We start from the raw sequence: 112,695 nt of genomic DNA on the forward strand, positions 1-112,695 counted from the left end.
TCCCCAATCCGATCAATCCGCCACGCGGCTGCCATTTCAATCCGCGCTGCCCGCATGTGATGCCGCATTGCAAGACCATCGTGCCGCCGCTCTACCAAGTCGGCCGCGCCAAGGTGCTCTGTCACCTCTATGCTGAGGACGGCGTCAACACTGCCCAGCCGCCGTTACCGGCGCACTGATCCTGCTCAGCGGGCCGGTAGGGCCGTCTCCACCAGCTTGGCCCAGTAGGACGCGCCGATCGGGATGATGTCGTCGTTGAAGTCATATTCCGGGTGGTGCAGGTACTGGGTGTCGCCCTGCCCGAGATAGATGAACGCGCCCGGTCTGGCATCGAGCATGAAGGAGAAGTCCTCTCCGCCCATGACCTGCGGCGTGTTCATGTCGACCTTGTCGGAGACGAGCCGGGCCACGGAGCCGGCGAACTCGGCTTTCTCGGCATTGTTCGACAGGACCGGATAGTGACGCTGGTAGTCGAGCGTGGCCTTTGCGCCGAAGGCCGCCGCCGTGTGCTCGACCACCTCCCTCATGCGGATTTCCAGGAGGTCGCGCACTTCGGACGACAAGGTGCGAGCCGTGCCGGTCAGCCGCGCCGTCTGCGGGATGACGTTGAATGCGTCTCCGGCCTTGAAGGTGGTGACCGAGACCACTGCGGCCTCGATCGGATCGACATTGCGCGCCACCACCGACTGCAACGCTGTCATGATATGCGCGCCGACCAGCGTCGTGTCGATGACGCGCTGCGGGCGCGCGGCGTGACCGCCCTTGCCCTCTATGTCGATTATGAACATGTCGGCGGCCGCCATCATCGGCCCCGAACGGATCGAAAACTGGCCAAAGGGAATGCCCGGCGCGTTGTGCATGCCGTAGACCTCGTCGATCGCGAACCGGTCCATCATGCCCTCATCGACCATTTCGCGGCCGCCGCCACCGCCCTCCTCCGCCGGCTGGAAGATGACCACCGCGGTACCGTCGAAATTGCGTGTCTCGGCAAGATAGCGCGCAGCCCCGAGGAGCATTGCAGTGTGCCCGTCATGGCCGCAGGCGTGCATCACGCCGGGCGTCTTCGACATATAGGGCCGCTCGATGATCTCCTGGATCGGCAGCGCATCCATGTCTGCGCGCAGGCCGATCGTCTTGCCGCTTGCCGACTGGCGGCCCTTGATGACCCCGACCACGCCCGTGCGCCCGATGCCGGTGGCAATCTCGTCGACGCCGAACTCCTTCAGCTTCTCGGCCACCAGAGCCGCCGTCCGGTGAACCTCGAACTGCAGTTCGGGGTGCGCATGAATGTCGCGCCGCCATTTCGTGATGTCGTCGTGAAATCCCGAAATCCGGTTGATGATGGGCATCCGTTTCTCCTGGCTGGTAAATCCGCGGCGGGAAGCCGCGACAATGAAGGCCTGCCGGTACCGAGGCAAGTCAATTGCGATTTCGCGGAGCGTATCCGCTTGCCTATGAGGGCAGTCGTGCCACGCGATTGTCCGCGTCCGCAGTCGATATTCGAACTTCGAAAACGCCTGAAACGAACCGTGATCTCGTTCCTATTGCAGTGCAGCATAGCCGCAATTAAGTTCGCGGCGGCTTCGGTCAGCGGCATGGTCGGCAAGCACCATCAGCCGAGTACAGGAATTCAGGCGTGCGCTTTGCCGCCGCATCAGTTCCGATTGGAGTACGGTTTGGCGCCGGCAGACATCCCTCTCATGAATGTCAATTTGAGGACGAACACCGTTCTTCTCTCGGTGGTCCGCGCTGCTGTCAGTGCGATCGGCAACCAGGCTATCGCCGTCGCATGACCAGCATCAGCGGCCGGCTAATCAAGGGAAGCATGTGGCTGAGCCTGTCCCGGGCGATTGTGAACGGGCTGGCGACGCTGAGCACCATCGTGCTGGCATGGTACCTTGCGCCCGCCGATTTCGGCGTCGTCGCGCTGGGCACGACCATGCTGTTGATCGTCAGCACCGTCACCGAACTCTCGCTTACCCAGGCGCTCATACGTCACGAGGCGCCCAAGGAATCGCATTTCAGCGCCGCCTGGACCCTCAACGCCACACGCGGCCTGCTCCTTTGCCTTCTCTTTGCGGCCTTCGCCTACCCGGCGTCCAGGCTGTTCGAGGAGCCCAGGCTCGCCGGCGTCATGGTTGCCCTGGGCTTCAGCATGCTGCTGAGCGGCCTGACCAACCCGCGCCTGATCATGCTTCAGCGCGAGTTGATCTTCTGGCAGGAATTCGTGCTCAGCGTCTCGCAGAAACTGGCCGGCTTCGTCGCCGCGGTTGCGATCGCTGTGATCTATCAAAGCTATTGGGCGCTGGTGGTCGGGACGCTGGTGACCCAGGCAACGAACGTCATCATCTCCTACATCGTGCTGCCGTTCCGGCCCAGGATCACTTTCCAGCACATACGAGAATTCTTTTCCTTCTCCGCGTGGCTCGCGGCCGGCCAGATCGTCAATACGCTCAACTGGCGTTTCGACTATCTGCTGGTCGGTAAGATGCTCGGCGGCACGGCGCTCGGCTATTATTCGGTCGGCTCCAATCTCGCCATGATGCCGACGCGCGAAGCGACCGCGCCGCTTGTCCAGACGATCTATCCCGGCTTCTCCAGCATTCGCGACGATCCGGCGAGACTTGCCGCCGCCTATCAGCGCGTGCAGGCGCTGGTCGCCGCGATCGCCCTTCCCGCCGGCATCGGGGTCGCGGTGGTGGCAGACCCGCTGGTCAGGCTGGCGCTCGGGGAAAAATGGGCGCCGATCATCTTCATCATACAGTCGCTCGCCTCGGTCTTCGCGCTGCAGACGCTGGGCTCGCTGGTGCAGCCGCTCGGCATGGCGAAAGGCGAGACGCGGCTTTTGTTCATCCGCGATGCGCAGATGCTGTGCGTCCGCGTTCCCATCATGATCGCCGGGCTGATGCTCGCCGGGCTTCCAGGGGTCATTATCGGCCGCGTGTTCACCGGCCTGTTTAGCGCCTTCGTCAACATGATCCTGGTGCGGCGTCTCATCGGCGTCACGGTATTGAAGCAACTCTCGGCCAACATGCGTGCGCTGACGAGCATCGCGGTGATGGCGGCGGGCGTGACGCTCGCGTCCGGCTATCTGCCCTACACGACCGACAAGATCATGCTGGCGGAGCAATTGGCGATCCTGGTTGCACTGGGCGCCATCCTCTATTGCGGGTCGACTTTGCTGCTCTGGATATTGATGAAGCGGCCGGTCGGGCCCGAGACGGAAATCCAGAAGATACTGGGCAAAGTCCTGTCCAAAGTTCGCCCAGCTTGATGATTACAGGGCAATTCCTGCCGCCGCGGACCCGCGCCACCAGCCAGATGGAGATAAGAAAATGCCTGCAGAATCAAATCTGGACGTGATCGCCAGGCTACAGGGCGCCATACATGACTGCCTGAAGGACTATGTCTCCGATGGTGAGCCGCTGGCTATCCTGGACTTCCCGGACATCCGCAATTGCGGCGATTCGGCCATCTGGCTGGGGGAAATGGCTTACCTACGGGATCGGTACGGCAAGCGCCCCGCCTACGTTTCGCGAATGGACGATTTCTCGCCCGAGGACCTTGAACGCGTTATGCCGACAGGCCCGATCTTCATCCATGGCGGCGGCAATTTCGGCGACATCTGGGGCGCGCATCAGGATTTCCGCGAGCGCGTGCTCGAGCGGTTCCCGGAGCGTCAGGTCATCCAGTTCCCCCAGTCGATCCATTACAAGTCGAAGGAGCGCGTGGAACAAAGCGCGCGAGCCATCGGACGCCACAAGAATTTCGTGCTGCTGGTCCGCGATGAGGAATCGAAAGAGTTCGCTCAGAAGCACTTCGACTGTCAGGTGCGCCTCTGCCCGGATATGGCCTTCTGCATCGGCGCGCTCCCGCCTGCCGCCTCCGAGTTCCCTGTGCTTGCGATGCTGCGAGCGGACCTTGAAAAGGCGGGCGATGCCGATCTCTCGGCCTATCCGGACATTCCGATGGAAGACTGGACGACCGAATCTGCCAGGCGCGTGCGGGTCTCCAAGGCGTTCGGCGCGGCATCGGCGCTTGTGGCGCTGAAACCGGCTGAGATGCGGCTGCGCAAGCTCGACGCGGCAGCGCACAACCGCTTCCGGCGCGGCATCCGACAGATCGCGCGCGGGCGCGCTATCGTCACCGATCGCCTGCATGTCCATATCTGCTCACTGCTGCTCGGGCGGCCGCATGCCGTGCTCGACAACAGCTACGGCAAGGTGCGGCGATTCATGGCCGCGTTTTCCGGCGGAACCGACCTGTCCTACAAGGCGGCGTCGCTCGACGACGGGATTGCTTGGGCGCGCAGCCAAGCCATCCTTGGAGCCGCCTCATGAGGCTGCTTGCGGAAACGGGCAGTCGCGGAGGTGGAATTCGATGACCCTCGTCACCTTCATCATTCCCGTCCGCCACCAGGACAATGCCCGCGACTGGAGTCTTCTCAAGGCGAATCTGGCTCAAACAATCGCGTCAATCTCGAACCAGACCAACGACGATTGGCGAGGCATCATTGTGGCAAACGAGGGCGCCGACCTGCCCGGCCTGCCGGAGCGCTTCAGCGTCGAGCGCGTCACATTTCCTCCAAATGATATGCACGAGCTCGGGAAGGCAGGCAGCATCGAGGACGTCTACGACGCCTTCCGGGCCGACAAGGGACGCCGGGTGCTGAAAGGGATGCTAAGCGCCCGCGACAGCCGCTTCTTCATGATCGTCGACGACGACGATTTCGTCAGCGCCCGGATCGTCCAATACGTATCGGAAAATCCCTATGCGAACGGATGGATGATCAACCGCGGCTATATATGGGACGACGGCGGCAAGCTCTTGTTGGGGTATGACGATTTCGACCATCTCTGCGGGACGTCGTTGATCATCCGGTCGGATCTCTATGGGCTGCCGGAACGCTTCGAGAATGCCTCGCTGGATTGGATCAAGTCGATGCTGGGCAGTCATGTCCGCATCGCCGATATTCTCGCCGGGCGGGGCAAGCCGCTGACCCCCCTGCCATTCCGCGGCGCCGTCTACCGCGTCGCCCACAGAGGGTCGCACAGCAAGGCGCCCAGCTTCCTGGTCACGTATTTTCTGAGCTGGCAGGCGCTCAAGCGGCCGAGACGCCTGCTTCGCAGTCTGGGTAAGCTCCGGCTGGTCGGCGAGACTGCAAAAAACGAGTTTTTTGGCAGGCCCGTCCCACGTAACGCCTGACCCTGCGGCAATAGCTTCATTTCTGGCAGAATACGTCCGACGCGGCCAAGCTGGGGAGCGGGCGCCGGCGCGCGTTTCAACAGCCCTGCAGACCCCGCCTGTCCAATCCGGACCGTGATCCCTCAGGCTCCTCTGCCTTCGCTTTTGCTGAAATCCGCCAATGATCCAAAGCGGCTCGTTGTCCATGTCCGGCTCATCAGCCTGTGCGCAGATAATTCTGCCCTGCCCTTTCTTGGCCGGAAATCGTCGGTATGTGACGGTTCCGTGACAGGTTTGTGTAAGGAGCGCGCATGGCGTCCGTCGTCCGTGAGGAAAGCAGTGCCGAGATCGGGACCGGCGCTACGGCATTTGCTCCGCTCTTGCTACGGCCGAGAGATCAGTCCCAGTGGCTGATTTATGCACTGATCGTCATCGCAATCTGCACGCTTGCCGCAGCCCTGATTGCGATCATGGCGCCGAGTGCACGGCCGCTGCTCCTGCAGGAAGACGGCATCATCGAAATGGCCTCTGTCGCTTGCCTGGCGGCGGTCGTGCTTGGATCTGCTGCGGCGTCCGTCAAATGGGGCCTGCACGCGCCGCTCCTGATAGCAGGACTGATCGGATTCGCCGAGTTGATGGATGAAACCAGTTTTGGTGCGCGCCTTTTCGGATTCCAGCCCCCTGCCCTTCATGGAGGCGGCGAACTGGACGGCTTTCACGACCTGCTGATTCTGGCTTATCGGCTGCTGAGCGAAGTCGATAGGAGCCTGGCCTGGGTGTGGGTGGGACTGTTGCTTGCCGCGTCCCTCGGCGTCATGATGTTTGCCCTAATCCAGTTGGGGAACGCGATAAGGAACAGGCGCTCGGGACTCGCGGATCACGTCCTGCTCTTCCTGCACATCGGATTCATCGGTCTTGCGCAAGTTATCGATATTGCCACGGCATCCAATGCGCTCGCGGCAGTGGAAGAGATGTTCGAGTTCAACGCCAGCCTTGCGCTGGTATTTTACGTTGCCCAGCAGGCCCATCGGTCGTGGGCCAAAAGCACCGCGCGATCGTCAGTTTGACCCTGGATCGAAACCTTGAGCAGATACCTCCCAGTGGTTGGTCAGGGCTATAGCCCCGGCCCGATTCAGTGAGAATCTTTCGGCACGGCATTGCCGCGCACCCCCTTGAGGAAGTCGAAATCGGCGCCGGTGTCTGCCCCCGTCACGTGGTCATGGTAGAGCATGGCATATCCGCTCCCGGGCCGCTTGACCGGGCTTTGCCAATCCCTTAGCCGCCGCTCGATCTCGTCTTGCGGCACGTCGAGATGCAGCCGCCGCTTCGGCACATCGACTTCGATGACGTCACCGTTGCGAACGATGGCCAGCGGCCCGCCGGCCGCAGCCTCCGGGCTGGTATGCAGGATCACCGTGCCATAAGCGGTTCCGGACATGCGAGCATCGGAAATGCGGATCATGTCCGTTATTCCCTTCTTCAGCACTTTTGGCGGCAGGCCCATATTGCCGACCTCGGCCATGCCGGGATAGCCGCGCGGCCCGCAGTTCTTCAGCACCATCACGCAGGTCTCGTCTATGTCGAGATCGGGGTCGTTGATCTTCTTCTTGTAGTCGTCGATGTCCTCGAAGACGACCGCGCGGCCGCGATGGACCATCAGCGCAGGCGTCGCGGCGGAAGGCTTCAAGACAGCGCCCTTCGGCGCAAGGTTTCCGCGCAGCACTGCAATGCCGCCCTGCGGCGTCAACGCCTTGTCGACCGGCAATATGACGTCCTCGTTCCAGTTCGTGACGTCCTTGACCTCCTCCCACTGCGTCTGGCCGGAAACCGTCAGCGCATCCTTGTGCAGCAATCCGGATTCGCCGAGCCGCTTCAGCACGACGGGAAGCCCGCCGGCATAGAAGAACTCCTCCATCAGATACTTCCCGGACGGCATCAGATTGACGATGGTCGGTACGTCGCGGCCAAGCCGATCCCAGTCGTCGAGCGTCAGATCCACGCCGACGCGGCCGGCAATCGCCAGCAGATGCACCACGGCGTTGGTCGAGCCGCCGATGGCGCCGTTTGCGCGGATCGCGTTCTCAAATGCCTCACGCGTCAGAATGTTCGAGGGCTTCAGATCGTCCTTGACCATCTGCACGATACGCCGGCCGGTGAGTTGAGCCATGACCCGCCTGCGGCTGTCGACCGCGGGGATAGCGGCGTTGCCCGAAAGCGCCATGCCGAGGGCCTCGGCCATGGAGGCCATTGTGGAGGCCGTGCCCATCGTGTTGCAGGAACCGGGCGAGCGGCTCATCGCCTGCTCGGCGTCGAGGAAGTCTTGCTGGCTCATCGCGCCAGCCTTGATCGCCTCCGACATCTGCCAAAGCGCAGTACCGGATCCGACGCGCTCGTTACGGAACCACCCGTTGAGCATCGGCCCGCCGGTGACGGCGATAGCCGGAATATCGACGGAAGCCGCGCCCATCAGGAGGGCCGGCGTGGTCTTGTCGCAGCCGACCATCAGCACCACGCCGTCGAGCGGGTTGGCGCGCAGGGCCTCCTCGACGTCCATCGAGGCAAGGTTGCGGTACATCATGGCCGTCGGACGCAGAGCGCTCTCGCCGGCGGAGAATACCGGGAATTCGAGCGGCAGCCCGCCAGCCTCGTAGATGCCGTGCTTCACGCGTTGCGCGAGATCACGCAGATGCGCGTTGCAGGGCGTCAGTTCCGACCAGGTGTTGCATATTCCGATTACCGGACGGCCGTCGAACAGGTCGGCCGGCAGTCCCTGGTTCTTCATCCAGGAGCGGTGATAGATATGGTCGCGCGACGTGCCGCCGAACCATTCGTGGGAACGCAGCTTTCGCGGCCATATCGCAGGCGTGAATCTGCCTTGGTTGGGCTTGCTTTGGATCGTCATGAAAATTGCCCTTCCGGCGGCAGATTGCCAGTAACGTCGGCGACACGGTCGATGCCTTCCTGGATGACCTGTCGCATGGCGGCGCGCGCCGCTGCCTGATCGCGGCCTTCGATGGCGCTGACTATTGCGCGGTGGCGTTCGACGGTAAGCTTGTGTCGCTCCGTATTGGGTATCGGCGAACTGACGGCGAAAGTAGTGGCGAGCGCCACCTCGATCAGCCCGCTGATTGCCCGCATAAACGGATTTTGCGAAGCCTCGGCGATCGCGATGTGCAGACGCAGATCGTATTCGACGAAATCGTCACCTGTCACGGCCGGGTCGCCCATGCGGTCGACACATCGATATAATTCCGTGACCTGCTCGTCAGTCCGGCGCATCGCCGCCAGGGCCGCAGCCTCCGGCTCCAGTGCCAGTCGCATCTCCTGCAGGCTGAACAGGAACTTGGCGTCCACCGCGCCTGTATCCGCATGCCACTGGAGAATGTCGGGATCGAAAAGGTTCCAGTTGTCGCGCGGCATCACGCGCGTGCCGATCTTGGCCTTGGGCATGATCAGACCCTTGGCGGCCAGCGTCTTCAAAGCCTCGCGCAGCACCGTGCGTGAGACGCCGTAGCGATGCTGAAGCTCGGCGTCGCGGGGAAGAATAGAGCTTTCGGGGAACGCGCCGGAAACGATGCCACGCCCGAGATCCGCCATGACATGGCCGTGAAATCCTTTCGGCGGCAGCGTGCGGCTGATTCCTGGCTGGATGGTGATCATGGTGTTGTGACCCGCAACGACCCTTTGCGGGCCGAAAGGACCACCAATAGCCGTTGCAGGGCGATGAAGGCAAAGAGCAAAAGGCCGACGACGATCTTTGTCCACCAGCTCGACAGCGTGCCGTCGAAGACGATGTAGGTCTGGATCAGGCCCTGGATGATGACGCCCACGAAGGTGCCGGCCACCAGTCCGACGCCGCCTGTCAGCAGGGTGCCTCCGATGACAACCGCCGCGATCGTGTCCAGTTCGACGCCTACAGCCGAGAGCGAATAGCCGGCCGAGGTGTAGAGCGAGAAGACGACGCCCGCGAGTCCGGACAGGAAGCCCGACAGTGCATAGATGCCGATCGTCGTGCGAGCGACGGGCACGCCCATCAGTTCGGCTGAGGCCTTGTTGCCACCGATCGCATAGACGTAAGAGCCGAACCGGGTGTAATGCGCGACCGCGATCCCGGCCACGAAGACGAGCACCATTAACCCGCCGATGAGCGTCAGCCTGCCGCCGCCCGGCATGCGAAAGTACAGCCCTTGGAGCGTGGTGTAGAACTCGTGCGCGATCGGAATGGAATCGGTGGTGATGACGAAGGCCATGCCGCGCGCCAGGAACATGCCCGCTAGCGTCACGATGAACGCCGGCACATCGAGATAGTGGATGACCGCGCCCATGGCGGCGCCGAACGCGGTCGAGACGGCGAGTGCGATGAAGAAGGCCGCGAGTGGGTGTATGTCGTACCAGGTCACAAGCACGGCGATCAGAACGCTGGTAAAGCCGATGACCGAGCCGACCGACAGGTCGATGCCGCCGGAGAGAATCACGAAGGTCATGCCGACCGCCGCTATGCCGAGGAACGCATTGTCGGTGAGCAGATTGCCCAGGACGCGCGTGGAAAGCATGTTCGGGAACTGGATGATGCACACCGCGTATGCGAGCAGGAAGATCACCAGCGTGGCGTAGAAAGGGAGGAGGCGCGAGGAGGTCATCAGGCTTCGGCCTTCCTTGCAGTTGCGGCGGCGCCGCGAGGCCGCAGCAGCAATTTGAAGCCGCTCAGCGAGGCCGCCTGGGCGAGCAGGATCAGTATGATGACGGCCGCCTTGACGATCAGATTGTATTCCGGCGGGAAGCCGGAGATCAGGATGCCGGTGTTCATCGACTGGATGATGATCGCGCCCAGGACCGACATCAGGATCGAGAAGCGGCCGCCGAGCAGCGAAGTGCCCCCGATCACGACTGCAAGGATTGCGTCGAGTTCGAGCCACAGGCCCGAATTGTTGGCGTCGGCCCCGCGGATGTCGGCAGCGGCGATGATGCCGGCCAAAGCGGCGCAGAACCCACAGAACGTATAGATCATAACGATCAGCAGGCGGCTGTTGATGCCTGCATATGTGGAGGCCGAGCGGTTTACTCCGATCGACTCGATCAACAGGCCGAGCGCGGTGCGCCGCACGACGAGCACCGTAAGCAGCGCGAGCGCCGCCGCGATGATGACCGGCATCGGCAGGCCGAGGAAGGAGCCGGTGCCGAAGAAGATCAGGCCCGGCTCCACGAAGGTGACGATGACGCCCTCGGTGATGAGCTGCGCAATGCCGCGGCCCGCGACCATGAGGATCAGGGTCGCCACGATAGGCTGGAGTTCGAGGACGGCGACGAGCAGGCCATTGAGCAGGCCGCAGGCGATACCGACTGCTAGCGACGACAACAACACTATAGGCAGCGAATAGCCCTCGACAGTCATCGTCGCCGCCACCGCGCCGGCCATCGCCATCACCGCGCCGACGGACAGGTCGACCCCCTTGGAAGCGATGACTGCCGTCATGCCGATGGCAAGGATCGCTACCGGCGCGCCGCGGTTGAGCACGTCCACCAGGCTGCCGAACAGGCGTCCGTCCTGCAGGCGCAAGTCGAAGAAGCCAGGAAAAGCCAACCAATTGAAGAACAGGATGACGGCAAGACAGGCGAGCTGCGGGGCAGCCTTGCGCAATCCGGAGCCAAGGCTGCTCATCGTGCTGCTCCGTGTTCAGCGGCGATGGCCCTCATAATGTTATCGGCGGAGATCTCGGCACCGGCCAATTCACCGGCATGAACACGGTCGCGCAGCACGCGCACGCGCGTCGAATAGGCGACGATCTCCTCGATCTCGGAAGAAATCACCAGCAGACCCAAGCCTTCATCGCAGAGCTTGTTTATGAGTTCGATGATCTCCGCATGCGCGCCGACATCGATGCCGCGCGTCGGCTCGTCGAGGATCAGAAAGCGCGGCTGCGTGGCCAGCCAGCGGGCAAGGATTACCTTCTGCTGATTGCCGCCGGAGAGCAGCTTGACGGGCTTTTCGATGTCGGTGGTGCGAATGTCGAGCGCTTTGACGAAACGGTCGGCCAGCTCCGTCTGCTCGCGCGTCGACATGCGGCGGAACCAGCCGCGCCGCGCCTGAAGGGCGAGAGCGATGTTCTCACGCACCGACAGGTCGCCGATGATGCCGTCCGCCTTGCGGTCCTCGGGGCAAAGCCCGAAGCCAAGCCGGATGGCATCGCGCGGTGACGCGATCCTGACCGGCTTGCCGTCCACGGTGATTGTGCCGCGGTCCGGCAGATCGATGCCGAACAGGAGGCGCGCCGTCTCGGTGCGGCCGGAGCCGAGCAGCCCGGCGACGCCGACGACCTCGCCCGCGGAGATTGTCAGGTCGAAAGGCGCGACCGAGCGCGCGCGGCCGAAATCCGAGAATACGATCTTGCGTTCCGACGGAGGCGGCGCTGCGCGACGGCCGTGCTCGGTCGCGGCGGCCAGCGTGCGGCCCAGCATCATCGAGACGAGGTCGACTTTCGTCAAATCATTGGTCTGCCTCGTCCCCACGAGCTTGCCGTTGCGCAGCACCGTGATGCGGTCACTGACGGCGTAGACCTGGTCGAGGAAATGCGTGATGAAAACGATGCCGAGGCCGCGGTCCCGCAATTTGCGCATGACGCCAAAGAGAAGGTCGACTTCGTGACTGTCGAGGCTCGCCGTCGGCTCGTCGAGGATGAGCACTGAACCGGACATGTCGACGGCGCGGGCAATGGCGACGAGCTGTTGTACGGCGATGGAAAAGCTGGAGAGCTGTGCGCCGACATCGATATCGATATCGTACTGAGCGAGCAGCGCCCTGGCCTGCTTCTGCATCGTGCGGGTGTCGACAAGGCCGAACCTCTTCGGCTGGCGGCCGATATAGAGATTCTCGGCCACCGTTAGATTCGGCAGGAGATTCACCTCCTGGTAGACCGTGCCGATGCCGAGTTGCTGGGCATGCATGGGATCGCGCACGGCCACAAGTTCGCCGTTAAGTTCGATGGCGCCGCTGTCGGGCTTATGGACGCCGGTCAGCACCTTGATCAGCGTCGACTTGCCGGCGCCGTTCTCGCCGAGCAGGGCATGGATTTCGCCCTTGCGCACCGAGAAGTCGACACCGTCAAGGGCTTTCAAGCCGAGAAAGGTCTTGCGGATGTCGGTTGCGCTGAGCAGCAGGTCAGGCTCGCTCACGGCGGTCCTCCCGAGATGGTGCGGCGGATATCGCCACGGTTCGTCAGGACGGTCGGGCCGGCCTCCAAGAGTCCGGCCCGCTCGTGAGGGAGATCAGTAGCCGAGGCCCTTCTTTTCCTCATAGACCTTCATCGGATCGTCGGCAGGGGTATAAAGCTTCGATTCCGTGATGATCTGCTTGGGCGGCAAGGTACCGTCAGCCTTGAACTTCTCCAGGACGTCGAAGGCCGGCCCGGCCATGTTCGGGGTTAGCTCGACGGTGGCATTTGCCTCGCCGTCGGCCATTGCCTTGAAAATGTCCGGCACCGCGTCGATCGAAACGACCTTGATGTCGGTGCCGGGCTTCAAGCCGGCTTCCTTGATCGCCTGGATCGCGCCGACCGCCATGTCGTCATTGTGGGCATAGAGCGCGCAGATGTTCTTGCCGCCGCCCTCGGCCTTGAGGAAGCCTTCCATCACTTCCTTGCCCTTCGCGCGGGTGAAGTCGCCGGTCTGGCTCCGGATGATCTTGATGGTCGGCGTACTGGCGATCGCTTCCTCGAAGCCCTTCTTGCGATTGATGGCGGGCGAAGAACCCGTCGTGCCCTGCAGTTCGACCACGTTGCACTCTTTGCCCGCGGCGTCCTTCACCAGCCACTCGCCCGCAACCTTGCCTTCGAGCACCTGGTCGGAGGCGACCATGGTCATGTAGAGATCCGGCGAGCCGTCGATGCCACGATCGAGCAGAATGACCGGGATTTCGGCGTCCTTGGCTTCCTCAAGCACTGATTCCCAGCCCGTTGCGACGACCGGCGCCACGAGGATCGCGTCAACGCCCTGGGCGATGAAGCCGCGGATCGCCTTGATCTGATTTTCCTGCTTTTGCTGCGCGTCGGCAAATTTCAGGTCGATCCCGCGTTTTTCAGCCTCGAGCTTGGTGACGCTGGTTTCGGCCGCGCGCCAGCCGGACTCCGATCCGATCTGCGAAAAGCCGACCGTCAAATCCGCGGCCGACGCAGATCCGCCGAGCGCAAGGGCGATCGCCGATCCGAGCAGCATGGTCTTCAAAATTCTGGTCATTCCAAACCTCCCAAAAAGTCGATCGCGGCTCCTCCCCGATCGCCAGAACCGTATAGTCATATAGTATGACTATTTGCAAGGCGGATTCTGAACCAACGCCACACTATGGTCCCGGCGATAACTTGCGCCTTTGCAGCTACCGCTAATCAGTTGCAGGCATAACCCGGACGCGGAACATTTCGAGCCGTCACCGGTTCGAAGACCATGCTTTACGGTATGGGGCCGCTCTCGCAGCAGATGGCGATTCACATTTTGCTTATGAACGCCGTGGCGCCACTTCTGGCGCTGGCGGTCAACCGGCGTTTTGGGGACCGTTTGCCATTGCCCAAACTGTACCCTGCGGTGATTGCGCAACTGTTGGTTCTGTGGACATGGCACGCGCCACCGGCGCTTTACGTGGGAATGCAGTCGCACGTGCTCCACATGATCATGCTCGCGTCTTTCCTGACGTGCGCGCTGTGGTTTTGGCTAGCCGTTCTTTCCATAAAGGCCGATCATCGCTGGCGCGCCATTCTGGCGCTGCTCATCACCAGCAAATTGTTTTGCCTTCTTGGTGTTCTCCTGGTTTTCGCGCCGAGGGTGCTTTATCCGGATCTCCTGATTGCGCACACGCAAGAGGCGATGCATCAGGTCGAGGCAACGCTTGCCGACCAGCAACTTGCAGGCCTGTTCATGCTTGTAGCCTGTCCGGCCACTTACGTCCTGGCCGGCATCGCCATCGCCGCACGATGGTTCTTCGACCTCGACGCCGAAGAGATTTCTGATCGCCACGTGCTTCTGCTTGCCGTGCGAGAGGCGCGGAATGTGGGCTAACTTCGTATCGAAGCAGCTGATCGTTTCCCTAGGCATCACTCTAGTTCTTTTAGCCGCCGCCGGGGCCGCGTTCATATGGTCCGGCCTGTACAATGTAGCCGCATCACGCGATCATTTTTGGGTGACGACGTGGATTCTGGAAATGGTCCGTGAACGGTCGATCGCGACGCGAAGCGCATTCATCGAAACTCCCCCGCTCGACGATCCGGACCTGGTCCGTCTGGGCGCCGCTCATTATGAGGGAGGATGCGTTCCCTGCCACAGCAGGCCAGGAGAACCCATTAACGTGATCGTCAGCCAAATGCTGCCGTCGCCTCCGCACCTGACCGATGCCGCTGCCAAGCGCCCCCCTGAAGAACTCTACTGGATCGTCAAGCACGGCCTGAAATATACCGGAATGCCAGCGTGGCCCGCCCCTATTCGCGACGATGAGGTCTGGGCGCTCACAGCTTTTTTGAGTGAGTTGGGCGACGGCGAGATGAACAACTACCGTCAATTGGCAGGACTCGACCGCGTGCCCTCTGGAGCACCTGCAGCGAAAGATCTGACCCATCAAGCGGAAGCGGTCGCCCTGACCCAATGCATACGCTGCCACGACGATGCCGCCGCGTCTACGATCAGCAGCCTGATTCCCAAACTCGGCGGGCAGTCGATCGGATATCTTGAGCGGGCTTTAGAAGAGTACGCCGCCCGTACCCGACCGAGCGGGATCATGCAGCCCGTCGCGGCTCTCCTCGGTGATGACCAAATAGGCGCCATCGCCAGCTATTATGCAAATCTGGATGCCCGGCCGGGACAGCGAGCCGTCGATTCAGCGCGGATAGCGCATGGGCGGGCGCTGGCTACCGAAGGCGATCCAAAAAAAGCGATTCCTCGCTGTCTTGCATGTCATTCACGTTCTCGTGCTGCGGAATTCCCCGCGCTTGCCGGTCAGCACGCCGACTATTTGGCCGGACAGTTGCGTGTCTGGCGAAGCGGCGGCCGCGACCGCACCGCATACGGCCAGATCATGGCTTCGATCGCCCGCCGACTGACCGAAGAGCAGATACTCGATGTGGCGGCCTACTTTGCATCGCTGCCGCCTGAAGCCTATCAAAATGGCGCGGCCTCGGCACTATCAGGTTCAAAGTGATGTGGAACCGATCTCTCCAGGCTTTCGCGGTGCTCCCAATTCTGTTGATCGCCGCCGGCTGCGTGGACGTGCAGTCGGCTCTGAATCCCGCCGGGGGAGAGGCCGAGCGCATCCACACGCTCTCCTGGATTCTGATCATCTTCTGTTCGGTTGTTTTTCTCGGTGTCGCCATAGCCACCATAATCGCTCTGTTCGGAACTCATCGATGGCGACAGCGACTGGCTGGAGAGCGACTTGTCATCGGCGCAGGTCTTGTCTTTCCCGCGGCAGCGCTTTCCGCTTTGCTTGGCTACAGCATCGCGGTCATGGGCATGACAGGGTCAGCGGAGGGGCAGGCAAGCCTTCGCATATCGGTCGTCGGCGAACGCTGGTGGTGGCGCGTAATCTATACCACTCAAGACGGCAGCCACGTCGAGAGCGCCAACGAGTTGCGCCTGCCCACCGACCAGCCCGTTCATGTCGAACTGACTTCGGCGGATGTGATCCACAGCTTCTGGGTGCCGAAGCTGGCAGGCAAGCTCGACATGATACCAGGCCGCACGAATACATTGACGCTCAACGTCCACGAGCCGGGCATCAGCCGAGGACAGTGCGCCGAATATTGCGGCGGCGCCCACGCCCTAATGTCATTCTTCGTGATCGCCATGGCACCCGCCGATTTCGAGGCGTGGCTGGCGCGCGAAAGCGCACCGGCTGCGGTTCCCGTCGAGGAAGAAGAAATTCAAGGCCACGCGCTGTTTGTGCAAAGCGGCTGCGGCGCGTGTCATACCGTGCGCGGCACCGACGCCAGCGGCACGATCGCACCCGACCTGACCCATGTCGGGAACCGGCATTCCCTGGCTGCGGCGACACTCCCCAACAACGCCGACGCCTTTGCCCGCTGGATAAGCGACAGTCAGCACATCAAGCCTGAGAATCTGATGCCGCCCTATGCGATCTACACCGAGCAGGAACTTGGTCACCTGGCCACCTATCTCGAAAGCCTGAGATGACCGTCATGTTCGATTTCGCCGCCATGGGTCTTTCGATCAATCTCACGCTCTTCGCCGCGGCGGCACTCGCTGTATGGTTCGCCGGCGTGCGGATCACCCGCTACGCCAACGTCATCAGCGACAAAACCGGCATGGGGCAGGCGCTGATCGGGCTCCTGCTGCTGGGCGGTGTTACCTCGTTGCCCGAACTGGCGGTGGCGGTCACCTCCTCTCTCAGCGGCGACGCCAGCCTCGCGGTCAACAGCATCCTGGGCGGCATCGCGATGCAGGTCGCCATTCTTGCCGTCGCCGACGCGCTTATCGGCAGACGCGCGCTGACTTCCATAATTCCGGACTCTGTCGTCATCCTGCAGGGCGGACTGAAGATCCTGCTGCTCTCGATCGTCGCCGCAGCCATCATGGTCGGGGACGTGCCCATCTTTTTTGCCGGGTTGTGGATGTGGCTGCTGGCCATCGTCACGGGCATCAGCATGTGGGTGCTGTCGCGCGTGCAAGGCGACAAGCCGTGGGTTCCGAACGACGACGAGATTAGCAAGGAGAAGGAGAAGGAGCACGCGAAGAAGAAAGCTGAGAAGGATAAGGACAAGACGCTTAACTGGGCGATGACGCGGGCCGCGATCGCCGGCGTTGTCATCGTCGTCGCCGGCTATATCCTGTCGCGCAGCGGCGACGCCATCGCGGAGGCGACGGGACTCGGGCAGAGCTTCGTCGGAGTCGTATTCGTAGCTATCGCGACCTCGCTGCCGGAAGTGAGCACGGTGTTCAGCGCCATGCGCGCGGGACTCTATACGATGGCGATGTCCGACATCTTCGGCACCAACCTTTTCGATGTCTCATTCCTGTTCATAGTCGACATCACCGGTGGCGGCGACGCCGTGATCAACAGCTCCGGCAGGTTCGAAGGCTTTGCGGCGCTGATCTCAATCACGGTGACCGCCATCTTCCTTGTCGGCCTTGCGGAGCGGCGCGACCGCACCATCCTCAGGATGGGCTACGACTCGCTCGCCGTCATGGGAACTTACCTTGCCGGACTGGTCGTACTCTACTTCCTGCGCAGCACTGGCGGCGGCTGATGGATCATACGTCGCGTCCGATCAATCCAACGCCGCGTCCGCCGGGCGAACTGGAGGAACTGGAGCGCGTCTGGGCGACGCCCAAGGGCTGGCGGATCGTTACCGCCGTCAACAACACGGTTATCGGGCTGCTCTATATCGGCGTGGCCTTCCTGTTCTTCCTTTTGGCCGGCGCCCTGGCGCTGCTGATGCGGACGCAACTAGCCGTCGGCGACAACAACTTCATCGGCCAGGAACTCTACAACCAGATGTTCACCGTCCATGGAACGACGATGATGTTCCTCTTCGCCGTGCCGGCGGTCGAGGCACTTGGCGTGATGCTGCTGCCGCAGATGCTGGCCGCGCGCGACCTTCCTTTCCCGCGCCTCAGCGCCTTCGCCATTTGGGCCTATGTGGTTGGCGGGCTCGTCTTCTTCTCGACGATCTTTTACGACCTCGCCCCCGCAGGCGGCTGGTTCATGTATCCGCCGCTCACGCTCAAGGAATACTCTCCGGGCGACAACGCCGATTTCTGGCTGCTGGGCATCGGCTTCATCGAAATTTCGGCAATTGCCGGCGCCATCGAGATCGTCGTCGGGACGTTGCGCACACGTCCGCCCGGCATGTCGCTTGCCAAGATGCCGATTTTCGCCTGGTCGATGCTGATCTTCGCTTCGATGATCATGTTCGCCTTTCCGGCCGTGATACTGGCGACCATGATGCTGGAGATCGAACGGTCCTTCGGATGGCCGTTCTTTACGGCCGAACTCGGTGGCGATGCGCTTCTTTGGCAACACCTCTTCTGGTTCTTCGGCCATCCTGAGGTCTACATCATATTCCTTCCCGCCGCTGGGCTGGTTTCGATGATGGTGCCGACAATGGCGCAGACGCCGTTGATCGGGTACCGCCTCATTGTCGTGGCCCTCATCGCAACCGGCTTCTTCAGCTTCGGCCTGTGGGTCCATCATATGTTCACCACAGGCATTCCCGCGCTGAGCCTCGCCTTCTTTTCGGCAGCAAGCATGGCGGTGACCCTTCCCTCCGGCATTCAGGTTTTCTCCTGGATCGCCACTATCGCCGCCGGACGCGAGCGATTCCGCATCACCACACCGTCGCTGTTCATTCTGGGATTTTTGTTCATCTTTACGATAGGCGGTCTGACCGGTGTCATGGTCGCCATGGTGCCGTTCGACTTCCAGGTGCACGACACCTATTTCGTGGTGGCCCATTTTCATTATGTGCTCGTGGGCGGCATGGTCTTTCCGCTGTTCGCCACTTTCTACTATTGGGCGCCGATGGTGAGCAGAAACATGCTGTCTGAACGCCTCGGTCGCTGGGTGTTCTGGCTGATGTTCCTCGGCTTCAACATAACTTTCTTTCCGATGCATCTCACAGGTCTGCTCGGCATGCCTCGGCGGGTCTGGACGTATCCATCGGAACTCGGTTGGGACAACCTGAACATGATCTCGACCGTCGGCGCCTACATGCTGGGAGCCGGTGTGCTCCTTTTCGTCATCGATCTTGTCGTGCGCTTCCGCCCCGGTGGAGGCGGCCCTGAGAACCCGTGGCAGGCTGGAACGCTGGAGTGGCTGCCGAACGACGTCTATTCGACACGCAGCATCCCGCTTGTCACCAGCCGCGAACCGATTTGGGATCAGCCGAATCTTGCCGAAGACGTCAGGGAAGGCCGTTATTTCCTGCCGAACGCCCCGACTGGCGGCCGCGAGACGATTGTGACGTCGCCCATCGACGCCCGTCCGCAATATGTAATCCAGATGCCTGGACCGGGATGGCCCCCGCTGTTGGCGGCGATCTTCACCGCTGCGTGCTTCCTGCTTCTGACGATCAAGCTGGTCATTGTCGCGGTGGTCTGCGGTGTCATTGCGGTTGCCTTCTGCCTCATCTGGACGTGGAGCCTCGATCCCGGCCCGGCGAAAGGTTCGATCGATATTGGTGGCGGCATAAGCCTGCCCACATATGTGACCGGACCGACGTCTCACTCCTGGTGGGCGATGGTTGTTCTCATGTTCGTAGCGGCCTCGCTCTATCTCGCTTACGTATTCTCCTACCTGTTTCTCTGGATTGTATCGCCTGAGGTATGGGCTCCGGCGGGCTCGCCCGCGCTTCCGGCAGTGGCTTGGCCCGCCGCGTCCACATTCCTTCTGCTCGCCGGCGCGGCGTTGGTCGTTGCCGCCGGGCGTCTGCTGCCGCCCGCAGGGAAATTCGGCGTAGCGGTTCCTCTAGCTATCTTTCTTGCCTTGGCATGCCTCGTGGGATCGCTTGCGATCGAGATCGCGGGACACTGGCGCACCGGATTATCGCCGTCGGCAAACGCATACGGTGCCATGGTCTATCTTGGCGTCGTACTGTTCGGCCAATTGACTTTCACGCTTGTCATCATGGGGTTCTTCACCATCGCGCGACATGCGGCAGGCAAGCTCGATCGCGAACGGCGCGTCACCTTCGACAATCTCGCGCTGCTCTATCATTACACCGTGGTGCAATCGCTGTTGGGGCTGGCGCTCATTCATGGCTTTCCGAGGCTTGTCGGCTGAACCCGAGGGAAGTGAGATGAAAGCAGGAAATGATTCAGGCCCTCTCGCTGGGGGAATTTTCTATGTGCTGGTCGGCCCAATCATCTGGGCCGCACATCTCCTGCTCATCTACGGCCCGCAGTCGGCACTCTGCGCTTTTCGTGCGGACGGTATGATCGCAGTCGCTCCGTTTGCAATAACGGCGCTGGTTGGCCTGTTGACAGTGGTCTCGATGGCGGCGCTGGCGCTGGTCCTGTGGCGGCCACGCCAGGTCGCGCGATTGCTCCGCTTCGAGGCGGCAGCAGAAACCGATCGGCGCTTCGTGATCTCGGTTACGCGCCTGTTGACTGCCCTATCATTCGCCGGCGTCACCTGGGCGGGCGCCGTGGCGCTGTTCGTCGATCCCTGCGCTCAACTTCGCTAGTCCAAGCCGCGCGAACAGCGCCGCGGAAAATGCCGGACGGGACGATTTGGACGCTCAAAGCTGCGCTCTGCGATACCAGACGGTCAGGCAATGCAGTTTGTCGATCCTAGATTGTCCAGGCATGTGCACGACGAACGACTCGCAACCAATCGCGTGCTGCTTTGACAGCCGTTCCCCGCCGCGCTTTGCCGAGGCGCTGGTCCAGAGCAGTGTTGAGGTGATGGAGCAGTGCGCCGGCCAGGGCATTTGAAGCCCCTGCGATCCAATACGCGGCCCGAATCTCGGAAGTCAGCTTCCGCTCCATGCCGAAAGCGGAGAGGTATTCCAAGAACAACGTGTCGTGGAGACGCTGCGCTTCGACTTCCCAGAAGCGGAGCGACTGGAGCCAGGAACTAACGTCTTCGAGAGGTGAACCAAGACGCGCTCGGCCCCAATCGAGGAATACGGGTTGGTGGCTTCCGGCACTCTGGCGCACCAGAACATTGCCCGGATGAAGATCGCCATGGATAGGTCTGCATCCGAACGGTGATTCCGCCAGGAGCTGGCGACGAAGTTCGGGCAGTGCTTCAATCACCCTCTCAAGTCCACGAATGTGCCTCGCCAGCATGCGGAGGTCCGGATCTCGGCGACATTGGTCAAGCATATCCCAAGTGGATTCGGCCAGTACCCCAACTTCGCCTTCATAATCCCATTAGGGCAGAAGGATGTCCCTGCCTTCAACGGCCGTGTGGAATCGGCCGATTCGAGACAGTACATCACCCGCCGCCGATGTATTCCGCCAAGGCCATGCATTGATCCTTCTAACAGCCTCCAGGAACAGGCACGCGGAGGAAGGCCCCAGACGCTGAACCGCAAGGAGTTCCGGGGCGATCTTCACTGGATGACCCGAGATGAGGCGCTCGTAAACGACAGCTTCCCGCGCCGGGCGACCATCCAGCCGTTTGACCACCACCCGCAGCATTTTTTGAGAACCCCACTGATCACGATAGCGAGCAGTGACCAAAGAGACATTGGTAGCTTCCGCTCCAGCACCAAAGCTCTTTACCTCAACCGTACACTTTCCTGTTTTTCCCGAGAGGCGGGTGATGATCTTTGTGACAGTCCGGTGGATTTCGTCTTCGTCCATGACGTAAGTCTGGAAATCATCCCGTACTCATTCAACCCTGCTCCTGAAAATTCCAGGGACCCACACGACGATCCGATCCGCGCGATCAGCGTCGAAAACAGCAAACGTCCCTTCAACTCCGACACGCAGACTGGAACGATTCTTGTCAGTTCGAGTTTGCCGTAAAGGAGCCGCTCGCATTCGCCGGTGAAACTAAAGGATGCTGAAATGCGAACGATCAGCGGGCTTTACGACACATATGATCAGGCACGCCTGGCCGTTGAGGAATTGGAAGATTCCGGAATTGCAAGCAGGGACATCAGCATCGTCGCCCCCAGCGGAAGCAGTGGCGTGGGCGGGACCGTTGCCGGCGCGAGTGTCGGCGCGGCAGTCGGCGGGGTTGGCGGTCTTCTGACGGGCCTCGGATCCTTTTCCATTCCCGGCATTGGCCCGGTAGTCGGCGCCGGTTGGTTGGCAACCACTTTGATAGGAGCAGCGACGGGAGGCGCCCTCGGCGGCCTTCTGGGGTCGTTGACGGATGCAGGCGTCGACGAACGGGAAGCGCATGTCTATGCGGAGGGCCTCAGACGGGGAGGCGCATTGGTGATTGCCCGCGTGGACGAGACACAGCTGGCTGCCGCACAGGCGATCTTGGGCCAGTCGTCCGATACTGCTGCCCTTAGACGCGAGTTTGAAGCTGATGGGTGGGCTGGTTTTGACGACTCAGCCGACCCATGGGATGAAGATGCGCGAGAAGAGTATCGCCGTCGCCAGGATGAGGATCCAATTATCACGCCATTGCCCTAGCGGGCGGCGGCGTTATGGCTTCGGCCCGACGTGTGGCTCGCGCCTGCGGCGGATTTCGGCCCGCTCCAGCATATACGCCTCGGCGGTGATCATGTGGTCGCGCATGATGGCGGAGGCGCGATCCGCATCGCCTGCTTTGATCGCCCTGAGCAGCGCCACCTGATAGTGCAGCCCGGTTTCCCGCAGCACCGGGTTGTGCTGCTGGTAGATCTCCCTGCAAACTGCCATGTCCCGCAACAAGCTGACCAGAAATCTGCAAAGAAAACCGAGCAGTTGGTTCTGACAGAGCCGCGCCAGTTCCTCATGGAAGTCGAGCTCGGCCATTCGCTGCCGGTACTCCTCCTCGGTAGTCGTGGGTTCGTCCTCGTACAGGCGGACCTTTGCCTGCAGCAGAGACAGTGCCGCCGGCGTCAGCTTTCCTGCCAAGCTGGCCGCCAGCAGCGGCTCCAATTCCTTGCGGATCGAGTAAATGTCAGCGATCGAAGGCTGGCTGTGAAGGAAGAGGTTGTCGAGAAGACGGATCGCGTGTTCTGCCTCGATCGAGGAGACGAATACACCGCCGCCCGGTCCAGTCTTGCTGAGCGTCAGTCCCTGCGATTCGAGAACTTTCAGGGCTTCGCGCAAAGTCCCGCGCGAAACGTGCCAGGTCTCCGGCTCGATCCATTCGTGCGGCAGCCGGTCGCCCGGAGCAAGGCCGTTTTCGACGATCCGTTCCCGGATCTGGTCCGCGACCGTATCCGGCCGCTTGCGGCGGCGGGCCACCGCAGGAGCCGTCGCGATGCTTCCGTCTTGCCCCGGCATTTCATGCGCCCCTTGTTGCGCCCAGAGCAGTTTCCAATCGCGGCGCGCTCGATATCAGCCTCTTTGTGTATTCGTGCCGGGGCGATCTGAAAAGCTGTTCGGCGGCCCCTGTCTCGACCACCTCACCGAAAAACATCACAGCAACCCTGTCGGAGATGCTCTCCACCACCGCCAGGTCGTGGCTGATGAACAGGTAGGAGAGATCGAATTCCCTGCGCAGATCCTCCAGCAGCAGCAGGACCTGCGCCTGCACCGAAACGTCGAGGGCGGAAACCGGTTCGTCGAGCACCATGATCCGCGGCTCTGCGGCCAGCGCCCTTGCAATTGCAATCCGCTGCGCCTGCCCACCCGAGAACTCGTGCGGATAGCGACCCAGCGAGTCCTCCGGCATCTGCACGGCCTCGATCAATTCTCTCATGCGCGCCCGGCGGCGGCTTTGATCGTATCCTTTTAGGAGTCGCAGCGGCGTGTCGAGGATCGCGCCTACGGTTTTGCGCGGGTTGAGCGACGCAACCGGATCCTGGAACACGTACTGAATCACGCGGCCGGGCACGCAGGCGATCAGCCTCTTCGTGTAGGGGTGTTGCGGATTGCCGAGGACAGCCGCCGTATCGCCCGCCTCCACGATCTCACCTCGCCGCATGACCGCCACGCGGTCGCAGATCTCAGCCACCACGCCGAAGTCGTGAGTGATGAACAAAAGCGCCAGGCCGCGCTCCTGGCGCAGCACCTGCAGTAGCCGCAGTATCTCCGCCTGCACCGTGACGTCGAGCGCGGTGGTGGGCTCGTCGGCGATGATGATGTCCGGCTCATTGGCGAGCGCCATCGCGATGCCCACGCGCTGGCGCTGCCCGCCCGAAAGCTCGTGCGGATAGGCGCTCGCGCGCTGCTCGGGATCGGGGATGCGTACGGTCCTCAACAGATCGACCGCCTTGGCATTGGCTTCCCCACGTCCGACCGGCTGGTGCGCCCGGATTGCCTCGGCCACCTGTTCACCGATCGTGAAAAGAGGATGCAGCGTCGTCAGCGGATCCTGGAAGATGTATGCCACCTTGCCGCCGCGCAGCGATCCAATCTCCGTTTCGCTGAGCGAGAGTACATCACGCCCTTCGATCGTCACGGCCCCGCCGGTGATGACCCCGGGCGGCGATGCAACGAGGCCAAGAACCGAGAGGGCGGTGACGCTCTTGCCGGATCCGCTCTCACCGACAAGTCCCAGGCATTCCCCCTTCCGCAGGCTGAAGCTGACTCCCTTCACCGCCGGCTGTTTCCCGCCGGCGGTTTCGAAGCTGGTTTCCAGTTCCGTCACAGCCAGCGCGGAGGCTATCGCCATTTCGTCTGGGATAGGCGCCTTTGCGCGGTCGATGCGGGTAACCGCCATGGGGCGAGTCAGTGCCCCTGCCCTCAAACGGGGATCGAGTGCATCACGCACCCCGTCGCCCAGCAGGTTGATGCTCATGACGATCAGGAACACCATGACGCCGGGAATCACCGAAATCATCGGCGCAGTGAAGAGGAGTGCGCGGCCTTGGCCGAGCATCGACCCGAGATCCGCCTGTGGCGGCTGCGCACCGAGACCGAGGAAGCTCAGGCCCGCTGTCTCCAGGATCATCCACCCGATCGTGGTCGACATGGTGATCACTATGATGGGCATGACGTTGGGCAGGATTTCAGTCGCCACGATTGCAGTGTGGCCCTTGCCGGACAGGCGTGCGGCGTCGACGAATTCGCGATGCGACAGGCCGAGCGCGATACCGCGGACGTTGCGGGCGAAGAACGGAATGTTCACCACGGCGATGGCGTAGAGCGCGTTGAGCAGGCCGGGCCCCAGTACAGCGACGATGGCGAGCGCCAGCAGAATGTAGGGAAACGCCATCAGCATATCGATGCCGCGCATGATGAAATTATCCGCCCGCCCGCCCGCATAGCCGGCCACGAGGCCGATCAGGGAACCGAAGAATGCCGCCATCAGGGCGGCAGAAATGCCGACTAAGAGTGAAACGCGCGTCCCCCAGACAAGCCGCGCCAGCACGTCTCGGCCTAGGTGGTCGGTGCCGAGGAGATGGTTTTCGGAGAACACCGGGAGCAGCCGGTCGGCAGGGTCCGTCACGTCGGGATCATGGAGCGGCAGGAGAGGCGCCAGGACCGCCATCAGAACGATGAACGCGATCACATAGAAGCCCGCGGCCGCCAGCCTGTTGTTCATAAGGAGGCGCCACGTGGTCTGGCGCGTTGTCCTCGGCTCGGGCGTTGGAGCCGCCTCCAGGATCGGAACACTCATGCCTCAAGCCTCGGATCCAACATCGCCTGGACAACATCGGCGATGAGGTTGACGAACACATAGGCGGCGGCGACGAAAAGCACTCCTCCCTGCACGAGTAGAATGTCCCGTGTGGAGATCGCCTTGACAAGCATTGCCCCTATGCCCGGCCACTGGAAAACAGTCTCGATATAGACGGCGCCGCCGAGCACGAAACCGGCTTGCAAGCCGACCACCGGAACGATGCTGACCATGGCTGCCTTGAGGGCGTGGCGATAGATCACCTTACGCTCGCTCAGTCCTTTCGCACGCGCCGTGCGGATGTAGTCCTGCCTCAGCACCTCCAGCATGGCCGTTCGCGTCAGCCGGGCGACCACCCCCGTCGCAACCACGGCAAGCGTGGCGGCAGGCAGGATAAGGTGGTGAAGCAGATCGGGGAGGTCTCCACCTCCATAGATCGCATACATGCCGGAAGCCGGCAGCACCCGCAGCCGTACTGCAAAAAACAGGATGAGCAGCAACGCGAGGAAGAACGACGGTATGGAGATGCCGATGAGCACGAATAGCGTTACGATGCGGTCAGCCCAGCCGAACTGGCGAACGGCCGAGACGATGCCCGCGAGCAATCCGAAGATCGTACACAACGCCAGCGCAGTGCCCGCGAGGATCAAGGTAGCGGAGAACCGCTCCAGCACCTCGTCCAGTACCGGACGGTTGAGCGCATAGGACCTTCCCAAATCCCCCTGAAGCAGGTTGCCGAGCCAGATGACGTACTGCTCAGGCAGAGACCTGTCGAGGCCAAGGCTGCGGTTGAGCCGCTCGACGTTTTCCGGCGTAGCGTAGGAACCGAGAATGGCGGTCGCCGGGTCGCCGGGAATCATCGCCATGATCAGGAAGACAATCAACGACAACCCGAGCAACACGGGAACGGCGGCGACCAGACGCTTGACGATGTAGGCTGCCACGGCACGATCCTTCGAGCGCGAAGAGCGGCCGCCGCGGCATCCGCCTGGCGGCCGCTCGCAACGCTACTGCTTGGAGACGTCCTGCAGCATCAGGAAGAAGGACGGCTGCAACTTGAAACCCGCGACGTTGGCGCGGGTGACCGCGTTCTGCTTCCAGTTCGCTACGAAAACCCAGGGTGCGTCGTCATGCACGATCTCCTGCATCTCCTTGTAGAGTTCAGCACGGCGTTCCTGGCTGGTGGCGCTCCTTGCTTCGTTCAGGATCTCGTCGACCCGCTCGTTGGAATAATACCCCGAGTTGAAGCCGCCATTCTCCGGCAGGGCTTCCGAACGGAGCGTAAGGAAAGGCAGCGTGTCGGGATCGTTCGTCATCCATGCCATTTCGGCCATGTTTGCCTTGCCCTCCAGACCGGGGTTCACCTTTCCGAGATAGGTGTTCCACTCATAGGTCTCGATCTTCGTCGGCATACCCACGGCTTCCAGGTCGGCCTGGATGGCTGTGCCCATGGCTACCGGATCGAGCATCCCGGAGCCGCCTTCGGCCACGTAGAAGGTAAGCTCCTCCCCGTCATAACCGGCTTCCTCGAGCAGCTTCCTGGCGCGCTCGGGGTCGTGTGAGTAGGGTTCGAGGTTCTGGTTGTACGCCCACGCAAATGCCGGTGGAGTAGGACCGGCCGCGACCTCCGCCGTGCCTTGAAGGATATTCTCCACCAGCGCCTGCTTGTTGATGGCGTAATTGGCCGCCTGGCGGACTTTTTTGTCAGTAAACGGTCCTTCCTTCATGTTCAGGATCAGGAACCAGAGATGCGGTCCGGCCTGTTCATGAACCTGGAAGTCGTCATTGCCCTGAAACTGCTGCACGCTGTCCGGAGGAACTTCCACCATCACATCTAGGCCGCCTGACAGCATTTCCGCTATTCGTGTATTGGCATCCGTGATCGGGCGGTAGATGACGGCCTCGAGCGGCGGCGCACCATCCCAGTATTCCTCGTTGCGGGTGACCACCACGCGTGAGTTGGCCTCCCACTGCTCAAACTTGAAGGCTCCGGTGCCGCTCGGATTGCGACCAAAATCTTTGCCATGTTCCTTCACCGCCGCAGGCGAGACAATGAGTCCGGTCGGATATGCCAGGTTGGACAGGAAGGGCGCGAATGACTCCGACAGCCGGAACCGGACCGTGAGATCGTCCACCACCTCGACCTCCTCGACGGTGGAGAAGAAGAAGGCAAGCGGGAAGGGCCCGGTGTCGTGGTAGGGATGCTCCTCGTCGAGCATCCGGTCGAAATTGAACTTCACCGCTTCAGCGTTGAAGGGCGACCCGTCATGGAAGGTGACGCCGGAGCGCAGCTTGAACGTGTAGGTCTTGCCGTCCTCGGACACCTCCCAGCTTTCGGCCAGGGACGGTTCCACTTCGAGCGTTCCGTCCTTGTAGCGCGTCAACCCGTCATAGACGTTCACCAGGATACGAAAATCGTTGACGGCCGTGACGGCATGCGGGTCGAGCGACTTCGGCTCGGCAATCTGGCCGACCACAAGTGCGTTGGGCGGCGTCTGCGCAGACGCCGCCTGCGTGAGGGCCAGCAGTGCCGCGACGAAGCCGGCGGCCAGGAGTTTTATCATGACGTGCTCCTTGTCCTTATGCTCGTGCAATTAATTCTGATAATTTGCACCGTTGCAACCATTTATCATAAAGAATTTTCCTACCGCGCCATGCTTACGCCGTTGGCGCCTGACCACAGGACGGTTCGAACAGTCATGCCTTCTCATCAACTCGCCATCGACACACACCGCCTGCGCCGGCTGCTGGACGGCATCAACGGCTTCGGCTTCAATCCAGATACGGGTGGACACAACCGGATCGGCTATTGCGAAGCCGACATGGCGGTGCGGGAATGGTTCCTGGCCCAGATGCGGTCAGCCGGGCTGGTCGCACGCCGCGACGGCGTGGCCAACCTGTTCGGCCGCTTCGGCCCTGTGGACGGACCCTGCATCATGGCTGGGTCGCATCTCGACACGGTGCCGGAAGGCGGCGCATTCGACGGGGCGCTGGGGGTCGCCGTCGCGCTGGAATGCGTTCTGGCGATGCGCGACGCCGGCCTTTCTCCAACGCTCGGAATAGAGGTTGTCGCTACCGCGGAGGAGGAAGGACGCTTCGGCGGCATGCTGGGCTCTCAGGCTATCAGCGGGGCAGTCAGCGCCGAATGGCTCTCGCAGGCCGCTGATGCGGACGGAGTCAGGCTCACCGATGCCATGGCGGCGCAGGGCCTCGACGCCATGGATGCTCTCCAAGCCGTGCGCACCGATATCAGCGCCTTTCTGGAACTCCATGTAGAGCAGGGCCCGGTTCTGGAGAGCCGCTCAGTTCCCATCGGCGTCGCGCATTCGGTTTCCGGCGTCTGCAACCTCCGCGTCCGTTTCGAAGGCGAAGCCAACCACTCGGGCACGACTCCGATGAATCTTCGCGCAGATGCCTTTGCCGGCCTGGCGAGGGTGGGTTCGGCCATACCGGACATCATAGCCGCTCGTGGAGGTGAGAACTCACGCATCACGATCGGCAAGGCGGACCTGCGGCCAAACTTCATCCATACTATTCCAGGCGAGGCCGAATTCGTCGTCAACATCCGGGATATTGACGACGCCGCCATCGATGCCCTCGTGATCGCCGTCAGGCACGAAGTCGAGGCAGCCGCCCGCGCAAATGGCCTGCAGGTCGAAATTCAGGAACAGAGCCGGATGGTGCCCGTCCAGCTGGACCTGGGGCTTGCCGCGATGCTGCATGAGGAGGCGCACAAGCTCGGCCTGGAGGCATTGGCGATGCCGTCGGGAGCCGGACATGACGCGCAGACGATGCAGGCCCTCTGCCCCTCGGCCCTGATTTTCGTCCCTAGCCGCGGCGGGATAAGTCATTCGCCGCGCGAATGGACGGATTGGAGCGATATCGAGAAGGGCGCGAACCTGATGCTGTCGGCGCTGGTCAAGCTAAGCGGCGCTGCCGGTTGAGCGCAGGCGCCGAAGTCGGTTCAGAAAGACGTGGGAGCCGAGTTCGGAGGCCCGTTCAGTCATTGCAGCTCATGAGTTGAGCCAGCTCGGCTATGCTCTCGACAAGCTCGAGCCGCCGTTTGGCGGGTAGACCGGCAAAACGGCGAGCGAAATCGTCGCCGAACACGCGCGGCGCGTGAGAGACAAGCGCCAGGCCTTTCGGTGTCAGCCGCGTATAAACGATCCGCCGGTCGGCTTCCGACCTGTAGCGTTCCACGATCTCCCGCTGCTCCAGATTTTCCAGCACCGTAACGACCGTTGCCGCGCTTAAATCGGCGTGTTCAGCCAAGGCCTTGGTCGTGACCTTGCCGAGTTCTGCGACCGCCATCAGGATCACCAATTGCGGCCCCGTCAGCCCGGTGGATTTCGCCAGCGCCCTCGACTGCAGATCGTTGGCACGCACGATGCGGCGGATCGATTTCAGGAGGGTGCGCGTTTCCTCGGGCGACATTGCCGTTGCCGGGTTGGGCGAAAGAATTTCAGGTTTCATCATAAGACAGGGGTTCAAACAATTCGAACTCTAACTATATGAGTATTCCAGCAGCGTTCAGCAATAGACAACGGAGAGTATGTATCCGCGATGTGCGGCATTTGTGGTGAAGTGAGATTTGACGGCGCTGCGCCGTCCGTTCCGGCAATCCTGAAGATGATGGAGTCGCTTGCGCCGAGAGGCCCGGACGGCTCCGGCATCGTCTCGCATGGCAATGCGGGATTCGGGCATCAGCGCCTGCGCATAATCGATCTGTCGGAAAAGGCGCAACAGCCCATGATCGACTCGGCGCTCGGCCTGACGATCGCCTTCAACGGCTGCATCTACAACTATCCGGAGTTGCGGCGCGAGCTGGAGGCGAAAGGCTACGACTTCTTCTCGCATGGCGATACCGAGGTCATCCTGAAAGCCTGGCACGCTTGGGGTGAGACGTGCATCGACCGCTTGCACGGTATGTTCGCCTTCGTCATCCAGGAGCGCGACAGCGGGCGGATCGTGATGGTGCGTGACCGCTTCGGCATCAAACCGCTCTACGTTGCGCAGTCAGGCAAGACGCTGCGTTTTGCCTCCACGCTTCCCGCATTGCTGAAGGCGGGCGGCATCGATACCTCGATCGACCGCGTGGCGCTCCACCACTACATGAGCTTTCACGCCGTGGTGCCGCCGCCGCGCACGATGATCAATGGTGTGCGCAAGCTGCCGCCGGCAACCATTCGCATCATCGAGAAGGACGGCCGCACCACTGATCGGCGCTATTGGGATCCGCCCTATACGCGCGATGCGGCAGACAGCCGCGCCTCCGCCGAAGAATGGCGCGACCGCGTGCTGCAGGCGCTGCGCCTTGCCGTCAAGCGGCGCATGGTGGCTGATGTTCCCGTTGGCGTTTTACTGTCGGGAGGGGTCGATTCCAGCCTCATCGTGGGTCTTCTTGCCGAGATGGGGCAGACCGGGCTGATGAGTTTTTCGGTCGGCTTCGAGGAGGCCTACGGCGAGAAAGGCGACGAATTCGTCTATTCCGACCTCATCGCTCGCGAGTTCGGCACCGATCACCACAAGATCTTCGTGCCTTCGGAGCGCCTGATGGATGCGCTTCCCGGAACGATCGCCGCAATGTCGGAGCCGATGGTCTCGTACGACAATGTCGGCTTCTACCTCCTTTCCCAAGAGGTCTCCAGGCATATCAAGGTTGTCCAGTCGGGACAGGGCGCCGACGAGGTGTTCGGCGGCTATCACTGGTATCCGCCGCTTGCCCATACCAACGACGTGGTCGACGACTACGCCAGGGTCTTCTTCGACCGTCCCCACGAAACCTTGAAGCGCCAGCTCGGGCCGGACTGGACCGACGGCGAGGATCATAGCCGCAAGCTTGTCGAAGAGGAGCTGATGCGTCCGGGCGCTGACACGCCGGTTGACCGTGCTCTTCGGCTCGATGCCAATGTCATGCTCGTCGACGATCCGGTGAAGCGGGTGGACAATATGACGATGGCCTGGGGACTGGAGGCGCGCGTGCCGTTTCTCGACCATGAACTGGTCGAGCTCGCAGCCCGGATTCCGTTCGAGGAAAAGCTCCGGGACAATGGCAAGGGTGTGCTCAAGGACGTTGCCCGGCAGGTCGTTCCGCATGAAGTTATCGACCGCAAGAAGGGGTATTTCCCGGTTCCCCAGCTCAAATATATCGACGGTCCGTATCTTGAGATGCTGCGCGACGCGATGGCATCAGACCGGGCGCGCGAACGCGGCCTGTTCCGCCAAGACTATCTCGAGCAGCTGTTTGCAGCACCGGCGGAGCACATCACCCCGCTTCGCGGATCAGAGCTTTGGCAGGCGGGACTGCTGGAGATGTGGCTTCAGACCAATCAGATCTGACGCAGCGACGGGGGTTTGCCATGGCTAAGAAAAACAGCGGCGCGCGAAGCGAAAAGGTTCTGGACCATCGCCTGAGAAGGCTGCGTGTGCATTCCATGAATGCGCCGATCGATGAGGGCCGCGACACTGGCAAGCCGCCGCGCAAGCAGGTCGTGCTGGATTGTGGATGGGGTAGCCTGATTTTTGCCCAGACGTTCAAGACGAACGAGGAGATCGTTGCGGCGCTGCGCCAGGAACGACCCGACAGACGCGACATCGCATTCTACGTACGCGACCCGCATGTGCTGCTGAGTCTTGCGCCGCAGGAGGCGTTCCTCGACCCCTCGCATACATACCGGCTCGACCTCTCGACCTACCGGGCGGGCCGTCGTTCGCCCAAGGGCTTCTTCATCCGGCGGCTTGCCTCGGAAGCGGACGCGAGAGCGGTAAACGCCATCTATGCATCTCGCGGGATGGTGACGGTGTCGCCGGACTTCTTCTGGGCGAACCGGGACAGTCGGTCGCTTGCCTATTTCGTCGCCGAGGAGGACGCCACGGGCGAAATCGTCGGCACCGTGACCGGCGTCGACCATCGCAGGCTGTTCAACGACCCGGAACAGGGCTCCTCGCTCTGGTGCCTCGCCGTCGATCCCCAGTCGCGTTATCCCGGCATCGGCGAGATGCTGGTGCGTCGCCTTGCGGAGTACATGCAGGCACGCGGCGCCGCCCATCTCGACCTTTCCGTACTGCACGACAACGAACAGGCGATAGGCCTTTACGAGAAGCTCGGTTTCCGGCGCATTCCGGTCTTCGCGGTGAAACGCAAGAATCCCATCAACGAAAAGCTGTTCGCGTCCCCGCTGGAGGAATACGATGCGCTGAACCCCTATGCGCGCATCATTGTCGACGAGGCGCGGCGGCGGGGTGTGCATGCACAGATCACTGATGCAGCCGGAGGGTTTTTCCGCCTGTCGTATGGTGGCCGCTCGATTCACTGCCGCGAGAGCCTCTCGGAACTGACCTCGGGCGTCGCTGTGTCGATCTGCGACGACAAGGCGGTAACCCGGCGCCTGGTTTCAGCCGCCGGCCTGAACGTACCCGAGCAGATCACGGCGGACGACGGCGAGGCCGTGGAGGGATTTCTTCAGAAGCACGGAAGCGTGGTCGTCAAGCCTGCGCGCGGCGAGCAAGGGCGCGGGGTCTCGGTCGGCCTGACCAACATGCCGGACGTGAGACGGGCCGTCGCCGAGGCTCGGGAAATAAGCAACCGTGTGCTGGTCGAGGCCTGTTTCGATGGTCAGGACCTGCGGCTGGTCGTCATCGATCATCAGGTCGTCGCCGCAGCGATACGACGGCCGCCTCGTGTGGTCGGGGACGGCCAGAAGGACCTGAGGGAACTCATCGAGCAGCAGTCTCGCCGGCGCGCCGCCGCGACCGGCGGCGAGAGCAACATCCCGATCGACGAGGAGGCGCTGCGCTGCCTCGCCAGCGCCGGCAAAACGCTCAAGACCGTGCCCGACGCCGGCGAAGAGGTACTGGTGCGCAAGACTGCGAACCTTCATACCGGCGGCTCGATCCACGACGTCACCGACGTCGTGCATCCGAAACTGGTTGAGGCGGCGTGCCTCGCCTCCCAAGCGATCGACATTCCGGTCACCGGCATCGATTTCATGGTCAGGTCGCCAGACGGGCCCGACTATGTCTTCATCGAGGCCAACGAGCGGCCGGGGCTCGCCAACCATGAACCTCAGCCGACGGCCGAACGCTTCATTGACCTGCTGTTCCCTCTGTCGCGTGCACGGCGTACACAGGACGCTTCCGCCAGGATGGAACCCGCATGAACCAACCGAGTATCGATGTCGATTATCTGGTCGCCCAACTAAAGGCGCTGCTGTCGATCGATAGCCCCACGGGTTATACCGACAACGCGGTTCGCTATTGCAGCCGCGAACTGGAGCGGCTGGGGCTGAAGCCGGAACTGACCCGCCGGGGGGCGATACGCGCCGTAAGCCAGGGCGGGAGAAGAGAAGGCGCCCGCGCAATCGTATCCCATATCGACACCTTGGGTGCGCAGGTGACTGCTATCAAGCCCAATGGCCGCCTTGCGCTTGCGCCCATCGGCCACTGGTCCGCCCGTTTCGCTGAAGGGGCGCGGGTCACCATTTACGGGTACGAGAATATCCTTCGCGGCACGATCCTGCCGCTCAAGGCGTCAGGCCACACCCACAACGAAGAAGTGGATACTCAGCCCACAGGATGGGATTTCGTCGAACTGCGGATCGACGCCCGCACGATGAGCGCTGAAGAGACAACGGCGCTCGGCATCGAGGTCGGCGATATCGTCGCGGTCGATCCGCAGCCCGAATTCCTCGACAGCGGCTTCATCAATTCCCGCCATCTCGACGACAAGGCGGGAGTGGCGATCATGCTCGCGGCCATAGAGGCGCTGGAGCGCTCCCATGCCGTCGCCCCAGTCGATGTCCACTGGCTCTTCACCATTGCCGAGGAGGTGGGCGTCGGCGCTTCCTCGGTCATCATGCCGGACATAGCTTCGCTCGTGGCGGTAGACAACGGCACCAGCGCGCCTGGCCAGAACTCCTCCGAGTTCGGAGTGACGATCTGCATGGCCGACCAGTCGGGTCCATTCGATTATCACCTGACGCGGAAATTGGTGGAACTCTGCCGGGATAACGGGATCGACTGCCGGAAGGACGTGTTTCGCCACTACCGCTCCGACTCGGCCTCCGCCCTGGAGGCGGGACACGACATCCGCACTGCCTTGGTCACCTTCGGCATCGACGCTTCGCATGGTTACGAGCGCATCCATCTCGACGCGCTCCGCTCCGTGAGCGAGTTGCTGACGCGGTATGTGACTAGCCGTGTCGAGATCGCCAGCGACGCCGAGGAATTTTCCGACGTTCGGTCTTTCACCCGGCAACCTGCGCCAAACACGCAACCCAAGCCGTAGCTCTGCGCAGATCGACTAGCATGGGACGATCAGACTGCGTCTAACGCAGCCACAGGCGTCTACTATTCCGCGGCTTCTTGCGTTGCCGCGGGGGCGATTCTTGCGGCGCAGTATTTGAATTCCGGGATTTTGCCGTAGGGATCGAGCATCGGGTTGGTGAGCTTGTTGGCCGGGCTTTCGTTGAAGCAGAACGGCATGAACACCATGCCGTCGGCGACTTCGCGGTCGGCGCGGAGGATGGCTTCGACCGTCCCGCGCCGCGTCTCCACCGCAATCATGTCGCCCTGGCGCAGGCCGCGCCGCCGGATCTCGTACGGGTTCATCGCTGCGATGCCGTGCGGCTCGATGGCGTCCAGCACGCCCGCCCGGCGGGTCATGGCGCCGGTGTGCCAATGCTCGAGCAGGCGGCCGGTGGTGAGCACCAGCGGGAACTCGTCATCGGGCACCTCGTCGGGCGGCAGCAGATCGGCCGGAACGATGCGGCCGCGGCCGTCCGCGGTCGGGAAGCCGGTCGTGAAGATGATCTCGTTGCCGGGCTTGTCGGGGCCGTCGGCCGGATAGATGACGGAGCCCTCGCGCTCGATGCGGTCCCAGGAGATGTGCCGGAGCGACGGCATGACCTTGGCCATTTCCGCATAGACCTCGGAGACTTGGCGATAATCCCAGTCGAGGCCGAGACGCCTGGCGAGTTCGACGATCAGTTCCCAGTCCTGGCGCGCCTCGCCCGGCATGTCGAGTGCCGGGCGGCCGATCTGCACCTGCCGGTTGGTGTTGGTGAAGGTGCCGAGCTTTTCGGCATGGGCCGACGCCGGCAGCACGACATCGGCATACCAGGCCGTCTCGGTCAGAAAAATGTCCTGCACGACCAGGTGGTCGAGCATCGCCAGCGCCTGCCGGGCGTGGGTCTGGTCGGGATCGGACATGGCCGGGTTCTCGCCCATGATGTACATGCCCTTGATCTCGCCATTGTGGATGGCGTCGATGATCTCGACGACGGTCAGGCCGCGCTTGGGATCGAGCGTCTGGCCCCAGAAGTTTTCGTACTGGCCGCGGATATCGATGTTCTCCACCGACTTGTAGTCGGGAAAATACATCGGGATGAGGCCGGCGTCGGACGCGCCCTGCACATTGTTCTGGCCGCGCAGCGGATGCAGGCCTGTGCCGGGCCGGCCGACATGGCCGGTGATCAGCGCCAGCGCGATCAGGCAGCGCGAATTGTCCGTGCCGTGGGTGTGCTGGGAAATGCCCATGCCCCAGAAGATGATCGAGCGCTCGGCCTTGGCGTAGGTGCGGGCGACATCGCGCAGCACCGAAGCCTCGATGCCGCAGATTTCGGCCATGGCTTCGGGCGAAAAGTCCTTCACCTTGGCCTTCAGCGCTTCGAAGCCGGAGACATTGGCCTGGATGTACTGCTCGTCGTAGAGCTTCTCCTCGATGATGACATGGATCAGCGCGTTCAGCAGGGCGACGTCGGTGCCCGGCTTGAAGCGCAGCGAATGCGAAGCGTGGCGCATCAGGTCCTGGCCGCGCGGGTCGATGATGATCAGCTTGGCGCCGCGCTTGGCGGCCTGCTTGAAATAGGTCGCCGCGACCGGATGATTGGTGGTCGGACGCGCGCCGATGACGATGATGCATTCGGCCTTCAGCGCATCGTTGAACGGCGCCGAGACCGCGCCCGAGCCGACGCCCTCCATCAGCGCAGCCACCGAGGAGGCGTGGCAGAGGCGCGTGCAATGGTCGACATTGTTGGTGCCAAAGCCCTGGCGCACCAGCTTCTGGAACAGATAGGCCTCTTCGTTGGAGCCCTTGGCCGAACCGAAGCCGGCCAGAGCCTGGCCGCCGCGCGTGTCGAGGATGCGCTTCAGCCCGCCGGCGGCGCGCTCCAGCGCCTCTTCCCAGGTCGCTTCGCGGAACACCGTCAGCGGATCGACGCCGCGCAGCTCCAGATCGCCCGCTTTCGGCGCGTCGTCGCGCCGGATCAGCGGCTTGGTCAGCCGCTCCGGCGACATGGCGTAGTCGAAGCCGAAACGGCCCTTGACGCACAGCCGGTTCTCGTTGGCATAGCCGTTGCGGCCGTCGACCTGGACGATTTTGTTGTCCTTGACGGCGACGCTGGTCTGGCAGCCGACGCCGCAGAACGGGCAGAGCGTGTCGACGACCTTGTCGAACTCCTGGATGACCCGGGTCTTGCCGGCCTTGTCCATCAGCGATTTTTCGTAGAGCGCGCCGGTCGGGCAGGCCTGCACGCACTCGCCGCAGGTCACGCAGGTCGACAGGCCCATCGGATCGTGCATGTCGAAGACCGGAACCGAGTGATTGCCGCGCTCGGCCATGCCGATCACGTCGTTGACCTGGACCTCGCGGCAGGCGCGCACACAGGCGCCGCAGGTGATGCAGGCATCGAGATTGACGGCGATGGCCGGGTTGGAGATGTCGAACTCCGGCGGCACGTCGTCCTCTGAAAATTTCGAACCATAACGGTCGCCGGAAATCCCCATCGAACCGGCCCACTGCCAGAACATCGACTGCTGGTCGGGACCGTCGGCGGCCGGCCGCATGTTGCTGGCGAGAAGCTCGAACACCATTTCGCGTGATTTTGCCGCCCGTTCGGTGTCGGTCTTGACCACCATGCCGGCGGACGGCTTGCGGATGCAGGAGGCGGCGAGCACGCGTTCGCCCTCGATGTCGACCATGCAGGCGCGGCAATTGCCGTCGGGCCGGTAGCCGGGCATGTCGACATGGCACAGATGCGGGATCCGGGTGCCTTCGCGCTTGGCAACGTCCCAGATGGTCTCGTCGTCGGCGGCTGTGACCGATTTACCGTCGAGGGTGAATACGATGCTGTTTGCCATTTCAAAGATCATCCCGGAAATGCGTCAAAAGGTGATTGACCGGATTGGGCGCCGCCTGGCCGAGACCGCAGATGGAGGAATCGCGCATCACCGTTTCAAGGTCGCGCATCGCGCTCTCGCCCGGCACGCCCTCTTCCTTCAAGAGCCTCACCATCTTTTCGGTTCCCTCGCGGCACGGCGTGCATTTTCCGCAACTCTCATGCTTGAAGAACTTCATCAGATTCAAGGTCACGTCCTTGATGTTGTCGGCCTGCGACAGCACGACCACCGCATGCGAGCCGACAAAGGCGCCCTGCTTGGCGAGTTCGCCGCCGAAATCGAGTTCAATGTCGCCCATCGAGGCCGGAAGGATGCCGCCGGAGGCGCCGCCCGGCAGATAGGCCTTGAACTCATGACCGTCCGCCATGCCGCCGCAATAGTCCTCGATCAGTTCGCGCACGGTGACGCCGGCCGGGGCAAGCTTGACGCCGGGCTGCTTCACCCGCCCCGAAACTGACCAGGAGCGAATTCCCTGATGGCCCGGCTTGCCCTGCGCGGCGAACCATTCGGGCCCCTTCTCGACGATGTCGCGGATCCACCACAGCGTCTCGACATTGTGGTTGAGCGTCGGGCGTCCGAAAAGGCCGACTTCGGCGATGTAGGGCGGCCGGTGGCGGGGCATGCCGCGCTTGCCCTCGATCGATTCCAGCATCGCGCTTTCCTCGCCGCAAATATAGGCGCCGGCGCCGCGCCTGAGTTCGATGAAGCCGGGCTTGGCGATGCCGGCCCTCTCGAGCGCCGCGATCTCGGCGCGCAAAATGGCGAGCACGGCCGGATATTCGTCGCGCATGTAGTAGTAGATGCGCTCGGCCTCGACCGCATGGGCCGCGATCAGCGCCCCCTCGAAGGTGCGATGCGGGTCTTTTTCGAGATAGATGCGGTCCTTGAATGTGCCGGGCTCGCCCTCGTCGCCATTGATCGACATCAGCCGCGGCCCCGGATAGGCGCGGACAAAACCCCATTTCTTGCCGGCCGGAAAACCGGCGCCGCCGAGCCCGCGCAGGCCGGCATCCTGCATGATCTCGATGAGCGCTTCCACGCTGAGCGCGCCGTCACGCACTTTTTGCAAAAGCCGGTAGCCGCCGGCGGCGCGATAGGCTTCAAGGCCGACATAATCGGGCGCGGCCGCCCTGGTGTCGCCGTCGCGAGCCATGTTCAACAGCCCTTGGCTGGTGGCGTGGTCGACCTCACGGTCGCCGATCCTTGCGGCCGGGGCCGTGGCGCAGCGGCCCATGCACGGCGCGCGCACGACGCGAATGGCTTGCGGGTCGGCCGCAGCGGCAAGTTCGCCGAGCAGGTCTTCGGCGCCGGCCAGCATGCAGCTTATCGAATCGCAGACCCGGATGGTCAGCGGCGCCGGCTTCGCCTCGCCTTCCTTCACGACGTCGAAATGATCGTAGAACGTCGCCACCTCGTAAACCTCGGCCTGCGCCAGCCGCATCTCCTCGGCAAGCGCGCGCAAATGCGCGGCCGACAGGCAGCCGTAGCGGTCCTGGATCAGATGCAGGAACTCGATCAGCAGATCGCGGCGCCGTTCCCGACCCCCCAGAAGCTCCCGGACCTCGGCCAGCGCAACATCATCCAGCGCCCGCCCCTTCGGTCCGCGATCCCGTGGCCGCCGTGCCTGCATCGTCATGCTCTCTCCTCCGGGCGAACCGTTCATCTGTTGGAAACGGCTCCAGCCACCGATTTGTTTCTCGCTTCCGCGCATTGCAATCTTCAAACCTGCTCGGCCCTGTCTGCTCCGTGGACCTCAACCCCGCCCACCTTCAGATCAAGGCCTGAGGTTGAAGCCCTGCCGGGTGGGGCAGGTTTAGCAGACCGGGGGCGGCGCGACGGAACCGATCTGCGCCCTGATTTGTCGCACCGCTTATACCGGCGCTGCCTTCGCCTTCTCGATCAGGAAGATGATGTGATCGCCGTCTCGCTCCGTCGCCTCTATGCGATCTCCCATTTCGTTGATCAGATTGGGAATGTCGATTGTCGCCAGCGGATCGGTGCAACGGACCTCAAGGCGTTCGCCTGGCCCTATGCCGCTGAGCGCCTTGCGGGTCTTCAGCGCCGGCAAGGGGCATTTCAATCCCGTCAGATCGAGTTGTCTCGTCGTCATGCGGCGACGATGGCGGACCGGTGACCAATCGTCAACGGCGACGCGTGTCACGGGGCCCCCGATCAGAGCGGCTAGTCGTCGCACCGGATTCGGGATGCAGACGCGCGCAACCGCCTCGACTTCGACCTTCAATTCAGATCTGAATAGGCGAGGAACTGGACTGTCTGTCCCGGCTCTATTTGGGTTACGTCCTCGCCAAGTTCGACCAGACCGTCCGTCTCCACCAGTGAAGACAGCAGGCCCGCGCCCTCGCGCGGAAACTTGACGGCTTCATATGAGCCGTCGTCCGTCCGATGCAGGCTTACCCGCACATATTCGCGCCGCCCCGCCTTTTTGCGGTAGGAAAAGGCGGCGCGCAAAGGCCGCGAAACTGGCGGCTGCAGCCGCGCCCCGGCCAGCGCAAAGATCGCAGCGCGCGCGATATGGGCGAACGTGACGAAGCTTGCCACCGGATTGCCGGGCAAACCGATAAACGCCGTTCCCCTGATCACTCCCATCGCGACCGGCCGGCCGGGCTTTATGGCGACACGCCAGAACACCAGCGTGCCGACGCTCTCGACGGCGGCCTTGACGTAGTCGGCCTCCCCGGTCGAGACCCCGCCGGACGCCAGGATCAGGTCATGCCTCGAGGCGGCATCGCCCAACGCATCGGCGATCAGGCCGCCGTCGTCGGTCAGAATGCCCAGATCGGTGATGTCGCAGCCCAGCCTTGCGAGCATCGCCATCAGCATGAACCGGTTGGAATCGAAAAGCTGCGCCGGTCCCCGGACATTTCCCGGCGCGACGATCTCGTCTCCGGTCGAGAAAACAGCGACACGAATTTTCCGCCGCACTTCGACCTCGGTCATGCCGAGAGCCGCGGCAAGCGCGACATCCTGCGGGCGCATGCGCTGTCCGGCCTGCAGGACCACCTTGCCCTCTGCGACATCCTCACCCGCGGGCCGCACATTGGCCCCTCTTTTCAAGCCGGGCGGAAGAATGACCCGGCCGGCCTCGTCGACACGCACATCTTCCTGCATGTAGACCGTGTCCACCCCATCGGGCAGAGGAGCGCCGGTGAAGATGCGTATGGCTTGTCCGGGCGCGACGGGCCGACCCGGCGCCATCCCGGCCTGGATCCTGTCGACCACGGGAAAAGCTTTCTCCGCGGTTTCCGGCAGGTCGTCGCCGTGCAACGCATAGCCGTCGACGGCCGAGTTGGTGAAGGGCGGCAGGGGTAGCGGCGCCACCAAATCTTTCGCCAGGATACGCCCGTCGGCAATCGCCAGCGGTACGGTTTCGCTCTCTTCGACAGCGCTCAGCCGCGAAGCAATCAGTGCGGCGGTATCGTCGACCGATCGCATCGGGCCGCCGAAAGCGAAGCAGTCGTCTGAAAGTTGCGCCATCGAGCCTTCAGTCTCTGTGGATCTGGCCGAACCGAATAGGTCGGCGGCATCCGGCAAGCCACGTCCGCGCTGGTTGGCGCTTTTGTTCGACCGGCCTTGGTTTGAACAGCCTATATAGTAGACGTCAAGCCGAAGGTAACGCATCTATCCCGGCGCGCGGGATTGCAATTTCAAGAGATCGCAATGCACCAGATGAAAAATCGACCAGACCCCGCCATCATCATGCCGAACCCGGATGACGTCCGATTGACGGAACAGGTCGACGGCATCGACCATACAGGTGCGGCGATCCAGGTCCGCGTGCCGGTTGAACGACCACTGACGCTCTACCTGAACGCGCAGGAGATCGTCACCATGATGACGATCTCCGACTATCCCGAATATCTGGCGCTGGGATACCTGCTCAACCAGAACATGCTCAAATCCGACGACGTCGTAACCGAAGTCGAATATGACGACGACCTGCAGGTCGTGATCGTTCGCACCGAGCGCAACACGAATTACGAACAGAAGCTCAAGAAACGGACGCAGACTTCGGGCTGCGCGCAGGGAACGGCTTTCGGCGATCTCCTCGAGGCGCTCGAAAATACCGCCCTGCCCGCGGCCGAACTGCACACGTCCTGGCTCTACCAGATGACACGTACGATCAACACCACACCGTCGCTCTATCTTGAAGCGGGCGCCATCCATGGCTGCGTGCTTTGCAAGGAGGGCACGCCGATCTGCTACATGGAGGACGTCGGGCGCCATAACGCCGTCGACAAGATCGCAGGCTGGATGTACCGCCACGGCGTCGATGCGGCCGACAAGATCCTTTACACGACCGGCAGGCTAACCTCGGAAATGACGATCAAGACGGTGCGGATGGGCATTCCGATCCTCGTTTCGCGTTCGGGATTCACCGCCTGGGGCGTGGATTTGGCGCGTCAGGCCGGCCTGACGCTCGTCGGCCGCGCGCGCGGCAAGAGGTTCGCCGTCCTGTCGGGGGAGGATCGGATCGTGTTCGACCAGGACGTCGCCTCGGTCGACGAGGAAGCACCCCGCCACAGACGCAAGGGGGCCGACGATGCCGAATGAGAAGCCAGCGACCCTGGGCGTCGTACTCGCCGGGGGGCTCGCCCGGCGCATGGGCGGCGGCGACAAATCGATGCGCAGGATCGGGGGGCGAACGATCCTCGATCACGTATTGGAGCGGCTTGCGCCGCAATGCGACGGCGTCGTGCTGAATGCGAATGGCGATCCTGCCCGGTTTGCCCGCTTCGGACTTCCCGTTGTGGCGGACACGGTCGATAACTATCCGGGACCGCTCGCCGGCGTGCTTGCCGCGCTCGACTGGACGGCTGCGAGCAGGCCCAACATCGAATGGGTCGTAAGCGTCGCGGGAGACTGTCCTTTCCTGCCGCGCGATCTCGTCGATCGCCTGCACCAGGCCCGGGTGACGCATGAGGCGGACCTGGCTGTGGCGGCATCCGGCGATCAGACGCATCCCGTCATCGGGCTCTGGAAGGTCGACTTGCGGGATGAGTTACGCCATGCGCTTGTCGAGGAGGACATCCGCAAGATCGATCGCTGGACGGCTCGCTATCGGCTCGCGACCGTATCCTGGCCGGCCGAACCAGTGGACCCATTTTTCAACGCCAATACGGTGGAGGATCTCGCCGAGGCCGAACGGCTCTCTGCGCTTCTTGCTGATTAGGCGGCGTGGACGAATGAGCCCGTACGGACATGCTGAGAAGACTCTTCGCGAGTTGGTCGTAGCGAGTGGCGATCGAACGGTTGGTCTTCAGCAGGCCGACATCCGGTTGCGCTGCCTATAGAGGACGCGGTCATGCTCGATTTTAACTCGGCGGTTTGATCGCCTGAAATGACGGCCGATGTCCCGATCGGCAAGGTCGTTGCGGATCGCATCAGCATCATAGCCTTTGTCCGCAGTCGGACCTCCGTGCTCTCTCAGCTGGCGTGGAGGATCCGAAAGCGATCTGGTTCCGCCGGATCTCGATCAACGATTTGGATTGGCGCCCAGGCCCATTGCCATACGCTGATGCTTGGCGTGCGGGAGAACTGGATCTTCCCGCGAGTGCCTTCAACTGCAACCCGCGGCCAGGAGTCGGCAGTGTGCGCCCGGTCCACGCCGCGAGAACGCAGCATATCGGCGAGGACGGCGACCGTGTCGTAGCCCTCGAAGGCGACGAAGGAGGGCGCTTCGCCTAGCCGCCTGCGGAGGGCCGTCTCGACTCGTGCGCCGAGTGGGCTGAGGCGCTCGGGCAGATAGCGCAAGAACGGGATCGCGGCGCTGTCGTCGCCCAGCAACGTCGCCCATTCGGCGAACTCCGGTTGCCCGGCCGGAGCACCAATCATGATCCCGGCGAGGCGCTGGTCTTGGCGGACGGACTTGACGATCGACACTGCCGGCTCCGGGTGGCCGACCAGAAGAAGGAGGGCTGTCGCGCGATTGTCGACGAGTTCGTCGCACACCGCCGTGGGGGTGAGCGCGTGCATGTCGAGTTCGATGACGGTGCCGCTGCGTGGAGCGAGGTGGTCCCGCAGAATGCGGGCCCCTGATGCCCAGTAGACACTCGACTCGGCTGCTACGGCGATTCGACGGTGGCCCGCGCTGAGGAGGAAGTCTGCGTAGATCTGCCAGCCGTGGGACTGAGCCGGGGCGAGGCGCGCGACCCATTTCGTTGGCTGTTCGGTGAGCGCGTCGAGAACTGCTGACGAGCAGAGGAACGGCAGGCCGAGGGCATCGGCCCTGGCAGCAGCGGCGCGAGCGACGACGCTGTGATACTCCCCCGCCAAGGCGGCCACGCCCAGGCGAGCCAATTCATCTACGGCCGCCGCCGCCCTCTGTGGATCAGCCGCAGTGTCTCGGACCACCAGCTCGAGTGGTCTTCCGGCGATCCCGCCGGCGTCATTGACTTCGCAAACGGCCAGCTCGAGTCCAGCGAGCAGGTGTTGGCCTGCCTCGACCCAGCCAGGCCGAGTTAGCGGAACGAGAGCGCCGATCAGGACGGCTGATTTGTCAGCCGGCTCTGCTCCAGGTGGAGATGATGGCGTATTCATGCGTTGGCGTCTCCGGATGACCATTCGGTTGCAGAACACCCGGATTGCAGAGTGAACGTCAGTGGCGCGGAGCTTAACCGAACCGAGGATGGTCAGCTTCGGCGCCCCATCCGTGGCCGTCAACCAGCCCTCGCGCCGCCGATCGAGCCTGAGAGGCTTCGGGCGGCTCTGCCGCCCCGCCTCAACCTGCCGCAGAAAGCAGGCTTGAATCAAACTCCCTGCAAACCGTAACCAATTCGTCCTCACTTCTAAGGACGATCACTTATAGAGACGCGATTGGTGCGAACAGAGACAGTATAATACAATTCTGACAATCTGTATGGGCATGGTGACCAATACAGTAGCTTAGATTGATCGCGGATGCCGGTGCATATGATCACACTGCGCGAGGGCCGTCTCTGGTGCCGGTTGCCCGACGGACAGGATTCGACGGTGCTCGGGAAACGTTGCGTGGAGGAAAAAGTCGCTCTCGGCACATCGTGCCATGGTGCGCCGGTGCAAAGCCGCCAGAGAATGCGTTAATGACCGACGATTCTGCTCCGGGCGGCCTCGACCCCGGTTTGCAGCCTCAATCGCCAGCAGGCTTTCAAAACACGCCATTCCTCGTTCAGATCGCCCTGGTTCAAACTTGCCTCCAAAAAGCAGGCTTGAATCAATCTCGCCGCAATCCGTCGACCAATTCGTCCACGCCGCCTAGTCAGGCCGGCTAAATCCCGCCGACTCCAGCCCTTGATGGATTTCGGGCAAATCGAGGTTTGCAAGGAAAGCTTGCACCGCCGGTCGCTCCTTGCGAGCCGAGACCAAGGCGAAATCGTAGTGCTCTTCGGTCAGCGGAATGAACCCAAGCCCAGCGGCTCGCGCGACCGGCGCGATGGTGACGCCCCAGTCGGCGCGGTTCTGCGCCACTGCCGCAGCGACGGCATTGTGCGAACGTGGCTGGTTCCAGTAGCCGTCGGGGCGCGCCGAACCAAGCAGCTTGTCGATCAGGATGCGCGTCCCCGAGCCCTGGTTGCGGTTGACCATCATGCAATCGGGATCGGCAAGCGCGGCGCGCACCGCCTCCTCTGCACCGCTCCCCTCGAAGCGCACGTCCCCCGGGCGGTAGACGATGCCCTGCATGCGCCGCCAGCCTTGTACGAGTTCGAGGCCGTCGCTCAGGAACGGCGCATTGTAGCTTTGCGTGTTGGTATCGAAGAGGTGGATCGGCGCAATATCGCATTCACCCCGCTTGGCGGCGGCCAAGCCGCCTAGGCTTCCGACCGCGATCGACCTCACCGTCAGGCCGGCCCCAAACAGTGCGCCCACGACCAGATCGAGGCCGGTGCAGTTGCTGCCGATCACGACGAGATCGGGAACGCGGACGTGCGGCGTGAACAGCGTGACCGGCGTCTCGCTGCCGGCCGGCAAATGGTCGGCCAATGCCTCGATACGGATGAAGCCGTCCGCCTGGGCAAAAGACGTTATCGCCCCCGAGCCCTTGCCGGTCGGATAAGCGACCAGCCCTTTCTCTCCCTCGACCAGCGATACCATCACGAATTCCGTGCGGCCGAGTTCGGAAGGAATGCGGAACGGAATGCTTGCCGCGACCTGGGCTTCGGTTCGCGGCGGCAGGCCCGCCATGCGGCGCAGCACAGGTACGATCATGTCGTGGAAAGTGAACATGGCCGAAGTCGGAAATCCCGGCAGGATGACGACCGGCTTGCCGTCGCAAACGGCGAGGCAGAGCGGTTTCCCCGGCTTCAGCGCCACGCCGTGGGCGACGATGCCGGGCTGTCCGAGGCGGTTGACGATGCGATGGCTGACGTCGCCTGCGCCCTTCGACGTTCCGCCCGACAGGATCAGCATGTCGTGCGTCGCAAGCGCTTCGCTCATGGCCGCCTCCAGCGTGGCCTCGTCATCGGGAATCGCGCCGAGAAAGGTCGCCTCCCCGCCATTTTCAGTTACCGCCGCGCTGACAATCGCACCGTTGGCGTCGTAGATGCCGGCGGGCCGCAGGGGCTGCCCCGGCTGGACGAGTTCGTCGCCGGTAGACAGAACGGCAACGCGCAGCTTGCGCGCGACAGTCACCAGCGCAATTCCGCAGGCCGCAAGCATACCGATCTCCCGCGATCCGATCACCATTCCGGCGCGCAGCAGGACCTCACCCCGGGCGATGTCGGAACCGGCATACGATACGAACTGGCCGGGCGAAGCTCCGCGCCTGACCTCGATCGCGTCACCTTCCGTTGGCTGTGTGTGCTCCACCATCACGACGGCATCAGAGCCGCGCGGCACGGGTCCGCCCGTCGAGATGGAGGTTGCAGTACCTGCGAGCACGGGCAGTTGCGGGGCGACGCCGCAGGCGATCGTTTCGCGGTTGAGCAGGAGCCGGGCGGGGACCGCTTCGGACGCGGTGGTTAGGTCGGCGGCGCGAACCGCAAAACCGTCGACGTTCGAACGATCGAAGGGAGGCACGTCGATGGGCGCAATGACATCGTTGGCAAGCGCCAGGCCCAGCGCATCCGCCAGCATCCGTTCCTCGGCCGGGATCGGTCGCGGAAATAGCGCAGCCTCGAACCGGGCCAGCGCCTCATCGCGCGACAGAACCGTCAGAAACTGCTCCTGGCCGGTATCTTGGCGGGTGGGAACTGGAGAACTGATCATTGCAACGGACTCATCTAAAAACGTGGAGCAGAAAGGCGCGCACCGGTGTTCCGGCAGCATAACCCTCACTGCCGCCTGGGACGGCAAGCCATGCGTCCGCCGAGCGCATCGCTTCCAGCGAGAAATCCCCTATCGCAAGCGGCGCCCATCTGTCTTGTTCCTGCTTCAGGAGGACGACCTCGGCCAGTCCGACCGCGGACGAGATTTTTCGCGCCAGCGGCAGGACTATGTCTCGCCGGGCACTCCTGCCTGACAAGCGGTCGATGACCGGCTGAACCAGCGCGAGAAAGGCGGCAGAGGCCTGATCGGGCGCGCCGGGCAGAGCGATGATCGGGACCGCGTCGAGCCGGCCGATAGCCGCGGTTCGGCCGGGCTGGAGCGCTATGTTGTGGGCGATGAGCGCCCCGCGCGCAGCAAGCGCTTCGGCTGTTACGTCGGCACGCCCCCCACCAGTGCCTCCAATCATGATGATCAGATCGCCGGCTGCACTCTTGAGGGCCTCGGCGAGGGAGCTGGCGTCGCGCGCGACCGTTTCTATATCGCCCACCGTCGCGCCGGAGGCCCTTGTGCTGTCGGCGATAAAGTGCGCCGTCAAAGTCTCGCCCGCCGGGGCAGCGACATCGATCACGCGCACGTCCGGTGCCCGCACTGCGATTTCGCTAGTCCCCACACTCCGCGCAGCCAGAAGGTCCGCGGCCGACAGCCTCTGCCCTGCGATGATGAGCGGTCGGCCGGCTTCCATGTCCTCGCCAGTGCGTCGCACGCCTTGGCCAGGAACAGCTTCCGCAAACACCTGGGGCATCGGGCCGCTGCTATCGATGAGGTCGGCGTCGAGAACGCAGTCGCATCCCTCCGGCATGGCGTCGCCTGCCTCTACCCACACCGGGACAGCCGTCAGCGGCAGCGGCGAATAGGACGACGCACCGGCAAGATCGAGCGCGCGACATGCCCAGCCATCCGCTTTTGCTGTGTCTCGGGAAGGCTGCGGGTGTGCCAGCAACGGCATGGCGGCGCCGACACGTCCGAGCGCCCGGTCGAGCGGCAAAAAACTGGGCGCAACCGGCGCCAGTCCGTCGAGGAGTGCGCCAAGCGCCGCTTCGAGACTGGTCAGCGCGCCAATGGAAGGCTGCATTCTCATCATGCCGGATGATGGGGCAGATGCGAACCGCTTTGCAACCGACTTCAGGAGCGCTCCCGCTCGGCATTCGGAAAGAAAAGCTGCTGGCCGTCAATGTTGTATTCGGCAATCGCCTGCTGTCCTTCCGGCGAGATCAGCCAATCGATGAAGCTCTGGCCAAATTCGGCTTTGACGCTCGGATGCCTCTCCGGATTCACGAGCATGACGCCGTACTGGTTGAACAGTCTTTTGTCGCCCTCGACGGCGATCTCCAGTTCGCCGCGGTTCTTGAATGAAAGCCAGGTGGCCCGGTCGGACAGTACATAGGCATCCATGGCGCTGGCGGTGTTCAACGCCGCGCCCATGCCCTGCCCGATTTCCTTGTACCAAGGCCCCTCCATCGCAGCGATGTCGACGCCCGCCGCTTTCCAGAGCCTGAGTTCCGCGGAGTGGGTGCCGGATTTGTCGCCGCGCGAAACAAATGGCGCCTCCCTGCTCTGGATGGCTGTCAGGGCGGCTGCGATATCCGACGATCCCTTGATGCCGGCCGGGTCGCTTTTGGGCCCGATCAGCACGAAATCATTGTACATCACATCGAAGCGTTTCACGCCAAAACCTTCTTCGACGAATTTCTCTTCCTGCGGCCTGGCATGGACGAAGACCACGTCTGCGTCACCCCGGCGGCCGGTGTCGAGGGCCTGGCCGGTTCCCTGCGCGACGACCTTCACCTTGATGCCGGTTTTTTCGGTGAAGATGGGCAGTATGTGGCCGAACAGGCCCGAATCCTGCGTTGAGGTCGTCGACGCCACGACAATCGATTTGTCCTGCGCCACGGCGGAAGCTCCGCCGACGGTGAGCACGACGAAAGCGGCAATTGCTGTAAACAGTCGACGGCTAAACACCGGCAGCTCCATCTTGTAATCAAAGGACGAGATCGCCGCGGATGAAGGCGGCGGCTTCTCCGGATGAGGGACGATCGAAAAAATCACCGACGCTGGCGTGCTCGCAAAGTCGGCCGCGGACGAGGAAAACGACATCTCCCGCGAGCCGGCGCACCTGGCCGAGATCGTGCGAAGCCATGACGACCTTCGTGCCCGATTGGGCGGCCATCAGGATGATTCTTTCGACATCCCTAGTCGCGGCCGGGTCGAGGCTTGCGGTGGGCTCGTCCAGAAGCAGGATCTCGGGCTCGCGCGCCAGTGCGCGGGCAAGCGCCACGCGCTGCTGTTCGCCGCTGGACAGACGCCGCGCAGGTCGCGCCGCAAGGCTCAGAAGGCCCACACGATCGAGAAGCTCCTCGGTGCGCGCCGCCCGACGATGGCGCGGACAACCGGCCTGCGCCAGTCCATAGGCTACGTTGGCGGCGACGGAGCGGCGCAGCATCACAGGTTTTTGGGCCAGGATTGCACGGCGCCCGAGCCCGCCATTAGTACGCCCACCCCAGCTCACGCTTCCGGCGGAAGGCACTGCAAGTCCCATGCAAAGCCGAAGCAGCGACGTCTTGCCGGCCCCGTTGGGACCGAGCACGAGCGTCGGCGCGCCGGGCGTAATCGTCAGGCTCAGGCGGTCGAGCATAGTCGCAGCGCCGGCGCTGAGCGAAACGCGGTCAAGAACGAGGGGAAGGTCGGTAAGCGAGGCTCGCATCATCAAGCCGCCCGTTGCTCAGACCACAGTCGCAGGCCCCAGGCGGCGGCATTGATCGCAAGGATGAGGCCGATCAGGATGACGCCGAGCCCCATGGCGAGCGGCAGGTCTCCCTTTGAAGTTTCGAGCGCGATCGTGGTGGTCATGGTTCGCGTGAAGCCTTCTATATTGCCGCCGACGATCATTACGGTGCCGACTTCGGCAGCCGCCCGCCCGAAGCCGGCGAGCAGTGCTGTGATGAGGCTGAAGCGGCTGTCCCAAAGAAGGGTCGCCACCCGCCCGCCCGGGCCGACGCCCATCGCCGTCAGCTCATCGCGGTATTCGAGCCACAAATCCTCGATGGTCTGGCGCGCCAGCGCAGCGATGATCGGCAGGACGAGAAGCGCCTGCGCGATGACCATCGCGACCGGCGTGAACAGAAGGCCGAACTCGCCGAGCGGCCCGGATCGCGACAGCAGCAGATAGACGGTCAGGCCGACGACAACGGGCGGCAAACCCATAAAGCCGTTGAGAAGCACGACGAGCGCAGCACGTCCGGGGAAACGCGTAAGCGCCAGAAACGCCCCCAGCGGCAGTCCCACGACGGCTGCAATCGCAACGGCGGCCAGCGTGATCGTTAGCGAGAGACGCACTATGGAGACGAGCGTCGCGTCGCCGCTTGCTATGAGCTGCCATGCACTGAGGCTTTCCGACATTTCCAGCCAACCTGCGCTGCGTTTTCCTGTCATTTCTGCTGCATTTGTTCAGCATCAGTCAAACAATTGAACTTGCGCAGGAATATGCATAAAACTGCAGGATGGATTTGCTGACCACAGCGGAAGCCGCCGACTATCTGCGCCTGGGCGAACGCAAGCTTTATGAACTGGTCGCCGAAAACCGGATCCCCTGCAGCAAGGTGACGGGAAAATGGCTGTTTCCGCGTCACGAACTCGACCGGTGGGTTCTCTCGGGACTGGCTCGTCCTGAGGGAATGATTCCACCCGAGCCGCCGCCAATAGTCGGCGGCAGCCAGGACGACCTGCTCGAATGGAGCCTGCGCCAGTCGGGCTCCGGCCTCGCCTCGCTGACCGAGGGCACGGCAGGAGGCGTTGCGCGCCTTTTGCGTGGCGAAGTCGCCGCAGCAGCGATCCACTTCCACAATGATGCAGCCGATCCCAATGTGGATACCGTGCGCGCAATGCCGCGGCTGCACGATGCGGTGCTGGTCGGTTTCGCCCGGCGTGAACAGGGACTGCTGCTGCCGCCGGGCAACCCCCGATCGCTCAATAGTCTGGCCGATATCCTTGAAAGAAATGCCAAAATGGCGATGCGGCAACCTGGTGCCGGAGCCCATATGCTGCTGGATATGCTGATCGCCCGCGCCGGCGCCAGCCCGAAGGAATTGAACCGGCTCGAGCCGCCATGCCTGACAGGGCCCGATCTCGCTGCCGCAATTCGAACCGGGCGGGCCGATTGCGGCATCGCCACACGCGCGGCCGCGCGCGCCGCCGGCCTCGAATTCGTTCCATTGGCGTGGGAGAGTTTCGATCTGCTGATGCGGCAGCGAACCTATTTTCAGCCTTCGATCCAGGCGTTGGTCCGCTTTCTGGCCCAGGACAGCTTCGCCAGGCGTGCCGCGGAACTTACGGGGTACGATACGAACCCGGCCGGACAGGTCCGGTTCTTCCATTGACACCGAGCGTCAATCGGGCGCCGGGCGCAACACCGTACCTATTCAGCCAAGGTCGATATCACCTTCGACGACGTGGTGCAGACCGGCGCGTTCGGCCGTAATCACGGCCTTTACAGTAAGGCGCCCCTGGCCTTTAAGTCCCGCCTCCGCCACGGCCTTTTCGATCGCCTGCTGCGAGGTCACGCCGACCTGCTTCAGGAATTTGCGCATCGACACGTTGAAGGGATCGGTTTCCATGTTCTGAGTCATATCATTGCCTCGAATAGCTTGGACGCTGCGGCTCGTCGGGTTGCGATCACATGCCGCTTTCCGGCGAAAGACGCTGCCGGCTAGCGGAACACGGAAAGGTAGGGTGCGCAATGCATAAGATGCTCGCAGTACCTTTGCTCGCTGCTGCTTTCCTCGGCGGCGCGGCGGCGCACAGCGCCGAACTGCGGGGGCATGGCGGTCCCGTGCGGGCGATCTCCGTGGCGCCAGACGGAAAGTCGGTGGTTACCGGCAGTTTCGACACCAGGGCGATTATCTGGTCGCTGGAGACCGGCGAAGCGCGCGAGGTGCTGCTTTTCCGTGAAGGTGAGGTGAATGCGGTCGCCTCTTTGCCGAACGGCCGCTTTGCCAGCGCTGGCGCGGATGGTCGCATAGCGATCTGGCAAATCGGCCAGGGCAATCCTGTCCGCATTCTGGAGGGTCATACCGGGCCTGTCGCAGATCTCGAAGTGTCGCCCAACGGTTCGATGCTTGCTTCCGCGTCCTGGGACGCCACCGTCCGGCTCTGGCCGCTTGCGGGTGGCGAGCAGCGCGTCTTCGAGGGCCACAGCGGCAACGTCAACGCGGTTGCCTTCCTGGCTGACGGAACCCTTGTCAGCGCCGGTTACGACGCGACAGTCATCTTTTGGCCAACCGAGATTGGGGCGCCGCCGGTTCGGGCACTCATGCCGACGCCGCTCAACGCGCTTGTAACAGCGCCCGGCGACCGCCTGTTCGTCGGAGGCGCGGATGGGCACGTACGGTTGCTCGATCGGCGAGGCAAAGTGCAGTCTGAAGTTCAGGTCTCACGCAAACCCGTGATTGCTCTCGCCGCCACGCCGGACGCGAATTATCTCGCCGCCGCCGGCATTGGTAGCGGAATCCTGTTGCTGGATGCCGAAAACCTCTCCGCCATCCGGACTCTCGAAACGTCCGGCGTGGAGGTATGGTCGCTTGCATTCACAGCCGGCGGCAAGACGCTTCTGGCCGGCGGCGCCGACAATTTGGTGCGGGAATGGAACGTCGAAACAGGTGCGCGCCTTGGGGCGGCAGTCGCCGGCAAGACCGATCCGATGGCCAGATACGCAGGTAATCCGGACGCGGAAGCATTTCGCGCCTGCGTCGCCTGCCATACGCTCGACCCGAACGACGGAAACCGAGCCGGTCCCACACTGCACGGCATCTTCGGCCGAAAAATTGCATCCGTGCCGGGCTACCATTATTCGCCCGCTTTCCGGAAAATGGACATTGTCTGGACACCGGAAACCGTGTCGAAGCTGTTCGAGTTGGGTCCGAACACCTACACTCCTGGCACTAAGATGCCTGAACAGACGATCAGCAACGCTGAGGATCGGGCAGCCCTGATCCGCTTTCTTCAGGCCGAGACTCGTACTGACTGAGGCTCAGACCGCCTTGTCGCTCGAGACCTCGCGCTCCCGCAGATAGTCTTCCGTCGTTCGCGGCGGCGAACGGCCAGGGCCGGCATAAGGGTCGAAGCCCTCATTCATGGCCGCATCGACACGGCAATTGTCGCACATCCGCACGAGGTCGAGTCGCTTCGCGTTCTCGCCTGCAAACATCCAGTGTTTGCCTTCGAGCTTGGCGACGATCCGCTCAACCGTGCTTCTGGTGCCGAATGGCTTTGCGCAGCGGATGCAGTTGTACGGCTCCTCTTCCTTCACGACCCGGCGCCGCGCGCTCCATGCCTGGAAATCCATCTGCGGCGTCAGCGTGATAACCTTTTCCGGGCAGGTTGCCGCACAAAGGCCGCATTGCACGCACGCGCTCTCGGCAAAATACAAGGCCGGCTGCTGTTCGCTGTCGGAAAGCGCGCCCGTTGGACAGGCCGACACACATGAGAGGCAGAGCGTGCAGCCCTCGACATTGACTTCCAGGCCCCCGAACGGAGCTGCAGCAGGCAACGCCACGCGGTCGACCGGTGTCGGCGCAGCACGATGCAACTCGACCATCGTGCTTGCAAGCAGGCTGCGTTTTTTGCCGAGCGGCAGGAATGTCGCCGGGTGCCGCGAAGTAACGTCTGGGGCCATCAGGTCGAGCGCAGAGGCGAGGATGTCGGGGTCGTCGGCTTCGATCAATCCGCAGACCTCCGCGCCATAACCGAGAGACCGGGTCAAAAGGTTGGCGATGGTGATGTTCCCGGCAACTCCCGAAAGCTCGTGCCTTGGCTTGGCCGAGCAGAGCGCCCTTACGGCGCAAGCGCCCCATGCGATTGGAGCCGTCCACGCTTCAATCCCCAATTGGGTTATCTCGTTCACGGCGACCGGCAGGACGTTTGGCCGTAGACCCGCCCCGAAGCGTGCGAGCGCATCGATCAGCGGCTCGCCATGACCGAGGTCATGGAAAAGCACGATCGCGTCCAGACCTCCCGCCTCGCGGTAGGTGAGAAGAAGTGTCCGCAGACGCCGAAGCAGCGACTCGGCATCCGGCACCGCGTAAGCCGCAGCGCCGGTCGGGCACGCGGCCGCGCAGCTGCCGCAGCCGGCGCAGACTTCCGCATCGATTGCGACGTGGTTGCCGGCAGGCGCTATAGCCCCTGTCGGACACAAATCGAGACATCTGGTGCAGCCGGCGATACGTGATCTCGAATGGGCGCACAGATCGGCGGAAAAATCGATGAAGCGCGGCTTGTCGAACTCGCCGACGAGGTCGGCTGCCTTTGCTATCGCCGTGGCGACGGAGGCCCGGTCGCGGGGATCGGCCTTCAAATAGCCGTCGCGCAATTCATGGGCGGGGAAAAGCGGAATTCCGCCGGAGAGGTCAAGGACAATGTCCGCCTTCGAGACGGCGCCATCCCGCGGTGTCCCGAAGCGAAGCCGATCGCGCGAAGAGGGAGCGGGCGCCGCGAAATCGTCGACCGTCAGCTCGAAAGCGCCAAGGTAGCCGCGCGCGTTGCGGATCGTGCCCTGCATTACGGGAAAATCCCAGACCCGGTGCGGCGCGATTTCGTGCGGGCGGGTAAGCAGAACGGTCACGTCCAGCTTCTCGGCGAGTTGCCGGCCTGCATCGATCGCCGTCTCGTCGCAGCCATAGACCAGGATGACGCCATTGCTCGAAAGGGTAACGAGCGCGGGCGCCGAAGCGGGTTCGGCCGCCATGGCCAGCAGCGCCGCCGCCTTCGGGCCGGCGCCGGCAGCGCCCTGCGCCCAACCTGCCGTTTCGCGAATGTTGGCGAAAACCAGTTCGCCTCCGAAACCGAGTTCCTCTGCGACCTCGCTGAAAAGCGGCGCCTGCTGGGTGCAGCCGATGGTCACCGCCTCGCCGCCGCTCAGGGCGTCGCGCACCCGGTCGAGCTCCGCGCCGCAGAACTGATCCCCGGCCTCCACCCGTGCGGCCGGGCATCCGCGGGCGACGCTGTCACCGAAGTTCGGCATGCTCCGTTCGCAGGAGCAGATGAGGACGGTGCGCCGTTTATCCAGGCTCATTCTGACTCCCGTGGCGCCACCATGTCCACGCGGTAGCGCCGCTTCCTTGGAAGTATTATAAAGACAATAATGTCGCCGTCACCAAAATATGGACCGGCACCATGGCCCTAGGCACATCGAACAGCGCTCGTGCCCTCGACCTGCCGCCGCCTTACAACCTTGTCCCGCTGAGGGAGGCTGGCGACGCTTTTGCGCATGCCTGCGCCATCGCGGCAGACAAAGGCGCTGGCACGCTCGTTTGGGTGCGTCGCTACGATCTGGCCGAATTCGCAGTCGTGCTTGAGCCCGAGGAGCCCTTAGGGGAAGCGCAACGCGCCATCTATGCCGGAATGAACGCGCTTGCCGATGCGCTTGCGGCCCATGCTCCACCGTCGCGGCCCGTCGCTTTCGACTGGCCCGACACGATCCGCGTTGACGGCGTTCTCGTCGGAGGCGGTCGCCTGGGCTGGCCCGGAGGGGCCGGGGAGAACGAAATTCCGGACTGGCTCGTTTTCTCCGGGATGATCCGCACCGCCGTCATCAGAGCGCGCGAGCCGGGTCTGCGGCCGTTCCTTGGCGCGCTTGACGAACTCGGCTTCGATGCGATCGATACGAGCGAGATCATCGCGAGCTTCTCGCGCCATTTGATGACTGCGTTCCATGAATGGGACGAAACCGGCTTCGGCTCGATCGCCAACCGCTGGCTCGACCGACTGCCTCAAAAGAGCGGTGAACATACAGAGCTTGCTGGCAACGGGGATCTGCTGATTTCCCAACAGGCCTCTCAGAGGCTGCGTGAGCGAAAAAGCTTGGCGGAAGCGCTTGCCAGGCCCTCCTGGCTCGATCCGACGACGGGAACGCCATGGCTTTGAAGCTGCCGCAAACGATCCGCCTCGATCCTTCGGATACCTTTGTCTATTCGCGCGCCGCCGAACCAGGTGAATGGGCGGTGACCGGCACCTTTCTGTTCCACGGCGCCGACATAGACAAGCTGTCCGGCAAGGAGCGGCAGGCCTTCCGCGCCGGTTTCCTCGGTATCGACAGCTTCGGCTGGTCCACCCTCGCCGTGGTCACGGACGCGACTGCGCAGGATTGCTCTGCAGCCGTTGATCGGCTGGCCGAGCAGCTTGTGGCGCGGTGCGGCGCGCCAGACGCCGATACGGCGCGCGCCGCCGCCGAGGAGGAGATGGCCTTTGCGCAGTCGCTTTGCGATCATCCGGCGGGCACGCTGCTCGGTCTGCATCGCGCAAGCGAAGACGTTGGGATACGGGAGTCCTTCCGCACTCTGCACCGCAAGACGAGCCGGCTGGAGCCGGCAACCGCATTCCGCTTCCTTGAAATCGAGGAGGAAGACGCGACGACCGAAGAAGTCGACCTCCTTGCAATCGCCGGGAGGCGGAAATGAAGGATTTCTGGGTTTCCTCGGGTCATCACCTTCTCGACCGCGATGAAGCCGGACGCCTGCTCGTCACCGACGCTTTTCTGAAGGCATATCTCGCGCGGCCGGAGCTTCTGCCGCCCGAATCCGCCTGCGAGGCGGAGTTGCGCCTGCATCACGAACTTTTGATGCATCATCCGCGCCGGCCGGTCGCGAAGGAGGAGATTGCCACTCTGGAGGATCCGGATGCGCGCGAGAACTGGGAGTTCATGATCGCCTTTCGCGACCATGTGCTGGCCGCTCCCTCGCTCGAAGCCGCCTATCTCGCGCTGGCGCGCGGCTCAGGCGACAACAACAACATTCCGCCGCTTTTCATGAACCAGCTCGCGCAGGTCATCCTGCGCAATGCGCTGGACGGTCAGCACGATTCCTGCGTCCTGCGAGCCGCTGAGCTGTTTTATCGGCCGCAACGCGTGACTTCTCATGAGGGCGCCGTGCTTCTCGCCGACGCCGAAACGATTGAACTGCATGAACAGAACCGCCACGCCTCCCCTCTCCTCAACATGCTCGGAGGCCCGGCTGTCACCGAACTCGAGATACTCGACGAGAAGAATTCCGAGAGCTACTTCGCCAGGAGCGATGCTTTCGACATGGTGCTCAAGCTCGGCGGCGCCGGCAGCCCGGCCCGACGTGGCCTCGCAACCGCAATGGAGATCTGGATACGCCATCTTCTTGCCGTCAGCGTAAAAATCGAGCCGGTGGAGCGGATCGAGGACGATGACTGGGCTTGGTTCGTCGGCCTCGACGCCGAAGCGACCCGCATTGGCAACACGCTCTGGGCCGGCAACGAACTCGATCCGGAAGCAGCACAGCGCGTCATTGCGCTATTCCGGCTTACCTTCTCCGACCAAGGCGAAGTCCGGCCGGAAGTGGGCGCCCGGCCCGTTTGGCTCATAATGGCCATGGCGCCCGACCGAACAATCCGCATGAAGCCGCAGAACCTCATCGCAGGCCTGCCATTTCGGGCCGCGGGGACGATGAACTAGGAGATTTGCGCCATGGTGCGGGAGACGATGGTAGTTGGAGTGATCGTAGAGCGACGGGTGCTTGATAATCCCTGGATCGACCATGTCTGGATGCCTGTGGCCGTGCTGGCAGGCGCGCCGGCCGCGGCGCCATGGACTGTGCTGCACGTATCCGACGACCTGACACGCTTCTATGCCGGAGCCTTCGAACTCGAGCTCTTCGGGTCCGACACGGGCATGTACCGGGACAACCTTCGCTCGGGGCGGCCTAGCCTCTGGATCGCGCTCCGGTCCACCAACGCTCCACCCGGAGTCGCGCTGCACTTGGTGACCGCCAACCCGTTCGAGGGCGAGTCGCTGACGGAGGCTGGCACCGACATCATCGAAGCCGTCCCGATGCCGATCGAGCTTCAACAATGGTTGGCCGCGTTCGTCGAGGCGCATCACGTCGAGCGTCCTTTCATCAAGCGGCAGCGCGACCGGGCGGACATTAATGCCATGGCGCGGCGGGGGCCTCATTCCGGATCGATGGATGACGCCGAATGAACGCCGGGAACGACAATGTCTTCGCCCGCTGGTCGCGCCGCAAACAGGCGGCGCGTTACAGCGGGACTGAGGAGCCGGAGAAGGATCGGCTCGCGCCCGAGATAGCTGCGGCGCCTGCGGATGCCGATCCCGTCGAGGAGCAGCTTGCAACGGCGGAGCCGGAAACCGCCGAGGATGCCGAGCCGTTGCCCCGCATCGAGGACCTGACCGCCCAAAGCGATCTTTCAGCCTTCTTGCGCAAAGGCGTACCCAAGATGTTGAAGAGTGCCGCATTGCGCAAAATGTGGTCGCTCGATCCGGCAATCCGCGATCATATCGGGCCTTCCGAATATGCCTGGGATTTCAATAAGCCGGGCTCGATGGCAGGATTCGGTCCGCTGAAAGCCAAGAAATCCGCGGTCGAGTTCCTGTCGACGGTGAGCGGCGGCACACCGGCCGATCCACCGCGCGCGGCCGCGGCTTTGGAAGCGCCGGAGAACCCGCCGCAGACCGGCGTGGTCTTGGCGGACGAAGACGCGAACGCCGCACCCGAAGGTTCGGAGGCTGTCACGCCGGATGGATCGATCGAACCTGCAATGACCCCGGCAAGCTCCCAATCCCCCTCGCCTGACCAGACCGAGATCGCAAACAATCGCGAGGAAGCCGCCGCCGCCTCGAAATCCTCCCAGATCAACAGCCCGCGGCGCCACGGAGGTGCCTTGCCTCGCTGATTCGGACACGCTGCCGGTTTTGGCACAGTTGTTGTTGCAATCGCCCGGCAGGGGACTAGTATTCATCTAACCCACTCGTTGAGCGGCACGGTCGAGGTCAGAAGATGAACCCAGACTTGCGCCTGGAGGAGGCAATCGGAACGTCGGGCGGAGCTGACTCTCTGGTTCTCGGCGTAAACGATGCTGGCGTCGACGACGTGAATGGCGCACGCGCGGATGAATACGCGCTGCTTGCCTCGCTTCTCCTGGCTGCTCCGGATGCCGATTTCCTATCGCGGCTTTCCCGCTTGCAGGGCGACACCGAGACGACGCTAGGCCTGGCTCACGTCGCGCTCGGAAAGGCCGCGGCTTCGGCCGCCCCGGAGGCGGTCCGTCGCGAATATTTCGAGCTTTTCATCGGAGTCGGGCGCGGCGAACTTCTACCCTACGCATCATACTACCTGACCGGCTTCCTCAATGAACGGCCACTCGCCCGACTGCGCGGAGATATGAAGCGCCTCGGCCTTGAACGCGCGGAAGGCCATTTCGACCCGGAAGATCATCTCGGTACGCTCTGCGAGATCATGAGCGGCTTCGCCGGCGCACGTTTCGTGGTCGCGGCTGAGGACGAGCAGGACTTCTTTGAACGGCATATCGCGCCTTGGGCGGCACGCTTCTTCGCCGATATGGAAAACGCAGCATCCGCAAGGTTTTATCGGGCAGTGGGTGCGTTGGGACGGATATTCATCAACATCGAAGCCGAAGGCTTCGCCATGGAGGCGCGACGAGCGCGCGACCGCAGGTAGCGTCGCGCTGACTTGTTCGCATCGGCGCATAGGGAGGATGGCAGATGCAGGAAAAGCGACAGACGGCGATGAACCGCCGCAAGTTCCTTCGAGCCTTTGGCGGCGCGTCCACCACGGCGGCGGTGGCAGCCGCCGCGACGACGCTCGCCCCCGAAGAGGCGCTAGCCTATGATCCCGGCGAGGAGGAGACGAGGGCCCGCTATCATGAAACCGAGCACGTCAAGGCATTCTACCGTGTGAACGGTTACGAGACGTTGAAGAAGTGAGGGCGCCATGCTGACCAAGCGCAAGAGCGGCCAAGCGAGCCGCACAAGATTGCAGACGCTGATGGGGACCGTCGCCTCGGCTCCCATCGACCGGCGAACGTTCCTTCGCCGATCCGGTCTCGCCGTGGGCGGAATCGCTGCCATCGGTTCTTTCCAGCTCGGCACCGTTCAAAAAGCCGCGGCCATAAGTCCGCCGCAACCGGGCGAGCCCATAGAACTCAAGAAAAACATCTGCACGCATTGCGCGGTCGGTTGCACGGTTACCGCTGAAGTCCAGAACGGCGTTTGGACCGGTCAGGAGCCTTCGTGGGATAGCCCGATCAACCGTGGCTCCCATTGCGCCAAGGGTGCGAGCGTGCGCGAACTCGTTCACAGCGACCGCCGGCTGAAATACCCGCTCAAGCTGGTCGGCGGCCAATGGACCCGCGTTTCCTGGGACGAGGCGATCGATGAGATCGGCGACAAGATGATGGAGCTCCGGGAAGCCTCGGGCCCGGACTCTGTCTACTGGATGGGTTCGGCCAAGTTCTCCAACGAAGGCACCTATCTCTTCCGCAAGCTCGCAGCCTTCTGGGGAACCAACAACCAGGATCACCAGGCGCGCATCTGCCATTCGACCACTGTCTCCGGCGTGGCCAATACATGGGGCTACGGCGCGATGACGAACTCCTTCAACGACATCCGCAACTCCAAGACGCTCATCATCATGGGCGGCAACCCGGCGGAAGCGCATCCAATCTCGCTGCAGCACCTTCTGGAAGGCAAGGAACTCAACCACGCGAACTTCGTCGTCATTGATCCGCGCTTCACCCGTACGGCCGCGCACGCAACGGATTATGTGCGCCTGCGTTCGGGCACCGACATCGCCGTGCTTTGGGGCATGCTCTGGCACATTTTCCAGAACGGCTGGGAGGACAAGGAATTCATCGCCCAGCGCGTCTATGGCATGGACGAGATCCGCAAGGAGGTGGAGAAATACCCGCCGGACGAGGTCGAACGCATCTCCGGCGTGCCCGGTGAACAATTGAAGCGCATCGCTGAGATGTTCGCCACCCAGAAGCCGGCGACGCTGATCTGGTGCATGGGCCAGACGCAGCACACGGTCGGCACCGCCAATGTGCGCGCAAGCTGCATCCTCTGCCTGGCAACCGGCAATGTCGGCAAGCCGGGCGCCGGCGCCAACATATTCCGCGGCCACGACAATGTGCAGGGCGCGACCGATATCGGGCTCGATGTGGTTACCCTGCCGTTCTACTACGGCCTCACGGAAGGCGCATGGAATCATTGGGCGCGGGTCTGGGAGGTCGAATATGACGACCTTCTGTCGCGATTCGCATCCAAGGAGATCATGGAAACGCCGGGTATCCCGCTGACGCGGTGGTTCGACGCGACGTTGCTGCCCAAGGACGAGGTCCAGCAGAGCGACAATCTGCGGGCCATGTTCGTGCAGGGCCACGCAAGCAACAGCATCACGCGTATTCCCGAATCCGTAAAGGGGTTGGCCAAGCTCGACCTTCTGGTCGTGGCCGACCCGCATCCGACCACCTGGGCCTCGCTCGCCGTTCAGGCAGGACGCACCGACAACACCTATCTTCTGCCGGTATGCACACAGTTCGAGACATCGGGCTCGCGCGTCGCCTCGAACCGCTCGATCCAATGGGGCGAGCAGATCGTCGCGCCCTCCTTCGAGCAAAAGGACGACTACCAGGTCATCTATCGAATGGCGCGGAAGCTCGGACATGCCGAGCAGATGTTCAAGAACATCGCCGTCGAGGACGACCGGCCGGTGCCCGAAGATGTGCTGCGCGAGATGAATCGCGGCGGTTGGTCGACCGGCTACTGCGGCCAGTCGCCCGAGCGGCTCAAGGCCCACATGAAGAACCAGCACAAGTTCGACCTGGTTACATTGCGCGCGCCAAAGGACGATCCGGAAGTTGGCGGCGACTATTACGGCCTGCCGTGGCCATGCTGGGGCAAGCCGGAACTACGGCATCCGGGCACCCCGAACCTCTATAATACCGGTCTGCACGTGATGGACGGCGGCAGCCCGTTCCGCGCGCGCTTCGGCGTGGAGCGGAACGGCGAGACGCTCCTGGCGGAAGGTTCCTACACCGAAGGCTCGGAACTCACCGACGGATATCCGGAGTTCACCATGGCCGTTCTGAAGAAGCTCGGCTGGGACAAAGACCTGAAGCCAGAGGAACTCGCCGTAATCGAGAAGATCGGCAACGACATCGACAAGGTCTCGTGGTCGACCGACTTGTCAGGCGGCATCCAGCGCGTCGTGCTCAGCCATGGCTGCCATCCCTACGGCAACGGCAAGGCACGCGCGGTGGCGTGGAACCTGCCCGATCCCATCCCGGTCCACCGCGAGCCGATCTACACGCCAAGGGTTGATCTGGTCGAGAAGTATCCGACGCTTCCCGATGCCATGCAGTTCCGCGTGCCGAACATGGGCTTCACCGTTCAGCAGGCGGCCATCGAAAAGGGTATCGCCAAGGCTTTCCCGTTGATCCTCACCTCGGGCCGACTCGTCGAGTACGAGGGCGGCGGCGAGGAAACGCGGTCGAACAGGTGGTTGGCCGAGCTGCAGCAGGAGATGTTCCTGGAGATCAATCCGGCCGACGCCGCCGAGCGCGGCATCAGCGACGGCGGCTGGGTGTGGGTGACCGGCGCCGAGAACAATTCGCGGGCGCGGGTAAAGGCCCTGGTGACCGAGCGCGTCGGCAAGGGGGTGGCGTTCATGCCGTTCCATTTCGGCGGCTGGTTCCAGGGCGAGGACCTGCGGGCCAACTACCCCGAGGGCACCGATCCCTACGTGCTTGGCGAAAGCGCCAACACGATCACCACCTATGGGTACGATCCCGTGACGAATATGCAGGAGCCAAAGGCCACGCTCTGTCAGGTCCAGGCGGCGTGAGTGGGAGGAAAAAATGGCCAGGATGAAATTCCTTTGTGACGCCGACCGCTGCATCGAATGCAACGCCTGCGTCACCGCCTGCAAGAACGAGCACGACGTGCCGTGGGGCATCAATCGCCGCCGTGTCGTCACCATCAACGACGGCAGGCCCGGCGAGCGCTCCGTTACGATGGCCTGCATGCACTGCACCGACGCGCCCTGCGCGGCGGTGTGCCCGGTCGATTGCTTCTATACGACGGCGGACGCGGTGGTGCTGCATTCGAAGGATCTGTGCATCGGGTGCGGCTACTGCTTCTACGCCTGCCCGTTCGGCGCGCCGCAATATCCGCGCGTCGGCAATTTCGGCTCTCGCGGCAAAATGGACAAATGCACATTCTGCGCCGGCGGTCCGGAGGCGGATTCCACCGAGATCGAATATGCGAAATATGGCGCCAATCGGCTCGCTGAAGGCAAGCTGCCGCTCTGCGCCGAGATGTGCTCGACCAAATCCCTTCTTGCTGGCGACGGCGAGATCATCGCGGCGATCTACAAGGAGCGGGTGACGCAGCGCGGCTATGGCTCGGGCGCATGGGGCTGGCAGACCGCCTACGGCGAAACGATTACCGTCTGATGAAGTGCTGGTTCTGCAGCGAGCCGAGGGAGGTGAAGAAAATGCAGGTCTTGAAGCATGTTCGGCCGCTCTGGCCGGCTCTCGCCGCCATCGTTTTGAGCGTCGGCCTGCTGCTCGCTCCGGCAGGAGCGCAGGAGGGGCCGTCCGGGAGCAATCCCACAGCGCAATCGGTGAACGAGCAGCAGCTCCTCCAGGAACTGAACAAGATCCAGGGCCGCATCACCATTCCGGACGCGAAGGCCGCCACGTTGGAACAGCCGCGCGGGCGTGACTTCCGCGGCTTCCACGAAGGAACCCTGCCCTGGATCGGAGGGATCGCCATACTTGGAATGATCCTCTTGCTTGCGCTGTTCTTTTTCGTGAGAGGTCGTATCCGCACGCGGTCTGCGGAGTCGGGCGTCAAGGTCCTCCGTTTCAATGGCTTTGAGCGTCTGACGCACTGGGTGACGGCCACCGCCTTCATCGTCCTGGCGATCACCGGCTTGAACTTCGTTTTCGGCAAGCGCCTGCTGATGCCGCTGATGGGGCCAGATTCCTTCTCCGTATGGTCGCAATGGGCGAAATATGCCCATGACTTCTTCTCCTGGGCATTCATGCTCGGCATTTTGATCATGCTGGTCATCTGGATTTGGGACAACCTGCCCGACCGCTATGACGCCCATTGGCTCAAGGTCGGCGGCGGCTTCTTCGACAAGTCGGAGAGGACACACCCTCCGGCTGCCCGGTTCAATGCCGGTCAGAAGCTCATTTTCTGGGCGGTGGTCCTCGGCGGAATCGCCCTTTCGGTATCGGGACTCTTCATGCTGTTCCCGTTCACATATGCCGATGTGAACGGCATGCAATTGGCTCAGACGATCCACGCCACTGTCGGCGTGCTGATGGTGGCTGTGATCATCGCCCACATCTATATCGGCACCCTCGGCATGGAAGGCGCCTACGAGGCTATGGGCTCGGGCACCGTCGACCTCAATTGGGCCAAGGAGCACCACAGCGTCTGGGTGGAGAAGCAGGGCGTCAAGACGGAACCATCTCAGCGGCCGTCGCCGACACCGGCCGAATAGCGATTTCGCCTAGGCTCAGGACCTGTTAATTTCGATTGTGATGTGATTCACGGCTTCCAAAAGGAGGCTGTGATGGGTGATTTGTTTTTGCTGAGCGAGCGCCAGATGGCGCGGGTATCGCCGTTCTTTCCGCTGTCGCACGGGGTGCCGCGGGTCGATGACCGGCCAGTTGTGCGCGGCATCGTCTATGTGATCCGCAACGGTCTGGAAGGACGCGCCGACTGGCTACGGTCCGCACAAGACGCTCTATAGCCGCTTCATCCGCCGGAGCCGGATGGGTGTCTTCGACCGCATCTTCGCCGGGCTCGCCGGCGAAGGGCCGAAACCCGAGCGTATCATGATCGACGCGACGCATCTGAAGGCCCACCGCACCGCGGCGAGCCTTTCTAAAATGGGGATGTTCCCCGTCGTATCGGGCGAACAAAGGGCGGTCTGAACTCGAAGCTTCACACCGTTTGCGACGGCGAAGGCAGGCCGATCATCCTGCTCCTGTCGGAAGGCCAGATGAGCGACTACAAGGGCGCCCGTATCGTGCTCGGCGCGCTCCCACCGGCCTCTCATCTGATCGCCGATCGCGGCTATGACAGCGCCTGGTTCCGGGAGGAACTCGAAGCCAGGGGCATCGAACCGTGCATCCCGTCGAGCCGAAGCCGAAAAGTCTCATACGCCTACGACATCGCCCTCTATCGTCAACGCCACAAGGTCGAGAACCTGTTCGCAAAGCTCAAGGACTGGCGGCGCCTCGCCACCCGCTACGACAGATGCGCCCACACCTTCTTTTCGGCCATCTGCATTGCAGCCGCCGTCATCTTCTGGCTCTGATCAATGAGCCCTGCGCCTAAACCTTGCCCAGATGCTTCGGCCAGAATTCCTGGTGGACTTCGGCGGCTTCGTCTTCGAGGTTCGTCGGGCCAACCACAGTGACGGCACGCGCGCCGGTCTGCAACACCGCCCGGCTAGGCACGTTCAACCCGATCCCAGCAATCTCGCCAAGCCGCGTTTCGGAGCACGCAAACACCATACGCCCGATACCCGACCAGTAGATCGCCCCGGAGCACATCGCGCACGGCTCAGTGCTGGTGTAGAGCGTGCAGTCAGCGAGAAAAGCAGAGTCGTAGTGCTGCGCCGCCAGTTTAACCAGGTTCATCTCGGCGTGGTTTGTCATATCGTGGCCGGTGAAGACGCTGTCTTCGGCGCGCAGGATGACTTCGCCTTCCTTTACCAGCACCGAGCCAAACGGTTCGTCGCCGTTTGCCATCGCGGATTTCGAGAGCGCAATCGCCTCGCGCAGAAACGGCTCGTGATTTTCCATGAGAGCCCCCAAGAGTTAGAGTGGGATGATCTTCCCTCGGATCGGAGGGATTTCCAAGGGCTGCAAATCAGATTCAAGATTCGGTGATCTGCATCGCTGCAACCGTCATCTTCTGGTTCTAATCAATGAGTCCTAAGCTTGGTGGATCATTCCTTGGGCCGTCGTCCGCATGGGCGACGGCAAAGTGTCCCTCGAAGCGCGAACAGCAGCGCCCTGCCGGGCATCTCCCCATCAAGGGCGCGTCTCCTCACCGGCGTTTTGGCGGAACCGCGATGACCGCCAATCTCCCGCTTGAGATGTCAGGCAGGGCAGAGGGGCGAAGGGGCTCCGAATGGATCGCAACTGTGTTTTACGACGGCGGTTCCTCCGGCTCCGCTGCAGCGATCTCGCCACTTCCGGGATCCCCTGTCCAGGCCGTGCCAACGAGATTGTGGCCGGGATCACCCACGCGCGTGCTGGGCGTGCTGTAGACCTCCCAAGCCGGCCGCTGTTCCGCGTTCATGAAATACCCGGCGCCGAACGCGATCGCGATGGCGACGACTATACCCGTCAATATCATGCCCATCCCGCCTTCTCCCTTTCTTCTCCACTCAACGGAAACCGCCGATGTCGAGAGTCCGCAGCGCTCACTGCGGCGTCTGTATTTGCTGCGCTGGAGCTTCCGGCGCGGTGGCCGGAGAATCTGCCTCGCTTTCCTGCGCCTGATATTGGAGATCAAGCGCCGTCAGTGCGAGCAATGGTTCTGGCATGGGAGCGCCGGCAAGCCTGAGCTTCCTGGCTGCGTCCTGACATGCCGCTATGTCGTTGGCGTCGGCAAGTTCCTCGGCCCTGGCGAGGCTCAGCGGAACGTCTGCCTCCGCTTCCGTGGCGTCAATCGGTACCGGTGCGCTCAGGCTGGAGGTTTGCGGCGCATTCTCCACATTACCTTCCGCTGCTTGCTCGGTGTTCGCGTCCGGCGCCTCGTGTGCCGGACCGCTTTGCCCGGATATGTCCTGCGCGGAACCGCCCTCGGCGGCTGGCTCCGGCGGCACGGCCTCGCCCGAAGCCGGCGAGGAATCCTCCCCCGCGGCGGCGCTCTCTTCATCGGCTGCCACCGCCTCTTGATCCGCGGGTTGCGCCGGCGCATCGGCCGTTTTCTCTCCGGCAGGCTCCTCAGCTTTTTCCGAGGGCTCGTCCGGGGCAGCCGCTGTGGCGGGTGCGTCCCCCGGCGCAGCGGCTTCGGGCTGATTCTCCCGCACGAAGGCAAGAAGTTCCTGGCAGAGGTTGGCGGGCCCATCTGCCTGCTGGGGAGCGGGCGTTGCGGTCTGGGCCGCCGGAGCAGCCGGCTCTGGCGCCGTGTTCGTCTGGGCCAACGAAGTTGACGCCGACAGGGCGAATATCCCTGCTAGGACCAATGTTCTCATCGCTCAGGCTCCTCCCTGATGAAACTCCATCCGCTTGCCGTTAATACTAAACGCAGAGTGTGCCCGAACGATCCATGGACATGCAAGGCCTAATGCCGGCACGCTGTTCGACACCGGCGGGCAAGATGGACCTGTTGGACTCCAAGCTTGAGATCACGCGATCGGAGCCGGCGCGCTTGTGGGCCTGATAAGCGATGGAGGTATTAACTTTGCGGACAGCATCATCAGGGAAGCCTTGAGATGAAGCATGCCTGACCGTTGGCCGATACAGCCTCTGAAGGCCAATATTAGCCGGTCGTTCGAATGAGGGCCTCGACTTCGGCTAACGTGGGCATGGAAGGCGCCGTGCCAGGTCTCGTCACCGAAATCCCGGCGACCGCGCAGGCAAAGCGCACCGCTTCCAGCGGAGGCAGCCCGCGCGACAGTGCCGCCGCCAGGCCGCCATTGAACGCATCGCCGGCCCCCGTCGTCTCGACAACCGCTCCAGCCCGAAAAGCGGGAATGAGTGCAGACTGTACGGCCGAGTGGAGCAGTGCACCCTTCTCTCCCAGCGTGACAACGACCGTGCCAACGCCCATCGCAAGCAGCCTGTCGGCCGCGCGGCGCGCGTCATCAACGGTCTCGACCTTGATTCCGGTCAGTTCTTCGGTCTCGGTCTCGTTCGGAGTGAGATAGTCTGCGAGGCCAAAAATCCGTTCCGGCAGGCTCGCCGCGGGAGCGGGGTTGAGGATCGTCGTCGCGCCGGCCGCACGGGCGATCTCCAGCGCGTGCAGGGCGGCCTCGATCGGCTGCTCCAGTTGCGTGACGAACACGCCAGCGGCGCTGATGAGCGCGGCATTTGCATCAATGTCGGCGGCAGAGATCAGCGAGGCTGCGCCCGGACAGACGATGATCGCGTTGTTGCCGGTCGTCTCCTCAACGAAAATGTAGGCCGCTCCGGTATAGCTTTCAGGGGTCTCGACGACCGCCGACTTGACGCCGGCCTCCCTCCAGGTCGCCCTCGCCATCTCCGCGAAGGGATCGCGGCCGAGCCGCGTGATGAAGGTGACGTCCGCGCCCAGTTTGCCGGCGGCCACCGCCTGGTTCGAGCCCTTGCCACCAGGCCCGAGCTTGAAATCCGAGCCGAGAATGGTTTCTCCCATGCGCGGCGCCCGCGCCGCCCGGTAGGCCGTATCGGCGACGAAGACGCCGAGGATGACGACCGGCTTTTGCGTGATCATCGAACTCTACCCGGCATCCGGCGGAATGACGCCCTTGCGGAAAGCGAAGCAGCCGTAGAAACGCCGCTCGCCCGTCTGGATGACGCAATAGGCCTGCTTGGCCCGCTCGTAGAAGGCATAACGCTCGATCGAGATCATCGGCCAGGATTTGCCCTCGGCCTCATCGATCGCCTTCTGGACCTCCTCCTGAACGGGCGGGATCTCATCCGGCCTGCCGACGATCTCCATACGGGCCGCGGCGTCCTCGACAAAGCTGTCGAGCGGATAGACGGAAAGGATTGCGGTTGCGGCCTCCGCCGCGCTCGTGTTGTCGATCCTGAGCAGCTTGCCGAGCCGCGTCTGCCGGGCGACGGAATCGGACGGGAAGTTCGTGTCGGCGATGATCAGGTCGTCGCCATGTCCCATGGCGCGCAGCGCCTGCAGCACGTCCGCGTTGAGAAGCGGATGGATACCCTTCAGCATTCAGCTAGACCCTCCGGGGTTGTCGATGGTTTGGCAGTGGCCGCCATGTTCAGATTCGCCGTCCGCTCTGCGGGTCGAACAGATGCACCACATCCTTGCGAGGCCGGAGGTGGAGCGAGTCGCCCGGCCTGAAATCATGGCGCTCGCGAAACAGCGCGACGATTTCGCTTTCACCGAAGCGCAGGACGACCGTGGTTTCCGAGCCGGTGGGTTCGACCACCGAGATGCGCGCCGGGAGGCCGTCGTCGGCGATTTCGAAATGCTCCGGCCGGACTCCGTAGAGGACCTCCTGGCCTTCGGAAACCGCGTGGCTGCCGGAAAAGGGCAGGCTCGCGCCGTCTATGACGACCCGCCCGCCCTCAATCTTGCCCTTCAGCATGTTCATCGCCGGCGATCCGATAAAACCAGCCACGAATACGTTGGCCGGCCGATCGAAGAGTTCGAGCGGCGCGCCCATCTGCTCGATCCGTCCGGCTTGCATGACGACGATCTTGTCGGCCATCGTCATCGCCTCGATCTGATCGTGGGTGACGTAGATCGTCGTCGTCTTCAGGCGCTGGTGCAGTTCCTTGATCTCGGCGCGCATCTGCACGCGAAGCTTGGCGTCGAGATTGGATAGCGGCTCGTCGAACAGGAAGACTTGCGGGTCGCGCACGATGGCGCGGCCCATAGCGACGCGCTGGCGCTGGCCGCCGGACAACTGGCGCGGATAGCGGTCGAGGTAGGGGCCGAGGTCGAGGATCTCCGCAGCCCTGCGGACGCGCTCGGCGATGACGGCCGGATCGGCGCGGCGCAATTTGAGCGCAAAGGCCATGTTCTGCGCCACCGTCTTGTGCGGGTAAAGTGCGTAGTTCTGGAACACCATCGCGATGTCGCGCTTGCCCGGCGGCAGATGGTTCACCACGCGGTCGCCGATGACGATCGCTCCGCCGGTCACCGCCTCCAGGCCGGCGACCATCCTGAGCAAAGTGGACTTGCCGCAGCCGGATGGGCCAACCAGCACGACAAACTCGCCGTCCGCTATGTCGACGCTCACGCCGTGCAGGATTTTCACGGCCCCGAACGCCTTCGATACATCGCGGATTGCTACTTGCGCCATCTTCCCCCCAGCGTCTCTTTTGGCCAGAAGCTAGTCAACAGGATCGGTCAAGTCCACAGCACAAATCGCGGTGGGACCAATTAGCCAGTCGCGTTGACTCCGGCCCGACTTCATCCATAGTGTCAGCCGCTTTCTAACGTCTTGATGTCCCTGACCGCCGACGGAAACGGCACGTAATTCAATCTATTGGCTGTTTCCGACCGGGTGGAACGGCCGGTCGGTGTCGGGAAATCAATTCGCTGCATTGCCCTAATCATGTTCTGGGAGGAACGACGACATGAAGGTAGGAATCTACGAACAACTGGTGCGCGCCGGAAAGACCCGGCGCGATGTGCTCAAGGGCGCGGCGAGCGTAGCCGCTCTCGCAGCCGCATCGACGGGAGCGCTCGGCGCGCTGACCCGCCAGGCGTCGGCGCAAGACAATCTGCGCGCGCAAATCCTGCAAATACCCGGAGTCGGCAAGGGCTCGCCGACGGATGCGGATTGGCAGAAGGTTGGCGAGCTCTGCCTTGGCGCGACCAAAGCGGCCGTCAAGGAAGGCGAGTTCGCCGGTGTTGAGTTGACCTTCATGGGTCTCAACAACCAGAACCTGCATAACTTCCTGTTCCGCGGCTTCTTGAAGCCATGGGAGGCTTATACGGGGGCCAAAATCAACTGGATCGACCTCGCCCAGGCCGACTACAACGCGCGCCTGCAGCAGTCGATTGCCACCAGCACTGTCGATTTCGACATCATCGAGATGGGCGCGCCGTTCGAGGGCGATACCGCCAGCAAAGGCCTGCTCGACGAGATGCCCGATTGGGTCAAGACCCAGATCGAGGCGGACGACCTCGTCGGCTACCTGCAACCGCCGGTGGGCACTTGGGACGGCAAGACCTATCGCGTCACGATCGACGGTGACTGCCACACCTTCGCGTACCGCAAGGACTACTTGACCGATCCCGCGATCAGCGGCGCGACAGGCATGACCGAAGCGCCCACGACCTGGCAGCAGGTGAACGAGTTCAGCAAGAAGGTGAAGGGCCAGAAGGACCCGCTGACCGGGCTCGACGCCTACGGTTTCCTCGACCCGCTCAAGGGCTGGGGCGGCTTCGGCTTCTACTTCCTCGAAGACCGCGCAACCGCCTATGCCAAGCACCCGGACGACAAGGCCTGGCTGTTCGACCCGGACACCATGAAGCCGCGTGTCAACAATCCGGCCTTCGTGCAGGCGATCCAGGACGTCATGGATCTGATCGCAGCCGGCGCCTATCCGTCGGACCAGATCAACGCCGACCCAGGCACAACCGCCTTCCAGCAGTTCCTCGCCGGCACCGGCGCGGCGCTGACTTGGTGGGGCGACGTGGGCTCCAACGCCCGCACCTCCGATACGTCCGTGGTGGGCGACGTGGTGGGCTTTTCGATCAACCCAGGTTCGGACAGGGTCTACAACTCGAAGACCAGCGAGTGGGAGACGCCCGAAGGCGGCAATTTCGCGCCCAACATGGCTTACATTGGTTGGGGCGTCTATGTGACGAGCCGCGTCTCGGGCGACGAGAAAAAGCGCAAGGCGGCCTGGAGTGCGGCAGCGCACCTCGGCGGCAAAGACCTTTCGCTCTGGACCGCCGCCTATCCGTCCGGGTTCCAGCCTTACCGCCAGTCGCACTTCAATTACGATGAGTGGGAGGCTGCCGGCTACGACCGCGCATTCATCGAAGACTACCTTGGCTCGAACGCCGACAGCTACAACCACCCCAACGCTGCGATCGAACCTCGCATCCCCGGCATCTTCCAGTACTACTCGGTCGCCGAGGACGAACTCGCGAAGGGCTTCGCCGGCCAGTACAAGTCGGCTCAGGAAACCGCGGACGCGATTGCGGCAGCATGGGAAAAGATCACCGACCAGATCGGGCGGGAGAGCCAGATAAAGCTCTACAAGGCCTCTCTCGGTCTATGAGCCAAAACGGGGTGCGCTCCCGCGCACCCCACCCCTTCCGGCAGGGTGACGGGATGTCCCACGCCGGAGCGCAGGACCGCCTGCGCGCAATCTGCCATCCGAACACGTGTGAACATGAACCAGGGTGATCTCCTCCACGTCGTCGCCGCCGACGACATATCAGCAGGGCGGCGGCGCTTCGGCCACGCGATCGTCTGGGGGGCGGCCCTCCTGCTTGCTGCCGTAGCCGCCGCACAGACCGCGCAGCGGACCGGGCTCGCGGATTTCGGCTTTCAGACCTGGCGGCCTACACTCTACGCCTATATCCTCTGGGCCATCTGCCTGTGCTGGAGCCAGGTGCTGATCCGGGGCGAGCATGGCAAGCGCACGCTCTTCGTGCTTCCAGCCGCACTTTTCGTCGTATCGTTGACGGTGTTCCCGATCCTGTTCGGCCTGGTCATCGCCTTCTCGAGCTGGAACCTGTCCTCACCGCTCGGACGGCAATTCAACGGCCTCGACAACGTTCGGCAGATGTGGAGCGATCCGTTCTACTGGAACGCGCTGGGCAACATGGTCTGGTATTGCCTGGCAATCCTCGTGGAATACGCCATCGCCTTCGGCCTGGCGCTGCTGCTCAATGCCGAGATCCGGGCGCGCAAGTTCTTCCGCGTGGCATTCCTCCTGCCGCTGATGCTTTCGCCGGTCGCTGTGAGTTGGATGATCGGCAAGTCGATGCTGGAGCTGCGCTTCGGCCCGATCGCGCGCTTCGCGCGATGGCTGGGCTGGGACAACCCATCCTTCTTCGGCTCGCCCGAAATCGCGCGGCTCACGATCATGGTGCTCGACGCCTGGACCTTCATCCCCTTCATGATGATCATGATCCTCGCCGGCCTACAGGCGATCCCGAAGGAACTGACGGAGGCAGCCCGCGTCGATGGAGCCGGCCCCTGGAAGACCTTCTGGGAAGTCACATTCCCGCTGATGCTGCCGGTTTCGGTCACGGCGATCCTGATACGTATCATCTTCAAGCTGAAGCTCGCCGACATAGTCATCAATCTCACCGCTGGTGGTCCTGGCGGAGCCACTGACACGGTGACGTCCTTCATCTTCCGGGAGTATCGCGACCGCTCGAATGTCGGCTACGGCACGCTGCTTGCGATGGTCTATCTCGTCATCATCATCATCGCGATGACAGCCCTGATGAAACTCGCCGAACGTTTCGCGAGGCCCCGAACATGAACAAGCCTGTCTTCCGCGACAGCGAGAGCGATCTGTCGTTCCGAGCCGGGCGGTTTGCCGGTAAAACTCTGATTTACGCGTTGCTGCTCGCCTGGGCGGTCGTGTGCCTGTTCCCGATATACTGGACCGTGACGACCAGCTTCAAGACGGCGCCGAACGTCATGCAGGGTGCACTGGTACCCTGGGTCGACTACACGCCGGCTTGGCTCGGCTGGCGGTCGCTCGGGCTTTCACCCGAGACGATCGGCGTCGAAAGTACCGTTCGCAACGAGTTCATGAAACGCTTCCTCAACTCGACGATCGCGGCGCTGTCTTCATCGACGATCGCTGTGATCCTCGGCTCCCTAGCCGCCTACGGCCTGTCCCGTTTCTCTTACCGCTTCCTCTTTATGAGGAACCCGGACATTTCCTTCTTCTTTCTCTCGCAACTCATTCTGCCGCCGGTGGTGCTGGCCCTGCCGTTCCTCGTGCTCTACAGGGAACTCGCCCTCCTCGACACGCGGATCGGGCTCGTTCTCCTTTACGCGCTAACTGTGATGCCGATCGTGATCTGGATCATGCGCGACCAGTTCGAATCGATCCCGACCGAGCTCGAAGAGGCCGCCCTGGTCGATGGCCTGTCCATATGGGGCGCGTTCTTCCAGATAATCCTGCCGATCGCGCTGCCCGGCATGGTAGCGGCCTTCATCCTGAGCCTTGTGCTGACCTGGAACGAGTATTTCTTCGCCGCGCTGCTCACATCGACTCATGCCAACACGCTGCCGGTCATGGTCGCTTCGCAAACTGGTAGCCAGGGCATCAACTGGTGGGCGATGGCCGCACTCTCATTCGCCGCGATCCTGCCCCTCATCATCATCGGCGTGGTGTTGGAGCGTTATCTGATCAAGGGCATGACTGCCGGGGCGGTGAAGTAGTCGCAACGAATTTCTTCCAGGCTAGCGCCGGAAACTGCAGGGTTCGCCGCAGGTCACTGGCAGTATCTGTCAGGATTATTTTCCTGAAAGCTATCCCCACCCTTGCCGACCGGAGCGATAATTTCGCCGCATGTGTGGAAGGAGGCGGCGATGGACTGGAATGCGGCGATCGAGAAGAATCGCGAGGCGCTGAAGCGCATTCTTGCCACGCTTGTCGCGATGGCTGCCCTGGCCGGCGGCGCCACCCTGCCGCGCCATCTCCACCGCGCCGTGCTCAGGCTGCTGCGTCCGGCCGAAGCCGCAGCGCGGCGGCTGATCATTGTGACGGCGCGCGGCCTCGTGGTGGCATTGCCGCAGGCGCGCCCGCGCAAGCCGAAGCTCAAGTCCCTGACCTGGCGCGACGCAGGCCGCGCCGGCGTCCCGGCGCCGTCGGAAAACCTTGCCCCACGCGCCCTGCCGCTGCCCCTGCTCGATCCGCTGCCGCGGTGGGGCCGCCGCGCGAGGCCGGCGGCCAGCGGCGTGCCGCGCATCTCGGTTCCCGGCTTCACCAGGCTCTTCCGCGTCCGCCCCCAGTCGCCCGACGATCCGATCGACGCGACGCGGCTGGCCTCGCGCCTGGAGGCGCTGGCCTCGGCGCTCGACGACCTGCCGGGCCAGGCCCGGCGCTTCGCCCGCTGGCGGGCACGCCGCGACGCAGCGGGCGCGCAAGCCCGGCAAGGTCGCCATGCAGGCCGGGCCCGCCGCCTGTGGCCGTTGCGCCCCGGGCGCCCGCCAGGTGGCCGCCGCAGGCCCGTTCATGAGGTCCACGAGGTTCTGAACGTCGTGCACGGGCTTGCCTTCTGGGCACTGCAGTCAACCGACACGTCCTAAAGGGCTTTGCTGGATGCGAAAAGCGTTGGACGTACGGACGACCTGGAATCATCGGTTCCGTATCATGTCAGCTCGGCCATCAGGTCCCTGTTGCGTGCGTAGAGTTCCTTGAATATGCGGTATTGGCGGTCATAGATCCCGCGGTGCCTGGGCTGCGGAACAATTCGCCTTTCCTCCGGATTCCAGCCGAGAATATCCCTTTTCCTGACGTCGCCGACGCCGAGGGCCGCGAGGAACGCGTCGCCGTAGCTCGCGCCGATCGTCTTGCGGCGAACCGTCTGGGCCATGGCTGAAATGTCGGACACCGCCTGCGACCAGACGCGGTTCTTCGTGCCGCCGCCGACCGCAAGCAGCGAGCGCGGCATGTGGCCGATATCGCGATACGTCTCGATGATGTGATTGGTCCCGCAGGCGATGCCTTCGAGCAAAGCTCGATACAAGTCGCCGCGGCTGTGAGTGAGATTGAGGCCGAAGATCGTTCCCTTGGCGTCGGGGTCATGGATCGGCGTCCGTTCCCCCGAAAAATAGGGCAGCATGACAAGGCCATTCGCGCCGGGCGGCGAGGCTTCCGCCTCCCGGGCCAGCTTTGCAAAGGCCTCGTCGGGGGCGAGGTCGCGTGCAGCCTGATCGCGAAACCAATGCGTCAGCGTGCCGCTGGTCGCCAGTCCCGCCATCGAAGCGTGCTCGCCAGGAAAGAGCCATGGCGCATACCACAGCCTTGCATCCTCGATACGGTCCTTCGACAGCATGATCGTAAAGATGGTGGAACCGTACATCACCATCATGTCGCCTGTCCGCACGACCCCGACGCTCAGCGCCTCGGCAGCCGCGTCGATGGTGCCTGCGATCACGGGCGTCCCCTTGGCGAGCCCGGTGGCGCGCGCCGCCCTCGCGGTTACGTGGCCGGCTATGCCCGTCGTCCACATGATTTTCGGCAGACGCTCCGTTTCGATGATGCCGGGCGCGAGTTCGGTGCTCCAGCCCTGCTGGTCGATAAGATAGAGCGGCGAGAAATTGGCGGCCGAATAGTGGTCGATGACGCATTGGCCAGTCAGCTTCTGGACCAGATACGTGGTGGAGGTGACGATCTTCGCCGCCTTCCGGAAGATCTCCGGCCGGTTCTTCTTCAGCCACAGGATCTTCGGTCCGACCGATTGCGAGGTCAGCGCGTTGCCGCAGCGGTTGAGTATGCGCTCGGCACCGATCGTTGCGTCGAGTTCCTCGATCTCCTTTGCCGCGCGTGTGTCGACGCCGTAGAGCGCCGCATTCGACAGCGCCTCACCATCCTCGTCCACCGGCAGCATACATGGTCCGATGGCGCTCGCCCCGACAGCGCGAATGGAATTTGGAGCGATCCCGCTGTCGGCGAGCATCTTCTTGCAGATGAAGGTGAAGTCGCCCCACCAATCCTGCTTTGGCCGATGCTCCGCCCAGCCGGGCTGCGGCACCAGCATCTTGTGCGGCTTCGACGCGCTGGCGACGACGCGGCCCGATGTGTCGACGATGACGCCTTTCGATTCGAAGGTCCCGATGTCGATGCCGAGATAATGGTTCATTCGTAGTCGTCGCGGGCGAGGCTGAAGCCGCTATCGATCGATGCGATCCCTTCGACCAGCAGCGTCGTCAGGCGTCCCAAATCTCCGAGATCGCAGACTTCGAGCGAGGAATGCGAGTAGCGCATCGGAAAGCCGAGATCGATGGAGGCGACTCCCTGGCCGACGAGCTGCACATAGGACGAATCCGTCAGCGCGCCGGTGTGCGCGCTTCGTTGCAGCGGGATATTGATACGCCGGCTTGCGCCGTCGAACAGCGACACCAGCGCCGGATGCGGGATCGTGCCGTTGAGCGTTCCGCGGCCGTGGAATGAATAAAGACTCATCGCCGGCCCGCCACCCAGTCTTACGTCCCCGCGATAGGCCATGTCCGGCGTATCGGTGGCCAGCAGCAAGTCGATTTGGATGGCGATGTCCGGCTGCAGCGCCTGCGCCGCCGTCAGCGCTCCGCGCAGGTTGAACTCCTCCTGCACTGAAAAAACGAAATGCACCGTCGGCCGTTTCGGCCGCGCCATAAGCTGTCCTGCGACTTCGACGATGACCGCGCAGCCGGCACGGTCGTCGATGGACGTGCCGGCGATGCGGTCTTGTGAGAGTTCGACGCAGTGCGGTCGATAGACGACCGGGGAACCTATGTCGATACCGGCGGCGAGGACCTCGTCCCTACTGGCAAAGCCGGCATCAATGTAGAGATCCTGGTATGGTACGACCTTGTATTTCTCATCGGGCGTGGTCGCGTGGTGGCTCTTGTTGGCGATGACACCCGGCCTGTCGCGCCCTTCGCTGACACATATCAGCACTTCCTGTGAGGGCAACGCGCGCTCGGGGACCCCGCCAAGCCGCTCGACCCGGATAAAGCCGTCAGCCTCGATCTTGCGGACGACAAAGCCAAGCTGATCCATGTGTGTGAACAGCATGACTGACGGCGCGCCGTGGTCACCGTCGAGCGTTGCGATCAAATTTCCCAGTCGGTCGGTTCGCGTCGACAGGCCGAGGGTTTTTAGCAAGCCGGCGATATGGCGGCGCACCCTCCCTTCATGGCCGGATAGGCCGGGGATAAGCATCAGGTCGCAAAGAAGCGCCCTCAGGCGCGCCTCAACCTCGCCGGAACGTTGGTCCGCCTTCATGCGCCGCGAGCCGCGCGCGCCAGGCGCATGAATTCGGCCGCGCGGTCCGGATCGACCGGGTTCCAGGTGTTGCCGTCGACCTTGAGTGAAGAGCCGACGATGCAGCCGTCGGCAATCTTCAGGACATCGGCAACGGTCGCGTGCTTGACGCCGGTGTTGGCGAGGACCGGCGTTTCCGGCAGCACCTTCTTCACAGCCTCGAGATCGCTCAGCGCCGCAGCTTCGCCCGTGATCTGGCCCGAGACAAGTATCGCGTCCGGAATGCTCGAAAACACAGCGCTGCGCGCACGGTCGGGCAGGCTGCGCCGGTCAAGCGAATGGGCGAATTCGGCCGATACGTTGTAAAGCAATGCAAGATCCTGCCTGTGCAGCCTGTCGCGATACCGCATCGCCTTGCCGGCATCCGGGGTCCACGGTCCCATGTCGGAGGCATAGGTGCCGGTGAATATCTCGCGCACGAAGGCGGCTCCGGTCGCCGCCGCAAGCGCAATGGAAGACATGGGGTCCCACAGCACATTCACGCCGAAGGGAACGTCTATCCTGTCGCGCACCCGGCCGATGGCGTAGGCCATGGTCGCGGTCGAAGCGGCATCGACCTCGAACTCGTACGGCCGGTCGTTCTCGTTACCGAACATGATCGCATCGAAGCCGGCTTTTTGCAGGGCTTCTATGTCCTTGCCGATGCCCTCGATAAGACCGTCGACCCCACGCTCGGTGTCGTACAGCGGTGATCCAGGCAGTGCGCCGAAATGCACCATGCCTATCACTGGCTTGCCCGCGCCGAAAACCTGCCTGAACTTTTGCGTCACTGGCCCTCCCCATGTGCTTTCATTGATGCTAGCAACCGCTGGAATCCATGTCCAATGGTTCGCAACTTCCACTAACCCAGATAGGGAATGCAATGAGCGCGTCTGGCATTTTCGCTCGAATAGTCGCGCTGATCGGCGCCGTAGCGATACTTTTGCGGCACCGGGGCGACGGTTCGCAAGAGCAGGCCTTTGGCAGCGCGCCAACGATCCCGGCAGCAAGGCCTCAGGGTATCCCGACCCTTAAGATGCCGACGGCAAAAGGATGGACTGCCGGGCAGACGCCGGTCGCGGCGGCGGGGCTCCAGGTGAACGCCTTCGCAGCCGGACTGAAGCATCCGCGCTGGATTCATGTCTTGCCGAACGGCGACGTGCTGACGGCGGAGGCGCTGAGCGTGCCGGGAGGAATCAAATCTGCTTTCGACTACGCCATGTTCAGCACGATGAAACGCGCCGCGGCGGTGGGGGATAGCCCGAACCGTATCACGCTGCTGCGTGACTCTGATGGCGATGGAGTGGCCGAAACCCGCGACGTGTTCCTCGATGGACTGAATCAGCCGTTCGGCATGACGCTGCTGGGTGATACATTCTATGTCGGCAACACCGATGGCGTGATGGCTTTCCCCCACGCGAACGGAGATACCCGCATCAGCGAGGGGGGACGGAAGCTGGTGGACCTGAAGCCGGGCGGGCATTGGACGCGAAGCCTGCTTGCAAGTCCCGACGGGCGGAAGCTCTATATCGGCGTCGGCTCGCTCAGCAATATCGGCGACAGCGGCATGGCCGTTGAGGAAGGCCGCGCGGCCATCCACGAACTCGACCTCGAGAGCGGCAGGAGCCGCATCTTCGCCTCCGGCCTGCGCAACCCTGTCGGCATGGCGTGGGAGCCGACGGCGGGGGCTCTCTGGACTGTGGTCAATGAGCGCGACGGGTTGGGCGACGAAACGCCTCCTGATTATCTGACTTCGGTGCGCGACGGCGGCTTCTACGGCTGGCCCTATTGCTATTGGAACAGGATCGTCGACGACCGGGTGCCGCAGGACCCGGCCATGGTCGCAAAGGCCATCACACCGGATTTCGCCCTCGGCGGCCACACCGCGTCGCTCGGCCTCTGCTGGCTTCCCGCCGGCACGCTGCCAGGCTTTCCGGACGGCATGGTCATCGGACAGCATGGTTCCTGGAATCGCAGCAAACTGAGCGGCTACAAGGTCGTCTTCGTGCCCTTCGTGAATGGACGCCCGTCCGGGCCGCCCCGCGACATTCTGACCGGCTTCCTCTCCCCGGACGAGCGAGCCTCCTACGGACGCCCCTGTGGGCGTTACCATTGGCCCGGACGGGTCGCTGTTGGTGGCGGACGATGTGGGCGACGTGATCTGGCGCGTGACGGCTGAGCCCGGCGCCACCTGAAGGACCGGAGCGATTCACGTAGGTCGCTTCAGGCTTGCCATCGTTCGCCTCGTGAGGATCCGAATTCGCGACCTCCAGTCGTCGAGGCAGGCGCTGGCGGCGGTCCCACAACGTTCCAGTCAGCCGCGATCGCCTACGCGCGCGAGGTTTATCTTCCGTTCGTTGATTTTCCGGATCGCGTCCATCACGGTTCGCGAAGTGGACGACGAAACCTTTGGCTGCCCCTTCAGCACGCGGTGCACCGTTGCGACGCCGACGCTGGCCGCCTCCGCGATTTCCTTGACGGTTCCCAGGCGTTCGAGCCCAATCGCCGGTTCGTATGCCATCTCTATTCTCCTTGGCCGCGATGAGAAACGACAGGGCCGCGCGGCCGCGTCAGGTCTTGCGCTTCTTGTGGCGATAGACGTCCACGACCACGGCCGCGACGATGATCATGCCCTTGACGATCTCCTGGTAGTAGGCGTCGACCCTGAGAAAGGTGAAACCGGAGGTCATGACCCCCAGGATGATCGTGCCTATGACCGTGCCGGTGATGCGGCCGACGCCGCCGGCGAGCGACGCACCGCCGATGACGGCCGCCGCGATCGCATCCAGTTCATAGATCACGCCCATGCCTGCCTGCGCGGTCTGGGCGCGTGCGGCGGTGACAATGCCCGCGAGCCCCGCCAACAGCCCCGCGATCGCATAGACGTAGCGCGTGTAGCGGAGCGCGACATGAAAGATCGCCGCGATCGTGAGGAACACCACGACCGGCCAGATGCCCGTGCCGATGAAGGTGAAGTCTTCGGTGAGGCCGGAGACCGGCTGGCCTTTAGTGTACTATTTCGAAACACCGCGCGCCGACACCATCATGCCGAGCGTCGCGATGAACGGCGGAATCCTAGGAAGACCGTCTGGACAATGTCGGCCAGATCCGCGCATTGCTGAGCGCGGGCTATGCGGGCCCGCTCTCTTTCGAGCCGTTCTCGCCGGCCGTCCATGAATGCAACGACCCCGCACAGGCGCTCGCAGACAGCATCGCTTTCATTCGAGCCCGGCTGTAAGACGCTCGAACGACACGTTCGACATTGGCCATAGCTGTTATGAGGTGAGGAATGACGATCGGTTTTGCACTGCTGGGCGCCGGGCGCATCGGCAAGGTTCACGCCAAGGCGGTGGGCTCCAACCCGCAGGCGCGGCTGGTGGCGGTGGCGGACGCTTTCGAAAAAGCCGCCAGCGACCTCGCCGGAGCCTATGGCGCGGAGGTGCGTTCGATCGACGAGGTCGAAAGGTCGCCGGACGTCGATGCCGTCATCATCTGCACGCCGACCGACACCCATGCCGATTTAATCGAGCGCTTCGCCAGGGCGGGCAAGGCGATCTTCTGCGAAAAGCCTATCGACCTCGACGTCAAACGGGTCAGGGAATGTCTTTCCGTGGTCGAGAAGACCGGCGCGACGCTGATGGTCGGCTTCAACCGCCGTTTCGACCCGCATTTCATGGCCGTCCGCCAGGCGATCGATGACGGCGCGATCGGCGATGTCGAGATGGTGACGATCACCTCGCGCGACCCGGGCGCGCCGCCCTACGACTACATCACCCGCTCCGGCGGCATCTTCCGTGATATGACGATACACGATTTCGACATGGCGCGGTTCCTGCTGGCCGAGGAGCCGGTGTCGGTATCAGCGCATGCGTCGGTACTCGTCGACGAAAAGATCGGCGAACTCGGCGACTTCGACAGTGTCAGCGTCATCCTGTCCACCGCCTCGGGTAAGCAGTGCATCATCTCGAATTCGCGCCGCGCTACCTATGGTTACGACCAGCGCGTCGAGGCGCACGGCTCGAAAGGAATGATCGCCGCCGAAAACCAGCGCCCCGTGTCGATCGAGATCGCCAATGGGCAGGGCTACACCCGCCCGCCCCTCCACGATTTTTTCATGACCCGCTACCTCGACGCCTATGCCAACGAGATCGCAAGTTTCATCGCGACGGTGAATCCCGGGGCGAAGCCTTCGCCTAGCGGCCATGACGGCCTGGTGGCGCTGATTCTCGCCGACGCTGCGCTGAAATCGGCGAAGCAGGGCACGACGGTCCAGGTCGAGAATCTCGACTGAAGCAAGCGACGTTGCGGTTGCACCAGGCGCGCCTCGATCGACTTCATCATTCCGATCGGCCGCTTGCTCGGCTACCGGACCACAGCGACGACAGCCATGCCGGTGGCAAAGAAACAGGACCTCGCCGGGAGAAAGCGGGGCATTGCAGTCATGACCTGCCCCATCGAGTCGGCTCGGGCGCGCCGGACGATTACGATGGCCTCGGAGAAACGTCGTTGCGTTGTTGGCGGGCTTGGGGTTTGTTCGCCGACATCGGCCAACCTGACATTTTTGCATGATTTTTGAGAATCCCGAGGCGGACATCCCATCCAGTGCGGACGTATGCATTGTGGGCGCGGGACCCGTCGGATTGGCGCTCGCCCTTAAATGTGCCAGCCAAGGGCTTACGGCGGTTGTACTTGAAGCTGGAGGCAGCGAAGGCGTTAACCGCAACAATACGGCCCTCGGTGGGCTTGAAATAGTAACGCCGCATCATGCAGCCCCGGAACTCATCCGTGCTCAAGGAATCGGTGGCACGTCGCGGCTGTGGGGCGGTCGCTGCGTAACTCTGGACGACATCGATTTCGAACCGCGCCTTCATGTGCCATTTTCAGGCTGGCCAATCCGACCCGCCGAAATTGCCGCATATTATGACGAAGCGCTGGCGTTTCTTGGATGCGACGTCGGTTCCGGAATTTGGCCGGACGAATATTCGAGAGCGGAAGGCGATATCTCGCACGGCACGTTGGAACGCTGGAGCGCCGCCCCTGATTTGAGCCGGCTTCATCGGGCGCCGCTGCGCAAATCGCGGAATGTCACAATCTACACGAACTGCACCGTCACCGGCATCAGGCTCGACCCGGAGGGGGCACATGCCGTTGCGCTATCTGTCCAATCGCGTAGCGGCCGCTCCTTCGAAGTTGAAGCCAAGACGTTTGTGCTGGCCGCCGGCGGGCTGGAGAACGCTCGGCTGCTTCTGGTGGCGCAACGAGATTGGCCGCAGAAATTCGGCGGGCCGGATGGCGCTCTCGGGCGCTTCTACTGTGGGCATTTGACCGGTTACCTCGCTGCGATCCGCTTCAATGATCAGAATTTCGCGAGACGGTTATGGTATCAACGAAATCGTGACGGCTCCCAACTACGGCGGCGGCTGGCTCTGAGCCGGGACGCGCAGCTGCAACACCGGCTGCTCAACACTGCGTTCTGGCTGGACAGTTATTCGGTAGCCGATCCAGCGCATGGCAGCGGCGCCTTGTCGCTAGTCTATGTCGGGCTCTCGATGCTTGGGCTTCATCCCCGGCTCGGCAACAGACTGGCGCCCTCGCCGACCGAGCCGCAATCCCGCAGCTACCGGCTGCATCTATCGAATGTGCGCAGCGACCCCAAGCTGATTGCAGGCACCCTGCACGTGATCTCGCAGCTGATGCGCAAGCGCCTCGGACAACGGATGTTCGCGCTGTTCAATCCTGGAAATCGCTACCTGCTACGCTACCACGCCGAGCAGGCGCCGAACCCGGAAAGCCGGGTTCAACTGGATGAGAAACACATTGGCTCCTTACCCGGTCTGCGTGTGGATTTCAGGATCCACCAGCAGGACATTGAATCCGTAGTCAGGTCGCACGAGATCCTGGACAGATGCCTGCAGGAGCAAGGCACCGGCCGCCTCGACTTTCTGGCAGGCCCGGAAAGCCGGAGCGAAGTCGTGCTCAAACAGGCGCTCGACGGCTATCATCAAATCGGGCTGACCCGAATGTCCGAAAGCCCGGCGGACGGCGTCGTCGATCGCGACTGTCGGGTCCACGGCACGGTTAACCTGTTCATTGCCGGCAGCTCGGTGTTCCCCACCGCCGGGCAGGCCAATCCCACGCTTCCGGCAGTGGCGCTTGCGCTAAGGTTGGGCGACCTTCTGCCCCGGCTGCCGTAGGTGACTTACGCGGATTTTGACTCGGTTCCGCAATGAATTCGGCGAATAGGTTGCCGAGATACGCGACAGCCCGTGCACCGCGAAATCTCCCGGATTACCACGCCTCGACCAGGATTCCGCTGGACCAACAAGTCTGTCACACTGTTCCCATGCGATGGCGATTCGCCATTGCCGTGATGACAGCGCGGGTGAGGTATGATTCCAAACCGACAGTTACGGACTGGATGCGAGATCACGGTTCCGTTCGAGGTTTCGATCGAAATCCGAGCATGCAAGGGCGGCGAGACCCGCTGCGTCCAGACGCTCACGCAGCACATGGAGCAATGTCAGGCCTGCGGCATCGCAGTTCCCGGTGACCTCATCGATCATCCCTGCTTCGGCTTTGATGCGGGTTGCCTGTCGGCCGAGGAGGAGCTTGAGGGCGGCCGGATAGCCGGCGTTGGTGAAAACCGGCTTCGTTAAATTTGAAGCAATAGCGTCCACTTCGCTCCAAGGCGGCCGCCCGCTTCGCCTTTGCAGCGGGCCATCCGCCTAATGAGAAACCGGCCAACCTGTTATTGGCCCGCGATGCGCCGTGCGATCAGGTGATCCAGCGAAATCCGCCCCGGTCCCCAGGCCATGATGCCCAGCGCCATCGCCGCCCAGGTTATATGCAGCGGCCAGCCGTCCGGCACGGTAAGCTGCACGACCAGCGTCATCAGCAGCAGCGCGAATGCAGCCAGCCGCGTCGCCAGGCCGAAAACCAGCAGAATCGGTAACAGGATTTCGGCCGAGCCGGTGGCGAACGCCACGACCGCAGGTGCGGGGAAGGGATAGGGGCCGCCCGGCAGATGAAGCTGGAACTCTGAGCTGAAAAGCAGCACGGCGACATCGTTCAGTTGCAGGAAGCCATCCCATTTATTCACCCCGGACCGCCAGAAGGGAACCGCAAGGGCGCAACGCAGGGCGAGTTGGGTCAGGGACGGTAGGGCCACCATGCGAATGATGGCGTTTACCCGTTCGGCGAACCAGACGATCCCCCGTTTGCCGTTTCCGGCTGCGGTCTGCCGATCAAAAGTCATCGTCAACCTCCAGAATTTGCAACGGCAAAGGCTCCGGCATCGAGGAGCCCGGCGATATTGGTGGCAAGGTCGAAATCCGGGCTGTCTGCCAGCGCCGCCGCGGCGGCTGCGCCGAGCGGTTCTCCGGCGATGAGGCTCGTCAGAAAGACAGCACCGCCCGCCGGCAGGTGCCTGACGGTCACCTCCTGAACAGGCCTCGTCACCATCGCATCCTCCGGCCCGGCCGCCTCGATCCGCCCGACTGGGCCAGCACTCCGGTTGGCAGCGAAAATGGTCACCGCCGGGTAGTTCGAGCGCACGATCCGGGTCGCCGGATGAGGAATCAGAACGGTGTTGGCCAACCGCTGCGGTGGAATTGACGCCAGAATCTGGGGCGCCAGCGGTTCGGCGTCGGCGGCGTGGTAGGCGTCGAGCCAAGCCCGTTCGATCCGCGCAACGTCCGCCAGCCAGGGCATTTGCCTTGCGTGTTCATAGCCTTCGATAAACGCCGGAAAGTCGCGGCCATATTCGAACAATAGCGGCGAAGTAGGCGGGTTGGCGCGCACGTGAAAGCGCGCCAACGCGCGGAAGAAATCCGCGCCCGTGATGCGCATCGTCGCGGGAAACGAAGCCGCCAGCGCATCGATCAGGCTGACCGTCACATTGTTGCGGTAGACGTTGTAGCGCTTTCCGGCCGCCTTGCCGTTCGGCCCGGCGATCGAGGCGGGAGTGGCGCTGGCAGGATCGAGCAGGGCGGGAGCAAAGACAGCCGCATAGCAACGCCGGCTGCCGAAATCCTGCTCGCGATATTCAACGGACTGCATGGGCTTTTCCGGCTGCAAAACGTTGCGCATTACGGTCCAGGATCGCCTGAGCGGCGGCGGCTTCCGCCTTGAGGATGGGCCAGTCGGGGATGTCGCTGTCCCACTCGACCAGGGTCGGGATGGGTCCGCACTCGCCTGTCACGAGATCGAAGAGTTTCCAGACCGCGTCGGCCACAGGTCCGTCATGGCTGTCGATGAGCAGGAGATCGCCTTCGTCGTCTTTCTGTTCGGCGTGCCCGGCCAGATGGATTTCGCCGACATGTTCGAGCGGAAAATCGGCGAGATAGCTCAGCGCGGAGTAGCCTTGATTGGTGGCCGAAACGAAGACGTTGTTGACGTCGAGCAGCAGGCCGCAGCCGGTGCGCCCGACCAGGCCGCGGATGAAATCGGCCTCTCTCATTGTCGATTCTCGGAAGACGACATAGGTCGACGGGTTCTCGAGCAAGATCGGGCGACCGATCGCCTCCTGCACTTCGTCAATGTGATCGGCGACGCGGGCGAGCGTCGCCGACGTGTAGGGCAGAGGCAGCAGATCGTTGAAGTAAGTCGTGTCGTGCGTCGACCAGGCCAGGTGCTCGGAAACGAGCGCCGGCTCGTAGCGGTCGATGAGCGCCTTGAAGCGCGCGAGATGCGCCTTGTCGAGCGGCTGTGGTCCGCCGATCGACATGCATACCCCGTGGAGCGACACCGGGTAGTCGTGCCGGATCCGGGTGAGAGCATGGTGAGGGGCCCCGCCCGCCCCCATGTAGTTTTCGGCATGGACCTCGAAGAAGCCGCCCTGCCCGCCGTTGGCGAGGATGGCCGGCAGATGCTCATGTTTGAGGCTCGTGCCCGCGAGCCCAGCGACGGGATGTGTCGGAAAGCGGAGCGCTTCTGAAGCGGGCGAAGCCGGGGCCAGAACATTCATCGTCGCCTCCGCTTTCGGGCTTGCATCCGGCTCAGGATGGGACGTCGCGCGCCAGCGGTTCCAGCGAGCCCTGGCGGTCTCCCGGCAAATCCATCGTAGTGCAGGTGCCGCCGTCCACGAACGTCCAGGCATTGCCCTGGTAATCGACGGTCGAGGTGCCCTGGCAGGTCGTGCCCGGACCAGCCGCGCAATCGTTCTGACCCTTCAAGGCCACGCCGTAGCACTTCTCCTTGCCCGCATCCATCGCCGCCTTCACTTCCGATTCCGACAGGGGGCGGCGGTGGCAAAGGACGCGAGCGCGGTCGCGACTGCGCCGGCCAGCATTGCAGCGCTCACGGTTGATTTCATATGCATGTTTTCTTCTCCCGTTGGGTTGGTCAGCGCACCGCTCTTTGGGCGCGCAATGGTCAGTTCGATCCCGATGGGCCGTGTGTTACGTCGCCGTGGTCACACAAATTCGTGATCGCCGGCAGTGGCGGTTTGGACAAAATTTTGCCGACGCCGTAACAAAGGGGCACGCGCAAACGTAACTCGGGAGCAAGGCAGGCTTGGACGGCAGCGAAGAAAGCGAACTTGCCCGGCTGATGCGCGCCGCGATCGCGGGAGATGAAAGAGCTTATGGCGAATTTCTCCAGCGGGCGGCCTGCCGCGTGCGCGGCTTTGCCCGGCGGAAGGTCGCGGGGGGCGGGATCGACCCGGAGGATATCGTGCAGGAGACCCTGCTTGCGATCCACATGAAACGCCACACATGGCGGGACGACGCGCCGGTGATGCCATGGCTTTACGCAATTGCGCGCTACAAGCTTATCGACGCCTTTCGCCGCCGCGGCCGCCGGGCGGAGGTGGAGATGGGCGAGATTTTGGAGAGTTTCGCCGAGCCGGAAGCCGAGACCGTCAGCGACCGCGAGATCGGCCGGGCCTTGGAGACACTTGCACCCGGCCAGCGTTCTGTCGTGGCGGCGATTTCCGTCGACGGCCGTTCGATCAGCGAAACGGCGAAAAATCTTGGCATGAGCGAGACGGCGGTGCGGGTATCACTCCATCGCGGCCTGGCGGCGATCGCCAGGCGGTTTGGACGGAGTTGAGATGGACACGCACGACCTGATCAAGGCCCTGGCAGCGGACACGCGACGCCCCGCAGCCTCCCTCTCGTCCGTGTGGTGGGGGGCAGCCGTCCTTGCGGTCGCTTTTGCCGCCGTCGTTTTCTTTGTGACGCTCGGCCCAAGACCCGACATCGCTGCCGCTGCCGAAACACCCCGCTTCCTGTTCAAATTCGTTGCCACCGTCACGCTGGCGGCAAGCGCATTCGGCCTGGCGCGCGCGCTGTCGCGCCCGGGCAAAAGCTGGCGCAGGGCGATACCTTTTCTAGCCACCGCGCCAGTGCTTGTCGCTATTGCGGTCATCGTCGAACTCATTGCGCTGCCGCGGGACGCATGGTCGGCCAGGATGGTCGGCACGAACAGCCTGGTCTGCCTGACCTATATACCGCTGATCGGCATCGGCCCCCTCGCCATCTTCCTGCTGGCCTTGCGGCAGGGCGCGCCGACCAGGCCGCGGCTCGCGGGGGCGGTTGCGGGACTGGTTGCCGGCGGCATCGCCGCCACTCTCTACGCCGCCCACTGCACCGACGACTCGCCGCTTTTCGTCGCCACCTGGTATACTGTCGCCATCGCCGGGCTTGCCCTTGTTGGAGCTGCCGCCGCCGATCGCTTCGTCCGTTGGTAGCATGCTGAGCGAGCAGACGCTTTGTTGGGTAGTTGTTACCACCTAGCGCAAAACGCGTTCAGCCCTGCAGGGGAGTTGCTTCCCAAGCACTGTTCTGCACCGACTGCCTCAAAAGCTTGAGTATCAGGGCGCGCACGGCTTCGAGCGCATAGGTCGCCGGCCGGTCCGCCATCTGGCAGAGGTACAACGTTCGTGACAGCTCGGGATCGGTGATTGCGCGAAAATGCAACGATCCGGTTTCAATCAGCTCGTACATGAAAAGCTTGGTGCCGATCGCGCATCCCAGCCCGGCTGCCAATGACGCTCCGATGGCATGGACGGAATTCATCTGCAATTTCGCCCGGCCCTCCAGTTTCTTCAGCAGCCCGACATCGTCCATCAGCGCGCGCGCCGACAGCCCTTGCTTGAGCAGGATCAGGGGGAGGTCAAGGATGTCGGCGAACCTGATCGGATCGTCGGTGTCGCCAATGATGGCGCGGGTTCCGACAAGTACCATCGATTCCTCCAGGACGGCTTCGGTCTTCAGCCGCGTGTCAGCCGGCGGGTTGTAGACCAGCGCCAGGTCGACTTCGGAATCCATCAAGTGCAGAAGCGTCGAGCCAGACAGACTTTCTGACAGAGAAAGCCTGACCTTCGGGTAATCTTCAAGAATCTGCCGGGCGAGCGATACGCCGATCGCCTTGACGGCCGAATAGGCCATGCCGACGGAGACGTCGCCGGCAATGTCATCGCCACCCTCGCGGATGTCTTTTTCCGCCGCCGACATTGCCTTCAGGATTGATTTCGCGTGCGTATAGAGGCGCTCTCCGGCGGCCGTGGCTTGCATGCCGCGGGGTTTGCGAACGAACAACGCCGTCGACAGCTCAGCTTCCAGATTGCCGAGATGGTGGCTGAGCGCCGACACGGCGACGCGGCACTCCACTGCGGCGCCGGCAAGCGTTCCCTGCTCGTAAATGGCCGCGAAGTAGCGGAGTTGGCGTGAATCCATACCGTTCTATAAAACAGAATGCAGAGTTATAAACATTATAATTTTGCTACTGCCTCGACAAGGCTATGGTCGCGCCTCCGTTGAGAGGAAGGGAACCAATGGCCGAAACCTTCAGGCCGCTAGAGGGCATCAAGGTCGTCGAGATGAGCCACATGATCATGGGCCCATCCTGCGGCATGTTCCTGGGCATGCTCGGCGCCGACGTGGTCAAGATCGAGCCGCCAGAAGGCGACAAGACGCGCAATCTCACCGGCATGGGAACCCCGTTTTTTCCATTGTTCAACCGTGGCAAGAAATCGGTACAACTCGATCTGAAGACCGAGGCTGGGCGCAAGGCGCTCGACCGCCTGCTGGCCAACGCCGATGTCTTCGTCGAGAATTTTCGCGACTCTTCGCTTTCAAAAATGGGCGCCGACCTCGGGGACCTGCGGGCACGTTTTCCAGAGCTCATCCTTGCCTCGCACAAGGGTTTTCTGAGCGGTCCATATCAGGAGCGGACCGCGCTCGACGAAGTCGTGCAGATGATGACGGGGCTGGCCTACATGACCGGACCAACCGGCCGGCCCTTGCGCGTTGGTTCGTCGGCGAACGACATCATGGGCGGGCTGTTCGGGGCCTTCTCGGTGCTGGCCGCACTGCTGGAACGCAAGGAAACCGGCAAAGGGCGCAATCTGCGGATCGGGCTGTTCGAAAATTGTCTGCTGCTGGTTGCGCAGCACATGGTGCAGTTCGAGCTCGAAGGTACCAACCCGCCGCCGATGCCCGAACGGACTTTCTCCTGGCCGGTCTACGATATTTTCCTGACCGCCGACGAGCGGCAGATATTCGTCGGCGCGGTCACCGAAGGCCAGTGGGCGTCACTCTGCAAGCTGCTTGAACTGGACGAGCTTCTTGCGGACCCACGCCTTCAAAAACGGATGGATCAGATCGATGCGCGGTCCTGGACGATCCCGATCGTGGCCAGGGCTATTGCCCGACGTTCGTCAGGGCCTTTGCTCGACGCCTTTGAGAAACTTGGGATTCCCTATTCCCCGATCGCCAAACCATCCGACATGTACGACGACCCTCATGTCATGCGCCCAGGCGGGCTCGTAGCCTCGAACACGCCTGATGGCCGGACGTTTCGCGCACCATCCCTGCCTTTCGACGTCGATGGCGTCATGCTTTCGGCAGGTGGCGATGTGCCAGCGCTCGGACAGGATACGTCGACGGTGCTGTCGGGCCTTGGCCTGAACGAAGCCGATATTGCGGCAGCGCGTGGTGCGGCAAGGGAGGCTGCATGAGGAGCATCGCCAGCATCTATCCGAACGATCGTGCCAGCCTGCGCGAGGTCGGACTTCGCGATGGGCTACAGTTGGTGAAATCCTATCCCTCCACCGCCGCCAAACTTGATTGGCTGACGCGCGAACATGCGGCTGGCGTGCGCCACTTCGAGGTCGGATCCTTTCTGCCGGCGGCGCGCATGCCGCAGTTCGCCGACATACGGGAGATGATTGCGGAAGTCGAAAATCTCGACGGAGCGCATTCTGCGGCGCTGGCCCTTAACGAACGCGGCGCCGAAGACGCCATCGGGACCGAAGTCGGCGAAATCGTCTGCGTCGTTTCGGCGACGGAGGAGCACAGCCAGGCCAACATGCGCCGCTCGCGCAACGATGCGGTCGCGCTGGTTGGCAAGGTGGCAGCCCTTCGCGAGGAGCGCGGACACAAGGCGATCGTCAATGCCGGTATCGCTATGGCCTTCGGCTGCTCGATTGCAGGCAGGGTAAATCCAGCCGAAGTGCTGCGTCTGGCGCAAGCGTGCCTTAACGCCGGCGCCGATATAGTCGGCATCGCCGACACGGTGGGTTTCGCCGGGCCGAAGCAGGTCGCCGAATTATCCGTCGGGATGGCAAGGCTGTGTGGCGAACGACCTTTCATCGTTCATCTGCACGACACCCGGGGAATGGGCATCGCCAATGCTTCGGCCGCACTGGATGCAGGTTGCCGCGTCCTCGACGGTTCGTTGGGCGGGCTCGGCGGCTGTCCGTTCGCACCGGGCGCGACCGGCAATGTCGTGTTCGAGGACCTTGTGTTCCTGTGTGAGACCAAGGGCTTTCGCACCGGCATAGACCTCGATGCGCTGACGGCCGTACGCTCGATCCCGCAGGCCGAGATGCCTCGGGAGCAATTTTACGGCGGCATCGCCAGGGCTGGACCGCCACGAACATTCGAATGGCGCGCCTGACCGGGAGGGTCGGACGGTATACACAATCATCTCAGGGAGGAAATAAAATGCGCAACACGACACTCTTCATGACAGCGGCGACGCTGTCGCTTACCGTTGCAGGCGCGGCTGAGGCGGCCACTGCCATGCGCTGCAGCCATCAGCTGCCGCCCGCGCATCACATCGCAGTGGTGGTCGACAAATGGGCCGCCGAAGTCGAAAAGCTCTCGGAAGGCGAACTCGACGTTCAGGTGTTCGGCGCCGACAGCCTCGTGAAGGCGAACGACAACATCCTTTCTGTCGCCAAGGGCGACATCGAATGTGCTTTCTCGCTCAACTTCCAGTGGGGCAAGACGCTGCCCATCATGAACGTTACTGTCGGCCCTTACACAATGTCGTCCATCGAGGCCTGGAAGAAATGGCCGACGTCGGAAGCCGCGGCCTTCCTTGAGGAGAAACTGGCGGAGAAGGGCGTCAAGAACATCGCCTGGATGTTCCAGACCAACGTCAGCGTCTTCACGTCCAAGGGCAAGCCGTTGCTCAAACCCGACGATTTCAAGGGCATCAAGATGCGCGGCATCGGCCCCGCCTTCGACCGCGGACTTACCGCGATGGGTGCAACCACCGTCGCAATGCCCGGCAGCGAGGTCTATCAGGCGCTGGCGACCGGTGTGATCGACGCCGCGGTGACCGATGTCGCCGCCGCTTATTCACGCAAATATTACGAAGTGCAGGACCACATGACCGTCTTGCCCGTACTTGCGGCGTATTTGCACGGCTATGTCAATCCGGCCTGGTATGAGGGCCTGAGCGACAAGTCGAAAGCTGCCCTGAAGCAGGCCGGCGAAACAGCGGCCGGCTGGGCGCTCGACGCCTCGATAGAGGCATCCGCCGACGCCCCCAAGCAGCTCGAGGAGAAAGGCGTCAAGGTGCACATCGCCACCGATGCCGAGAACGAGGCATTCAAGGCGGCGATGCAGCCGGCTTTCGCGGAAGGATTCGCCGAGGAAGGCGGCGAAGACGGCAAGAAACTGCTCGACCTGGTTGGCAAGCTTCAGTAGCCGGCCACTATGGCGGACGATTTCGAACCGACGGTCATGTCGGACCAGGTCGCGTCTTCGGACGAGGAGGCGCCGCGCGCCTCCTCGCTACTGGAGCGGGTGGTAGCCGCCATGTCGCTCGCCGGCGGAGCGATCAGCTGCCTGATTATCATTGTCGTGCTCGGGCTGACGGCCGTGAGCGTCTTCAACCGGTATTTCCTGGGTCGCCCCATCATGGGCGTCGATGAGGCAACGGGCTTCCTTGTGGTGGCGATCGTTATGTTCGGCGCAGCGGAATCCTTGCGGCGCGGCGATCACATCCGCATCGATATCCTGTTCGATCATCTCGGTCCCAGGCTGCACTGGTGGCTGGAACTATGGTCGTTCCTCGCGGTGCTTGTGGTTGCCGCGCTGTTGTTGATCACTTCCTGGCACACCGTGCTCTTCTCGCGCATGTTCGGCGCTTATTCGACCGGCTATCTCAGCATCCCAATGTGGATCCCTCAGTCGACAATGGTCATCGGCGCCATTCTACTCGGCTTGGTCGCGCTGTCGATGGCGCTGCGCCTTTTCAGGGTGCCGAAACGATGACCATCGTTCTGATCCTGGGCTTCCTCGTCATTCTGCTCCTGACGGGCATGCCGATTTTCGCGGCGCTAGCGCTGTCGTCACTTGCCATCCTTGCCATCTTCGAAGGCAAGATCGAAAGCATGGCGGACACTGTCTTTGCCAGCCTCAACAATCCGCTGCTTGCCACCATACCGATGTTCGCCTTCATGGCGCATGTGATGATCAAGGCCAAGGTCGTCGACGACCTTTTTGATATGGCCAATAAGCTGGTCGGTCATATCAAGGGAGGTCTCGGCTTCGCGACCATCCTGTCCTGCACGATATTTTCCACGATCTCGGGTTCGTCAGTCGCCACCGCGCTCACCATCGGCTCGACCGCGATCCCGCAGATGCAGCGCTTCGGTTACCGGCCGCGAGACACCTACGGCATCATTGCCGCCGGCGGCACACTGGGCATCCTGATCCCGCCATCCGGGCCGATGATCCTCTATGCGATCGTCACCGACGCTTCGATCGGTGCCTTGTTCCTGGCCGGCTTTATCCCAGGGCTGATCATGGCGGCGACCTTCGCTGTCTTCTCCTGGTTCCAGGCGAACGCGCATGGCGAGACCAGAGCCCAGGCGTGGCCGGGCACACGCAATGTGCTAGCCGCGCTGTGGAAATCGATCTGGGCAGTGATGATGCCGCCCATTATTCTCGGCGGCATCTATCTCGGCATCTTCACTGCCGCGGAAGCAGCGGCTGTCGGCGCCGTCTATGCGCTGGCGGTGGCGCTTCTGGTCTACCGCAATGTCTCGGCGGCCGACCTTTGGGACTGCACCTGGCAGACGATGCGCACCAGCGCAATGCTGTTCATGATCATCGCCGCGGCAGGACTGTTCGGCCACGCCGTCACGATCATCCGGCTTCCAGCCGAGATCATGGAAGGCGTCACCGCGCTCGGTCTGTCGCAGACCGGCTTCATCTTGGTCGTCATGGTGGCGATCTTCATTCTCGGCATGTTCCTGGAAACCATCGCCATTATCCTGATCACCACGCCCATCATCATGCCGTCCATGTTGGCGCTCGACATCAATCCGATCTGGTATGGCGTCATGCTGATGGTCAACCTCGAACTGGCGCTGATCACGCCACCGGTCGGCATGAATCTGTTCGTGCTGAAAGGCATTGCCAACGCCCGCTTATCGGAAATCGTCCGCGGCGCCGCACCTTATGTGCTTCTGATGATCGCGGGTCTCTTCGTGATCTGGCTGTTTCCGCAGCTGTCGCTCTGGCTGCCGGAAAACGCCGGTTTCGGACGATGAGATCTGCTCCGCGAAAGGGCGGCATTGGCAGGCCTCGATAAGGACGACTTGTCAAGGGTTTCGGTTGGCGCTTCGGAATAGTGGTGACTTGCCGGTTCAGAGCGTCCGAGCGAGGACTTCGAGCTGGCCTGCCGTCTGTTTCCAGCCTTCATGGAAGCCCATCTCCTCATGCTGTTTCCGCGCCTCCTCGTTCCAGTGCAGAGCGCGCACGACATAGCGGGCCTTGCCGCCCTCATCGGACATCTCGATGATCGTGGTCATGAAGGGGGCTACCGAGGGTTGGCCGGAGGGGATCCAGCCGGAGGTAAAGGCGTTGGTGAACACCAGCCGCCGCTCCGGAACCGCTTCCAGGAATACGCCGACGCCGTCGGACTCCTCGCCGTCCGGGCCGCGCATGACTACATGAGATGCGCCGCCGGGGCGCGGGCTTCAGAGTCTTCACCTCGGTCGTCCAGAACCTGGGGTGGAACCATTGCTCCAGCAGCTTGGGCTCCGTCCAGCAACGCCACACATTTGCGCGCGCCGCGTCCAGCAGGCGCTCCAGCCGCAGCTCGTATCCTTCAGTTTTTTCGATGGTCATCGGCTTTCCTCGTTTCCCTCGTTCAGCCAAAGTTGCGAGCCGGCCGAGGCCTCCTTGCCATATCGACGATACCGGACTTGTCCACGGCAGGAACATTCACCATAATGGTGTGGCGCGTATCCCAGCCTCATCGATGGGCGCGCGCAACATCGGATGAGGCCCCCTTTCGGCCTGTTTTCGTCCGTTCCAAATCGGCCGCCAACGTTTTGAGTCCGCAACCGGCCGACTTTTCGACAGTGAAACTGGCGTGCTCCGGGAAATTTCCCGGTCTACGCCAGCCGTCTGATTTTTTTGGAGAAACACATGAGTCACTCGAGCGATATCGTGCTCCCCGAGGCCGTTTCCAGCGCCATGGCCAATGGAATGCACATCGTCCGTGCGTACCGGGAGCATCTCGGATACACAGTTGAAGATGTGGCCGTCACCAGCGGCCTGATCGTCGAGGAAATCGAAAAGATTGAGGCAGGTCACCGGTTCGAAAAGGGATACCGGGACCGGATTGCCCGTGCGCTCGGCTTGCCGGACGGCATTTTTGACCGGGAAGCTGACATCCCTGAGGCCGCTTGACGGCACTGGCCTCGCCATCCGGCGCGAGGCCGCTACACCGCAGGCTTATCTTCGTGCGGTGGAGCTATCTGGTGCACTCATTCGGTTCAACGTCAATCGCCCGCCGGCAGGTGTTCCTGCATTGCCATTGGTCGAGGGTCGTCATGCGCATAGAGCTCGTCCATGCTGAACGATTCCAGCTTGGCCAATGACGCCTGACCTGTTACGCGGCCGTCGCTGAGGATCACGACATCATCGCAGAACGAGATCGTGCTGCGATGATGGCCGGCCGATGATTGCGGTCGCGCGGCCGTTGCGGATTTTGAAGCTCGCCGAGCGCAATACTTCCGGGCCTGGATCGGACCCGGGTTGCACCTCATGACTTGAACAGACCCGCTGTCGGCTTTCGCCTTTCGGATCACCCGTGAGGACTCCGGTACCATTCCACCGGCGCCAATAGCACCGTCAGGAGGGCGAATGTAGGCGAGCTTGTGGGCCAGAACTGCCGACCGTCTAACGATGCACCGCGTACCGCACGATGCACCGTGTGTAGCTCCTGATTTCTCAATCGATACTGTTGCTGGGTACCAGCAGGCGGCACACAAGCCCCTCGGAGCGGTACTCGATCTGGACAGTGCCACCAAGTTCGCGCTCGACCACCTGCTTTATCAATTTGGAACCAAAACCGATCCGAACCGGATTCTTGATGACGGCCGGGCCTCCGCTCTCGATCCACTCCAGCCCAAACTTGCCGTTCGTCGTCCACTTGATGGTCACCATGCCATTCCCTGATAGGGAACCGTGTTTCGCTGCATTCGTGGCTAGTTCATGAAGGACCATCGACAGCGACAAAGCCGCTGATGGGCGCAGCGTTACATCAGCACCTTGCGTTTCAATGCGGTCCCCATACGGCGCAAGAACTTGCGCCGACAACTCGCCAAGCAAGACTTTGCTCCACCCTTGCCTACAAAGGACGTCATGGGCGCCAGCTAACGCAACAAGGCGTCCCCTGAAAAGTTCAAGGAACAGCTCAACGTCCGTGGCCCCCCGCGCGGTCTGCGCACAAACCGACGTGACTGTCGCCAGCGTGTTTTTGACCCGGTGGTTCAGCTCGTTTATCAGCATCTTTTGGCGTTCGTTGTCTCGCGCCTGCTGAGCCAGAGCCACCTTGGCCATTGCGAGCCGATCGGCCTGATAGAAGATGAAGGCCGCGATTGGAAACGCGACCAATATCGGAATCAGAATGGCTTCCGTCAGGTCCAACCAGTCAAAGGGAGCTTGAAAGATCGCCCGGGAAAGCAGGAATAAGCCAATAGCTGAACCGGTCGCTGCCGCCGTAGCTGCGAGAGCTCTTGGCGCCACGGAAAGCAAGCTTGGCGGTCCGCCAACCGCCGTGACGCTCGATTTCGGTTGCTCAGGATTTTCAGGAAGCACTGACGACAGCGCTGAAACCGACGGCACTTGCCGGTTTTCCGGCTGCCATTCAGCAAAGCCGTTGCTGGCCATCAGCCCCCCTCCACACACACCCATGAAAGCAGGAGCCTCGGCCCGAGTCCAGAACCTTTACCGCCAACCGGCAGAAGTGGTTGCGAAACCCTGCATAGTGGCGGCCGGAGATTCTGCAGCTTTGTCCCGTATGGCTACGCGCCGCGCCCGTAGTGTCGGATCACGGATTGCAGCCCAAGCGCCACGAGCACAATCGCCACCACAAGAAGCGGCAACCAGGCCTGTTGGTCATCCATAGCCCAGAGCGTGAGGCTGCTGAGCACACACCAGAGCAACGGGATGGGAAGGAGGGTCGGAAGCAATCTGCCACGAGCCGCGAGCAGTAATCCCAACGTCACGATCGCCGTGGGATCAGGCGCAATGCCGAAGACTTCCGCGCTCGGCAACGGTCGTTCAGTGAGAGGTGGGAGAAGCGGATAAAGCACAAGGCCGCAGGTCGCGAGCAGCAGCCCGGCCCAGCCGGCGACGCCCCGCCGGTCGAAGGTCAGCCCGCCGCGTGTGATGGAGGCGATCGCCAGCATGAGAGCCTGCAGGGCAAAGATCGGGATGACGTAGGTGATCGCCCAGTTGATGGCAGCGTAGCGGTTCCACAGGAAGGACCAGCCGACGAAGACCCAGAGCGTGGCAAGAAAAAATCCGATCAATCCGCCACCATGCTTCGGCCGCCGAAGCAGAACGAGGATGATCACCAGCCCGGCGGCGACGGTGACGAGATGCAGCGGCCACAGCGTCTCATTCTGCAGTTCGAACATGCGCCAGTAGACGCGCGGCGAGAAGAGCAGAAAATCTTCGGGCCGATAGGTCCACCACTCCGACATCAGAGATCGCGGACATAGGCCGCCATTCGCTCGCGCATGTCGGCGTCGGGGAAAATACCGGATGCGGTCGCCACGTTCTCGCGGACATGATCGACGCGGGTGGTAGCGGGGATAGCAACGGTTACGGCCGGATGCGAGAGGATGAACTTCAGGATAAGCTGCGCCCAACTCGCGGCGCCGATTTCGTGCGCCCATTCGGGCAGCTTTTCGCGCTCCAGCCGTCGTGTCAGTGCGCCTTGCTGAAAAGGCCGATTGACGATGACGCCAGTCCCGCGCTCTGCCGCGAGAGGCAGGAGCCGCTCCTCCGCCTCGCGGTCGACGATGTTGTAGGTGAGTTGCACGAAGTCGAGCGGCTGGGTGCGCATTATCTGCTCGAAAAGATCGTGCCGGCGGCCCTCCGAAGTGGTGATGCCGACATAGCGTACCTGCCCGGACGCCTTCATCTCGAACAGGGTCTGCAGATGCGCTTCCCAGGCGACGAGATTGTGGACCTGGATGAGGTCGAACTGCCTGACGCCCCAGAAGCGGCGCGATCGTTCGATCTGCGCGGGCCCGTCCGCGGCGGACGAGGTCCAGACTTTCTCAGCCGAGAACAATGTCCGGGGCCGGCCGAGCCGTTCGAGGCCATAGCCGATGACGGGCTGGGACGAGCCGTACATGGGCGAGGAGTCGATCACCCGCCCGCCCGCCTGGAAGAATGCGCCCATGACGTCCGCGCATTCGGCCCTGAGCATCGGGTCATCGCCAACATTGAAGGTAATCCACGTGCCGAGCCCAATCGAAGGGATCTGTTCACCCGAGGACGGGATGGAACGCGCCAGGGGTGCGGTGGCCTGACCCATCGCGCTCGGTGGCAAGATCGATGCAGATGCAAACCCGGCGGCGGCCTGAACGAATGTTCTTCGGCTCATCGTCATGCGCATCTCCGTTGCCCCGTCAGTTTGCTACGCCGGGAAAATAGCGCGGCAGGACCGAATGACGAAGACGATCGGCGCAGGTCACAACCAGCATTCCCCACCTCGATCGCCAGGAGCCCATCCGACGAACCAATTTCAGACACCGGTTCTTATCGGAGATATAACAGAGTGACTGTGCCCGCCTGCGCAGTAGCTCTCATGGCCAAGGGGACAATCTCATTTTGGGTTAGTGCCTGACGGGCGGTTTGAGCCCGCCAGGCACTTCGCATCAGCTGTTCCAGACGCTGACCTTCATCTCGACTGCGTTTGGCTGCACTTCGACCGACACGGGCTTGTTGCCGGCTGCATAGCCGTCGATCTCATATTGGACCTCAAAGCCGAAACCAATCGAGCGAAGCGCTCTGACGGGGCGGAAACCTGGAATGCCGCCCTCCACCAGCACCCGGACTTCGCTGGGAACCGAACTGAGCGGCACCTCATGCGCGACAGACTCCACCTGTCCGTCGGGATAGACATCGACCTCGACGCGCCGGCTTGTGTCCCGATCGACACCGGAAATCTCAACGATGCGCTGGCGGTCTTCAACCTCGAAGCGATAGGACGCAAAACGCGCCTCCGGCGCCACCGTGCGCGCGGATTTCAGGGCCGCCCGCGCAAGCTGCAGCCCGGCATCCGAAGTCTTGTTCTCAGCACTCGTAGCTGAGCCGGTCCGACTCCGGTCCTCGTCTGCGGAGCGGTCGGGGTGAAGTTGACCCCGATCGAACGGCCTGCCGACGCCACGTCCGTCCCATGCACCTGCTGGACCGCGCTCGGCGGATTTCAATTGCCGCCCGCCCTCGCGCTCTATGTTGCGGCCGGACGAACCGCGCGCTGCACGATCACGCGGAGTCCGATCGCGTTCCCACGCCTCCGATCATCTTCAAGGGCCGGTTACGTCACCGCGGCTACCGCCGCGGGCGCATGGCGGCGGCGCGATCATCAACATGGCGAGCCGGGCCAGTCAGCGCGGCTATGCGGCCGACGCGATGCCTGCCGGGAGGTAGTAGAAGGCGTGCTGGCAAACAATGCCGGCGTCAACCGGCGTGACCTTCTTTCGCTGACGGAGGAAGATTGGCGGCTGAGCTTCGCGGTCAACCTTGATGCGGCAACGCAGACGATGATGATGACAACAACAACAGGGGCAGTTAAGGCTCTAAACAAGCGGCCTCGCGAGGCGGCGACGCATTCTTAAGGCCGCTGGCCACCTGGGCCGTCGGGCCAGGACATGAGAAGTTGATCGCGCCTGTCTTAACTGTCCGCTTCTGGTCAACTCTCCTCCCGGCGAAGCATTTGACGCAGCGACTTTACCGCCGCGCAAATTGGTCCCGATTCTGAGCCTCCAATCGTCCCAAGGAGGATAGCCAGCCAGCTAGTCCGACTGACCGTTCTCACCAAGCTCTAACCTAACGCTATCCAGAATCTAATCAGCGGCTATCCGAAATCTAGCCAGACTCCCACGAAGCTTTAGCCGGCTAGCTTCATATAGCTGTCATCAGACTGTCACGTTTCGGAAATGTGTTCGAGCAAGTCGTTGATCTTCAAGGCTCAAGCGACGCCAGCCGTATCCACAATTTCTGACTTTCCGACTGGAATGGAGACGGGACCGTTCCGTTTTCCATTCAGCGCCACCTATGGCGCCACGAGAAGCAGGAGCTGAAATGTACCCCGTTTTACTTACCCCGGCAGCATCACCAGGCGCGCCGATGGAGAGGACGCGATGATCCTCTCTTTCACGCAAGCCCTTCAGGATCCGCTCGCGGCCCAGGCGATCAGGTTCCTGCTGAACCTCGTTGGAATGATGCTCCTTACCTTCGGCATGTACTACCGGCGCTACCGAGACAAGGAGTTGGTGACGGCGGCCGCGCTGTTCAACATTTTCGTTTTCGCGGTGCTCACCGTCCTGTCTTCGGTGAATTTCAGCGTTGCCGCGGGCTTCGGCCTGTTCGCCATCCTGGCGCTTTTCACTCTGCGCTCGGAGCCGCTCAGCAAGACCGAGATGACCTACTTCTTCGGCAGCGTCGCCATCGCGGTCATTTCATCGGTGCAGGGAACGACGCTGCCCTTCGCGACGATGATCGTCCTGTTCGTGCTCGTCGGCGCCTACGTGGTCGATCATCCGAAGATGCTGCAATCCGTCAGCGGGGCCAAGGTCACGCTCGACAAAATCCACCTGACGCTGCTGTCAGACCCCGAATCCATGCGCGCCGAACTCTCGGAGCGGCTCGGGGTCACGGTGCTGTCCTATCAGGTTCTCCAACTCGACTACATCACAGAAATGGCGAGGCTCAATGTCTTCTATCGCAAACACTGACGCGCGGCTGGAGCGGATTTTCCATCCAATCAGCCTCGCTAGCCTCAACTCCAAGGCAGAGATGCTGGAGCGGTTGGACAACAAATATGTCGTCGGCGCGGGCGTACTGCATCGCGCGTCGGCGGAACTGGCAAGACATTTCGATATTCTGGAGATCGAGGGCCGCCGGTCCTTCACCTATGAAACCTGCTATTTCGACGGTGCGGACCGGCGAAGCTATTTCGATCACCATCAGGGAAGGCGGCAGCGCGCTAAAGTCCGGATCCGGAAATATGTCGATGCAGGGCTTTGCTTCGTCGAGGTGAAGCTCAAGGACAAGCGCGGCGCCACGATCAAGAAGCGCCTGCCCTACAAAGCCGGCAAGTTCGGCGTTCTCGACGAGACCGCGCTCGCCTACGTTCACGACGTCTATTTCGACCAGTACCGCCAAGAGTTCCCGTACGCGCTCTCGCGGGTCCTCGACATGCGCTATGTCCGCATGACGCTCGTGGCGAAGCAAGGCGGCGAGCGTATGACGATCGACAGCGGAATGCGGTTTTTCGCTCCCGGCTCGTCGCATGCGATCGACGACGACCACTTCATCCTTGAAGCAAAGTCCGCAAATGGGAACGGAATAGCCGACCGCATTCTGCGCGCCATGCACCAGCATCCTACCAAGCACTGCTCGAAATATTGCACCGGCATCGCCATCCTCAATCAAGGCACGAGGCACAACAAGTTCCTTCCGGCTCTCCGCAAGCTCGGGAGCGTGCCTGCGCCGCAAATGCCTGAAAACCCCGGGCGACAAATTGGGGTAGCCGCATGACAGATCGCAAAGGAATGATGATCTTATGACCAAACGAAAAGGATTTAGCCGCCTGTTCGGCGGTCTCACGCTGGCTGGGGTGCTGCTGGTTTCGACGTCGCTGGCCAGTTCGGCCCAGCCGAGTCTGGAAACGCTGGACAGCGTGGATATTCCTGTCGAGGGCGCTGACGGCGTCAGGATCGAGGAACTTTCAGGCCTGTCCTGGGACGAGGATGAGCAACTTCTCTACGCCGTTTCCGACGGCGGCGTCCTTCATCACTTTCGCGTTCGGCTGGAAGGATCGCGCATTGAGGGGATTGAATCCGTCTTCTCCACTCCTCTCACAACGGAGGCGAGCGAGACCTCCGGCAAGCCCGTCACCAACGCCGAGGGACTTACGACCATCAACGACGACAATGGCCAGCGGTCCGACAGCGAACTTCTGATCGCGTTTGAAGACGGGCCTTCAATCGCCCGCTTTACGCCACGCGGCGAGTGGATCGCCAATGCCGCCCTGCCCGCCCCGCTCGCGGACGAGACGCAATACGGCAAGAAGAATAGCCGTCTCGAAGCGGTCGCGTTCATTGAGGGTCACGGGATACTGACAGCGCCGGAACGGCCCCTAAAAGGTCAGCCGGAAGGCCGTCACACGCTCTATGCGGCAAGCGGAACGACCTGGTCTTTCGCAGCCTCCCAGCCCGACAGCAGACTGAAAGCCATCCAGAAGTTGCCGGACGGCAATCTACTTGTCCTGGAGCGGACCCGCGAGGAAAAAGGCGGCGCACCGACGGCGCGGCTGCGCTATCTCGACTTCGCCAAGTGCTCCGCAAAACGGGAGTGCCAGCTTGCCGAGCTTTCAGCCGAGCCCGATGCGATGCTGGTCGACAATTTCGAAGGAATGGCCCGCCTGGCGGATGATTTGTTTCTGATCGTCACCGACAAGACAAGGAAGGACGCCGAACCGACGACCTTCGTCCTGTTCAGGGTCAAGGCGACGCCGTGAAGCCGCAGCAATCGGCTGCGCAATTCTTTCCAATTTCTAACCTGAATACTGTGCACCCTTCGTGCCATAGTCGTCGAGACCGGACGAACCGGCCGCCGATTGCACGACGGCTACTACCCCGGCCACGTGCGCATAATGCATTTCGTGAGCCCGATCCTTGGGTTCTCAACGCCGATGGACGCAGATGGGCATCAGGTCTCGCATTCTTCTTTTTCAGCTCATCGTCGTGGCGTCGGTCTTGATGATGGCCGCCATCGTGTTCATCACCATCCGCTCGACGACCTATTACATGGAGCGCGTTCAGTGGGCCAACCACCAGTTGGGAGCCGTCACGGCGCTTACGGTGAACGCCAATCGATATTCCGAGCAGATCGCCGAATTCCTGTTGATTGGCGAACCGGAGCGCCCCGACTACGACAGCGCCCGTGCCGAGCTCGAGGCAGGATTTGATGCGCTGGAGAAGCTGACCAGGGGCGAGGCCGAGTTCCTGGTAGGCACCAGCGAACAGGAGGACGGCGGCGACGAAATCTTCCGCATCACGCGCATGCGCGCCCTCTACGGAGAAATCAGCAAAGCAACCGCCAGGGCAATCGATCTACGCAATCAGGGGCGGCAGGAAGATGCGATCAACGTCTTTCGCCGTGATATCGAAAACCGTTTCGACGCCGAGTTCGAAAACATATTGGAGGCCGCCAGGCGCGATGAAGCGGAAGAGGTCGCGCGGGCGGAACTACAGGCAGAAGCATTGTGGCAGCGCCTGACCTGGATCACGGCGGGCCTTGCGCTGGCCGCGGTGGTCCTCTGCTTTGTCGCCGCTTTCCTTCTCGTCCGATCACTGATGCGCCCGATCGGCCTTCTGACCCAAGGCGCCGAGGCGATCGGGCGGGGTGAACTCGACCACCGGATCGGCTACGACAGCAGCGATGAACTCGGCGTGCTTGCGCGACGCTTCAACGCAATGGCGGCCAATCAGGAGGATCAACGCGAACGGCTGCTCGAAGCGCGCGCGGATCTCGAGCGGCAAGTCACCGCCCGTACGGCCGAACTCGCCGCGGCGAACCAGCGGCTGACCGACCTCGACCGGTTGCGGGTGCAGTTCCTTGCCGACATCAGTCATGAACTGCGCACCCCGCTGACCGCTCTTCGCGGCGAGGCTGAGATTCCGCTGCGCCACGGCTCGAAGCCCGAAGCGGTTTACCGCGATGCGCTCGAACGGATCGTCACACAAAGCCTGGAGATGAGCCGGCTCGTCGACGATCTGGTTTTCCTGTCCCGCTCGGAAACCGATACGATCCGTTTCGAACCGCGCCGAACGGACCTCGTGACCATCGTCGCCGATGCGGTCCACGACGGCGAAATCCTTGCGCGCGCCAACGCCATTGCGATCAAGGCGGACTATAGGACCGATCCGGTCTGGGTCACCGCCGACGCGCAGCAGCTCAAGCAGGCGCTCGTCATACTTCTGGACAATGCCATAAAATACTCACCGCGCGGCCGCCCGGTGAACTTGAGCATGACCGTTTCGGATGGGCATGCCAAGATTACCATACGCGACAAGGGGCTGGGCATTCCGGCCGAGGAAATACCAAAGGTGTTCGAGCGATTTTACCGCGGCCGAAGCCCAAAGACGTCACGCCAGCCCGGCAGCGGTCTCGGCCTCGCGATTGCGAAATGGCTTATCGAGAAGCATCAGGGCGAGATCACGCTCACCAGCGAGGTCGGGTCCTTTACGGAAGTCGTGGTTCGCATTCCATGCGCCGACGCAAGCCAAGCTCCGGATGACAAGGCCGGCGCCGGCGCGATTGCTTCGAGAAAAACTCGTGTGAAAACCAGCGCCGAATAAAAGCAGAGGGAAGCGCCTGCCAGCGACAGGATCCCGGATAAAGGTGGTGTCAATGTCAAGAATTCTGCTGGTAGAGGATGACGACCGCATCGTGGGCTTTATCAAGCGAGGGCTCGAAGCGGAAGGTTACCTGGTCGATCTTGCAAGCAATGGCGAGGATGCATTGGCGATGGTTCGGGAGGCGTCCTATTCGCTGATCGTTCTCGACCGTCTGCTTCCCGGAATTGATGGTCTCGAAGTGTGCCGGATGCTGCAGCGCGAGCGGCACAAGAATCTCGTCCTGATGCTCACGGCGAGGGACAGCCTGCAGGACAAGGTCGAGGGGCTGAAGGGAGGCGCCGACGACTATCTGACCAAACCCTTCGCTTTCGACGAACTGATCGCTCGAATCGAAGCCTTGCTTCGACGCGGCCCCGGCGCGACATCGGATCCGCTGCTGAAGGTCGGCGACCTCACTCTCGACCCGGTCGCCAAAAAGGTTAGGCGCGGCGAGCGCGAGATCAGTCTGACGGCCAAGGAATTCAGGCTTCTAAATTATATGATGCTGCATCCCGGAGCCGTCATCAGCCGCACACGGCTGCTGAACAATGTCTGGGATCTGAGCTTTGACCCCGAAACAAAGGTGGTCGATGTCTACATACGCTATCTCCGCCGCAAGATCGACGGCGCTGAGGAACACCCGCTTATCAAGACCGTGCGCGGCTTCGGCTACGTCATATCTGCTTGAGGCCGAATTTTGAACGCCGAGAACTGCATCCGGTATGTGGCGGCCTCGTTCAACTGTCTTAGAAATTTTCCCGGCTAAAAAGATCATATTGAAAGTAAGAGCGTGGTGACAGTCAGGTTAAAAGTTGGATAGAAGCGTTTTATTTCGGGATTATTTCCACATTTCTACGTTATTTCACAGTGGTCGCACAGGAGCGACTGCAGCGCGTGACGATCAACGGAGAAAGCATCATGAAACCCACTCATAAAATCGGCCGCATGATTGCCTTTGCAATCGCCGCCGCGACCGGAACAGCGGTATCAGGAGGCGCGCAAGCGGCCGTCAAGCCGCATATGGTCGAGACCGGCGGCATCAGGAGCATCCTCGGCGCGAAGCAGGTGGCGCCGAAGACGCTGCCTGGAACGGTTGAGGCTCAGGGGGAAAAGTTGCTGCAGTTCGCCGGCAACAGCTCGTCGAATTCCAGTTCGAACGGGTCGTCGAATTCGAGTTCCAACAGTTCGTCGAATTCCAGCTCGAACAGTTCGTCGAACTCGAGCTCCAACAGCTCGTCAAATTCGAGCTCCAACAGCTCGTCAAATTCGAGCTCCAACAGCTCGTCGAACTCGAATTCCAACAGCTCGTCCAATTCTAGTTCGAACCAGTCGGATGACGGCCGCTCAAACCGCGGTTCCAGATCAAACCGGTCGGGCCGGAACCTGATTAATTTGCTGTTCCAACGCTGACGGCGTTTGGGGACCGGCCAGCCGGTCCCCGTCTCCCGGTGACGACGCGACTCCCACATTTGCCGTCTGCATTGTCACGGTCTTACCATTCATCGGCGGCCGCCCACCCGCCCAACCGAGGTGACAAATGCTCGCCCGCTTCAGCAAAATTTCGCCGAAAATCGCTTTCCTCTGCCAACCGTCGGATGTGGGCGTTATCGCCGAACCGCGGCCCGCCAAGGCCGCCCTGCCCGACTGGTTCCGCAAGATCGCGCCGATCGATCTGGAGCATGTCGGCGCGCGCGACAACGGCATCACAATCAAGCGCTGCATGCCATTTCTGGACGCGCTGTCCACCGGCTGGATCTTGCCGTTAGCCGCGGAGGTGCGGCTGGAGATCAAGGAAGGTGGGGAAACCGTTGATTTCGGCTGGGAGTTCGACCGTACGATGGTCAGCAATCACAGCCCGCACCAGATCACAGGCCATCCCAGCACGCCGCGGCCGCCGTGCAAATTCCACAATTACTGGGCGATCCGGACGCCGCCGGGATGGAGCTGCCTGTTCGTGCCTCCGCTCAACCGGCCGAATGGCGTTTTCGAGGCAGTCGCCGGCATAGTGGACACCGACACCTATGCCGCGCACATCCACTTCCCCTTCTTCCCGATCGGCCCCGATGGCGTGCACATCATCGAAAAGGGCACGCCGCTGGTGCAGATCTTCCCGTTTCGCCGCGCCGACGCCGCGATCCAATTCGAGGTGCGCGCCGAGACAATGGAAGAGGCAAGCGAGCGGGAACGCGTTTATCGCAACACCATCGCCGGCTCGGGCTGGTATCGAAAATTCGCGCGTGCGAAGCGGTGAGCCGGCTCCGCATCCATATAGTGGCTTGCTTGGGCCTACCCAGCGGTTTGACACCACGTCACGCCAAGGTCGGCTTCCGGGTGGCGAATTGGGAGCACGAGGGGCTTATCGAGTCATGAGTTCCGATTCGGGGAATGCGAAGCTCAGCCTTGGCTGTAGCAATCAGGAGAAAGAAGCGGCAAGAAATAAAACTTCACCCCGGCCAATCGAAGCTCTGCGCGGCCCGGACCATAGCCGCCGTCGCCGGACTGTAGGACCGGCCCGGAACGCTGGCCAGGGACACAGTGCGCGCCACCGCGGGTTCGATTAGCGGACGCTGCAGAAGTTCAGGCGATGTCACGGAGTACTCAGGCATGAAGGCGAAGCCGATCCGCGCCAGAACCATTGACTGCACCCAATCCTCGCGCTCGGAGCGAAAGCGAGCATAAAGGCTGATGTTCTTTTCTCGGCAGACACTTATCACCATGTCCCGCATTTCGCAGGACAGACGATCAACGTAGGGTTGTTCAGAGAGTTGATCCAGCCGGATCGCATTGAGTCCAGCAAGCCGGTGATCCGGAGGAAACACCACGACGTAGCGCTCGCTGTAGAGATCATGTACACGAAACGCCGCTCCCAATCCATCCAGCGGATTGAGAACGGCCAAGTCGAGGTCGCCCTGCTCCAAACTGTCTAATTGGCTTTTGATTCTTGCCGAAGCTTTCACAGCGATGCCCTAAGGCAACTGCCGCTCACAGGCGCGAGCGGAATTCATCCAGGCGCAACCTGCTGATTTCGCGGTCGACGATCGCTGTGATGTCGTGGCGTTTGATGCCGATATCGCGCAATTCACGATCGTCGAGGCGCTGCAGATCCTTGAGAGCCAGGCGCCGGCGCTCGCGGATATGGAAAAAGTCCACGAGCCTGGTGAAAAACGATGCCGCCGGCCTTGTCGGAGCGCGGATTTGGTCGAATTCGGCGCAAGAGGCCATGATCCTCACCTTTCAATGCAATTTGAAGTTCGAATGTGAGATCGATTATACGCCATTGAAAATTGGGCAAGAAGCGAGTAGTTTTCACAGAATCAGATAGGTTTATTTGAAGATGACCGATGCCCCATATTCCTGGCACGCGGCCCCTGCAGGCGTTCGAAGCGGCAGGGCGGCACCTGAGTTTTACGCGCGCAGCCAATGAGCTGCATCTGACGCCGGCGGCAATCAGCCATCAGATCAAGGAATTTGAGGATCAGGTTGGCTTCGAGCTGTTCCACCGGACCAGCCGCACCATGCGACTGACGGAGGCCGGCGAGGTCTTGCACGTGGCAACGATCGAGGCGCTCACGGGACTGACACGCGCGGTGTCGCGCGCCCAGAAAATGGCGCGCGGTTCTTCACTGTTGAAGGTCACGGCCGACGCGCAATTTGCAGCAAAATGGCTGATGCGGCGTGTGGACGGGTTCAGGAAAGCCTGTCCCAATATCGAGTTGAGATTCGATATTTCTTATGAAGTGCGGGATCTGGAACTCGATGACGTCGATATCGCCATCCGTTTCGGTACCGGAAAATATCCAAGACTTTGCGCCGACCGCCTGTTTGACAACGTCATAATCCCCGTCTGCAGTCCCCGCCTGCTGAAATCCGGGCCGCCGCTGAAAGAGCCGCGCGACCTCTTCAAACACACACTCGCCCACATCGAATGGTCTCGCCGGGGTGTGACGTGGCCCAACTGGCGAATGTGGATGGCGGCGGCCGGCATCGACGATTTCGACGATAGCCGCACAATCGTCTTCGGCACGTCGACAGATGTCCTGCAGGCCGCGATCGACGGAGATGCGGTCGCACTTGCCGATTTTGCTATGGTCGCCAACGATCTTTCGGAAGGCAGGCTGGTGCGCCCGTTCCAATTGGGAATCAAGGTGGCTCCGGAGTTCGCCTACTTCCTTGTCTATCCCGAAAACATGGCCAACGACCTCCGCATCGTTGCTTTCCGATCATGGATTATCGACGAAGCTTCAAAGACGCACGTATGACACGCAATAGGCCATCTCCTGCACGGCATCTGCGGCTGCCAGGCGAGCGAAGAACGCTCTGGGCGCAGTCCAGGCGCAGGAGATCACAGGCGAACCGGGGAATTTCCCCTTAGCTCGAATCCGCTCGCTAAACCAAAATGGACCATCACAGTTGGCCATCTGGCCTCAACTCTCGCGCAGCAACTGTTGTGCGATGCGCCAAGCCTGCTCGACATGATGCCGCGCTGCCGCCTCGGCCTCATCAGGATTACGAGACCTGATCGCATTCATGATGGCGGTCATCTCGTTGATCGCCGGCTCGCGGCGGTTCGTCGAAGCGATGGTCATCGACCGCAGTTGATTGATGCGGACATTCAGCCCTTGCACAATTTCCCAAGCAATTTGCTTGCCAGCCACCTCGAAAAGCTCTTCGTAAAATTTCGTCGTCGCTCGCATCACCTTGACCGCCTCGCGCGACGCCCACGCCTTGAGTAGTCCTTCCAAGGCGCGGTCGAGACTGGCGATCTGGCTGTCTGTCGCGGACTGGGCGCAGGCGCGGGCTGCGATCCCCTCGAGAAGCGCGCGCAATTCGTAAATCTCGTCGGTGCGGTCCAGATCCGGTCGCGCCACGGCAGGCCCGTGTCCCGGTATCATCTCGACGAGGCCCTCGGTTTCCAACTGGCGCAGAACCTCGCGCACCACCGATCGGCTAACCCCAAGCTGGTCGCAAAGCGGCCGTTCAATCAGCCGTTCGCCAGGTTGGAATCGAAAGTCCATGATTGCCTCGCGCATGCGCTCCAGTGCCAGCGCCCGCAGGGTTTTGGTTGAGCGGTCGATCCGAAGCGTTTCGTCCATTGATGCGGGAACCTTTCTGTGGGCGCCAAGAAAACAGATTCGACAGTCGATTGACAAGGCGCATGGTCCGACTGTAATATGGTATACCATCATACAGATGCAAGCAAAGCCGCCGCAAAGCCGGCTGAAGGAAGTCCATGACGCCCGCCGTTCGAAAGATTGTCACCTATGTCGAGAACACACTGATCGAGGGTGGCAAGGCAGCGCCGCGGCCACTGCGCCTGATCGGCGTTGCGGCGGTGCTCGATAATCCATGGGCCGGGCGCGGCTTCACCGAAGATCTATCGCCGGAGATTCGGGCCTACGCCCCCGTGCTGGGCGAAATGCTGACCAGTGAAATTCTCGCTGTCGCCGGTTCAGGCGATGCGATCGAAGGTTACGGCAAGGCCGCGATTTGCGGCACCGCCGGGGAGATCGAGCATGCTTCGGCGCTGATCCACACGCTGCATTTCGGCAATCACTACCGCCGCGCGGTCGGCGCCAAGACCTATCTGGCCTTCACCAATCTGCGTGGCGGACCGAACACCCCGATCATGATCCCGTTGATGGACAAGAATGATGAGGGCCGTCGCTCCCATTACCTGACAGTGCATTTCCAGATCGGCGATGCGCCGGGCCCCGACGAACTCGTCGTCGCGCTTGGCGCGTCGATCGGCGGCCGGCCGCATCACCGTATCGGCGACCGCTATCAGGACCTAAAGGAGGTCGGCAACCTCCATGGCTGAGCGATTTGTCATGCCGGCCCCCATTCGCGGCAAGGCGCCCGACGCTACCGGCTATATCCGCGCCGGTTCTGGCGAACCTCTGCTGCTGATCCATGGGGTCGGCATGAACGCAACGATCTGGCAGCCCCAGATCAAGCTTTTGAAAAGCCGCTACGACGTTATCGCCATCGACATGCTCGGCCACGGCGAATCGAGGTTGCCGCCCGAAGATGCCGTTCTAGCCGACTATGCTGACCAAGCCATCAGCCTCATCGATCATCTCGGCCTGGCTAAGGTGTCGATTGTCGGACATTCGATGGGCGCGCTGGTTGCCCAGGAGGTGGCGCTGAGCGCGCCGGAACGCGTCCGGCGGATCGTCTCCCTCAATGCCGTGTTCCGACGGCCACCTTTGCTCGCCCAGGCGGTGCGCGAGCGCGCTGCTGGCCTGACCAGCCATAGCGACCCTTCCGGTATCGCGGCGACTATTGCGCGCTGGTTCGGCGATCCCGTGCCGCCTGAGTTGGCCGATGCGGCGATGAGCGCCCGCAAGGCGCTGGAGCGTGTCAATCCCGAGGGCTACTCTCGTACCTACAGGCTTTTCGCCCATGCCGACGCGGAACATGTCGACCGCTTGCCGGAACTGACGGTGCCGGCTCTATTCATGACCGGATCCGAGGACGCGAACTCATCGCCGGCAATGTCGGCGGCCATGGCGCGTTTGGCGCCGCTTGGCCGCTGCATCGTGCTCGCCGGCGAGAGGCACATGATGGCGCTTGTTTCACCCGAAAAAGTGACGCGGCATATAGCGGATTTTCTCGAAGGCGGCGATGGGGCGAAAGCATCGGAGGAAGCGAATATGGATTCCGCCTTTGACCCGGCCGAGTTCAGACGGGCGCTCGGGTCCTTCCTGACCGGCGTCACCATCGTCACCACGATCGGACCCGACGGTGAGCCCAGGGGTTTCACGGCCAACTCGTTCACGTCGGTGTCGCTCGATCCGCCGCTCGTACTCGTATGCATAGCCAAGAAGGCGCACGGGCATCCGGTGTTTGCGAGGTCCAAGAACTTTGCCATCAATGTTCTGAGCGAGGGCCAGAAAGCCGCGTCCGGCGTGTTCGCGTCGAAGGCCGCCGACAAGTTCGCTGCGGTCGAATGGCGCTCGAGCGCGACGGGCAGTCCAGTGATCGATGGTTCGGTCGCCGCCTTCGATTGCGACCTCGACCAGATGATCGACGCAGGCGACCATTCGATCCTCGTCGGTCGCGTCCGCGAGTTCTCCCACAACGGATCGCGGCCGCTCGGCTACTGCCGCGGAGCCTATGTCAATCTCGGCCTCAGCCAGGAGGCGCTCGCCACGGCGCTGCCCAACATGGAGGTCGGCGCCATTCTAGAGGGCGAAGGCCGCGTGCTGTTCTTCGAAACGGCCGATGGCCATTACGAACTCCCTGTCGGCAACGGGCTGGGCACGGCAAGCGACGCCGGAAGCCTCAAGGGTTTTTTTGCCGCCAAGGGTATCGAGGCTCATCTGGGTTTCCTGTTCGCGGTCTGGGACGACACCGCGCAGCCTTCTCGCACCCATGTTTATTATCGCGGCACACTCGATGAGCTCTCTTTGAGCGACCAGCAAGCCCGCCTTGTCGAAATCGAGAAAATTGCCGAGCTGAACATCGCAGACCCGGCGGTGCGCTCGATGCTTGCCCGCTATGCTCGGGAACGCACCGAGGATGCTTTCGGCGTCTATGTCGGCAGCGATCTCGAAGGCGAAGTGCAGCCGCTCGCCAGCCCGAGGTCGGCTGCGGCCTCCTCTTCCGGTGTCAGGTGAAAGAATGAAGTTCTCACTTTTCGTTCATATGGAACGCTCGAATACGGCAAAGCCGCATGTCGAGTTGCTCAGGGAACTGGAGGAACTCGTCTTGATGGCGGAAGAGGCCGGTTTCGAAACGGCCTGGATCGGCGAACATCACGGCATGGAGTTCACCATATCGCCGAACCCGTTCATCAACATCGCCAATCTTGGCGCCAAGACCACGCGCATTCGTCTCGGCACTGGAACGATCGTCGCGCCGTTCTGGCATCCGATCAAACTCGCCGGCGAAGCGGCGATGACCGACGTAATCACGGACGGCCGGCTCGACATCGGCATTGCACGCGGCGCTTACAGCTACGAATATCAGCGGCTTTTTCCGGGGCTCGATGCCTGGGGCGCGGGTCAGCGCATGCGCCAGATGATCCCGGCGATCAAAGGCTTGTGGCAGGGCGATTTCGAGCTGTCCGGAGAATTCTGGTCGTTTCCTCCAACCACCTCATCGCCGAAGCCGGTTCAGGAGCCTCATCCGCCGATCTGGGTCGCCGCGCGCGACCCCAATTCGCACGCCTTTGCCGTTTCCAGCGGCTGCAATGTCCAGGTGACGCCGCTTGCCTCAGGTGACGCCGAAGTCGCCGGCCTGATGG

106 protein-coding genes and 7 pseudogenes (2 of these 113 only partly in view) are annotated in these 112,695 nt (G+C 62.5%); 60 read left to right on the forward strand and 53 right to left on the reverse strand.

What is annotated here, in order from left to right:
• On the forward strand, nt 1-179 hold the final stretch of the coding sequence (locus tag ABVK50_RS17835; RefSeq protein WP_353645303.1) for an oligopeptide/dipeptide ABC transporter ATP-binding protein. 889 nt of this gene lie to the left of the window's left edge; the window shows 179 of its 1,068 coding nt (coding positions 890-1,068); the start codon falls outside the window, past its left edge; its stop codon occupies nt 177-179.
• 6 nt (nt 180-185) lie between these two features.
• Here the strand turns inward: ABVK50_RS17835 and ABVK50_RS17840 are convergent, their stop codons facing one another.
• Nucleotides 186-1,349, reverse strand: a complete 1,164-nt coding sequence (locus tag ABVK50_RS17840; RefSeq protein WP_353645302.1) for a M20 aminoacylase family protein — start codon at nt 1,347-1,349, stop codon at nt 186-188.
• On the opposite strand from ABVK50_RS17840, the gene ABVK50_RS17845 reads away from it, so the two are divergent.
• The 5 genes from ABVK50_RS17845 (at nt 1,317) to ABVK50_RS17865 (ending at nt 6,251) form a co-directional block, all read left to right on the forward strand.
• Nucleotides 1,317-1,793, forward strand: a complete 477-nt coding sequence (locus ABVK50_RS17845; protein WP_353645301.1) for a hypothetical protein — start codon at nt 1,317-1,319, stop codon at nt 1,791-1,793. The two genes, ABVK50_RS17840 and ABVK50_RS17845, sit on opposite strands and share 33 nt — an antisense overlap.
• Nucleotides 1,790-3,274: a lipopolysaccharide biosynthesis protein gene (locus ABVK50_RS17850; RefSeq protein WP_353645300.1), complete on the forward strand. Its 1,485-nt coding sequence runs from the start codon at nt 1,790-1,792 to the stop codon at nt 3,272-3,274. Before ABVK50_RS17845 ends, ABVK50_RS17850 begins: the two co-directional genes overlap by 4 nt.
• A 61-nt stretch (nt 3,275-3,335) precedes the next feature.
• The gene (locus ABVK50_RS17855) at nt 3,336-4,340 is read left to right on the forward strand and encodes a polysaccharide pyruvyl transferase family protein (RefSeq protein ID WP_353645299.1); all 1,005 of its coding nucleotides are present in this window, start codon (nt 3,336-3,338) and stop codon (nt 4,338-4,340) included.
• 40 nt (nt 4,341-4,380) lie between these two features.
• On the forward strand, nt 4,381-5,205 hold the full coding sequence (locus tag ABVK50_RS17860; RefSeq protein WP_353645297.1) for a galactosyl transferase: 825 nt from the start codon (nt 4,381-4,383) through the stop codon (nt 5,203-5,205).
• Between the two features lie 290 nt (nt 5,206-5,495).
• Complete coding sequence (locus tag ABVK50_RS17865; RefSeq protein WP_353645295.1) at nt 5,496-6,251, forward strand: hypothetical protein; 756 nt, start codon at nt 5,496-5,498, stop codon at nt 6,249-6,251.
• Nucleotides 6,252-6,316: 65 nt separating this feature from the next.
• Here the strand turns inward: ABVK50_RS17865 and araD are convergent, their stop codons facing one another.
• The 6 genes from araD to ytfQ all read right to left on the reverse strand — a co-directional run bounded on the left by araD (nt 6,317) and on the right by ytfQ (nt 13,392).
• On the reverse strand, nt 6,317-8,086 hold the full coding sequence (gene araD / locus ABVK50_RS17870) for an L-arabinonate dehydratase (protein WP_353645294.1): 1,770 nt from the start codon (nt 8,084-8,086) through the stop codon (nt 6,317-6,319).
• Nucleotides 8,083-8,844 (reverse strand): FadR/GntR family transcriptional regulator, encoded by a 762-nt coding sequence (locus ABVK50_RS17875; protein WP_353645293.1) that lies wholly within the window; start codon nt 8,842-8,844, stop codon nt 8,083-8,085. The genes araD and ABVK50_RS17875 overlap by 4 nt, the downstream gene beginning before the upstream one ends.
• Nucleotides 8,841-9,824 (reverse strand): galactofuranose ABC transporter, permease protein YjfF, encoded by a 984-nt coding sequence (gene yjfF, locus ABVK50_RS17880; RefSeq protein WP_353645292.1) that lies wholly within the window; start codon nt 9,822-9,824, stop codon nt 8,841-8,843. The genes ABVK50_RS17875 and yjfF overlap by 4 nt, the downstream gene beginning before the upstream one ends.
• Nucleotides 9,824-10,843, reverse strand: coding sequence for an ABC transporter permease (locus tag ABVK50_RS17885; protein WP_353645291.1), 1,020 nt, complete (start codon nt 10,841-10,843; stop codon nt 9,824-9,826). Before ABVK50_RS17885 ends, yjfF begins: the two co-directional genes overlap by 1 nt.
• Nucleotides 10,840-12,354, reverse strand: coding sequence for a galactofuranose ABC transporter, ATP-binding protein YtfR (gene ytfR, locus ABVK50_RS17890; RefSeq protein ID WP_353645290.1), 1,515 nt, complete (start codon nt 12,352-12,354; stop codon nt 10,840-10,842). Before ytfR ends, ABVK50_RS17885 begins: the two co-directional genes overlap by 4 nt.
• Nucleotides 12,355-12,447: 93 nt before the next feature.
• Nucleotides 12,448-13,392: a galactofuranose ABC transporter, galactofuranose-binding protein YtfQ gene (gene ytfQ, locus ABVK50_RS17895; RefSeq protein ID WP_353645898.1), complete on the reverse strand. Its 945-nt coding sequence runs from the start codon at nt 13,390-13,392 to the stop codon at nt 12,448-12,450.
• Nucleotides 13,393-13,629: 237 nt separating this feature from the next.
• On the opposite strand from ytfQ, the gene ABVK50_RS17900 reads away from it, so the two are divergent.
• Genes ABVK50_RS17900 through ABVK50_RS17925 form a run of 6 tightly spaced genes read left to right on the forward strand, consistent with a single transcriptional unit; the run spans nt 13,630 to nt 20,360 of the window.
• On the forward strand, nt 13,630-14,226 hold the full coding sequence (locus tag ABVK50_RS17900) for a cytochrome c oxidase assembly protein (protein ID WP_353645289.1): 597 nt from the start codon (nt 13,630-13,632) through the stop codon (nt 14,224-14,226).
• Nucleotides 14,216-15,358 carry a c-type cytochrome gene (locus ABVK50_RS17905; protein WP_353645288.1) on the forward strand — a complete coding sequence of 381 codons (1,143 nt, stop codon included), beginning with the start codon at nt 14,216-14,218 and terminating at the stop codon, nt 15,356-15,358. The genes ABVK50_RS17900 and ABVK50_RS17905 overlap by 11 nt, the downstream gene beginning before the upstream one ends.
• Nucleotides 15,358-16,350 carry a c-type cytochrome gene (locus ABVK50_RS17910; RefSeq protein ID WP_353645287.1) on the forward strand — a complete coding sequence of 331 codons (993 nt, stop codon included), beginning with the start codon at nt 15,358-15,360 and terminating at the stop codon, nt 16,348-16,350. Before ABVK50_RS17905 ends, ABVK50_RS17910 begins: the two co-directional genes overlap by 1 nt.
• A 5-nt stretch (nt 16,351-16,355) precedes the next feature.
• On the forward strand, nt 16,356-17,423 hold the full coding sequence (locus ABVK50_RS17915; RefSeq protein WP_353645897.1) for a sodium:calcium antiporter: 1,068 nt from the start codon (nt 16,356-16,358) through the stop codon (nt 17,421-17,423).
• Nucleotides 17,423-19,957: a cytochrome c oxidase subunit I gene (ctaD, locus tag ABVK50_RS17920; protein WP_353645286.1), complete on the forward strand. Its 2,535-nt coding sequence runs from the start codon at nt 17,423-17,425 to the stop codon at nt 19,955-19,957. Before ABVK50_RS17915 ends, ctaD begins: the two co-directional genes overlap by 1 nt.
• 16 nt (nt 19,958-19,973) lie before the next feature.
• Nucleotides 19,974-20,360: a hypothetical protein gene (locus tag ABVK50_RS17925; RefSeq protein WP_353645285.1), complete on the forward strand. Its 387-nt coding sequence runs from the start codon at nt 19,974-19,976 to the stop codon at nt 20,358-20,360.
• A gap of 106 nt (nt 20,361-20,466) precedes the next feature.
• Here ABVK50_RS17925 and ABVK50_RS17930 read toward each other — a convergent pair whose 3' ends face one another.
• On the reverse strand, nt 20,467-20,934 hold the full coding sequence (locus ABVK50_RS17930) for a phosphotransferase (protein ID WP_353645284.1): 468 nt from the start codon (nt 20,932-20,934) through the stop codon (nt 20,467-20,469).
• Between the two features lie 57 nt (nt 20,935-20,991).
• On the opposite strand from ABVK50_RS17930, the gene ABVK50_RS17935 reads away from it, so the two are divergent.
• Nucleotides 20,992-21,651, forward strand: a complete 660-nt coding sequence (locus ABVK50_RS17935) for a hypothetical protein (protein ID WP_353645283.1) — start codon at nt 20,992-20,994, stop codon at nt 21,649-21,651.
• A gap of 42 nt (nt 21,652-21,693) precedes the next feature.
• Nucleotides 21,694-22,272 carry a hypothetical protein gene (locus ABVK50_RS17940; RefSeq protein WP_353645282.1) on the forward strand — a complete coding sequence of 193 codons (579 nt, stop codon included), beginning with the start codon at nt 21,694-21,696 and terminating at the stop codon, nt 22,270-22,272.
• Nucleotides 22,273-22,284: 12 nt separating this feature from the next.
• Here the strand turns inward: ABVK50_RS17940 and ABVK50_RS17945 are convergent, their stop codons facing one another.
• The 5 genes and pseudogenes from ABVK50_RS17945 to ABVK50_RS17965 all read right to left on the reverse strand — a co-directional run bounded on the left by ABVK50_RS17945 (nt 22,285) and on the right by ABVK50_RS17965 (nt 27,918).
• Nucleotides 22,285-23,073 (reverse strand): FCD domain-containing protein, encoded by a 789-nt coding sequence (locus ABVK50_RS17945; protein WP_353645281.1) that lies wholly within the window; start codon nt 23,071-23,073, stop codon nt 22,285-22,287.
• A gap of 1 nt (nt 23,074) precedes the next feature.
• A complete protein-coding gene (locus ABVK50_RS17950) occupies nt 23,075-23,626 on the reverse strand; it encodes an ATP-binding cassette domain-containing protein (protein ID WP_353647047.1) in 552 nt (183 codons plus the stop codon).
• Nucleotides 23,621-25,354: pseudogene (locus ABVK50_RS17955) on the reverse strand (dipeptide/oligopeptide/nickel ABC transporter permease/ATP-binding protein); the annotation flags it as partial. The pseudogene ABVK50_RS17955 and the gene ABVK50_RS17950, both read right to left, overlap by 6 nt.
• A complete protein-coding gene (locus ABVK50_RS17960) occupies nt 25,351-26,298 on the reverse strand; it encodes an ABC transporter permease (RefSeq protein WP_353645280.1) in 948 nt (315 codons plus the stop codon). The gene ABVK50_RS17960 and the pseudogene ABVK50_RS17955, both read right to left, overlap by 4 nt.
• Nucleotides 26,299-26,361: 63 nt before the next feature.
• On the reverse strand, nt 26,362-27,918 hold the full coding sequence (locus ABVK50_RS17965) for an ABC transporter substrate-binding protein (protein WP_353645279.1): 1,557 nt from the start codon (nt 27,916-27,918) through the stop codon (nt 26,362-26,364).
• A gap of 135 nt (nt 27,919-28,053) precedes the next feature.
• Here ABVK50_RS17965 and ABVK50_RS17970 point away from each other — a divergent pair, with 135 nt between their 5' ends.
• Nucleotides 28,054-29,298: a Zn-dependent hydrolase gene (locus ABVK50_RS17970; RefSeq protein ID WP_353645278.1), complete on the forward strand. Its 1,245-nt coding sequence runs from the start codon at nt 28,054-28,056 to the stop codon at nt 29,296-29,298.
• A gap of 55 nt (nt 29,299-29,353) precedes the next feature.
• On the opposite strand, the gene ABVK50_RS17975 is transcribed toward ABVK50_RS17970, so the two are convergent.
• A complete protein-coding gene (locus ABVK50_RS17975) occupies nt 29,354-29,827 on the reverse strand; it encodes a MarR family transcriptional regulator (protein WP_353645277.1) in 474 nt (157 codons plus the stop codon).
• 90 nt (nt 29,828-29,917) lie between these two features.
• On the opposite strand from ABVK50_RS17975, the gene ABVK50_RS17980 reads away from it, so the two are divergent.
• From ABVK50_RS17980 to ABVK50_RS17990, 3 genes are read left to right on the forward strand one after another with little or no spacing between them, the layout of a single operon-like run.
• On the forward strand, nt 29,918-31,693 hold the full coding sequence (locus tag ABVK50_RS17980; RefSeq protein ID WP_353645276.1) for an N-acetylglutaminylglutamine amidotransferase: 1,776 nt from the start codon (nt 29,918-29,920) through the stop codon (nt 31,691-31,693).
• A gap of 20 nt (nt 31,694-31,713) precedes the next feature.
• The gene (ngg, locus tag ABVK50_RS17985) at nt 31,714-33,513 is read left to right on the forward strand and encodes an N-acetylglutaminylglutamine synthetase (protein ID WP_353645275.1); all 1,800 of its coding nucleotides are present in this window, start codon (nt 31,714-31,716) and stop codon (nt 33,511-33,513) included.
• On the forward strand, nt 33,510-34,640 hold the full coding sequence (locus tag ABVK50_RS17990; protein ID WP_353645274.1) for an osmoprotectant NAGGN system M42 family peptidase: 1,131 nt from the start codon (nt 33,510-33,512) through the stop codon (nt 34,638-34,640). The genes ngg and ABVK50_RS17990 overlap by 4 nt, the downstream gene beginning before the upstream one ends.
• 62 nt (nt 34,641-34,702) lie before the next feature.
• Here the strand turns inward: ABVK50_RS17990 and fdhF are convergent, their stop codons facing one another.
• The 4 genes from fdhF to glp all read right to left on the reverse strand — a co-directional run bounded on the left by fdhF (nt 34,703) and on the right by glp (nt 41,026).
• On the reverse strand, nt 34,703-37,492 hold the full coding sequence (gene fdhF / locus ABVK50_RS17995) for a formate dehydrogenase subunit alpha (RefSeq protein ID WP_353645273.1): 2,790 nt from the start codon (nt 37,490-37,492) through the stop codon (nt 34,703-34,705).
• A gap of 1 nt (nt 37,493) precedes the next feature.
• Nucleotides 37,494-39,167 carry an NADH-ubiquinone oxidoreductase-F iron-sulfur binding region domain-containing protein gene (locus tag ABVK50_RS18000; RefSeq protein WP_353645272.1) on the reverse strand — a complete coding sequence of 558 codons (1,674 nt, stop codon included), beginning with the start codon at nt 39,165-39,167 and terminating at the stop codon, nt 37,494-37,496.
• Nucleotides 39,168-39,401: 234 nt separating this feature from the next.
• Entirely contained in the window at nt 39,402-39,641 is a 240-nt protein-coding gene (locus ABVK50_RS18005) for a sulfurtransferase TusA family protein (protein WP_353645271.1), read from the reverse strand.
• Between the two features lie 128 nt (nt 39,642-39,769).
• Nucleotides 39,770-41,026: a gephyrin-like molybdotransferase Glp gene (gene glp, locus ABVK50_RS18010; protein ID WP_353645270.1), complete on the reverse strand. Its 1,257-nt coding sequence runs from the start codon at nt 41,024-41,026 to the stop codon at nt 39,770-39,772.
• 183 nt (nt 41,027-41,209) lie between these two features.
• Here glp and fdhD point away from each other — a divergent pair, with 183 nt between their 5' ends.
• Both fdhD and mobA read left to right on the forward strand, forming a co-directional pair.
• Nucleotides 41,210-42,103: a formate dehydrogenase accessory sulfurtransferase FdhD gene (gene fdhD / locus ABVK50_RS18015; RefSeq protein ID WP_353645269.1), complete on the forward strand. Its 894-nt coding sequence runs from the start codon at nt 41,210-41,212 to the stop codon at nt 42,101-42,103.
• The gene (mobA, locus tag ABVK50_RS18020) at nt 42,093-42,722 is read left to right on the forward strand and encodes a molybdenum cofactor guanylyltransferase MobA (RefSeq protein ID WP_353645268.1); all 630 of its coding nucleotides are present in this window, start codon (nt 42,093-42,095) and stop codon (nt 42,720-42,722) included. Before fdhD ends, mobA begins: the two co-directional genes overlap by 11 nt.
• A 254-nt stretch (nt 42,723-42,976) precedes the next feature.
• On the opposite strand, the gene ABVK50_RS18025 is transcribed toward mobA, so the two are convergent.
• A complete protein-coding gene (locus ABVK50_RS18025) occupies nt 42,977-44,089 on the reverse strand; it encodes an ABC transporter substrate-binding protein (protein ID WP_353645267.1) in 1,113 nt (370 codons plus the stop codon).
• Nucleotides 44,090-44,610: 521 nt separating this feature from the next.
• Here ABVK50_RS18025 and ABVK50_RS18030 point away from each other — a divergent pair.
• The gene (locus tag ABVK50_RS18030; RefSeq protein ID WP_353645266.1) at nt 44,611-44,799 is read left to right on the forward strand and encodes a hypothetical protein; all 189 of its coding nucleotides are present in this window, start codon (nt 44,611-44,613) and stop codon (nt 44,797-44,799) included.
• On the opposite strand, the gene ABVK50_RS18035 is transcribed toward ABVK50_RS18030, so the two are convergent.
• The 5 genes from ABVK50_RS18035 to ABVK50_RS18055 are packed head-to-tail and all read right to left on the reverse strand — an operon-like array spanning nt 44,783 to nt 50,188.
• Nucleotides 44,783-46,732 (reverse strand): molybdopterin biosynthesis protein, encoded by a 1,950-nt coding sequence (locus ABVK50_RS18035; RefSeq protein ID WP_353645265.1) that lies wholly within the window; start codon nt 46,730-46,732, stop codon nt 44,783-44,785. The genes ABVK50_RS18030 and ABVK50_RS18035 overlap by 17 nt on opposite strands.
• A gap of 10 nt (nt 46,733-46,742) precedes the next feature.
• Nucleotides 46,743-47,873 (reverse strand): molybdopterin-binding protein, encoded by a 1,131-nt coding sequence (locus ABVK50_RS18040; protein ID WP_353645264.1) that lies wholly within the window; start codon nt 47,871-47,873, stop codon nt 46,743-46,745.
• Between the two features lie 41 nt (nt 47,874-47,914).
• The gene (locus ABVK50_RS18045) at nt 47,915-48,736 is read right to left on the reverse strand and encodes an extracellular solute-binding protein (RefSeq protein ID WP_353647048.1); all 822 of its coding nucleotides are present in this window, start codon (nt 48,734-48,736) and stop codon (nt 47,915-47,917) included.
• 34 nt (nt 48,737-48,770) lie between these two features.
• Nucleotides 48,771-49,493, reverse strand: a complete 723-nt coding sequence (locus tag ABVK50_RS18050; RefSeq protein ID WP_353645896.1) for an ATP-binding cassette domain-containing protein — start codon at nt 49,491-49,493, stop codon at nt 48,771-48,773.
• 2 nt (nt 49,494-49,495) lie between these two features.
• Complete coding sequence (locus tag ABVK50_RS18055) at nt 49,496-50,188, reverse strand: ABC transporter permease (RefSeq protein ID WP_353645895.1); 693 nt, start codon at nt 50,186-50,188, stop codon at nt 49,496-49,498.
• Nucleotides 50,189-50,289: 101 nt separating this feature from the next.
• Here ABVK50_RS18055 and ABVK50_RS18060 point away from each other — a divergent pair, with 101 nt between their 5' ends.
• On the forward strand, nt 50,290-51,165 hold the full coding sequence (locus ABVK50_RS18060) for a helix-turn-helix transcriptional regulator (RefSeq protein WP_353645262.1): 876 nt from the start codon (nt 50,290-50,292) through the stop codon (nt 51,163-51,165).
• Between the two features lie 42 nt (nt 51,166-51,207).
• On the opposite strand, the gene ABVK50_RS18065 is transcribed toward ABVK50_RS18060, so the two are convergent.
• Nucleotides 51,208-51,414: a DUF6494 family protein gene (locus tag ABVK50_RS18065; protein ID WP_353645261.1), complete on the reverse strand. Its 207-nt coding sequence runs from the start codon at nt 51,412-51,414 to the stop codon at nt 51,208-51,210.
• A 119-nt stretch (nt 51,415-51,533) separates the two neighbouring features.
• Here ABVK50_RS18065 and ABVK50_RS18070 point away from each other — a divergent pair, with 119 nt between their 5' ends.
• Complete coding sequence (locus tag ABVK50_RS18070) at nt 51,534-52,811, forward strand: hypothetical protein (protein ID WP_353645260.1); 1,278 nt, start codon at nt 51,534-51,536, stop codon at nt 52,809-52,811.
• Between the two features lie 3 nt (nt 52,812-52,814).
• On the opposite strand, the gene ABVK50_RS18075 is transcribed toward ABVK50_RS18070, so the two are convergent.
• On the reverse strand, nt 52,815-54,854 hold the full coding sequence (locus tag ABVK50_RS18075) for a 4Fe-4S dicluster domain-containing protein (RefSeq protein ID WP_353645259.1): 2,040 nt from the start codon (nt 54,852-54,854) through the stop codon (nt 52,815-52,817).
• A 101-nt stretch (nt 54,855-54,955) separates the two neighbouring features.
• Here ABVK50_RS18075 and ABVK50_RS18080 point away from each other — a divergent pair, with 101 nt between their 5' ends.
• The 11 genes and pseudogenes from ABVK50_RS18080 (at nt 54,956) to ABVK50_RS18130 (ending at nt 64,956) form a co-directional block, all read left to right on the forward strand.
• Nucleotides 54,956-55,705 carry a biotin/lipoate--protein ligase family protein gene (locus ABVK50_RS18080; RefSeq protein ID WP_353645258.1) on the forward strand — a complete coding sequence of 250 codons (750 nt, stop codon included), beginning with the start codon at nt 54,956-54,958 and terminating at the stop codon, nt 55,703-55,705.
• Nucleotides 55,696-56,238, forward strand: coding sequence for a DUF6505 family protein (locus tag ABVK50_RS18085; protein WP_353645257.1), 543 nt, complete (start codon nt 55,696-55,698; stop codon nt 56,236-56,238). The genes ABVK50_RS18080 and ABVK50_RS18085 overlap by 10 nt, the downstream gene beginning before the upstream one ends.
• Nucleotides 56,235-57,257, forward strand: a complete 1,023-nt coding sequence (locus ABVK50_RS18090) for a DUF6352 family protein (RefSeq protein WP_353645256.1) — start codon at nt 56,235-56,237, stop codon at nt 57,255-57,257. The genes ABVK50_RS18085 and ABVK50_RS18090 overlap by 4 nt, the downstream gene beginning before the upstream one ends.
• A gap of 12 nt (nt 57,258-57,269) precedes the next feature.
• Nucleotides 57,270-57,782: a DUF3305 domain-containing protein gene (locus tag ABVK50_RS18095; RefSeq protein WP_353645255.1), complete on the forward strand. Its 513-nt coding sequence runs from the start codon at nt 57,270-57,272 to the stop codon at nt 57,780-57,782.
• Entirely contained in the window at nt 57,779-58,492 is a 714-nt protein-coding gene (locus tag ABVK50_RS18100) for a DUF3306 domain-containing protein (RefSeq protein ID WP_353645254.1), read from the forward strand. The genes ABVK50_RS18095 and ABVK50_RS18100 overlap by 4 nt, the downstream gene beginning before the upstream one ends.
• 104 nt (nt 58,493-58,596) lie before the next feature.
• The gene (locus ABVK50_RS18105; RefSeq protein ID WP_353645253.1) at nt 58,597-59,277 is read left to right on the forward strand and encodes a molecular chaperone TorD family protein; all 681 of its coding nucleotides are present in this window, start codon (nt 58,597-58,599) and stop codon (nt 59,275-59,277) included.
• A gap of 44 nt (nt 59,278-59,321) precedes the next feature.
• The gene (locus tag ABVK50_RS18110) at nt 59,322-59,543 is read left to right on the forward strand and encodes a formate dehydrogenase (protein ID WP_353645252.1); all 222 of its coding nucleotides are present in this window, start codon (nt 59,322-59,324) and stop codon (nt 59,541-59,543) included.
• Between the two features lie 7 nt (nt 59,544-59,550).
• Nucleotides 59,551-62,463: a formate dehydrogenase subunit alpha gene (locus tag ABVK50_RS18115; protein WP_353645251.1), complete on the forward strand. Its 2,913-nt coding sequence runs from the start codon at nt 59,551-59,553 to the stop codon at nt 62,461-62,463.
• A 13-nt stretch (nt 62,464-62,476) separates the two neighbouring features.
• Nucleotides 62,477-63,073, forward strand: a complete 597-nt coding sequence (gene fdh3B / locus ABVK50_RS18120; RefSeq protein WP_353645250.1) for a formate dehydrogenase FDH3 subunit beta — start codon at nt 62,477-62,479, stop codon at nt 63,071-63,073.
• Nucleotides 63,074-63,114: 41 nt separating this feature from the next.
• On the forward strand, nt 63,115-64,134 hold the full coding sequence (locus ABVK50_RS18125) for a formate dehydrogenase subunit gamma (protein ID WP_353645249.1): 1,020 nt from the start codon (nt 63,115-63,117) through the stop codon (nt 64,132-64,134).
• 72 nt (nt 64,135-64,206) lie between these two features.
• Nucleotides 64,207-64,956, forward strand: a pseudogene (locus ABVK50_RS18130) (IS5 family transposase).
• Between the two features lie 16 nt (nt 64,957-64,972).
• On the opposite strand, the gene ABVK50_RS18135 reads toward ABVK50_RS18130, so the two are convergent.
• The 6 genes from ABVK50_RS18135 to ugpC form a co-directional block, all read right to left on the reverse strand.
• Nucleotides 64,973-65,446 carry a nucleoside deaminase gene (locus ABVK50_RS18135; protein WP_353645248.1) on the reverse strand — a complete coding sequence of 158 codons (474 nt, stop codon included), beginning with the start codon at nt 65,444-65,446 and terminating at the stop codon, nt 64,973-64,975.
• A gap of 349 nt (nt 65,447-65,795) precedes the next feature.
• Nucleotides 65,796-66,011, reverse strand: a complete 216-nt coding sequence (locus tag ABVK50_RS18140; RefSeq protein ID WP_353645247.1) for a hypothetical protein — start codon at nt 66,009-66,011, stop codon at nt 65,796-65,798.
• A gap of 61 nt (nt 66,012-66,072) precedes the next feature.
• Nucleotides 66,073-66,849 (reverse strand): hypothetical protein, encoded by a 777-nt coding sequence (locus tag ABVK50_RS18145; RefSeq protein ID WP_353645246.1) that lies wholly within the window; start codon nt 66,847-66,849, stop codon nt 66,073-66,075.
• 287 nt (nt 66,850-67,136) lie between these two features.
• Nucleotides 67,137-68,069 (reverse strand): ribokinase, encoded by a 933-nt coding sequence (gene rbsK, locus ABVK50_RS18150; protein ID WP_353645245.1) that lies wholly within the window; start codon nt 68,067-68,069, stop codon nt 67,137-67,139.
• A gap of 6 nt (nt 68,070-68,075) precedes the next feature.
• Entirely contained in the window at nt 68,076-68,531 is a 456-nt protein-coding gene (locus tag ABVK50_RS18155) for an RbsD/FucU family protein (RefSeq protein WP_353645244.1), read from the reverse strand.
• 49 nt (nt 68,532-68,580) lie between these two features.
• Nucleotides 68,581-69,630, reverse strand: a complete 1,050-nt coding sequence (gene ugpC, locus ABVK50_RS18160) for a sn-glycerol-3-phosphate ABC transporter ATP-binding protein UgpC (protein WP_353645243.1) — start codon at nt 69,628-69,630, stop codon at nt 68,581-68,583.
• Between the two features lie 277 nt (nt 69,631-69,907).
• Between ugpC and ABVK50_RS18165 the strand changes: the two genes are divergently transcribed.
• The 4 genes from ABVK50_RS18165 (at nt 69,908) to ABVK50_RS18180 (ending at nt 74,568) form a co-directional block, all read left to right on the forward strand.
• Entirely contained in the window at nt 69,908-71,566 is a 1,659-nt protein-coding gene (locus ABVK50_RS18165; RefSeq protein ID WP_353645242.1) for an extracellular solute-binding protein, read from the forward strand.
• 108 nt (nt 71,567-71,674) lie between these two features.
• Nucleotides 71,675-72,784, forward strand: coding sequence for a sugar ABC transporter permease (locus tag ABVK50_RS18170; RefSeq protein ID WP_353645241.1), 1,110 nt, complete (start codon nt 71,675-71,677; stop codon nt 72,782-72,784).
• Nucleotides 72,781-73,698 (forward strand): carbohydrate ABC transporter permease, encoded by a 918-nt coding sequence (locus ABVK50_RS18175; RefSeq protein WP_353645240.1) that lies wholly within the window; start codon nt 72,781-72,783, stop codon nt 73,696-73,698. Before ABVK50_RS18170 ends, ABVK50_RS18175 begins: the two co-directional genes overlap by 4 nt.
• Before the next feature lie 150 nt (nt 73,699-73,848).
• On the forward strand, nt 73,849-74,568 hold the full coding sequence (locus ABVK50_RS18180) for a hypothetical protein (RefSeq protein ID WP_353645239.1): 720 nt from the start codon (nt 73,849-73,851) through the stop codon (nt 74,566-74,568).
• A gap of 62 nt (nt 74,569-74,630) precedes the next feature.
• Here the strand turns inward: ABVK50_RS18180 and ABVK50_RS18185 are convergent, their stop codons facing one another.
• The 3 genes from ABVK50_RS18185 to ABVK50_RS18195 are packed head-to-tail and all read right to left on the reverse strand — an operon-like array spanning nt 74,631 to nt 78,006.
• Nucleotides 74,631-76,124: an FGGY-family carbohydrate kinase gene (locus tag ABVK50_RS18185; RefSeq protein ID WP_353645238.1), complete on the reverse strand. Its 1,494-nt coding sequence runs from the start codon at nt 76,122-76,124 to the stop codon at nt 74,631-74,633.
• Nucleotides 76,121-77,248, reverse strand: coding sequence for a M42 family metallopeptidase (locus tag ABVK50_RS18190; RefSeq protein WP_353645237.1), 1,128 nt, complete (start codon nt 77,246-77,248; stop codon nt 76,121-76,123). The genes ABVK50_RS18185 and ABVK50_RS18190 overlap by 4 nt, the downstream gene beginning before the upstream one ends.
• The gene (locus ABVK50_RS18195; protein ID WP_353645894.1) at nt 77,245-78,006 is read right to left on the reverse strand and encodes a BtpA/SgcQ family protein; all 762 of its coding nucleotides are present in this window, start codon (nt 78,004-78,006) and stop codon (nt 77,245-77,247) included. The genes ABVK50_RS18190 and ABVK50_RS18195 overlap by 4 nt, the downstream gene beginning before the upstream one ends.
• A gap of 143 nt (nt 78,007-78,149) precedes the next feature.
• Here ABVK50_RS18195 and ABVK50_RS18200 point away from each other — a divergent pair.
• Nucleotides 78,150-79,461 (forward strand): annotated as a pseudogene (locus ABVK50_RS18200) (sorbosone dehydrogenase family protein).
• Nucleotides 79,462-79,580: 119 nt separating this feature from the next.
• Here the strand turns inward: ABVK50_RS18200 and ABVK50_RS18205 are convergent.
• Together ABVK50_RS18205 and ABVK50_RS18210 are read right to left on the reverse strand one after the other, a co-directional pair.
• Nucleotides 79,581-79,787 (reverse strand): LacI family DNA-binding transcriptional regulator, encoded by a 207-nt coding sequence (locus tag ABVK50_RS18205; RefSeq protein ID WP_353645236.1) that lies wholly within the window; start codon nt 79,785-79,787, stop codon nt 79,581-79,583.
• A 49-nt stretch (nt 79,788-79,836) separates the two neighbouring features.
• A pseudogene (locus ABVK50_RS18210) lies at nt 79,837-80,343 on the reverse strand (ABC transporter permease); the annotation flags it as partial.
• A 212-nt stretch (nt 80,344-80,555) separates the two neighbouring features.
• Between ABVK50_RS18210 and iolG the strand changes: the two are divergent.
• A complete protein-coding gene (iolG, locus tag ABVK50_RS18215; RefSeq protein WP_353645235.1) occupies nt 80,556-81,557 on the forward strand; it encodes an inositol 2-dehydrogenase in 1,002 nt (333 codons plus the stop codon).
• A 274-nt stretch (nt 81,558-81,831) separates the two neighbouring features.
• On the forward strand, nt 81,832-83,460 hold the full coding sequence (locus ABVK50_RS18220) for a GMC family oxidoreductase (RefSeq protein ID WP_353645234.1): 1,629 nt from the start codon (nt 81,832-81,834) through the stop codon (nt 83,458-83,460).
• A gap of 213 nt (nt 83,461-83,673) precedes the next feature.
• Here the strand turns inward: ABVK50_RS18220 and ABVK50_RS18225 are convergent, their stop codons facing one another.
• From ABVK50_RS18225 to ABVK50_RS18245, 5 genes and pseudogenes are all read right to left on the reverse strand, one after another.
• Nucleotides 83,674-83,943, reverse strand: coding sequence for a hypothetical protein (locus tag ABVK50_RS18225; protein WP_353645233.1), 270 nt, complete (start codon nt 83,941-83,943; stop codon nt 83,674-83,676).
• 71 nt (nt 83,944-84,014) lie between these two features.
• Nucleotides 84,015-84,521 carry a DoxX family protein gene (locus tag ABVK50_RS18230; protein ID WP_353645232.1) on the reverse strand — a complete coding sequence of 169 codons (507 nt, stop codon included), beginning with the start codon at nt 84,519-84,521 and terminating at the stop codon, nt 84,015-84,017.
• 2 nt (nt 84,522-84,523) lie between these two features.
• Nucleotides 84,524-85,324 carry a DNA-binding domain-containing protein gene (locus ABVK50_RS18235; protein ID WP_353645231.1) on the reverse strand — a complete coding sequence of 267 codons (801 nt, stop codon included), beginning with the start codon at nt 85,322-85,324 and terminating at the stop codon, nt 84,524-84,526.
• On the reverse strand, nt 85,311-86,231 hold the full coding sequence (locus ABVK50_RS18240) for a DUF692 domain-containing protein (RefSeq protein WP_353645230.1): 921 nt from the start codon (nt 86,229-86,231) through the stop codon (nt 85,311-85,313). The genes ABVK50_RS18235 and ABVK50_RS18240 overlap by 14 nt, the downstream gene beginning before the upstream one ends.
• A 31-nt stretch (nt 86,232-86,262) precedes the next feature.
• Nucleotides 86,263-86,585, reverse strand: a pseudogene (locus ABVK50_RS18245) (DUF2282 domain-containing protein).
• 194 nt (nt 86,586-86,779) lie between these two features.
• Between ABVK50_RS18245 and ABVK50_RS18250 the strand changes: the two are divergent.
• Together ABVK50_RS18250 and ABVK50_RS18255 are read left to right on the forward strand one after the other, a co-directional pair.
• Nucleotides 86,780-87,316, forward strand: coding sequence for a sigma-70 family RNA polymerase sigma factor (locus tag ABVK50_RS18250; protein ID WP_353645228.1), 537 nt, complete (start codon nt 86,780-86,782; stop codon nt 87,314-87,316).
• A 1-nt stretch (nt 87,317) separates the two neighbouring features.
• On the forward strand, nt 87,318-87,956 hold the full coding sequence (locus ABVK50_RS18255; RefSeq protein ID WP_353645227.1) for an NrsF family protein: 639 nt from the start codon (nt 87,318-87,320) through the stop codon (nt 87,954-87,956).
• Between the two features lie 58 nt (nt 87,957-88,014).
• On the opposite strand, the gene ABVK50_RS18260 is transcribed toward ABVK50_RS18255, so the two are convergent.
• A complete protein-coding gene (locus tag ABVK50_RS18260; RefSeq protein WP_353645226.1) occupies nt 88,015-88,944 on the reverse strand; it encodes a LysR substrate-binding domain-containing protein in 930 nt (309 codons plus the stop codon).
• Between the two features lie 98 nt (nt 88,945-89,042).
• Here ABVK50_RS18260 and ABVK50_RS18265 point away from each other — a divergent pair, with 98 nt between their 5' ends.
• The 5 genes from ABVK50_RS18265 to ABVK50_RS18285 are packed head-to-tail and all read left to right on the forward strand — an operon-like array spanning nt 89,043 to nt 94,061.
• Entirely contained in the window at nt 89,043-90,227 is a 1,185-nt protein-coding gene (locus ABVK50_RS18265) for a CoA transferase (RefSeq protein WP_353645225.1), read from the forward strand.
• Complete coding sequence (locus ABVK50_RS18270) at nt 90,224-91,168, forward strand: hydroxymethylglutaryl-CoA lyase (RefSeq protein ID WP_353645224.1); 945 nt, start codon at nt 90,224-90,226, stop codon at nt 91,166-91,168. The genes ABVK50_RS18265 and ABVK50_RS18270 overlap by 4 nt, the downstream gene beginning before the upstream one ends.
• Before the next feature lie 47 nt (nt 91,169-91,215).
• Nucleotides 91,216-92,208, forward strand: coding sequence for a TRAP transporter substrate-binding protein DctP (gene dctP, locus ABVK50_RS18275; RefSeq protein WP_353645223.1), 993 nt, complete (start codon nt 91,216-91,218; stop codon nt 92,206-92,208).
• Between the two features lie 9 nt (nt 92,209-92,217).
• Complete coding sequence (locus ABVK50_RS18280) at nt 92,218-92,778, forward strand: TRAP transporter small permease (protein WP_353645222.1); 561 nt, start codon at nt 92,218-92,220, stop codon at nt 92,776-92,778.
• A complete protein-coding gene (locus tag ABVK50_RS18285) occupies nt 92,775-94,061 on the forward strand; it encodes a TRAP transporter large permease (RefSeq protein WP_353645221.1) in 1,287 nt (428 codons plus the stop codon). Before ABVK50_RS18280 ends, ABVK50_RS18285 begins: the two co-directional genes overlap by 4 nt.
• A gap of 96 nt (nt 94,062-94,157) precedes the next feature.
• Here ABVK50_RS18285 and ABVK50_RS18290 read toward each other — a convergent pair.
• Nucleotides 94,158-94,641, reverse strand: a pseudogene (locus ABVK50_RS18290) (SRPBCC family protein).
• Between the two features lie 303 nt (nt 94,642-94,944).
• Between ABVK50_RS18290 and ABVK50_RS18295 the strand changes: the two are divergent.
• Nucleotides 94,945-95,208 carry a helix-turn-helix transcriptional regulator gene (locus ABVK50_RS18295; RefSeq protein WP_353645220.1) on the forward strand — a complete coding sequence of 88 codons (264 nt, stop codon included), beginning with the start codon at nt 94,945-94,947 and terminating at the stop codon, nt 95,206-95,208.
• Between the two features lie 92 nt (nt 95,209-95,300).
• Here ABVK50_RS18295 and ABVK50_RS18300 read toward each other — a convergent pair whose 3' ends face one another.
• From ABVK50_RS18300 to ABVK50_RS18320, 5 genes are all read right to left on the reverse strand, one after another.
• The gene (locus ABVK50_RS18300) at nt 95,301-95,435 is read right to left on the reverse strand and encodes a hypothetical protein (protein WP_353646079.1); all 135 of its coding nucleotides are present in this window, start codon (nt 95,433-95,435) and stop codon (nt 95,301-95,303) included.
• A gap of 316 nt (nt 95,436-95,751) precedes the next feature.
• The gene (locus ABVK50_RS18305; protein WP_353645219.1) at nt 95,752-96,693 is read right to left on the reverse strand and encodes a sensor histidine kinase; all 942 of its coding nucleotides are present in this window, start codon (nt 96,691-96,693) and stop codon (nt 95,752-95,754) included.
• A 134-nt stretch (nt 96,694-96,827) separates the two neighbouring features.
• Nucleotides 96,828-97,511: a DUF6064 family protein gene (locus tag ABVK50_RS18310; protein WP_353645218.1), complete on the reverse strand. Its 684-nt coding sequence runs from the start codon at nt 97,509-97,511 to the stop codon at nt 96,828-96,830.
• Entirely contained in the window at nt 97,511-98,353 is an 843-nt protein-coding gene (locus tag ABVK50_RS18315; RefSeq protein ID WP_353645893.1) for an aldo/keto reductase, read from the reverse strand. Before ABVK50_RS18315 ends, ABVK50_RS18310 begins: the two co-directional genes overlap by 1 nt.
• Nucleotides 98,354-98,696: 343 nt before the next feature.
• Nucleotides 98,697-99,251, reverse strand: a complete 555-nt coding sequence (locus tag ABVK50_RS18320; RefSeq protein WP_353645217.1) for a hypothetical protein — start codon at nt 99,249-99,251, stop codon at nt 98,697-98,699.
• A gap of 130 nt (nt 99,252-99,381) precedes the next feature.
• On the opposite strand from ABVK50_RS18320, the pseudogene ABVK50_RS18325 reads away from it, so the two are divergent.
• The 6 genes and pseudogenes from ABVK50_RS18325 to ABVK50_RS18350 form a co-directional block, all read left to right on the forward strand.
• Nucleotides 99,382-99,465 (forward strand): annotated as a pseudogene (locus tag ABVK50_RS18325) (SDR family NAD(P)-dependent oxidoreductase); the annotation flags it as partial.
• 719 nt (nt 99,466-100,184) lie between these two features.
• Nucleotides 100,185-100,778 carry a DUF4956 domain-containing protein gene (locus tag ABVK50_RS18330; RefSeq protein ID WP_353645216.1) on the forward strand — a complete coding sequence of 198 codons (594 nt, stop codon included), beginning with the start codon at nt 100,185-100,187 and terminating at the stop codon, nt 100,776-100,778.
• Entirely contained in the window at nt 100,756-101,583 is an 828-nt protein-coding gene (locus ABVK50_RS18335; protein WP_353645215.1) for a polyphosphate polymerase domain-containing protein, read from the forward strand. The genes ABVK50_RS18330 and ABVK50_RS18335 overlap by 23 nt, the downstream gene beginning before the upstream one ends.
• A 25-nt stretch (nt 101,584-101,608) precedes the next feature.
• Complete coding sequence (locus tag ABVK50_RS18340; protein ID WP_353645214.1) at nt 101,609-102,565, forward strand: esterase-like activity of phytase family protein; 957 nt, start codon at nt 101,609-101,611, stop codon at nt 102,563-102,565.
• 184 nt (nt 102,566-102,749) lie between these two features.
• On the forward strand, nt 102,750-104,408 hold the full coding sequence (locus ABVK50_RS18345) for an ATP-binding protein (RefSeq protein ID WP_353645213.1): 1,659 nt from the start codon (nt 102,750-102,752) through the stop codon (nt 104,406-104,408).
• 52 nt (nt 104,409-104,460) lie between these two features.
• Nucleotides 104,461-105,135: a response regulator transcription factor gene (locus ABVK50_RS18350; protein ID WP_353645212.1), complete on the forward strand. Its 675-nt coding sequence runs from the start codon at nt 104,461-104,463 to the stop codon at nt 105,133-105,135.
• A 412-nt stretch (nt 105,136-105,547) separates the two neighbouring features.
• On the opposite strand, the gene ABVK50_RS18355 is transcribed toward ABVK50_RS18350, so the two are convergent.
• On the reverse strand, nt 105,548-105,916 hold the full coding sequence (locus ABVK50_RS18355) for a hypothetical protein (protein WP_353645211.1): 369 nt from the start codon (nt 105,914-105,916) through the stop codon (nt 105,548-105,550).
• 68 nt (nt 105,917-105,984) lie between these two features.
• On the opposite strand from ABVK50_RS18355, the gene ABVK50_RS18360 reads away from it, so the two are divergent.
• Entirely contained in the window at nt 105,985-106,698 is a 714-nt protein-coding gene (locus ABVK50_RS18360; RefSeq protein ID WP_353645210.1) for a DUF6065 family protein, read from the forward strand.
• A 193-nt stretch (nt 106,699-106,891) separates the two neighbouring features.
• Here ABVK50_RS18360 and ABVK50_RS18365 read toward each other — a convergent pair whose 3' ends face one another.
• Nucleotides 106,892-107,404 carry a LysR family transcriptional regulator substrate-binding protein gene (locus tag ABVK50_RS18365; protein ID WP_353645209.1) on the reverse strand — a complete coding sequence of 171 codons (513 nt, stop codon included), beginning with the start codon at nt 107,402-107,404 and terminating at the stop codon, nt 106,892-106,894.
• A gap of 25 nt (nt 107,405-107,429) precedes the next feature.
• Nucleotides 107,430-107,669, reverse strand: coding sequence for a DUF1127 domain-containing protein (locus ABVK50_RS18370; RefSeq protein ID WP_353645208.1), 240 nt, complete (start codon nt 107,667-107,669; stop codon nt 107,430-107,432).
• A gap of 119 nt (nt 107,670-107,788) precedes the next feature.
• Between ABVK50_RS18370 and gcvA the strand changes: the two genes are divergently transcribed.
• The gene (gcvA, locus tag ABVK50_RS18375) at nt 107,789-108,706 is read left to right on the forward strand and encodes a transcriptional regulator GcvA (RefSeq protein ID WP_353645207.1); all 918 of its coding nucleotides are present in this window, start codon (nt 107,789-107,791) and stop codon (nt 108,704-108,706) included.
• A 165-nt stretch (nt 108,707-108,871) separates the two neighbouring features.
• Here the strand turns inward: gcvA and ABVK50_RS18380 are convergent, their stop codons facing one another.
• Nucleotides 108,872-109,540, reverse strand: a complete 669-nt coding sequence (locus tag ABVK50_RS18380) for a GntR family transcriptional regulator (protein ID WP_353645206.1) — start codon at nt 109,538-109,540, stop codon at nt 108,872-108,874.
• A 137-nt stretch (nt 109,541-109,677) separates the two neighbouring features.
• Between ABVK50_RS18380 and ABVK50_RS18385 the strand changes: the two genes are divergently transcribed.
• The 3 genes in view from ABVK50_RS18385 to ABVK50_RS18395 are tightly spaced (at most 4 nt apart) and all read left to right on the forward strand, a layout consistent with a single transcriptional unit that may run on beyond the window.
• The gene (locus tag ABVK50_RS18385) at nt 109,678-110,265 is read left to right on the forward strand and encodes an amino acid synthesis family protein (protein WP_353645205.1); all 588 of its coding nucleotides are present in this window, start codon (nt 109,678-109,680) and stop codon (nt 110,263-110,265) included.
• Nucleotides 110,258-112,066 (forward strand): alpha/beta fold hydrolase, encoded by a 1,809-nt coding sequence (locus ABVK50_RS18390; RefSeq protein WP_353645204.1) that lies wholly within the window; start codon nt 110,258-110,260, stop codon nt 112,064-112,066. The genes ABVK50_RS18385 and ABVK50_RS18390 overlap by 8 nt, the downstream gene beginning before the upstream one ends.
• A 4-nt stretch (nt 112,067-112,070) precedes the next feature.
• A protein-coding gene (locus ABVK50_RS18395; RefSeq protein ID WP_353645203.1) for an LLM class flavin-dependent oxidoreductase crosses the window boundary here: on the forward strand, nt 112,071-112,695 show its 5' portion. Its footprint extends 431 nt past the window's final position; 625 of the gene's 1,056 nt are visible here — the first part of the coding sequence; the start codon lies at nt 112,071-112,073; the stop codon falls past the right edge of the window.

The sequence above is a fragment of the Mesorhizobium sp. WSM2240 genome (assembly GCF_040438645.1).
Classification (GTDB): Bacteria; Pseudomonadota; Alphaproteobacteria; order Rhizobiales; family Rhizobiaceae; genus Allomesorhizobium.

Coding starts and splice junctions, on each gene's coding strand:
- ABVK50_RS18175 (WP_353645240.1), top strand. CDS start 72,781: ATGAACAAGCCTGTCTTCCGCGACAGCGAGAGCGATCTGTCGTTCCGA.
- ABVK50_RS18340 (WP_353645214.1), top strand. CDS start 101,609: ATGACCAAACGAAAAGGATTTAGCCGCCTGTTCGGCGGTCTCACGCTG.
- ABVK50_RS18305 (WP_353645219.1), bottom strand. CDS start 96,693: ATGGCCAGCAACGGCTTTGCTGAATGGCAGCCGGAAAACCGGCAAGTG.
- ABVK50_RS18205 (WP_353645236.1), bottom strand. CDS start 79,787: ATGGCATACGAACCGGCGATTGGGCTCGAACGCCTGGGAACCGTCAAG.
- araD (WP_353645294.1), bottom strand. CDS start 8,086: ATGACGATCCAAAGCAAGCCCAACCAAGGCAGATTCACGCCTGCGATA.
- ABVK50_RS18350 (WP_353645212.1), top strand. CDS start 104,461: ATGTCAAGAATTCTGCTGGTAGAGGATGACGACCGCATCGTGGGCTTT.
- ABVK50_RS18235 (WP_353645231.1), bottom strand. CDS start 85,324: ATGCAGTCCGTTGAATATCGCGAGCAGGATTTCGGCAGCCGGCGTTGC.
- ABVK50_RS18095 (WP_353645255.1), top strand. CDS start 57,270: ATGGTGCGGGAGACGATGGTAGTTGGAGTGATCGTAGAGCGACGGGTG.
- ABVK50_RS17940 (WP_353645282.1), top strand. CDS start 21,694: ATGCGAACGATCAGCGGGCTTTACGACACATATGATCAGGCACGCCTG.
- ABVK50_RS18270 (WP_353645224.1), top strand. CDS start 90,224: ATGAGGAGCATCGCCAGCATCTATCCGAACGATCGTGCCAGCCTGCGC.
- ABVK50_RS17925 (WP_353645285.1), top strand. CDS start 19,974: ATGAAAGCAGGAAATGATTCAGGCCCTCTCGCTGGGGGAATTTTCTAT.
- glp (WP_353645270.1), bottom strand. CDS start 41,026: ATGGCGCAACTTTCAGACGACTGCTTCGCTTTCGGCGGCCCGATGCGA.
- ABVK50_RS18080 (WP_353645258.1), top strand. CDS start 54,956: ATGGCCCTAGGCACATCGAACAGCGCTCGTGCCCTCGACCTGCCGCCG.
- ABVK50_RS18190 (WP_353645237.1), bottom strand. CDS start 77,248: ATGAAGGCGGACCAACGTTCCGGCGAGGTTGAGGCGCGCCTGAGGGCG.
- ABVK50_RS18135 (WP_353645248.1), bottom strand. CDS start 65,446: ATGGAAAATCACGAGCCGTTTCTGCGCGAGGCGATTGCGCTCTCGAAA.
- ABVK50_RS18085 (WP_353645257.1), top strand. CDS start 55,696: ATGGCTTTGAAGCTGCCGCAAACGATCCGCCTCGATCCTTCGGATACC.
- ABVK50_RS18315 (WP_353645893.1), bottom strand. CDS start 98,353: ATGGGTCAGGCCACCGCACCCCTGGCGCGTTCCATCCCGTCCTCGGGT.
- ABVK50_RS18035 (WP_353645265.1), bottom strand. CDS start 46,732: ATGATCAGTTCTCCAGTTCCCACCCGCCAAGATACCGGCCAGGAGCAG.
- ABVK50_RS18385 (WP_353645205.1), top strand. CDS start 109,678: ATGACGCCCGCCGTTCGAAAGATTGTCACCTATGTCGAGAACACACTG.
- ABVK50_RS17865 (WP_353645295.1), top strand. CDS start 5,496: ATGGCGTCCGTCGTCCGTGAGGAAAGCAGTGCCGAGATCGGGACCGGC.
- ctaD (WP_353645286.1), top strand. CDS start 17,423: ATGGATCATACGTCGCGTCCGATCAATCCAACGCCGCGTCCGCCGGGC.
- fdh3B (WP_353645250.1), top strand. CDS start 62,477: ATGGCCAGGATGAAATTCCTTTGTGACGCCGACCGCTGCATCGAATGC.
- ABVK50_RS18060 (WP_353645262.1), top strand. CDS start 50,290: ATGGATTTGCTGACCACAGCGGAAGCCGCCGACTATCTGCGCCTGGGC.
- mobA (WP_353645268.1), top strand. CDS start 42,093: ATGCCGAATGAGAAGCCAGCGACCCTGGGCGTCGTACTCGCCGGGGGG.
- ABVK50_RS18065 (WP_353645261.1), bottom strand. CDS start 51,414: ATGACTCAGAACATGGAAACCGATCCCTTCAACGTGTCGATGCGCAAA.
- ABVK50_RS18195 (WP_353645894.1), bottom strand. CDS start 78,006: ATGGTGCATTTCGGCGCACTGCCTGGATCACCGCTGTACGACACCGAG.
- ABVK50_RS17990 (WP_353645274.1), top strand. CDS start 33,510: ATGAACCAACCGAGTATCGATGTCGATTATCTGGTCGCCCAACTAAAG.
- gcvA (WP_353645207.1), top strand. CDS start 107,789: ATGCCCCATATTCCTGGCACGCGGCCCCTGCAGGCGTTCGAAGCGGCA.
- ABVK50_RS17970 (WP_353645278.1), top strand. CDS start 28,054: ATGCCTTCTCATCAACTCGCCATCGACACACACCGCCTGCGCCGGCTG.
- ABVK50_RS17900 (WP_353645289.1), top strand. CDS start 13,630: ATGGGGCCGCTCTCGCAGCAGATGGCGATTCACATTTTGCTTATGAAC.
- ABVK50_RS18240 (WP_353645230.1), bottom strand. CDS start 86,231: ATGAATGTTCTGGCCCCGGCTTCGCCCGCTTCAGAAGCGCTCCGCTTT.
- ABVK50_RS18145 (WP_353645246.1), bottom strand. CDS start 66,849: ATGAGAACATTGGTCCTAGCAGGGATATTCGCCCTGTCGGCGTCAACT.
- ABVK50_RS17850 (WP_353645300.1), top strand. CDS start 1,790: ATGACCAGCATCAGCGGCCGGCTAATCAAGGGAAGCATGTGGCTGAGC.
- ABVK50_RS18050 (WP_353645896.1), bottom strand. CDS start 49,493: ATGCGAGCCTCGCTTACCGACCTTCCCCTCGTTCTTGACCGCGTTTCG.
- ABVK50_RS18125 (WP_353645249.1), top strand. CDS start 63,115: ATGCAGGTCTTGAAGCATGTTCGGCCGCTCTGGCCGGCTCTCGCCGCC.
- ABVK50_RS18165 (WP_353645242.1), top strand. CDS start 69,908: ATGAAGGTAGGAATCTACGAACAACTGGTGCGCGCCGGAAAGACCCGG.
- iolG (WP_353645235.1), top strand. CDS start 80,556: ATGACGATCGGTTTTGCACTGCTGGGCGCCGGGCGCATCGGCAAGGTT.
- ABVK50_RS18380 (WP_353645206.1), bottom strand. CDS start 109,540: ATGGACGAAACGCTTCGGATCGACCGCTCAACCAAAACCCTGCGGGCG.
- ABVK50_RS18310 (WP_353645218.1), bottom strand. CDS start 97,511: ATGTCGGAGTGGTGGACCTATCGGCCCGAAGATTTTCTGCTCTTCTCG.
- ABVK50_RS18265 (WP_353645225.1), top strand. CDS start 89,043: ATGGCCGAAACCTTCAGGCCGCTAGAGGGCATCAAGGTCGTCGAGATG.
- ABVK50_RS18295 (WP_353645220.1), top strand. CDS start 94,945: ATGAGTCACTCGAGCGATATCGTGCTCCCCGAGGCCGTTTCCAGCGCC.
- ABVK50_RS18285 (WP_353645221.1), top strand. CDS start 92,775: ATGACCATCGTTCTGATCCTGGGCTTCCTCGTCATTCTGCTCCTGACG.
- ABVK50_RS18230 (WP_353645232.1), bottom strand. CDS start 84,521: ATGACTTTTGATCGGCAGACCGCAGCCGGAAACGGCAAACGGGGGATC.
- ABVK50_RS18040 (WP_353645264.1), bottom strand. CDS start 47,873: ATGATGAGAATGCAGCCTTCCATTGGCGCGCTGACCAGTCTCGAAGCG.
- ABVK50_RS18330 (WP_353645216.1), top strand. CDS start 100,185: ATGATCCTCTCTTTCACGCAAGCCCTTCAGGATCCGCTCGCGGCCCAG.
- ABVK50_RS18390 (WP_353645204.1), top strand. CDS start 110,258: ATGGCTGAGCGATTTGTCATGCCGGCCCCCATTCGCGGCAAGGCGCCC.
- ABVK50_RS18000 (WP_353645272.1), bottom strand. CDS start 39,167: ATGACGATGCAGGCACGGCGGCCACGGGATCGCGGACCGAAGGGGCGG.
- ABVK50_RS17910 (WP_353645287.1), top strand. CDS start 15,358: ATGTGGAACCGATCTCTCCAGGCTTTCGCGGTGCTCCCAATTCTGTTG.
- ABVK50_RS18180 (WP_353645239.1), top strand. CDS start 73,849: ATGGACTGGAATGCGGCGATCGAGAAGAATCGCGAGGCGCTGAAGCGC.
- ABVK50_RS18360 (WP_353645210.1), top strand. CDS start 105,985: ATGCTCGCCCGCTTCAGCAAAATTTCGCCGAAAATCGCTTTCCTCTGC.
- ABVK50_RS18280 (WP_353645222.1), top strand. CDS start 92,218: ATGGCGGACGATTTCGAACCGACGGTCATGTCGGACCAGGTCGCGTCT.
- ABVK50_RS18110 (WP_353645252.1), top strand. CDS start 59,322: ATGCAGGAAAAGCGACAGACGGCGATGAACCGCCGCAAGTTCCTTCGA.
- yjfF (WP_353645292.1), bottom strand. CDS start 9,824: ATGACCTCCTCGCGCCTCCTCCCTTTCTACGCCACGCTGGTGATCTTC.
- ABVK50_RS18255 (WP_353645227.1), top strand. CDS start 87,318: ATGGACACGCACGACCTGATCAAGGCCCTGGCAGCGGACACGCGACGC.
- ugpC (WP_353645243.1), bottom strand. CDS start 69,630: ATGGCGCAAGTAGCAATCCGCGATGTATCGAAGGCGTTCGGGGCCGTG.
- ABVK50_RS17975 (WP_353645277.1), bottom strand. CDS start 29,827: ATGAAACCTGAAATTCTTTCGCCCAACCCGGCAACGGCAATGTCGCCC.
- ABVK50_RS17855 (WP_353645299.1), top strand. CDS start 3,336: ATGCCTGCAGAATCAAATCTGGACGTGATCGCCAGGCTACAGGGCGCC.
- ABVK50_RS18025 (WP_353645267.1), bottom strand. CDS start 44,089: ATGAATACGCCATCATCTCCACCTGGAGCAGAGCCGGCTGACAAATCA.
- ABVK50_RS17945 (WP_353645281.1), bottom strand. CDS start 23,073: ATGCCGGGGCAAGACGGAAGCATCGCGACGGCTCCTGCGGTGGCCCGC.
- ABVK50_RS17860 (WP_353645297.1), top strand. CDS start 4,381: ATGACCCTCGTCACCTTCATCATTCCCGTCCGCCACCAGGACAATGCC.
- ABVK50_RS18370 (WP_353645208.1), bottom strand. CDS start 107,669: ATGGCCTCTTGCGCCGAATTCGACCAAATCCGCGCTCCGACAAGGCCG.
- ABVK50_RS18355 (WP_353645211.1), bottom strand. CDS start 105,916: ATGTGGGAGTCGCGTCGTCACCGGGAGACGGGGACCGGCTGGCCGGTC.
- ABVK50_RS18345 (WP_353645213.1), top strand. CDS start 102,750: ATGGGCATCAGGTCTCGCATTCTTCTTTTTCAGCTCATCGTCGTGGCG.
- ABVK50_RS18185 (WP_353645238.1), bottom strand. CDS start 76,124: ATGAACCATTATCTCGGCATCGACATCGGGACCTTCGAATCGAAAGGC.
- fdhF (WP_353645273.1), bottom strand. CDS start 37,492: ATGGCAAACAGCATCGTATTCACCCTCGACGGTAAATCGGTCACAGCC.
- ABVK50_RS18100 (WP_353645254.1), top strand. CDS start 57,779: ATGAACGCCGGGAACGACAATGTCTTCGCCCGCTGGTCGCGCCGCAAA.
- ABVK50_RS18030 (WP_353645266.1), top strand. CDS start 44,611: ATGACCGACGATTCTGCTCCGGGCGGCCTCGACCCCGGTTTGCAGCCT.
- ABVK50_RS17875 (WP_353645293.1), bottom strand. CDS start 8,844: ATGATCACCATCCAGCCAGGAATCAGCCGCACGCTGCCGCCGAAAGGA.
- ABVK50_RS17840 (WP_353645302.1), bottom strand. CDS start 1,349: ATGCCCATCATCAACCGGATTTCGGGATTTCACGACGACATCACGAAA.
- ABVK50_RS18055 (WP_353645895.1), bottom strand. CDS start 50,188: ATGTCGGAAAGCCTCAGTGCATGGCAGCTCATAGCAAGCGGCGACGCG.
- rbsK (WP_353645245.1), bottom strand. CDS start 68,069: ATGATCACGCAAAAGCCGGTCGTCATCCTCGGCGTCTTCGTCGCCGAT.
- ABVK50_RS18105 (WP_353645253.1), top strand. CDS start 58,597: ATGAACCCAGACTTGCGCCTGGAGGAGGCAATCGGAACGTCGGGCGGA.
- ytfQ (WP_353645898.1), bottom strand. CDS start 13,392: ATGCTGCTCGGATCGGCGATCGCCCTTGCGCTCGGCGGATCTGCGTCG.
- ABVK50_RS18155 (WP_353645244.1), bottom strand. CDS start 68,531: ATGCTGAAGGGTATCCATCCGCTTCTCAACGCGGACGTGCTGCAGGCG.
- ABVK50_RS18005 (WP_353645271.1), bottom strand. CDS start 39,641: ATGACGACGAGACAACTCGATCTGACGGGATTGAAATGCCCCTTGCCG.
- ABVK50_RS17965 (WP_353645279.1), bottom strand. CDS start 27,918: ATGATAAAACTCCTGGCCGCCGGCTTCGTCGCGGCACTGCTGGCCCTC.
- ABVK50_RS18335 (WP_353645215.1), top strand. CDS start 100,756: ATGTCTTCTATCGCAAACACTGACGCGCGGCTGGAGCGGATTTTCCAT.
- dctP (WP_353645223.1), top strand. CDS start 91,216: ATGCGCAACACGACACTCTTCATGACAGCGGCGACGCTGTCGCTTACC.
- ABVK50_RS17885 (WP_353645291.1), bottom strand. CDS start 10,843: ATGAGCAGCCTTGGCTCCGGATTGCGCAAGGCTGCCCCGCAGCTCGCC.
- ABVK50_RS18090 (WP_353645256.1), top strand. CDS start 56,235: ATGAAGGATTTCTGGGTTTCCTCGGGTCATCACCTTCTCGACCGCGAT.
- ABVK50_RS18260 (WP_353645226.1), bottom strand. CDS start 88,944: ATGGATTCACGCCAACTCCGCTACTTCGCGGCCATTTACGAGCAGGGA.
- ABVK50_RS17905 (WP_353645288.1), top strand. CDS start 14,216: ATGTGGGCTAACTTCGTATCGAAGCAGCTGATCGTTTCCCTAGGCATC.
- ABVK50_RS18140 (WP_353645247.1), bottom strand. CDS start 66,011: ATGGGCATGATATTGACGGGTATAGTCGTCGCCATCGCGATCGCGTTC.
- ngg (WP_353645275.1), top strand. CDS start 31,714: ATGGCTAAGAAAAACAGCGGCGCGCGAAGCGAAAAGGTTCTGGACCAT.
- fdhD (WP_353645269.1), top strand. CDS start 41,210: ATGCACCAGATGAAAAATCGACCAGACCCCGCCATCATCATGCCGAAC.
- ABVK50_RS18115 (WP_353645251.1), top strand. CDS start 59,551: ATGCTGACCAAGCGCAAGAGCGGCCAAGCGAGCCGCACAAGATTGCAG.
- ABVK50_RS17980 (WP_353645276.1), top strand. CDS start 29,918: ATGTGCGGCATTTGTGGTGAAGTGAGATTTGACGGCGCTGCGCCGTCC.
- ABVK50_RS17915 (WP_353645897.1), top strand. CDS start 16,356: ATGTTCGATTTCGCCGCCATGGGTCTTTCGATCAATCTCACGCTCTTC.
- ABVK50_RS18070 (WP_353645260.1), top strand. CDS start 51,534: ATGCTCGCAGTACCTTTGCTCGCTGCTGCTTTCCTCGGCGGCGCGGCG.
- ABVK50_RS18220 (WP_353645234.1), top strand. CDS start 81,832: ATGATTTTTGAGAATCCCGAGGCGGACATCCCATCCAGTGCGGACGTA.
- ABVK50_RS18075 (WP_353645259.1), bottom strand. CDS start 54,854: ATGAGCCTGGATAAACGGCGCACCGTCCTCATCTGCTCCTGCGAACGG.